Source organism: Rhizobium sp. NZLR11 (assembly GCF_019685115.1).
Taxonomy (GTDB): domain Bacteria; phylum Pseudomonadota; class Alphaproteobacteria; order Rhizobiales; family Rhizobiaceae; genus Rhizobium.
The window spans coordinates 54176-164033 of the sequence record NZ_JABDWD010000008.1; the positions used below are offsets into that span (position 1 = coordinate 54176).

109 protein-coding genes and 7 pseudogenes (2 of these 116 cut by a window edge) are annotated in these 109858 nt (G+C 62.2%); 42 read left to right on the forward strand and 74 right to left on the reverse strand.

Going from position 1 to position 109858, the window contains the following annotated elements; translation table 11 throughout:
* Window positions 1-575 carry the 3' portion of a hypothetical protein gene (locus tag HJB83_RS15680; protein ID WP_207582543.1) on the forward strand. The gene continues 43 nt to the left of window position 1, outside the view, so 575 of the gene's 618 nt are visible here — the last part of the coding sequence; its start codon lies beyond the left edge, outside the window; it ends in the stop codon at window positions 573-575.
* Window positions 576-654: 79 nt separating this feature from the next.
* Here the strand turns inward: HJB83_RS15680 and HJB83_RS15690 are convergent.
* The 7 genes and pseudogenes from HJB83_RS15690 to HJB83_RS15720 form a co-directional block, all read right to left on the reverse strand.
* Window positions 655-953, reverse strand: a pseudogene (locus HJB83_RS15690) (IS6 family transposase); the annotation flags it as partial.
* A 51-nt stretch (window positions 954-1004) separates the two neighbouring features.
* Window positions 1005-1883, reverse strand: a complete 879-nt coding sequence (locus HJB83_RS15695; RefSeq protein WP_207582544.1) for an SDR family oxidoreductase — start codon at window positions 1881-1883, stop codon at window positions 1005-1007.
* Window positions 1880-2665 carry a hypothetical protein gene (locus HJB83_RS15700; RefSeq protein ID WP_221132380.1) on the reverse strand — a complete coding sequence of 262 codons (786 nt, stop codon included), beginning with the start codon at window positions 2663-2665 and terminating at the stop codon, window positions 1880-1882. Before HJB83_RS15700 ends, HJB83_RS15695 begins: the two co-directional genes overlap by 4 nt.
* 10 nt (window positions 2666-2675) lie before the next feature.
* On the reverse strand, window positions 2676-3269 hold the full coding sequence (locus HJB83_RS15705) for a protein-S-isoprenylcysteine O-methyltransferase (protein WP_207582546.1): 594 nt from the start codon (window positions 3267-3269) through the stop codon (window positions 2676-2678).
* 207 nt (window positions 3270-3476) lie between these two features.
* The gene (locus HJB83_RS15710; RefSeq protein ID WP_221116666.1) at window positions 3477-4058 is read right to left on the reverse strand and encodes a hypothetical protein; all 582 of its coding nucleotides are present in this window, start codon (window positions 4056-4058) and stop codon (window positions 3477-3479) included.
* 141 nt (window positions 4059-4199) lie between these two features.
* Entirely contained in the window at window positions 4200-4322 is a 123-nt protein-coding gene (locus HJB83_RS15715) for an ABC transporter (RefSeq protein WP_207582548.1), read from the reverse strand.
* Window positions 4323-4502: 180 nt separating this feature from the next.
* Window positions 4503-5093: a L,D-transpeptidase gene (locus HJB83_RS15720; RefSeq protein ID WP_221132381.1), complete on the reverse strand. Its 591-nt coding sequence runs from the start codon at window positions 5091-5093 to the stop codon at window positions 4503-4505.
* A gap of 299 nt (window positions 5094-5392) precedes the next feature.
* On the opposite strand from HJB83_RS15720, the gene HJB83_RS15725 reads away from it, so the two are divergent.
* Window positions 5393-6145, forward strand: coding sequence for an SDR family NAD(P)-dependent oxidoreductase (locus tag HJB83_RS15725; RefSeq protein WP_207582550.1), 753 nt, complete (start codon window positions 5393-5395; stop codon window positions 6143-6145).
* Between the two features lie 271 nt (window positions 6146-6416).
* Here the strand turns inward: HJB83_RS15725 and HJB83_RS15730 are convergent, their stop codons facing one another.
* Complete coding sequence (locus tag HJB83_RS15730) at window positions 6417-6860, reverse strand: GNAT family N-acetyltransferase (RefSeq protein ID WP_207582551.1); 444 nt, start codon at window positions 6858-6860, stop codon at window positions 6417-6419.
* Between the two features lie 12 nt (window positions 6861-6872).
* Window positions 6873-7820 (reverse strand): aldo/keto reductase, encoded by a 948-nt coding sequence (locus tag HJB83_RS15735; protein WP_207582552.1) that lies wholly within the window; start codon window positions 7818-7820, stop codon window positions 6873-6875.
* 179 nt (window positions 7821-7999) lie between these two features.
* Here HJB83_RS15735 and HJB83_RS15740 point away from each other — a divergent pair, with 179 nt between their 5' ends.
* Window positions 8000-8986 carry a Gfo/Idh/MocA family protein gene (locus tag HJB83_RS15740; RefSeq protein ID WP_207582553.1) on the forward strand — a complete coding sequence of 329 codons (987 nt, stop codon included), beginning with the start codon at window positions 8000-8002 and terminating at the stop codon, window positions 8984-8986.
* Window positions 8987-9078: 92 nt separating this feature from the next.
* Here the strand turns inward: HJB83_RS15740 and HJB83_RS15745 are convergent, their stop codons facing one another.
* Together HJB83_RS15745 and HJB83_RS15750 are read right to left on the reverse strand one after the other, a co-directional pair.
* Window positions 9079-9456 (reverse strand): GtrA family protein, encoded by a 378-nt coding sequence (locus HJB83_RS15745; protein WP_221132382.1) that lies wholly within the window; start codon window positions 9454-9456, stop codon window positions 9079-9081.
* On the reverse strand, window positions 9453-10460 hold the full coding sequence (locus HJB83_RS15750) for a glycosyltransferase (RefSeq protein WP_221132383.1): 1008 nt from the start codon (window positions 10458-10460) through the stop codon (window positions 9453-9455). Before HJB83_RS15750 ends, HJB83_RS15745 begins: the two co-directional genes overlap by 4 nt.
* Window positions 10461-10619: 159 nt before the next feature.
* Here HJB83_RS15750 and HJB83_RS15755 point away from each other — a divergent pair, with 159 nt between their 5' ends.
* Window positions 10620-12464, forward strand: a complete 1845-nt coding sequence (locus HJB83_RS15755) for a hypothetical protein (RefSeq protein WP_221132384.1) — start codon at window positions 10620-10622, stop codon at window positions 12462-12464.
* A gap of 24 nt (window positions 12465-12488) precedes the next feature.
* Here the strand turns inward: HJB83_RS15755 and HJB83_RS15760 are convergent, their stop codons facing one another.
* Window positions 12489-12734 (reverse strand): hypothetical protein, encoded by a 246-nt coding sequence (locus tag HJB83_RS15760; RefSeq protein ID WP_221132446.1) that lies wholly within the window; start codon window positions 12732-12734, stop codon window positions 12489-12491.
* Window positions 12735-13054: 320 nt separating this feature from the next.
* On the opposite strand from HJB83_RS15760, the gene xseA reads away from it, so the two are divergent.
* The 4 genes from xseA to HJB83_RS15780 all read left to right on the forward strand — a co-directional run bounded on the left by xseA (window position 13055) and on the right by HJB83_RS15780 (window position 16340).
* Entirely contained in the window at window positions 13055-14641 is a 1587-nt protein-coding gene (gene xseA, locus HJB83_RS15765; protein WP_221132385.1) for an exodeoxyribonuclease VII large subunit, read from the forward strand.
* A gap of 70 nt (window positions 14642-14711) precedes the next feature.
* A complete protein-coding gene (locus HJB83_RS15770; protein WP_221159570.1) occupies window positions 14712-15407 on the forward strand; it encodes a YafY family protein in 696 nt (231 codons plus the stop codon).
* A gap of 66 nt (window positions 15408-15473) precedes the next feature.
* Window positions 15474-15848: a VOC family protein gene (locus tag HJB83_RS15775; RefSeq protein WP_221116670.1), complete on the forward strand. Its 375-nt coding sequence runs from the start codon at window positions 15474-15476 to the stop codon at window positions 15846-15848.
* Between the two features lie 3 nt (window positions 15849-15851).
* The gene (locus HJB83_RS15780) at window positions 15852-16340 is read left to right on the forward strand and encodes an EVE domain-containing protein (protein ID WP_221132386.1); all 489 of its coding nucleotides are present in this window, start codon (window positions 15852-15854) and stop codon (window positions 16338-16340) included.
* A 36-nt stretch (window positions 16341-16376) separates the two neighbouring features.
* Here the strand turns inward: HJB83_RS15780 and HJB83_RS15785 are convergent, their stop codons facing one another.
* A complete protein-coding gene (locus HJB83_RS15785) occupies window positions 16377-16877 on the reverse strand; it encodes a MarR family winged helix-turn-helix transcriptional regulator (protein WP_207584238.1) in 501 nt (166 codons plus the stop codon).
* Window positions 16878-16958: 81 nt separating this feature from the next.
* On the opposite strand from HJB83_RS15785, the gene HJB83_RS15790 reads away from it, so the two are divergent.
* Complete coding sequence (locus tag HJB83_RS15790; protein WP_221116671.1) at window positions 16959-17870, forward strand: EamA family transporter; 912 nt, start codon at window positions 16959-16961, stop codon at window positions 17868-17870.
* Here the strand turns inward: HJB83_RS15790 and HJB83_RS15795 are convergent.
* Together HJB83_RS15795 and HJB83_RS15800 are read right to left on the reverse strand one after the other, a co-directional pair.
* A complete protein-coding gene (locus HJB83_RS15795) occupies window positions 17818-19071 on the reverse strand; it encodes an aminopeptidase (protein WP_221132387.1) in 1254 nt (417 codons plus the stop codon). The two genes, HJB83_RS15790 and HJB83_RS15795, sit on opposite strands and share 53 nt — an antisense overlap.
* Window positions 19072-19196: 125 nt before the next feature.
* Entirely contained in the window at window positions 19197-19880 is a 684-nt protein-coding gene (locus HJB83_RS15800; RefSeq protein WP_207582563.1) for a glutathione S-transferase family protein, read from the reverse strand.
* A 110-nt stretch (window positions 19881-19990) separates the two neighbouring features.
* Between HJB83_RS15800 and HJB83_RS15805 the strand changes: the two genes are divergently transcribed.
* Entirely contained in the window at window positions 19991-20434 is a 444-nt protein-coding gene (locus HJB83_RS15805) for a MarR family winged helix-turn-helix transcriptional regulator (protein WP_221132388.1), read from the forward strand.
* Here the strand turns inward: HJB83_RS15805 and ybaK are convergent, their stop codons facing one another.
* From ybaK to HJB83_RS34725, 4 genes and pseudogenes are all read right to left on the reverse strand, one after another.
* On the reverse strand, window positions 20435-20908 hold the full coding sequence (gene ybaK, locus HJB83_RS15810; RefSeq protein ID WP_207582565.1) for a Cys-tRNA(Pro) deacylase: 474 nt from the start codon (window positions 20906-20908) through the stop codon (window positions 20435-20437).
* 28 nt (window positions 20909-20936) lie between these two features.
* Window positions 20937-21287, reverse strand: a complete 351-nt coding sequence (locus HJB83_RS15815; RefSeq protein ID WP_207582566.1) for an ArsC family reductase — start codon at window positions 21285-21287, stop codon at window positions 20937-20939.
* Window positions 21288-21388: 101 nt separating this feature from the next.
* Window positions 21389-22450, reverse strand: coding sequence for a succinylglutamate desuccinylase/aspartoacylase family protein (locus HJB83_RS15820; protein ID WP_221132389.1), 1062 nt, complete (start codon window positions 22448-22450; stop codon window positions 21389-21391).
* A 96-nt stretch (window positions 22451-22546) separates the two neighbouring features.
* A pseudogene (locus HJB83_RS34725) lies at window positions 22547-23156 on the reverse strand (2'-5' RNA ligase family protein).
* Window positions 23157-23324: 168 nt separating this feature from the next.
* Here HJB83_RS34725 and HJB83_RS15830 point away from each other — a divergent pair.
* Complete coding sequence (locus tag HJB83_RS15830) at window positions 23325-23888, forward strand: methylated-DNA--[protein]-cysteine S-methyltransferase (RefSeq protein WP_207582569.1); 564 nt, start codon at window positions 23325-23327, stop codon at window positions 23886-23888.
* Window positions 23889-23922: 34 nt separating this feature from the next.
* On the opposite strand, the gene HJB83_RS15835 is transcribed toward HJB83_RS15830, so the two are convergent.
* From HJB83_RS15835 to HJB83_RS15845, 3 genes are read right to left on the reverse strand one after another with little or no spacing between them, the layout of a single operon-like run.
* Complete coding sequence (locus tag HJB83_RS15835) at window positions 23923-24657, reverse strand: SDR family oxidoreductase (protein WP_221132390.1); 735 nt, start codon at window positions 24655-24657, stop codon at window positions 23923-23925.
* A 36-nt stretch (window positions 24658-24693) separates the two neighbouring features.
* Entirely contained in the window at window positions 24694-25545 is an 852-nt protein-coding gene (locus HJB83_RS15840; RefSeq protein ID WP_221132391.1) for an oxidoreductase, read from the reverse strand.
* Window positions 25546-25581: 36 nt separating this feature from the next.
* Window positions 25582-25950 carry an Atu4866 domain-containing protein gene (locus HJB83_RS15845; protein ID WP_221116675.1) on the reverse strand — a complete coding sequence of 123 codons (369 nt, stop codon included), beginning with the start codon at window positions 25948-25950 and terminating at the stop codon, window positions 25582-25584.
* Between the two features lie 125 nt (window positions 25951-26075).
* On the opposite strand from HJB83_RS15845, the gene HJB83_RS15850 reads away from it, so the two are divergent.
* The 4 genes and pseudogenes from HJB83_RS15850 to HJB83_RS15865 form a co-directional block, all read left to right on the forward strand.
* Window positions 26076-26972, forward strand: a complete 897-nt coding sequence (locus HJB83_RS15850) for a LysR family transcriptional regulator (RefSeq protein ID WP_221132392.1) — start codon at window positions 26076-26078, stop codon at window positions 26970-26972.
* Window positions 26973-27144: 172 nt separating this feature from the next.
* Window positions 27145-27999, forward strand: coding sequence for a helix-turn-helix domain-containing protein (locus tag HJB83_RS15855; protein WP_221132393.1), 855 nt, complete (start codon window positions 27145-27147; stop codon window positions 27997-27999).
* Window positions 28000-28037: 38 nt separating this feature from the next.
* Window positions 28038-28583 (forward strand): YbhB/YbcL family Raf kinase inhibitor-like protein, encoded by a 546-nt coding sequence (locus HJB83_RS15860; RefSeq protein WP_221132394.1) that lies wholly within the window; start codon window positions 28038-28040, stop codon window positions 28581-28583.
* A gap of 228 nt (window positions 28584-28811) precedes the next feature.
* Window positions 28812-29798, forward strand: a pseudogene (locus HJB83_RS15865) (IS1595 family transposase); the annotation flags it as partial.
* A 1184-nt stretch (window positions 29799-30982) separates the two neighbouring features.
* On the opposite strand, the pseudogene HJB83_RS15870 reads toward HJB83_RS15865, so the two are convergent.
* The 7 genes and pseudogenes from HJB83_RS15870 to HJB83_RS15895 all read right to left on the reverse strand — a co-directional run.
* Window positions 30983-31825 (reverse strand): annotated as a pseudogene (locus HJB83_RS15870) (aldo/keto reductase family protein); the annotation flags it as partial.
* Window positions 31826-31919: 94 nt separating this feature from the next.
* Window positions 31920-32060, reverse strand: a pseudogene (locus HJB83_RS34140) (dihydrofolate reductase family protein); the annotation flags it as partial.
* Window positions 32057-32455, reverse strand: coding sequence for a dihydrofolate reductase family protein (locus tag HJB83_RS15875; protein ID WP_259671343.1), 399 nt, complete (start codon window positions 32453-32455; stop codon window positions 32057-32059). The pseudogene HJB83_RS34140 and the gene HJB83_RS15875, both read right to left, overlap by 4 nt.
* 167 nt (window positions 32456-32622) lie before the next feature.
* A pseudogene (gene rpiB, locus HJB83_RS15880) lies at window positions 32623-33071 on the reverse strand (ribose 5-phosphate isomerase B).
* 65 nt (window positions 33072-33136) lie between these two features.
* Window positions 33137-34699: a glutamine-hydrolyzing GMP synthase gene (gene guaA / locus HJB83_RS15885; RefSeq protein WP_221116679.1), complete on the reverse strand. Its 1563-nt coding sequence runs from the start codon at window positions 34697-34699 to the stop codon at window positions 33137-33139.
* 113 nt (window positions 34700-34812) lie between these two features.
* Window positions 34813-35451 carry a 5'-methylthioadenosine/S-adenosylhomocysteine nucleosidase gene (locus HJB83_RS15890; protein ID WP_207582571.1) on the reverse strand — a complete coding sequence of 213 codons (639 nt, stop codon included), beginning with the start codon at window positions 35449-35451 and terminating at the stop codon, window positions 34813-34815.
* Entirely contained in the window at window positions 35448-35897 is a 450-nt protein-coding gene (locus tag HJB83_RS15895; protein ID WP_003544704.1) for a PaaI family thioesterase, read from the reverse strand. Before HJB83_RS15895 ends, HJB83_RS15890 begins: the two co-directional genes overlap by 4 nt.
* A 219-nt stretch (window positions 35898-36116) precedes the next feature.
* Here HJB83_RS15895 and HJB83_RS15900 point away from each other — a divergent pair, with 219 nt between their 5' ends.
* On the forward strand, window positions 36117-37193 hold the full coding sequence (locus HJB83_RS15900) for a DUF2252 family protein (protein ID WP_207582572.1): 1077 nt from the start codon (window positions 36117-36119) through the stop codon (window positions 37191-37193).
* 59 nt (window positions 37194-37252) lie between these two features.
* On the opposite strand, the gene HJB83_RS15905 is transcribed toward HJB83_RS15900, so the two are convergent.
* The 9 genes from HJB83_RS15905 to HJB83_RS15945 all read right to left on the reverse strand — a co-directional run bounded on the left by HJB83_RS15905 (window position 37253) and on the right by HJB83_RS15945 (window position 47510).
* Window positions 37253-38332: a DUF1513 domain-containing protein gene (locus tag HJB83_RS15905; RefSeq protein WP_207582573.1), complete on the reverse strand. Its 1080-nt coding sequence runs from the start codon at window positions 38330-38332 to the stop codon at window positions 37253-37255.
* Between the two features lie 4 nt (window positions 38333-38336).
* A complete protein-coding gene (locus HJB83_RS15910; RefSeq protein ID WP_207582574.1) occupies window positions 38337-39440 on the reverse strand; it encodes an imelysin family protein in 1104 nt (367 codons plus the stop codon).
* The gene (locus HJB83_RS15915; protein ID WP_207582575.1) at window positions 39440-40978 is read right to left on the reverse strand and encodes a di-heme oxidoredictase family protein; all 1539 of its coding nucleotides are present in this window, start codon (window positions 40976-40978) and stop codon (window positions 39440-39442) included. The genes HJB83_RS15910 and HJB83_RS15915 overlap by 1 nt, the downstream gene beginning before the upstream one ends.
* A 46-nt stretch (window positions 40979-41024) precedes the next feature.
* Window positions 41025-42299 (reverse strand): imelysin family protein, encoded by a 1275-nt coding sequence (locus tag HJB83_RS15920; RefSeq protein ID WP_207582576.1) that lies wholly within the window; start codon window positions 42297-42299, stop codon window positions 41025-41027.
* A gap of 266 nt (window positions 42300-42565) precedes the next feature.
* Window positions 42566-43855, reverse strand: coding sequence for an RsmB/NOP family class I SAM-dependent RNA methyltransferase (locus tag HJB83_RS15925; RefSeq protein WP_207582577.1), 1290 nt, complete (start codon window positions 43853-43855; stop codon window positions 42566-42568).
* 153 nt (window positions 43856-44008) lie between these two features.
* Entirely contained in the window at window positions 44009-44371 is a 363-nt protein-coding gene (locus HJB83_RS15930; protein ID WP_221116681.1) for a septal ring lytic transglycosylase RlpA family protein, read from the reverse strand.
* 407 nt (window positions 44372-44778) lie between these two features.
* Complete coding sequence (locus tag HJB83_RS15935; protein ID WP_221132395.1) at window positions 44779-45648, reverse strand: SDR family oxidoreductase; 870 nt, start codon at window positions 45646-45648, stop codon at window positions 44779-44781.
* Window positions 45648-46805 carry a tRNA epoxyqueuosine(34) reductase QueG gene (queG, locus tag HJB83_RS15940; RefSeq protein WP_221132396.1) on the reverse strand — a complete coding sequence of 386 codons (1158 nt, stop codon included), beginning with the start codon at window positions 46803-46805 and terminating at the stop codon, window positions 45648-45650. The genes HJB83_RS15935 and queG overlap by 1 nt, the downstream gene beginning before the upstream one ends.
* A gap of 12 nt (window positions 46806-46817) precedes the next feature.
* Window positions 46818-47510 carry a glutathione S-transferase family protein gene (locus HJB83_RS15945; protein WP_207582581.1) on the reverse strand — a complete coding sequence of 231 codons (693 nt, stop codon included), beginning with the start codon at window positions 47508-47510 and terminating at the stop codon, window positions 46818-46820.
* A 247-nt stretch (window positions 47511-47757) separates the two neighbouring features.
* On the opposite strand from HJB83_RS15945, the gene HJB83_RS15950 reads away from it, so the two are divergent.
* Window positions 47758-48555, forward strand: coding sequence for an undecaprenyl-diphosphate phosphatase (locus tag HJB83_RS15950; RefSeq protein ID WP_207582582.1), 798 nt, complete (start codon window positions 47758-47760; stop codon window positions 48553-48555).
* A 680-nt stretch (window positions 48556-49235) separates the two neighbouring features.
* Here the strand turns inward: HJB83_RS15950 and HJB83_RS15955 are convergent.
* The 7 genes from HJB83_RS15955 to dnaN all read right to left on the reverse strand — a co-directional run bounded on the left by HJB83_RS15955 (window position 49236) and on the right by dnaN (window position 54720).
* Window positions 49236-50216, reverse strand: coding sequence for a complex I NDUFA9 subunit family protein (locus HJB83_RS15955; protein WP_221116685.1), 981 nt, complete (start codon window positions 50214-50216; stop codon window positions 49236-49238).
* A 111-nt stretch (window positions 50217-50327) separates the two neighbouring features.
* Window positions 50328-50615: a DUF1330 domain-containing protein gene (locus HJB83_RS15960; RefSeq protein WP_221116686.1), complete on the reverse strand. Its 288-nt coding sequence runs from the start codon at window positions 50613-50615 to the stop codon at window positions 50328-50330.
* Window positions 50616-50643: 28 nt separating this feature from the next.
* Complete coding sequence (gene pyrF, locus HJB83_RS15965; RefSeq protein WP_207582585.1) at window positions 50644-51351, reverse strand: orotidine-5'-phosphate decarboxylase; 708 nt, start codon at window positions 51349-51351, stop codon at window positions 50644-50646.
* 6 nt (window positions 51352-51357) lie between these two features.
* A complete protein-coding gene (locus tag HJB83_RS15970) occupies window positions 51358-51939 on the reverse strand; it encodes a histidine phosphatase family protein (protein WP_221116688.1) in 582 nt (193 codons plus the stop codon).
* Between the two features lies 1 nt (window position 51940).
* Complete coding sequence (pmtA, locus tag HJB83_RS15975; protein WP_207582587.1) at window positions 51941-52540, reverse strand: phospholipid N-methyltransferase PmtA; 600 nt, start codon at window positions 52538-52540, stop codon at window positions 51941-51943.
* Between the two features lie 95 nt (window positions 52541-52635).
* Complete coding sequence (locus HJB83_RS15980) at window positions 52636-53547, reverse strand: DUF72 domain-containing protein (protein WP_207582588.1); 912 nt, start codon at window positions 53545-53547, stop codon at window positions 52636-52638.
* Between the two features lie 54 nt (window positions 53548-53601).
* The gene (gene dnaN / locus HJB83_RS15985) at window positions 53602-54720 is read right to left on the reverse strand and encodes a DNA polymerase III subunit beta (protein ID WP_207582589.1); all 1119 of its coding nucleotides are present in this window, start codon (window positions 54718-54720) and stop codon (window positions 53602-53604) included.
* Window positions 54721-54967: 247 nt separating this feature from the next.
* Here dnaN and rsmI point away from each other — a divergent pair, with 247 nt between their 5' ends.
* The 3 genes from rsmI (at window position 54968) to HJB83_RS16000 (ending at window position 56923) form a co-directional block, all read left to right on the forward strand.
* On the forward strand, window positions 54968-55885 hold the full coding sequence (rsmI, locus tag HJB83_RS15990; RefSeq protein ID WP_221116690.1) for a 16S rRNA (cytidine(1402)-2'-O)-methyltransferase: 918 nt from the start codon (window positions 54968-54970) through the stop codon (window positions 55883-55885).
* On the forward strand, window positions 55875-56243 hold the full coding sequence (locus tag HJB83_RS15995; RefSeq protein ID WP_207582591.1) for a YraN family protein: 369 nt from the start codon (window positions 55875-55877) through the stop codon (window positions 56241-56243). Before rsmI ends, HJB83_RS15995 begins: the two co-directional genes overlap by 11 nt.
* Before the next feature lie 176 nt (window positions 56244-56419).
* Window positions 56420-56923 (forward strand): cupin domain-containing protein, encoded by a 504-nt coding sequence (locus HJB83_RS16000; RefSeq protein ID WP_207582592.1) that lies wholly within the window; start codon window positions 56420-56422, stop codon window positions 56921-56923.
* A gap of 20 nt (window positions 56924-56943) precedes the next feature.
* Here the strand turns inward: HJB83_RS16000 and HJB83_RS16005 are convergent, their stop codons facing one another.
* Window positions 56944-57954 (reverse strand): LacI family DNA-binding transcriptional regulator, encoded by a 1011-nt coding sequence (locus HJB83_RS16005; RefSeq protein WP_207582593.1) that lies wholly within the window; start codon window positions 57952-57954, stop codon window positions 56944-56946.
* 336 nt (window positions 57955-58290) lie between these two features.
* Here HJB83_RS16005 and HJB83_RS16010 point away from each other — a divergent pair, with 336 nt between their 5' ends.
* From HJB83_RS16010 to HJB83_RS16035, 6 genes are all read left to right on the forward strand, one after another.
* Window positions 58291-59274, forward strand: a complete 984-nt coding sequence (locus HJB83_RS16010; protein ID WP_207582594.1) for a sugar ABC transporter substrate-binding protein — start codon at window positions 58291-58293, stop codon at window positions 59272-59274.
* Window positions 59275-59555: 281 nt separating this feature from the next.
* On the forward strand, window positions 59556-61076 hold the full coding sequence (locus HJB83_RS16015) for a sugar ABC transporter ATP-binding protein (RefSeq protein ID WP_207582595.1): 1521 nt from the start codon (window positions 59556-59558) through the stop codon (window positions 61074-61076).
* Window positions 61060-62088, forward strand: coding sequence for an ABC transporter permease (locus HJB83_RS16020; RefSeq protein WP_207582596.1), 1029 nt, complete (start codon window positions 61060-61062; stop codon window positions 62086-62088). Before HJB83_RS16015 ends, HJB83_RS16020 begins: the two co-directional genes overlap by 17 nt.
* A gap of 62 nt (window positions 62089-62150) precedes the next feature.
* Entirely contained in the window at window positions 62151-63098 is a 948-nt protein-coding gene (gshB, locus tag HJB83_RS16025) for a glutathione synthase (protein WP_207582597.1), read from the forward strand.
* A gap of 176 nt (window positions 63099-63274) precedes the next feature.
* Window positions 63275-64807, forward strand: coding sequence for a YifB family Mg chelatase-like AAA ATPase (locus tag HJB83_RS16030; protein WP_221132397.1), 1533 nt, complete (start codon window positions 63275-63277; stop codon window positions 64805-64807).
* A 171-nt stretch (window positions 64808-64978) separates the two neighbouring features.
* On the forward strand, window positions 64979-65590 hold the full coding sequence (locus tag HJB83_RS16035) for a hypothetical protein (protein ID WP_221132398.1): 612 nt from the start codon (window positions 64979-64981) through the stop codon (window positions 65588-65590).
* Window positions 65591-66121: 531 nt separating this feature from the next.
* Here the strand turns inward: HJB83_RS16035 and cysK are convergent.
* On the reverse strand, window positions 66122-67084 hold the full coding sequence (cysK, locus tag HJB83_RS16040) for a cysteine synthase A (RefSeq protein ID WP_221132399.1): 963 nt from the start codon (window positions 67082-67084) through the stop codon (window positions 66122-66124).
* 144 nt (window positions 67085-67228) lie between these two features.
* Window positions 67229-67846 (reverse strand): LysE family translocator, encoded by a 618-nt coding sequence (locus HJB83_RS16045; protein WP_221116695.1) that lies wholly within the window; start codon window positions 67844-67846, stop codon window positions 67229-67231.
* Between the two features lie 234 nt (window positions 67847-68080).
* Here HJB83_RS16045 and HJB83_RS16050 point away from each other — a divergent pair, with 234 nt between their 5' ends.
* Complete coding sequence (locus HJB83_RS16050; RefSeq protein WP_221132400.1) at window positions 68081-68599, forward strand: Dps family protein; 519 nt, start codon at window positions 68081-68083, stop codon at window positions 68597-68599.
* A 93-nt stretch (window positions 68600-68692) separates the two neighbouring features.
* On the opposite strand, the gene HJB83_RS16055 is transcribed toward HJB83_RS16050, so the two are convergent.
* Entirely contained in the window at window positions 68693-69607 is a 915-nt protein-coding gene (locus HJB83_RS16055) for a DMT family transporter (protein ID WP_221132401.1), read from the reverse strand.
* A 97-nt stretch (window positions 69608-69704) separates the two neighbouring features.
* Between HJB83_RS16055 and HJB83_RS16060 the strand changes: the two genes are divergently transcribed.
* A complete protein-coding gene (locus HJB83_RS16060; RefSeq protein WP_221132402.1) occupies window positions 69705-70169 on the forward strand; it encodes an Lrp/AsnC family transcriptional regulator in 465 nt (154 codons plus the stop codon).
* 145 nt (window positions 70170-70314) lie between these two features.
* Here the strand turns inward: HJB83_RS16060 and HJB83_RS16065 are convergent, their stop codons facing one another.
* Both HJB83_RS16065 and dut read right to left on the reverse strand, forming a co-directional pair.
* Window positions 70315-71214 carry a GNAT family N-acetyltransferase gene (locus HJB83_RS16065; RefSeq protein WP_221116698.1) on the reverse strand — a complete coding sequence of 300 codons (900 nt, stop codon included), beginning with the start codon at window positions 71212-71214 and terminating at the stop codon, window positions 70315-70317.
* Window positions 71214-71684, reverse strand: coding sequence for a dUTP diphosphatase (gene dut / locus HJB83_RS16070; protein ID WP_207582604.1), 471 nt, complete (start codon window positions 71682-71684; stop codon window positions 71214-71216). The genes HJB83_RS16065 and dut overlap by 1 nt, the downstream gene beginning before the upstream one ends.
* A gap of 90 nt (window positions 71685-71774) precedes the next feature.
* On the opposite strand from dut, the gene HJB83_RS16075 reads away from it, so the two are divergent.
* On the forward strand, window positions 71775-73358 hold the full coding sequence (locus tag HJB83_RS16075; RefSeq protein ID WP_207582605.1) for a peptide chain release factor 3: 1584 nt from the start codon (window positions 71775-71777) through the stop codon (window positions 73356-73358).
* 7 nt (window positions 73359-73365) lie between these two features.
* Here HJB83_RS16075 and HJB83_RS16080 read toward each other — a convergent pair whose 3' ends face one another.
* Window positions 73366-74259 carry a LysR substrate-binding domain-containing protein gene (locus tag HJB83_RS16080; protein ID WP_207582606.1) on the reverse strand — a complete coding sequence of 298 codons (894 nt, stop codon included), beginning with the start codon at window positions 74257-74259 and terminating at the stop codon, window positions 73366-73368.
* 114 nt (window positions 74260-74373) lie between these two features.
* On the opposite strand from HJB83_RS16080, the gene HJB83_RS16085 reads away from it, so the two are divergent.
* A complete protein-coding gene (locus HJB83_RS16085) occupies window positions 74374-75081 on the forward strand; it encodes a glutathione S-transferase family protein (RefSeq protein ID WP_221116699.1) in 708 nt (235 codons plus the stop codon).
* A 56-nt stretch (window positions 75082-75137) separates the two neighbouring features.
* Here HJB83_RS16085 and HJB83_RS16090 read toward each other — a convergent pair whose 3' ends face one another.
* From HJB83_RS16090 to HJB83_RS16110, 5 genes are all read right to left on the reverse strand, one after another.
* Window positions 75138-75557 (reverse strand): GFA family protein, encoded by a 420-nt coding sequence (locus HJB83_RS16090; protein ID WP_207582608.1) that lies wholly within the window; start codon window positions 75555-75557, stop codon window positions 75138-75140.
* Window positions 75558-75671: 114 nt separating this feature from the next.
* Window positions 75672-77201: a S10 family peptidase gene (locus HJB83_RS16095; protein ID WP_221116700.1), complete on the reverse strand. Its 1530-nt coding sequence runs from the start codon at window positions 77199-77201 to the stop codon at window positions 75672-75674.
* A 95-nt stretch (window positions 77202-77296) separates the two neighbouring features.
* Entirely contained in the window at window positions 77297-78589 is a 1293-nt protein-coding gene (locus HJB83_RS16100; protein WP_221132403.1) for an MFS transporter, read from the reverse strand.
* Window positions 78586-79263: a FadR/GntR family transcriptional regulator gene (locus HJB83_RS16105; RefSeq protein ID WP_221132404.1), complete on the reverse strand. Its 678-nt coding sequence runs from the start codon at window positions 79261-79263 to the stop codon at window positions 78586-78588. The genes HJB83_RS16100 and HJB83_RS16105 overlap by 4 nt, the downstream gene beginning before the upstream one ends.
* A 316-nt stretch (window positions 79264-79579) precedes the next feature.
* Window positions 79580-80491: a pirin family protein gene (locus HJB83_RS16110; RefSeq protein WP_221132405.1), complete on the reverse strand. Its 912-nt coding sequence runs from the start codon at window positions 80489-80491 to the stop codon at window positions 79580-79582.
* A 247-nt stretch (window positions 80492-80738) separates the two neighbouring features.
* On the opposite strand from HJB83_RS16110, the gene HJB83_RS16115 reads away from it, so the two are divergent.
* Window positions 80739-81551: a class II glutamine amidotransferase gene (locus HJB83_RS16115; protein WP_221132406.1), complete on the forward strand. Its 813-nt coding sequence runs from the start codon at window positions 80739-80741 to the stop codon at window positions 81549-81551.
* Window positions 81552-81557: 6 nt separating this feature from the next.
* Here the strand turns inward: HJB83_RS16115 and coaBC are convergent, their stop codons facing one another.
* The 3 genes from coaBC to HJB83_RS16130 all read right to left on the reverse strand — a co-directional run bounded on the left by coaBC (window position 81558) and on the right by HJB83_RS16130 (window position 84486).
* Window positions 81558-82763 (reverse strand): bifunctional phosphopantothenoylcysteine decarboxylase/phosphopantothenate--cysteine ligase CoaBC, encoded by a 1206-nt coding sequence (coaBC, locus tag HJB83_RS16120; RefSeq protein ID WP_221116703.1) that lies wholly within the window; start codon window positions 82761-82763, stop codon window positions 81558-81560.
* Window positions 82764-82892: 129 nt separating this feature from the next.
* Window positions 82893-83642, reverse strand: a complete 750-nt coding sequence (locus tag HJB83_RS16125) for an SDR family oxidoreductase (protein WP_221132407.1) — start codon at window positions 83640-83642, stop codon at window positions 82893-82895.
* 79 nt (window positions 83643-83721) lie between these two features.
* The gene (locus HJB83_RS16130) at window positions 83722-84486 is read right to left on the reverse strand and encodes an SDR family oxidoreductase (protein ID WP_221132408.1); all 765 of its coding nucleotides are present in this window, start codon (window positions 84484-84486) and stop codon (window positions 83722-83724) included.
* A gap of 125 nt (window positions 84487-84611) precedes the next feature.
* Between HJB83_RS16130 and HJB83_RS16135 the strand changes: the two genes are divergently transcribed.
* From HJB83_RS16135 to HJB83_RS16145, 3 genes and pseudogenes are all read left to right on the forward strand, one after another.
* The gene (locus HJB83_RS16135; protein ID WP_207582616.1) at window positions 84612-85517 is read left to right on the forward strand and encodes a LysR family transcriptional regulator; all 906 of its coding nucleotides are present in this window, start codon (window positions 84612-84614) and stop codon (window positions 85515-85517) included.
* Between the two features lie 33 nt (window positions 85518-85550).
* A pseudogene (locus HJB83_RS16140) lies at window positions 85551-86790 on the forward strand (MFS transporter).
* Window positions 86787-87173, forward strand: a complete 387-nt coding sequence (locus tag HJB83_RS16145) for a VOC family protein (RefSeq protein WP_207582618.1) — start codon at window positions 86787-86789, stop codon at window positions 87171-87173. Before HJB83_RS16140 ends, HJB83_RS16145 begins: the two are co-directional and overlap by 4 nt.
* Here the strand turns inward: HJB83_RS16145 and HJB83_RS16150 are convergent.
* The 9 genes from HJB83_RS16150 to ubiE form a co-directional block, all read right to left on the reverse strand.
* Window positions 87119-87391, reverse strand: a complete 273-nt coding sequence (locus HJB83_RS16150) for an antitoxin (RefSeq protein WP_221132410.1) — start codon at window positions 87389-87391, stop codon at window positions 87119-87121. The two genes, HJB83_RS16145 and HJB83_RS16150, sit on opposite strands and share 55 nt — an antisense overlap.
* A gap of 51 nt (window positions 87392-87442) precedes the next feature.
* Window positions 87443-89104 (reverse strand): urocanate hydratase, encoded by a 1662-nt coding sequence (locus tag HJB83_RS16155; protein ID WP_221132411.1) that lies wholly within the window; start codon window positions 89102-89104, stop codon window positions 87443-87445.
* 54 nt (window positions 89105-89158) lie between these two features.
* Window positions 89159-89488, reverse strand: coding sequence for a TfoX/Sxy family protein (locus HJB83_RS16160; protein ID WP_221132412.1), 330 nt, complete (start codon window positions 89486-89488; stop codon window positions 89159-89161).
* A 3-nt stretch (window positions 89489-89491) separates the two neighbouring features.
* Window positions 89492-90589, reverse strand: a complete 1098-nt coding sequence (locus HJB83_RS16165; protein ID WP_221116711.1) for a DUF917 domain-containing protein — start codon at window positions 90587-90589, stop codon at window positions 89492-89494.
* Window positions 90570-91850, reverse strand: a complete 1281-nt coding sequence (locus tag HJB83_RS16170; RefSeq protein WP_221132413.1) for a Zn-dependent hydrolase — start codon at window positions 91848-91850, stop codon at window positions 90570-90572. Before HJB83_RS16170 ends, HJB83_RS16165 begins: the two co-directional genes overlap by 20 nt.
* A complete protein-coding gene (locus HJB83_RS16175; protein WP_221116713.1) occupies window positions 91847-93226 on the reverse strand; it encodes a dihydroorotase family protein in 1380 nt (459 codons plus the stop codon). The genes HJB83_RS16170 and HJB83_RS16175 overlap by 4 nt, the downstream gene beginning before the upstream one ends.
* Window positions 93227-93249: 23 nt before the next feature.
* Complete coding sequence (locus HJB83_RS16180) at window positions 93250-94836, reverse strand: aromatic amino acid lyase (protein ID WP_164006256.1); 1587 nt, start codon at window positions 94834-94836, stop codon at window positions 93250-93252.
* A 91-nt stretch (window positions 94837-94927) separates the two neighbouring features.
* Window positions 94928-96502: a 2-polyprenylphenol 6-hydroxylase gene (gene ubiB / locus HJB83_RS16185; protein WP_207582625.1), complete on the reverse strand. Its 1575-nt coding sequence runs from the start codon at window positions 96500-96502 to the stop codon at window positions 94928-94930.
* Window positions 96503-96550: 48 nt separating this feature from the next.
* Window positions 96551-97327: a bifunctional demethylmenaquinone methyltransferase/2-methoxy-6-polyprenyl-1,4-benzoquinol methylase UbiE gene (gene ubiE, locus HJB83_RS16190; RefSeq protein ID WP_207582626.1), complete on the reverse strand. Its 777-nt coding sequence runs from the start codon at window positions 97325-97327 to the stop codon at window positions 96551-96553.
* A gap of 149 nt (window positions 97328-97476) precedes the next feature.
* On the opposite strand from ubiE, the gene mutM reads away from it, so the two are divergent.
* From mutM to HJB83_RS16215, 5 genes are all read left to right on the forward strand, one after another.
* Window positions 97477-98367 carry a bifunctional DNA-formamidopyrimidine glycosylase/DNA-(apurinic or apyrimidinic site) lyase gene (gene mutM / locus HJB83_RS16195; protein WP_207582627.1) on the forward strand — a complete coding sequence of 297 codons (891 nt, stop codon included), beginning with the start codon at window positions 97477-97479 and terminating at the stop codon, window positions 98365-98367.
* A gap of 22 nt (window positions 98368-98389) precedes the next feature.
* On the forward strand, window positions 98390-99163 hold the full coding sequence (locus HJB83_RS16200; RefSeq protein ID WP_207582628.1) for an enoyl-CoA hydratase: 774 nt from the start codon (window positions 98390-98392) through the stop codon (window positions 99161-99163).
* Between the two features lie 191 nt (window positions 99164-99354).
* The gene (gene rpsT, locus HJB83_RS16205; protein ID WP_003570835.1) at window positions 99355-99633 is read left to right on the forward strand and encodes a 30S ribosomal protein S20; all 279 of its coding nucleotides are present in this window, start codon (window positions 99355-99357) and stop codon (window positions 99631-99633) included.
* An 857-nt stretch (window positions 99634-100490) separates the two neighbouring features.
* Window positions 100491-102041, forward strand: coding sequence for a chromosomal replication initiator protein DnaA (gene dnaA / locus HJB83_RS16210; RefSeq protein WP_207584239.1), 1551 nt, complete (start codon window positions 100491-100493; stop codon window positions 102039-102041).
* A gap of 170 nt (window positions 102042-102211) precedes the next feature.
* Entirely contained in the window at window positions 102212-103294 is a 1083-nt protein-coding gene (locus HJB83_RS16215; protein WP_207582629.1) for a saccharopine dehydrogenase family protein, read from the forward strand.
* A 61-nt stretch (window positions 103295-103355) separates the two neighbouring features.
* On the opposite strand, the gene hemW is transcribed toward HJB83_RS16215, so the two are convergent.
* The 4 genes from hemW to rph are packed head-to-tail and all read right to left on the reverse strand — an operon-like array spanning window position 103356 to window position 106354.
* Window positions 103356-104558, reverse strand: coding sequence for a radical SAM family heme chaperone HemW (hemW, locus tag HJB83_RS16220; protein ID WP_221132414.1), 1203 nt, complete (start codon window positions 104556-104558; stop codon window positions 103356-103358).
* A 9-nt stretch (window positions 104559-104567) separates the two neighbouring features.
* Window positions 104568-105212 carry an RdgB/HAM1 family non-canonical purine NTP pyrophosphatase gene (rdgB, locus tag HJB83_RS16225; RefSeq protein WP_207582631.1) on the reverse strand — a complete coding sequence of 215 codons (645 nt, stop codon included), beginning with the start codon at window positions 105210-105212 and terminating at the stop codon, window positions 104568-104570.
* Window positions 105213-105638, reverse strand: a complete 426-nt coding sequence (locus tag HJB83_RS16230) for a VOC family protein (protein WP_207582632.1) — start codon at window positions 105636-105638, stop codon at window positions 105213-105215.
* Window positions 105635-106354: a ribonuclease PH gene (rph, locus tag HJB83_RS16235; protein ID WP_007633796.1), complete on the reverse strand. Its 720-nt coding sequence runs from the start codon at window positions 106352-106354 to the stop codon at window positions 105635-105637. Before rph ends, HJB83_RS16230 begins: the two co-directional genes overlap by 4 nt.
* Before the next feature lie 126 nt (window positions 106355-106480).
* Here rph and hrcA point away from each other — a divergent pair, with 126 nt between their 5' ends.
* Window positions 106481-107569: a heat-inducible transcriptional repressor HrcA gene (hrcA, locus tag HJB83_RS16240; protein ID WP_207582633.1), complete on the forward strand. Its 1089-nt coding sequence runs from the start codon at window positions 106481-106483 to the stop codon at window positions 107567-107569.
* 168 nt (window positions 107570-107737) lie between these two features.
* Window positions 107738-108370 carry a nucleotide exchange factor GrpE gene (gene grpE, locus HJB83_RS16245; RefSeq protein WP_207582634.1) on the forward strand — a complete coding sequence of 211 codons (633 nt, stop codon included), beginning with the start codon at window positions 107738-107740 and terminating at the stop codon, window positions 108368-108370.
* Window positions 108371-108412: 42 nt separating this feature from the next.
* Here the strand turns inward: grpE and HJB83_RS16250 are convergent, their stop codons facing one another.
* Complete coding sequence (locus HJB83_RS16250) at window positions 108413-109357, reverse strand: nucleoside hydrolase (protein ID WP_221116717.1); 945 nt, start codon at window positions 109355-109357, stop codon at window positions 108413-108415.
* Between the two features lie 238 nt (window positions 109358-109595).
* Between HJB83_RS16250 and HJB83_RS16255 the strand changes: the two genes are divergently transcribed.
* On the forward strand, window positions 109596-109858 hold the 5' portion of the coding sequence (locus HJB83_RS16255) for an Hsp20 family protein (RefSeq protein ID WP_207582636.1). It continues 163 nt past the right edge of the window; 263 of the gene's 426 nt are visible here — the first part of the coding sequence; its start codon is at window positions 109596-109598; its stop codon lies beyond the right edge, outside the window.

Consider the following 109858-nt stretch of genomic DNA (forward strand, 5'->3'; position numbering starts at 1 on the left):
GCGTACGGCTGTCGCAGAATTTTTTCTTCCGCGATTTCCTGCATTCTGAAATTGCCGATTTCTACCGCATTCCCAACATCCCCGAGGATCCCGATCTGGCGATCGAGGTGGGCAGGAGGCTCTGCGAGGAATTGCTGGAGCCGCTGGAAGCAACCTTCGGGCGCCTGCATATCCGCTCCGGCTATCGTTCGCCCGCGGTAAACCGGTTCGGCAACGAGAACGATCTGAACTGCTCGACCAATGCTACCACCGCCGCGCATCACATCTGGGATATGCGGGACTTCGACGGCTGCATGGGTGCCGCGGTCTGCATTGCCGTGCCGTGGATGCTCGACCACTACAACAATGAAAGCGACTGGCAACGGCTCGCCTGGTGGATCCACGACCACCTGCCTTATGCCTCACTTTGTTTCTTCCCGAAGCTCTGGGCCTTCAATATCCAATGGCACGAACGGCCGAAACGGGTGATTCAGAGTTATATCAGCCCGCGCGGCATACTCACCAAACCGGGCATGGCGAACTGGGAGGGCGATCACGCCGCTTTCTACCAAGATTTTCCCAGACTCAAAAGCTGATGCGGTAGCGGATGTGGCCGTCGCTCTCAACATAGCTGTCGTAGAGCGCCCGGGCTGTCTTGTTCTGCTCGCTCGTATGCCAGTAGAGCCGCGCCCAGCCCTTGCCCTTGATGGAAACGACTATTTCGCCGAGATGCCACTTGTCGGCAAAACTTCCCACCGCCGCCGGATGGAGCGGGCATAGTCTCGGCGGAACTTGGCGGCCCACTCCGCGACAGTCTGGAACGAGACTTCAATGCCGCGCTCCGCCCGCAGATCTTCTACATGACGCAGGCTCAACGGAAAGCGGAAATGCAGCCAAACCGCATGCGCTATAATCTCCGCGGGAAAACGATGACGCTTATACCTGGGTGTCGTAATAGGCGGGTTCGGGCTCATGCCCTTGCCGATGTCGAGGGAACAAAAAAGTGATGGCGCCCTACGTGACTCTTATCGACGGCCGCGATGAAACGTTGTCCACCCGCCGCCGCAGCATTTCTTGAACTTTTCCCCGGAACCACAAGGACATGGATCATTTGTTCGGCGTTGCATTCTGCTGACCAAAGGCAGCAAGACGGTCGAGGGCAAGAGCGCCGCCGCAAAAACGGCCAGTTTAGAGGAGGTACCAGGTACGACGAGGCGCCGCCCGGACCTGAAGCCGCGCCAGGCTCGTTCGGCCACATAGTCCGCGTCCAGCTTCGGGAGAACCTTGAAGAGCGTCGACCGGCCAGCGCCGGATCGCTCCAGAAACTCTGTCGATACTGGTCCTGGAGCGACACATGTCACTGTCACGCCGGTGCCGCGCAACTCTTGATGAAGTGCTTCCGAAAAGGAGCGCACGAAGCCTTTGCTGGCGTAATACAACGCCATATTCGGCCCAGGAAGGAAGCTTGCCACTGAGCCAAGATTGATTACGCCGCCGCGCCGCCGCGCCGCCATTTCCGGCAAGAAGCGAAGGGTCAGATCGCTTAATGCGCGTATGTTGACATCGATAATTCCGAGTTGGTCGTCGATAGGCAATAAGGTCGCGGCGCCGCGCAAGCCATAACCGGCGCTATTGACGAGGACATCGCAGAACAAGGCATTTATCGACAGGAAATTTTGCAGACGCGTCGATGTATCTGTGGCCAAGAGATCCATTTCCAGCACGAAAGCCTCGCCCCCCGCCTCCCGCACGTCTGCCGCCGCCGATATGAGGCCCTCAATCGAACGCGCAACAAGAACAATTGCGGCACGCTCGCGTGCGGCAACTTTGGCGATGGCCCGCCCGATGCCGCGCGATGCGCCGACAACAACGATGGCTGGACGGAGCACGATTTGTAGGCTCATGTCGCGGTTCTCAAGGCTGTCGTGCCAGGGTTGGCTCCTGTCTGAGCGAGACCCTTCAATTCCCCCGTGACTTCGCCATTCAGTATGTTTTCCAACCGATCCAGCGCTCGTGCAACATTTGCACCGTCCATGACCCTGTGGTCGTAATGGATGCGCACCGTTACAGTCCCGTCATCGTCTATTGGGCCGTAGTTGAGAAGCGTGGTTAGCGGCGTAAGGGGGTTGAGGGATTCTGCCCCGAGGCCAGAGTAGACGGAGAATTGGAAAGTGCCAAAAAAACGCGGCCGCTGCCGACCGAGATTCAGTCCAAGCCACATCACAAGCCACCTGATGGGGCCGGGAAGGTGTGCAAACTTCAATATGCGCCGGAATTCCTTGACCTCCATGACAGGGCGGGACCTTGCCGCCTCGATCAAGGTCTGAAGCTCAGTGATGGATCTCTTCTCGGGAGCCCTGATCAGGCTCAGTAGAACGATCCGCTCGCCTTCATGTTCACGTTCGTGGGCAATGGACGCCACATTTCCTGAATATTCATAAAGTCGCGGTGTCGGAAACTTGACATAAGCGCGGCGCAGGTCCGGCAGTTCCTGTGCGAGAAGTGCATATGCCTTTAAGAAGAGAACGGTCCATGACGGCCTGACTGGCTGTGCTGTTCTGGCCGCCAGGAGCGCGCTGATATTCATCTTCCGCTGCACCGTGACGCGCGGCACACCGATCGAGAATTTCATCAGATCGCCGACAAGGCGTCGCGATGCGGAGAGTTTAATGGCTCGACCTCGCATGGGGCCACCTCTAGTAGAGATAAGGAATAATTCGTTTTGTCTTGTCCATGTAGGCTTGATACTCGGGACCGAAAACGTCCAGCATCATACGCTCCTCTTTGTCTACTCTGAGGAAAAAGAGGATCCCGGCGCCGAGCAGCCCCGCTAGTCCCGCCACCCAGTTCGACAGGAGGAAGGCTTGGCCAAGTCCCATGAGCAGAAATGATGTGTACATCGGATGGCGGACAAGGGCATAGGGTCCTTGAGAGATGAGTTTGTGCTTTTCGCGGATCTCCAGCGTTATCGACCAATTCTTGCCGAGGGCCTTGTGGGTCCTACGGAAAACCCACATCGCACAGACGAGAAGTATCGCACCAAGTGCCACGGCCCACAGATGGGGCGGGTAGTCGGCAGCGAGGGGAAATCCGGTTGCAACATAGATCGCTGGTATGATGGAGAGGCCAAGAAGGCCAGCGGCAAGTCCTACGGCCTCCGAAGGCGTGCGGCGGTCGCTAACAACCTGCAAGCGCTTGGCGCGGCGCGCATGAGGACGGCGAATGATCGCCCAGACGACGACCCCGAGGACCCAGATGACCTTACCTGCAGTAGCGATCGATAGGTACAAATCAGGTCACCAAAGCCTTTCCGCACTGGCCGGCGTTTGCCGGTTTACCAACGTACATTCATGAGTCGACCTACCTTAGAGCATGTCTCGCAAAAGTGTGCCGCGGTTTTGCGATAAAGACATGGTAAAAACAAAGACCTAAAGCGTGACAAGCGACTCTGAAAGATCGCGACACGCTTTAGCTTCTTGGTCAAATCCAATATGCCCTCAACCGGTATTCATCTCGCGAAGCTTCGTAATGAATTGTTGCGGCCTCAGCCAAATGCCGGGCGCCTTGTATCCCATGTGACGTGCAATGTCCGCCACGAATGCATTGCAGTTGTAGACCGTTGCTTCCCAGAGACGGGAACTTGCCTGTTGTTTGCGGATGAAGCGAACAGCGTCTTCGTACTCGCCGTCCGATAGCATGACTCTCCAGCTTGCCGACCGGTACGCCTCTTCCAGATCACCGTCGGTCGCTCCGGTTGTTGCTGAAACCGGCACGAAATGGCCCAAGACGTAGGCTCCGGGATCGGTCGAGGCCGGGGCGAGGCCGGCGACCTGCGGATCAACCATGTTTCCGTTCTTGTCCGTGCGCCCAAAGACAACATAGGTGTGTCCATAGCTGAGCGCATATCGCGAACGGAACTCGAGGAAATACCGATTTGAATTTTCGTTGGCCGAGATGGTTGTTCGGCCATTGGCATCGGACGTGAAACGCGGCTGCTGGGCTTTGTCTTTGGTCTGGCATGACACGACGGCAATCGCCATCAGGATTACAAGCGGCAGACAACCTCTTGCAAGCGTCATCAATGCACTCCTCTCACCTGCCTCGGTTCGCACGGGGGGTGAATGCTCATATGAACGCGGCTCCGGGGATAGCCCGGTGCTGGCGACTTAAGTTGTGAGGAGGATCGAACTCGACCCTCGTCACAAATCGAGGGATGGTCGCTACTTATATACTTGAGCAGCAGCCGGTGGCGGTGCCTTGCCTTTTCCTTTGCCAATCATTCCGCAGGCGGTGAGATTGGCAACAGCAAGCACAGAGATGATCACGATTAGAATTCTGCTCATCAAGAAGTCCTCTCCTTAGAATCGGCATCACTTATCGTAGGCAACGTCGATAATAGTAGCGTCAACTTACGTAAAGGCTAGTGCAGAAAGAACACAATCTGAGCGCATCCTAGGCTTTTGCTGCCTGCGCAGCGGGAAAATGGGTCGGCTGCCTGCCGATTCGAGCGAGGAATGCCGCCGCTAGATCACTAGGACTCTGGTTCCCACATGGGTGCGCCCATAGAGATCCACAATGTTGGGGTTGGTGAGCCGGACGCATCCGTTCGACACTGCTTGACCAATCGACCACGGCGCGTTCGTTCCATGTAGACGAAACAGGGTGTCTTTTCCGTCCTGATAGAGATAGAGGGCGGCCGCACCTAACGGATTTCCTGGTCCGCCTGGGACGCCTTCAGCGTATTGGCCGAGGCGCGGCTTACGCGCGATCATGTCGGCGGTCGGTGTCCACGACGGCCATTCTGCCTTGCGACCTATCGTGGCTTGGCCCTTGAAACTCAATCCTTCCTGTCCAACCGCGACGCCGTAGCGTGTTGCCTGACCGCCCGCCTCGACGAAATAGAGATATCGGCTGGCGGTATCGACGACGATGGTGCCGGGCGGCTCATCACCACTATAGCTCACTGTTTGCCGCCGGTAGCGGGTATCACGATCCGGGTTCCGCCCAAGGGCGTAATACCCAAACGGCGGCCCGTCCTCGGTAGTACATCCGGACATTATCAGAGCCAGACTTCCCAGAAGAATTCCCCGGCGCGTAACGTGACTTTCGTCCATTTTCATCTGCCAACGCGATTGATCAGCCCACCCTTGTATTTAACATCGCCGCGCTTTTTGGCAAACGCTCTTGCATCAGTGCTTATAGAGCAACGGAAAACGGGGAACTCGCATGCTATGATATCCGTCAAATGCCGGGCATTTTCCTGCGGAGTTTTGGGGTCGACGGCAGGCAGAGTCGTTGTGGTCCACCGATCGGCACCTTCAATGAGTGGTTGTTAGATGAGGATTTGTTTAAAATTCTTGCATGCACGACCCGCCTCTGTTCGATTAGGATCGAGTAAAACTGGGGGGCGGGAATGGAGCTTGGCTTCGACGGAAAAGTTGCGATTGTGACAGGTGGGGGGTCGGGGATTGGCGCTGCGATTTCGCGACAACTTGCTCTTGAGGGGGCAGAGGTCATCGTCGCGGATATTGATGCCGATAGTGCCGACCGCGTTGCTACTGATATACGGACGCAGGGAGGGAAGGCTGTCGATTTCGCCGTCGATGTCACCATCGCCGATGCGGTCGAGCGGTTGGTTGAGTTTGCCGTCCAGAAATGTGGTGGCCTCCACCTAGCGGTGAACAATGCAGGGCTGACTGGCGTCCGGACCGCTACCGCGGATTACCCGCTCGACCAATGGCGCAAGTTGATGAGCGTCAATCTGGACGGTACATTCTATTGCATGAAATATGAGATTGCCGCCATGCTGCAAGCCGGCGTAGGCGGGGCCATCGTAAACATGTCCTCCATTCTCGGTTCCGTTGCATTGCCACTGGCATCGGCCTATACCGCGGCTAAGCACGGGGTCATCGGCCTCACGAAGGCCGCTGCGATCGAGTACGCGCGTATGGGTATTCGGATCAATGCAGTTGCCCCCGGCTGGATCGAAACGCCGATTCTGTGTGAGCCTGTGACAAGCACTCGGAGATTGAACTCGTTGCAGCCAATGGGCCGGCGTGGATCGCCCGATGAAGTGGCGGCTCTCGTATGTTTTCTCCTTTCGGAACAGGCAAGCTTCATTACTGGAAGCTGTCATATGGTCGACGGGGCCTACACCGCTCACTAATGCATGTCGCCGGGAAGTGTGCAGCGGTTCCCGGAAAACGACATGCATAAAAACAAAGAGCTAAAGCGCGTCGAATGAATCAAGTTACATGCGACGCGCTTTAGCCACCGAGGGGTAGCGTCGCCGCATGAAGCGGGCCCATCGTGGGCATCCTTTACCCAAGGCGACGCTACCATCCAGAGTTATATCAGCCCGCGCGGCATCCCGACCAAACCGGGCATGGCGAACTGGGAGGGCGATCACGCCGCTTTCTACTAAGGTTTTCCCAGACTCAAAAGCTGATGCGGTAGCGGATATGGCCGTCGCTCTCGACATAGCTGTCGTAGAGCGCCCGGGCCGTCTTGTTCTGTTCGCTCGTATGCCAATAGAGCCGCGACCAGCCCTTGGCCTTGCAGGTGGCGACGAGGTCGTCCATCAGCGCCCGCCCGACCCCTTTGCCGCGTGCATCGCGATCGACAAACAGGTCTTCGAGATAGCAGTCCCTGCCGCGGATCCATGTGCCCTCATGGGTGAGATAGAGCGCAAAGCCCATGATCCTGCCATCGACCTCGGCGACCCGCATGGCGATCGCCGACGCCGGATCGAAAACCCGGCGCCAAGTGGAATCGGTGATATCGGCATCGACCGTGACTTCGTAAAAGGCGAGGTAGGCCGCCCAAAGTTCGCGCCAGCGGCTCTCGTCCTCGGCGCGGGCATCGCGGATCGTCACGGTCATGGGCTCTTTCTTTCAGTTCCCGGCTTGGTCGAGCAGGGCCATTGCGTCATCGGAAAGCTGAAGTGTCGCCGATTTCGCCAGGCTTTCAAGCTGCGAAAGGCTGGTGGCGCTGGCGATCGGCGCCGTCACGCCTTTCTTGCGCAGCAGCCAGGCGAGCGAAATTTCGGCGGGCTTGGCGCCGGTCTCGGCAGAAACCGTGTCGAGCGCGGCAAGAATGCGCAGACCCTTGTCGTCGAAATAGGTCGAAACCCGGCCCTCGCGGGCGCGGCCCTGCGTATCGGCCTTGCTGCGGTATTTGCCGGTGAGGAAGCCGGCAGCCAGGCTGAAATAGGTGATGACGCCGATGTCCTCTTCAACGCAGAGATCGGCGAGCGGCCCCTCGAAGCTTGCGCGCTCATAAAGATTATATTCCGGCTGCACCACATCGTAACGGGGCAGGCCGGCCTTTTCGGCAGCGTCGAAGGAGGCCTGCAGCAGCGTCGCATCATAGTTCGAGCAGCCGATGGCGCGGATCTTGCCCTGCTGCTTCAGCTTGGCATAGGCGCCGAGTGTTTCCTCGTGCGGCGTATCGGCATCCGGCCAGTGCGACAGATAGAGGTCGATATAGTCAGTCTGCAGCCGGCGCAGCGAATCCTCGACCGCCTTGAGGATATAGCTCTCCTTCAGTGTCTTTCCCTGCCCCATGTCCGAGCCGACCTTGGTAACGATGACCGCCTGGTCGCGGGAAACCTTGGCCTGCTTCAGCCAGCGCCCGATGATCTCCTCGGAATCGCCGCCCTTGTTGCCCGGGACCCATGCGGAATAGACATCCGCCGTATCGATCGTGTTCAGGCCAGCGTCGAAGAAGGCGTCGAGAATGGCGAAGGATGCTTTCTCGTCGGCCGTCCAGCCGAAGACATTGCCGCCGATGACGATCGGCGCGACCGAAAGACCCGTTTTTCCAAGCCGGCGCATTTCCATGACGCTCTCCAATATGGTGATGTGTTTGAAATCGTGGACACGGCAGAACGCCGCCTTGCAGCAACCTAGCGCATTCCGGGCATCCGGGAAGGCAAACTTCCGTGATTTCAGCCCGCACCATTGCGCCGTGGCTAAGGCCTGAATATGGTTCGCGGAAATCTGTTTGGGAGGTTTGGATCATGCTGCGTTTTGGTATCATTTCAACGGCGAAGATCGGCCGTGACAATGTCGTTCCGGCAATCCAGGACGCGGAAAATTGCGTCGTCACGGCGATTGCCAGCCGTGATCTCACGCGCGCAAGGGAGATGGCCGACCGCTTCTCCGTGCCGCATGCCTTCGGCTCCTACGAGGAGATGCTGGCCTCCGACCTCATCGACGCCGTCTATATCCCGCTGCCTACCTCGCAGCATATCGAATGGTCGATCAAATCAGCCGATGCCGGCAAACACGTGCTTTGCGAAAAGCCCCTAGCGCTGAAGGCCGATGACATCGACGATCTGATTGCCGCCCGCGACCGCAACCGGGTGGTGGTCACCGAAGCCTATATGATCACCTATTCGCCGGTCTGGCAGAAGGTGCGCGCGTTGATCGACGAGGGCGCGATCGGTACGCTCCGGCATGTGCAGGGCGCCTTCACCTATTTCAACCGCGATCCCGCCAACATGCGCAACGTTCCCGAACTCGGCGGCGGCGGCCTTCCCGATATCGGTGTCTATCCCGTGATGGGCACGCGTTTTTCCACCGGCAAGGAGCCGCTCTGGATCCAGGCGATCACCGAGCGTGATCCGGATTTCGGCACCGATATCTATTCGAGCGTCAAGGCCGATTTCGGCGATTTCGAGCTGAGCTTCTATATCTCGACGCAGATGGCCAACCGTCAGGTCATGGTCTTCCACGGCACCGAAGGTTACATCGAGGTCAAGTCGCCGTTCAACGCCAATCGCTGGGGGCCTGAGGAAATCGAGCTTGCCGATCGCAGCCACAATGAATCACGCATCTTCCGCTTCCAGGACAGCCGTCAATACAAGCGGCAGGTCGAAGCCTTCGCCCGGGCGGTGAAAGGTGGCAAGGAGGAGATCGTCACGCTCGAAAATTCGAAATTGAACCAAAAGGTGATCGACGCGATCTACCGCGCCAGCGAGAAAGACGGCTGGGAAGCCGTCTAGCGCATAATCCTTTCCGAAAATCGGAAGCGATTATGCGCCAATTTAAAGTGTTAGAGCGTCCTTTGCGCGTCCAGTGACGCGCGGCGCTCTAATCATTCGGCGCGGAAGACGAAGCGCGAATAGCCGAAGAAGCTGAAGACCATCGAGGCGAGGCTGGCGACCACCATGGCCGCAAGCGGCTGAAGTGCCGGCAGCGAAAGCAGAAGTGCGGAATAAAGCCCGTAATTGACGAGCGCTGCCGTTACCCCGACCGAGCCATAGCGGAAGCCTTCGGCGGCCAGCGACCGGCTGGACCGGTCGAAGGTGAAGCTCCGATTGAAAATCCAGGTCACCGCCATTGCAGCCGCGATCGCCACGAGCCGCGCCAGAAACGGCCCGAGCGGCGTCAGATGCAGCAGCGCCGACAGCACGCCGGCATCGACGAGGAAGCCGATGCCGCCCGCGATCGCGAAACGGATGAGCTTTCTCATGCCGCATCCGCCTTGCGGGGGCGGGCGCGCGATACCGGCCCTGCTTCGCCGAGCGGCGCTTTGACGGCGCTCGGCGTTTCCAGGCTCATATAATGGATACGAAGCTGTTCGGCGCGGGCGCGGGCAACCGAATCCAGGATGACGCCGGCGGTAAAAAGCATGAAGGAGATCATCATCAGCGCTGTCGACAGCACCCAGGTCGGCATGCGGCTGACGAGACCCGTCTGGAAATATTCCGCCAGCACCGGCGCCATGAAGCCGAGGCTCGTCAGCATGAAGATGGCACTGATCGCGCTGAAGAAGGCGAAGGGCCGGGTTTCCTTCATCAGCATCGCGAACATCCAGAGGATCTTGGCGCCGTCGCGAAATGTCGAAAGCTTCGAGTGCGAGCCTTCCGGCCGGCGGCCATAGTCGAGTTCGAGTTCGCTGACCGGAAGCTTCAGCCGCGAGGCATGCACGGACATCTCGGTTTCGATTTCGAAGCCGCCCGATACCGCTGGGAAGCTCTTGACGAAGCGGCGCGAGAAAGCGCGGTAGCCGGAAAAGATATCGGTGAAGTCGGGGCCGAAGATCGTCCGGTAGAGCAGGTTGAAAAGCCGGTTGCCGAGCGCATGGCCTTGACGGCCGGCATCGGCACGAACGCCGCGCCGGGTTCCCACAACCATGTCGGCGCGCTCGGTCAGCAGTGTGCGCACCAGCTCTTCGGCATCGCTAGGCGCGTAAGTGCCGTCGCCGTCGGCGATGATGTAGATATCGGCGTCGATGTCGGCGAACATGCGGCGTACGACGTGGCCCTTGCCTTGGCGTCGCTCGCGCACGACATGCGCGCCGGCAAGCATCGCCTGCAGCGCGGTGCCGTCGGTGGAATTATTGTCGTAGACGTGGATCGCAGCATCCGGCAGCGTCGCGCGGAAACCCCGCACGACCGCGCCGATCGTCGCGGCTTCATTATAACAGGGAAGCAGGACGGCAATATTGGGATTATCGGTACGCGATCGGGCCATGACTCTACTCGTTACACTGAAAGCCGCACTCAGCCTAAATCACCCGCCGTTAATAAGACCCTATGACGCAGGCAAAATCGGCACTTCCGCAAACGGCTTTACACTTTCTTGATCGGCGATCGCTAAGCTTCGGCCATCTGAAACGAAGCGCTAACCACGATGAACGCTGTGCAGCCGATCGCCAATGCCTCCTCCGTGACCACTGCTCCAAGGGGAGGGCTGAGCAGGTTGCTGATGCGCCTCTGGCCAACCGTCATTATCTATAGCGTCATCCTCGCCGCTATCCTCCTTGTCACCAAGCTATCCACCGCTACTGATTACGTCGGTCCCGATAATGACGACGGAATGCGTCTCATCGAGGTTCGCGATCTTCTCGCCGGGCAGGGCTGGTTCGATCTAATGCAATACCGCCTCGGCCTCGAGGGCGGCACGCTGATGCACTGGTCGAGGCTGATCGATCTGCCGATAGCTTCGCTGATCTGGTTCTTCGGCCTGTTTACGCCCCACGAGACCGCTGAGGCGCTGGCGCTCGCCGTCTGGCCGGTATCGCTCGTCCTGCCCGCCATGCTCTCCATGGCCGTCGCCGGGCGGCGTATCGGCGGAGTTGCCGGCATGCATCTCAGTCTCGCCATGACCGGCCTTGCGATTTACACCGGCAGCCGTTTCGCGCCTGGAGCCATCGATCATCACAATGCGCAGCTGGGACTTGTCGCGACGATGGTCGCGATGCTTCTGGATCCGGAACGCCGCGGCTGGAGCTATGCGGTCGCCGGCATCGCCGCAGCGGTCGCCATCGCCATCGGCGCCGAGACGACGCCTTTCGTCGCCGCCGTCTGCCTGACCGTCGCTTTACTCTGGGCATGGGAGGGGCAGAATTTCGCGGTTGCCGCAGGGGCCTTCGGCCTGGCGCTGGCGATTGCCATCAGCATGCTCTTTGTCGCAACGGTGCCGCCCCGGCTCTATTCGATGGTTACCTGCGACAATCTCTCGCTCGGTTATTACAGCCTGGCGGCGATCGGCGGCGGGCTGATGCTGTTTTCGGCAGTCTTTGCGAGCGGCCTGCGTCGCTCCCTGCGCTTTGCCGCGCTTGGCCTCGTCGGTGCCGGCGTTCTCGGTTCGGCGATGGTGATTGCGCCGCAATGCCTGAGCGACCCGCTGGCCGGTCTCGATCCGATGCTGGTCGAACTCTGGCTGAGGAACGTGTCGGAAGCGCAGTCGGCCTTCGTGCTCGCGCGCACCGATCCCTTCTCGATCGGTGCCTTCTATGCGGCCGGCCTGTTCGGCATGGCCGTCTGCATCTTCCGTATCGTTCGGCGCGACCGCATGCAGATCCATCTGGTGCTGCTCTTCCTGCTCGCCACCAGCTGGGCGATCGCGCTGGTCCAGGTGCGCGGCGCGACGTTCTCAAACCTGCTCTCCATTCTGCCGCTTGCGCTGCTGATCATCGATATCAGGCGGATCTCCAACAGCGACAGCGACAATGTTGCCGCCGCCTTCGTCTATATCGTGACGGTGCTCGCGAGCGTCCCGGCGGCCTGGGCGGTCGCCGGCGGACTTGTCTCGCTGCAGATGGACAATGGCGCGCAGAAGAAGGCGGCGGCGGCAAAGGTGCTTTCCTGCACCTCGAAAGAGGCACTGGCGCCGCTTGCCGGGCTTCCGGACGGGCTGATCTCCGCACCGTCGCAGATGGGCGTTCCGATCCTTCGCTTTACGAAAAACCGGGTTCTTTCGGCGCCATATCATCGCAATCAGGGCGGCATGCTGACGGAACTGCATATCGGCCTGGCGGAGCCGCAGGAGGCGGAGGCCTTCCTGAAGGGGACAGGGGTGACGGTGGTTGGCTTCTGCCCCAATGACCCGCAGACGCGCGAGATTGCCAAGCTGAAACCGGATGGCCTTTATGCTGAGCTCGGCAAGGGCAATATCCCGCCCTATCTGGAGCCGCTTCCGAAGGCAGCGGAGGTGGGCGTTCAGTTCTTTCGCTATCGGCCGGTGGCGAACTGACGCCGGCAGCTTTCGGTAAAAAATTTAGTGGGAAACACGTGTCGCGCGACGACGACGCGCATTGGCAAAGAGCCCGAGAACGAAGAGCATGAGGCCGCCATTAAAGCCGAGCACGGCATAGACGAACGCCAGGATCGACACTGGTCCGGGCGAGGTTATCGCCGCCGCCGCGAACGTTATTCCTATCAGAGCGGCGACCAGCGCGATTGCGGCAGCCGAGCGGGTTTGCCCGGCGCTAATGCCCAATGCTGCTGCTGTGAGAATAATCATTTCAGCACCTTCCCAGAGATAACGAGGGGAAGCATAGGAAGCGCCAACTAACAAAGATTTACCGGCGGCCACCGCCGAAAAGCCTTTGTATTGCGGTGGTTAGCAACTCCTTTCGTCTATAACGCGCATTCTAACTATACGTTCCGCAACCAAACGGATTTACCCGATTTCGTTGTTCATCCGCCAAGCTGCCACGGCCGCATGGTGAGCATGCGTGGCGTAGCGTGCGCCCGCCGCCAACGACCTCGACATCCCGGAAAACAGATCTCGGCGATGACCGCGACCTTCCAGTTTGCCGCCGATGGACATAGAAAGAAGGGATGAGCAACGTCTTCGACAGCGATTCGCCGACCAACCTTGCCGAATATTCGGTTTCGGAGCTTTCCGGCTCGATCAAGCGCACCGTCGAAACCGCCTTCGACCAGGTCCGCGTGCGCGGCGAGATCTCCGGCTATCGTGGCCCACACTCCTCCGGCCATGCCTATTTCGCGCTGAAGGACGACCGTGCCCGCATCGATGCCGTCATCTGGAAGGGCACCTTCTCGCGGCTGAAATTCCGCCCGGAAGAAGGCATGGAGGTCATTGCCACCGGCAAGGTCACCACCTTTCCCGGCTCTTCGAAATATCAGATCGTCATCGAGACGCTGGAACCGGCCGGCGCCGGCGCGCTGATGGCGCTGATCGAGGAGCGCAAGCGCAAGCTTGGCGCCGAGGGCCTGTTCGATGCCGCCCGCAAGAAGCGGCTGCCCTTCATGCCAAGGGTGATCGGCGTCGTCACCTCGCCGACCGGTGCGGTAATCCGCGATATTCTTCACCGCATCTCCGATCGTTTTCCCGTGCATGTCCTCGTCTGGCCGGTGAAGGTTCAGGGCGAGGGGTCCGGCGAGGAGGTGGCGAACGCCATTCGCGGCTTCAACGCGCTGGAGCCGGCCGGCGCCATTCCCCGCCCCGACGTGCTGATCGTCGCGCGCGGCGGCGGCAGCCTCGAAGATCTCTGGAGCTTCAACGACGAAATCGTCGTGCGTGCTGCGGCCGAAAGCCGGATCCCGCTGATCTCGGCCGTCGGTCATGAGACCGACTGGACGCTGATCGACTATGCCGCCGATGTCCGTGCGCCGACGCCGACAGGGGCTGCGGAAATGGCGGTGCCGGTCAAGGCGGAGCTCGAGGCCCAGGCCGCCGCCCTTGCCGCGCGGCTGCAGGGCTGCATGAACCGGCAGATGGATCAGCGTCGCCAGTCCGTCCGGGCGCTGATGCGGGCATTGCCGTCGCTCGATCAGCTTCTCGCCTTGCCGCGCCGGCGTTTCGACGAGGCGGCGGCCGGCCTCGGCCGCGGGCTGGAGCTCAACACCATCAACAAGCGTCGCGGCTTCGAGCGCGTGGCCGCGCATTTGCGCCCTGATCTGCTCTCCGGCCGCATCGCCGAGCGCCGCCAGACGCTGAACGAGCGGATCGGGCGGGCCGAGCGCATGGTCGAGCGGCTGATCGACCGTTCGAAATCGCGGGTCGACCGTGCCGAGGCGGTCTTCGCCACACTGCCCGCCCGCCTGCAGGCGCAGACCGGCCGCGCCCGCGACCATCTCGCCAATCTCGTCAGGCACGCCGATACCGCGACATCCCATCGGCTGATTCGGGCAAAAGCCGCGCTTGCGGCGCAGGACCGCGTGCTGCAGTCGCTCTCCTACAAGAATGTGCTGAAGCGCGGTTACGCGGTGATCCGCGACGACGAGGACAGGCCGGTCTCCGGGGCCACAGCTCTTTCGGCAGGTGCGGCGGTCTCGATCGAATTTTCCGACGGCCGCATCGGCGCGGTGACCACCGAAGGCGGCATGCCGCCAACCTCGCTGAAGAGGCGGCCTGCCAAGCCGGAAGCCGGCGATCCATCGAAGCAGGGAAGTCTTTTCTAGCAATTTGAGCAAAACGCGCAGTCTGATCCTGCCACTATCTGGCAGTGGCAAGAATGTATAGTTTGTCTGCATGTCCCGTTCAGAACGCCTCCTCGATCTTCTCCAGGTGCTGCGCCGCCACCGTCGGCCGGTGAGTGGCGTGGTGCTGGCCGACGAAATCGGCGTCAGTATCCGCACCCTTTATCGCGATATCGCCAGCCTTCAGGCCCAGGGCGCCGCGATCGAGGGTGAGCCGGGCGTTGGTTATGTCTTGAAACCGGGATTTCTCCTGCCGCCGCTGATGTTTCCGCCGGAAGAGATAGAAGCGCTTGTGCTCGGCTACCGGTGGGTGGCGGACAGAGCCGACGGTCATCTGCGCGATGCGGCGCGAAATGCGCTGGCACGGATCGCCGCCGTGTTGCCGACCGAGCTGCGTGACGAGCTGGACGCCTCTGCGCTTCTGGTGGGACCTGGCGTCGGCATTCCTGTCGACTCCGTCGATCCGGCCCTTCTGCGCAAGGCGATCCGCACCGAACGCAAGCTTTCCCTGTCCTATCGCGATGGAGCCGGCGTCGGGTCGGAGCGTGTGGTATGGCCGTTTGCGCTGGCCTTTTTCGATCAGGTGCGTGTGCTCCTCGGCTGGTGCGAACTCCGCCAGGATTTCCGTTCTTTTCGCACGGATCGAATTGCCCATGCGGAAGCGCTCGACGCCCGCTATCCCAAGCGCAGGCAGGCACTGCTGAAACAGTGGCGGGAGGGTCAGGGAATATCGCAAGGAGACAAATGATACTGCCAGTTTCTGGCAGTATCATTTCATAAGGTCATAACGTCCAACCATCGACAGGAGATCCTTATGACCGACAAAAACAGCATTCTTCTCTACGTGACCGACGCCCCGACCAGCGCCCGCTTCTACACCACGCTGCTTGGGCAGGAGCCCGTAGAGACAAGTGCAACCTTCGCCATGTTTATCTTGCCGTCCGGCCTGGGGCTCGGTCTCTGGGGCAAAGCCGGTGTGGAGCCCTCGCCGGCGGCAGCCGGCGGCGGCAGCGAGATAGGGTTCAAGGTTTCCACGGCCGGCAAGGTCGATGCGACCCATGCCGATTGGCAGGCCAAGGGCGCCAACATCGTCATGGCGCCGACCGATCTTGACTTCGGCCGAAGCTTCGTCGCGGCCGATCCCGATGGGCATCGCCTGCGGGTCTATACCGTGTCCGAGGCGGTTTGAGCCATGGCCAATGCCTGGATCGCCGTCGCTTCCGCAGAGCATGTCCGCATCGGCCGTCAAGCCGGTTTCATGCAGGTCTGTCACGGCAAGGCGTCACCCCTCAGGCGAATCACGCCTGGGGATCGTGTGATCTACTACTCGCCCACTGTCGTCTTTGGCGGCAAGGACCGCCTGCAAGCTTTCACCGCGATCGGTCTGGCACACGATGGCGCGCCTTACCAGGTGGAGTTGGAAAGCGGTTTCAGGCCCTGGCGGCGGGATGTCGATTGGCGGCCTGCGGAGGAAACCTTGATCCGGCCGCTGCTCGGCCGGCTCGCCTTCACGCAGGTCGGCCCCAATTGGGGTTATCAGCTCCGTTTCGGTCTGTTCGGCATCAGCAATGAGGATGCCGATATGATTGCAGAAGCAATGCGGCAAGAGCGGCAGGATTTCTCCCCGAATGCCGCCATCTCTGAGCCTTCGAAGCAGGCCCCGGAATGCTGCATGGCATAACCGCAGTGTTCATCATCACCGGCAAGCGTGCGAAAATTACTCGAAATCCGCAAGCAGCTTCCGCAACAGCCTGTCGAGGTCCGCCTTCTCGGCAGCGCTCAGGTTTTTCGACAGCCGGTGCTGATTGGCGACATGGGCGTCGACAGCGGTCTCGACCGTCGCAAGTCCCTTTTCCGTCAGCGCGATGAGCACGCTCCTGCGGTCGTCGGGATTGAGGATCCGCTCGACGAGGCCCGCTTTTTCCAGCTGGTCGATGCGGTTCGTCATCGTGCCGGAGCTGACCATGGTCATCTCGAGGAGCTCGCCCGGCGAAAGCCGGTGGGGCGCACCGGCGCGGCGAAGCGTCGCCAGCACGTCGAAGGCGGAGGACGAAAGCCCCTGCTTCAGCAGCACCGCCTCTACCTCGCGGCCGAGATGGGTGCCGAGGCGCTTCAGGCGCCCGAGGATGCCCATCGGTTCGACGTCGAGATCCGGCCGCTCGCGTCGCCATTGCGCCAGGATCTTGTCGACATGGTCGATCTTGCCGTCTTCGCTCATCATCCACCGATAGCATTCATTATCTTGACGTCAAGATAAGAACCGATAGGATGGATTTGTCTTGAAATAGAGATTCTTGAGATGAAGATAAATTCTGGCTATGCCACCGATCTTGCGATGACCGCACTTGCACCCGCCATCTGGGGCAGCACCTACATCGTCACCACCGCATTGCTGCCGGCCGGGTATCCGCTGACGGTGGCGATGCTGCGGGCGCTGCCGGCCGGCCTGCTGCTTCTGCTGCTGGTGAGAAAGCTGCCGTCCGGCATCTGGTGGGGAAGGACCTTCGTTCTCGGCGCGCTGAACTTCTCGTTCTTCTGGGCGATGCTCTTCGTCTCCGCCTACCGGCTGCCGGGCGGCGTTGCCGCAACGGTCGGCGCGGTGCAGCCGCTGATCGTCATCGCGCTGTCGCGGCTTTTTCTCGGCAAGCCGGTCCGGCAGCTCGCCGTGTTGGCCGGTCTTGCCGGCATGGCCGGCGTCGGGTTGCTGGTGTTGACGCCTACGGCGGGGCTCGATCCCGTAGGGGTCGCCGCCGGTCTCGCCGGCGCCGTCTCGATGGCCTTCGGCACGGTGCTGACACGGCGCTGGGCGCCGCCGGTCTCGAACCTCACCTTCACCGCCTGGCAATTGACGGCAGGCGGCATCCTGCTGGTGCCCTTTGCGCTTTGCCTCGAACCGGCGCTGCCGGCACCGAGCCTCGCAAACATTGCCGGCATCGCCTATCTCGGCCTGATCGGCGCTGCCTTTACCTATTTGCTGTGGTTTCGCGGCCTGTCGCGCATCGAACCCTCGGCAGTCTCTTCGCTTGGCTTTCTGAGCCCGCTGGTCGCGACCCTACTCGGCTGGCTGGCGCTCGGCCAGAGCCTGGCGCCGGCGCAGATCGCCGGCCTCGCCATGGTGCTTGCCAGCGTCTGGCTCAGTCAGCGCATAATGATGCCGGTCAGGCCCATTCGCCCTGCCGCATCACCGGAACCCGCGAGCCATCGGGCTTGACGCCGTCGATATCGACCTTATCAGAGCCGATCATCCAGTCGATATGGATCAAGCTGGAATTGCCGCCCTGCGCCTTGATCTGCTCCTGGCTCAGTGTTGCGCCGTCAAGGAAGCACTTGGAATAGCACTGGCCGAGCGCGATGTGGCACGAGGCGTTCTCGTCGAACAGTGTGTTGTAGAACAGGATACCGCTGGCCGAGATCGGCGAGGAATGCGGCACCAGCGCCACTTCGCCGAGCCGGCGCGCACCCTCGTCGGTATCGAGCACCTTGTTCAAGACCTTTTCACCGCGCGAGGCCTTGGCCTCGACGATGCGGCCGCCTTCGAAGCGCACCTGGATATTGTCGATCAGCGTGCCCTGGTGCGAAAGTGGCTTGGTGCTGGAAACATGGCCTTCGACGCGTAGCGCATGCGGCGTGGTGAAGACTTCCTCGGTCGGGATGTTGGGATTGCAGGTAATGCCGTTTTTGGCGGTGGACGCGCCTCCATGCCATTCATGCCCGTCGGCAAGCCCGACCATCAGGTCGGTGCCCGGTCCCTGGAAATGCAGCGAGGCGAAGCGCTCGCCGTTCAGCCAGGCGGAGCGCTTGGCGAGATTCGCATTGTGCTCGGCCCAGGCGGCGACCGGATCGCTGACATCGACGCGCGAGGCGGCAAAGATCGCCTTGGCGAGCTTGGCGATGGCGATCGGCTCGGGATCGTCGGGGAAGACCACCTTGGCCCAGGATGGATTGGGATAGGAGACGATGTTCCAGTTGATGTCGAAATTCGAGATCTTTTCCAGCGCCGGCTTGTAGGCGGTTGATGTGGCGCGATTGGCGCGGCCGACCTTGTCGGCATCCTGCTCGGAAAGCAGCAAAGGATTGTCGCCGGCGATCGCCAGCCGGGCCGCCCCGTTGGCATAGGCCTTGGCCATGCCCTCGTAGAGCCAGCCGGAGGCGCGGTCGAAGCTCTCGTCGCTGCCATGCTGATAGCGCGAAAGCGTCGTTTCCTCGTCGGAATAGAAGGCGGTGACCAGGCCGGCGCCGGCCTGATAGGCGTGTTTGGTGATCAGGCGAACGAGCGGCAGCGCCACCACCGGCGCGGTAATCACCAGATCCTGACCCTTCTGCAGCTGCAGCCCGACCTTGACGGCAACTTTCGCAAGCTTCTCCAGCTTGACGGGATCAATGGTGTTCTGGCTCTGGGGCATGAAAGTCATGGTTCAACCTGCCTTTTGTCATCGACGTTCTCAAGGCTGGCAGACTTAGACCCGTTTGCGGCGAAAATGAAGCGCGCCGCTACCGAATTGCCAGCGGCCGGATCGACACCCGGCCACTTGCGCGCTCAGGCGGCGGCAGGCTGCCTAAGCAGGATCGAGTTGTGTTTGTTGAGGAAATCCGTCAGTCGCTCGGGGTAATCCTCGCCAACGGCGGCTCGGACACTCGCGCGCTCTGACAGCGCCTTGCGCCAGCGCTTTACCCGCTCGAGCCCGTCGAAAATGCCGCTGTCGCCGAGCGTGTCGAAGAGATCGAAATAACGAAACACAGGCGCGAAGACGGCGTCGACGAGGCTGAAGCCACTGCCGGGAAAATAGGCCCCGTCGCCCAGCGCGCCCTCGAGCGTCGTGAATTTTGCGATGAGCGCTTTGCGCTTGGCCTCCAGCTGCAGTTCATCCTGCGCCGTTTCATAACCCCAGAGATCGGACAGCACGGACGTGCCGAATTCCATCCAGCCGCGATGACGGGCGCGGGTCAGCGGATCGGCCGGATGCAGCGCAGTTCCCACCTGCGTTTCCTCCAGATATTCGCAGATGACGCTGCTTTCGAACAGCACGGCCTCGCTGCCATCCATTTGTTCGATCCGCAGCAGCGGCACCTTGCCGAGCGGCGAGATTTTCAGGAACCAGTCCGGCTTGTTGGCAAGATCGATGTTGATGCGCTCGAACGGCACGCCCTTTTCGAGAAGCACGATCGCGGCGCGCTGCACATAGGGGCAGAGGTGGTGGCTGATCAATGTAAGCTTGCTCATGGCGCTCTCCTGATGCCGCACGCCGCGGCTGAAAATATCAATAACGATGATAGATGCAAATGCATATAATAGCGATTGCGCCGGCGTTCAAGTTAAATGTAACTGCATCTATGTCCGATAAGTCCCCGACGCCGAGCGAAGCCGCGACCAGCGCATGGATACACATCATGCGCGCCAGCGATCGTCTGCTTGCGGCGATCGAAATCGATTTCAAGGCGGCGAAAATGCCGACGCTTTCCTGGTACGACGTGCTTTGGGAGCTGGCGAGGGCAAAGGGCGGGCGATTGCGTCCCTATGAGATCGAAGAACGGACACTGCTTGCCCAATATAATCTCTCCCGTCTGGTAGACCGGCTGGAAAGGGAGGGCTTGGTCCACCGCGAGACCTTCGACGAGGATGCGCGCGGCCGCTGGGTCGTGATCACCGATGCCGGGCTGCAGCTGCGAGAGCGCATGTGGGCGGTCTATGCTAGGTCGATCGAAACCCATATTGGCTGCAAGCTTGCCGAGACCGAGGCAAATACCATAACAGCTTTACTGGCTCGTTTCCTTTGATCAGGCGATCAACGATACGCCGACCGCTTTCAAGGCCTTCAACGCATCCTTTGGATCGAGCCGCACCTGCAGTCCGCGTTGGCCGCCATTGATATAGACGAGCGGTTCGGCCAGGGCGGTTTCCTCGATCGCCGTCGGCATGGATTTCTTCTGGCCGAAGGGGCTGATGCCGCCGACATGATAACCCGTCAGCCGCTCGGCATCGGCCGGCTTCATCATATTGGCCGATTTGCCGTGAAAGGCGCTCGCAAGCTTCTTCATGCTGACTTCGCGGTCCGACGGCACGACGACGCAGACCGGCTTGCCGTCCACCTCCGCCATCAACGTCTTCAGCACCCGGTGCGGCGCTTCGCCAAGGGCTTCCGCCGCCTGCAGGCCGACGCGCTCGGCGCCCGGGTCGTAGTCATAGGCATGGACCGTGAAGGCGACGCCTGCCTGGGAAAGAACCTGTGTCGCGCGCGTGGTCTTGGACATCTCTAGCTCGGGAGTTGTTGCCTGTCGTTCAGCCTGCAAATGCACAGGCGTAAATCGCCGGCTTGAAGCCGATCAGCAACTTGCCGCTGGCCTCCAGCACCGGCCGTTTGATCATCGACGGCTGGTCGAGCATCAGTTGGATCGCCTTCTCCCAGCTGAGGTTCTCCCGCTCTGCATCAGCCAGTTTGCGGAAGGTGGTGCCGGCGCGGTTGAGCACGGTATCGAGCCCGGCCTGATCGATCCAGGCATCAAGATGGGCGCGGTCGATGCCGAGCGCCTTGTAATCGTGAAACGCATAGGCAACGCCGTGTTCTTCCAGCCAGCTGCGGGCCTTCTTCATCGTGTCGCAATTCTTGATACCATAGATGGTGACGGTCATGCCCGATCGATTCCCTGTGATCGCTGCGAGATACCATGCAAGAAGACCGGCGCAAATGCCCGCGACACTTTATCCCGGCGCTCGCCGGGATCCGGCTCGGCTCAATTCTCCAGCGTGCCGGCCTTGCGCAAGGCGTCGCTGGGACTGTCGCAGACAATCTTCATCAGGTCGCCGCGCCGCCGTACCAGCCGGTCGGACGTTCGGGTCAGGATCAACCCGTCTTGCGGGGCGCGGAGTTCGATGCTGCCACCCGGCTGACCCGGGCGGGTGACAATCGTCGCCAGGAGCTCGCCTTCCACAACCCTGTCGCCGATGGCGCGATGCAAGAGCACGGCCCCACCTTCAGGAGCGCGAATGATCTCGACATTGTCGAGCGGCACGGCCGGACCGGAAAACGCCCTTGCCTCAGCCTTCACCTCACCGACGATCCCCCGTGCCGCAAGGAACCGCCACAGCCCCTCCGCATCCTTCTCAGCCAGCACCGGATCGACGTCGCGTTTGCCGCGCAGCTCGACGGTGACCGAAAGCCTGCCCGGCAGCCGCGATTGGCGCTCGCCGGGAACCTCGTATTTCCAGGCAAAACCGACCGCCTCTTCGAAGGCCGAGCTTTCGCCATCCGAAAGCAGCGCGGCCTCCATATCGAGTGCAGCGGCAAGATCGGCCGCCTCCGGCCAGAAGGCTTCGTCGATATAGGCATATTGCAGGGATTCGTCGTCGCAATGCAGGTCGAGGACGAGATCGGCGCCAAGCGCCATATGCAAGAGCTGTCGTTTCAGCCTGTCGGTAGCCGGATAATCATCGAGGTCTTCGATCAGCGTGGCCCGATCGGCAAGGGAGATCAGCGGAAAATCCCTGTTGAAATTGGTGCGTGAGCCAAGGTCGAAACGACCCTGCAGGTCGCCGAAATGCGATTGCGCCGCACCGATCGGATTGGCCTGCGGCACGATGGTGATGTCGCCGACGATCCCGCCTTCGCTTTCCGCCTGCCGCAGCCGCTCGCAGAGGAAATGCAGGAGCACCGTTCCCGGCAGTTCCCCGGCATGCAGGGCGGCCTGGATATAGATCTTCGGCGCCTTCGAATCGTGGCCCGCAAAGCGCAGCACCGGCAGCCGCCACTCCGTTCCCGGCGTATCTCCTGGGATGATGATCTCTGAAACATCCATGCTGTCTTCGCTCTCCGTTTGCCATCCCGACGGTTGTTCAGCTTTATGCGCGGAAATCGCGGAAGCGCAAGCCTTGGTCCGGAGATGCCATTGCCGTCAGCCAAGCAGCGGCCAGCGATCGATGATGTGGTGTTCGGTTTTTCCAAGAACGCTGTGAATGAGCAGGAATTCCCGCGCCGTCCACGAAACCGGTTGGTCGAGGCTCGTCGGCGGCACCGCTTTGCGGTCATAGAGCAGCGTCATATGCGCCGTGAAATTGCGATCGATATTGTCACGCAATCCGGTATTGTGCAGGCCGACACCAAGCTGGACATGCAGTCGCATGAGCGGCATCAGCCCGTCTTTGCTGCAGAGCACCAGAGGCCGCGCCTTGCCTTCCCGCTTGAAGCTCATGATCCTGTCGAAGGTGGACGGCGATCGGCGCGCCCTCGACTGTGGCGGCGGCCTGCCGGGCCGCAAAGATCACGTCCTCCGGCAACACTTCATAGTCGCCGATGCCGATAACGCTCACATGCAGGGTCGTCAGCCGCGGCTTTGCGGAAACGGAGAAGGTATTGCAATAGTCGTCGGCGATCGAAGCCGCTTGCCGTTCGACGATCGCAGGCGGGCGGAGCGCAAAGAAAAGCCTGTGGCCGCCGTTCCGGCTTTCACCCGCCTGCCCGCGTCGATTTTGACCATGGTCGAAATCGAAGGAAATCTGGTTCATGGCCTGTCAGGTCGTCATGACCGCCTCGCGCTCCAAAAAAGAGGTGAAAGATACGCCGGCAAGGTAGAATATCAAGAACAAAAAAAGAACGAGATGCGCAAGAATCGGGTTGAAACAGCGGCCGTTCCGTACGATTTTGGTGGTAATCGAAAACGCGGAGGCTGTGTCATGGCCCAGACGATCCATCACTATCTCATCTTCGAAACCGCGGCTGGTTTCTGCGGCATCGCCTGGAGCGACGCCGGCATCGCCCGCTTCCAGCTGCCGACGAAAACCGCGGAAGCGACCGAGCGGCTCTTACTGCGCCGCCTGCCGGGTGCCGAGCCCGGCGCGCCGACGCCTGATGTGCTCGAAACGGTCGCCGCCGTGAAGCGCTATTTCCAGGGCGAGGAAACGGATTTTTCCGACGTCGAACTCGATCTTGCCGGGCAGGATGCCCTCTTCAGGGATATTTACGCGGCGGCAAGGCGTGTCGGCTGGGGCCATACGACCACCTACGGCGCGCTGGCGAAAGAGCTTGGCGCCGGGCCGGAAGTCGCGCGCGACGTCGGCCAGGCGATGGCGAAGAACCCGGTCGCATTGATCATCCCCTGCCACCGGGTGCTGGCCGCCGGCGGCAAAATCGGCGGTTTCTCGGCTCCCGGCGGCTCGTCATCGAAGACCCGCATGCTGGAGCTTGAAGGCGTCCAGCTCGGCCCGCCGCCGCCCGCCCAGCAATCGCTGGGGTTTTAGGCGGCGGGGCGGTCTCAGCCGGGATGCCGGCTGCTCAATGCGGGCTGGCCGTTGGCCGGACGATGATCTCGCTGACATCGACATCGTCAGGCTGGCTGACGGCATAGAGGATCGAATTGGCGATAGCCTCGGGGCTGATCGTGACCGCCCTGAAAACCCTCATGGCGTTCCGCGCGGTCGGATCGGTAATCGTGCCGGCCAGTTCCGATGTCGTGGTGCCGGGGGAGATGACCGTCACCCGGATGCGATCTGTCTCCTGCCGCAACCCGTCCGAGATCGCCCGCACCGCGAATTTCGTCGCGCAATAGACCGCGGCCGTTGGGGAAACGGCGTGGCCGCCGATCGAAGCCAGGTTGATGATCTGTCCGGATCCCTGCGCCTTCATGATCGGAAGCGCAGCGGCGATGTCGTAGAGCACACCCTTGATGTTGACGTCGACCATCCGGTCCCACTCGTCGACCTTGAGGGCCGCAAGCGGCGAGAGCGGCATGACGCCGGCATTGTTGACGATAACGTCCAACCGGCCGAATTCGGACCTGGCAAAACCCGCAAAGGCCTCCACTTGGGAACGGTCGGTGACATCAAGCTTTCGCAGCCGCACGCTGCCGCCCTTGGCTGCTATTTCGCCGGCGAGTGTCTCCAGCCGCTCGGTGCGGCGCGCGCCGATCACGAGATGCGCGCCCGCGGCAGCCAGCACCTTTGCAGCAGCCTCTCCGATGCCGCTGCTGGCCCCGGTAATGGCGATGACTTTTCCTTCGATCGTCGACATTTCAAGCTCCTTTGTCGATTGAGTGTTTCTTGGTGGTCAGCTGGGGAAATCGGCGCTGAGCGTCGTCTCCGCCCAGGCGTCGAAGTTTCCGCGCAGCGCGTCCAGCCGTTCGCGGGCGATCTTCAGGGCAGGTGCGCCGAGCAGCAGACGCAGCGGCGGTTCCTCCGCCTCGAAGGCCGATAGGATGGCGGCTGCGGCACGGACCGGATCTCCCGGCTGTTTGCCGGAGACCGAGCGGGTGGCCTGGCGCCGCTTGCCCGATGTCTCGGCATAGTCGTCGATAACGGTGCTGGATTCGACCATCGACCGGCCGGCCCAGTCAGTGCGGAAAGCGCCGGGCTCGACGATCGTCACATCGATGCCAAGCGGCTTGACCTCATGAGACAGCGATTCCGACAGCGCCTCGACCGCGAATTTGGTGGCGTGGTAATAGCCGGTGGCAGCGAAGGCGACGAGACCGCCGAGCGAGGAGACATTGAAGATGTGCCCTCGCCGGCGTGTCCGCATACCCGGCAGAACCTGCTTGGTGACATCGATCAATCCGAAGACATTGGTCTCGAACTGGGCGCGTATCTCCGCATCGTCGCCCTCCTCGATCGCCGCGAGATAGCCGTAGCCGGCATTGTTGACGAGCACGTCGATCGCGCCGAAATGTCTCTCGGCGTCATGAACCGCGCCGGCGACGGAGCGGCCGTCCGTCACATCGAGTGCGAGAGCAAGCGCGCGGTTGCCGTGTTCAGCTGCGAGATCCCTGAGGGTCTCTGGTCTGCGCGCGGTCACGGCGGCGCGCCAGCCACGGGCGAGAACCGCCTCCGCAAGCGCCCGGCCGAGGCCGGACGATGCGCCGGTGATGAACCAGATGGGTGTGGTGGAAGACATGATCGTCATCCTTTCCGGCCGAAACGGCCTTATCCCGAGTGATGTCTATTGGCGGCGGAGCACCATGCCGCCATGATGGAGCGTATCGCCGTCGACGAAATCGCCGTCGGCCGTGAAGCCGGTGTCGTCCCAGTATTCGATATGGCTTCCGGTGACTTCGTAACGGCCTCGATAGGCGCTCTCCCGGTTGCCGCGGGCCTCGTCGTAACGGCCGTCGGGCAGGAGTTCATGGCGGATACGGCCATCATCCGTCACCCATATGCCGACATAGGGATGTTGCTGCATCGTGTTCTCGCTTGTTTGTTGACGTATGGATCGCCGGTCGTTGACGGCATCCGCGGGGCCGATCGCCGTGCCGGCCAGGGTGGTGACGGCGAAAATTTGCAGAACAGCGCTCTTGGAAATCCTTCGCATCGTTTTTCCTTTCGATAGAGGGCTGGCATGACGGCCGCCTTGCCTGACCTCGAGAGAAAAATAGGCTGCGCAATCGAGTTGATTAAGTTGCCAATACCGGATGCCTTGGTTAGAACTGCTAACCAATGATCGACGATCTCGAAGGCATTTCAGTCTTTCTCGCCGTGGCGGAAGCGCGGAACTTCCGGCTGGCCGGTGAGCGACTTGGCGTCACCCGCTCCGCCGTCAGTCAGGCTCTGCAGCGTCTGGAGGATCGTCTTGGGGTCGCGCTGGTCCAGCGCACGACGCGCAGCGTTAGCCTGACCGAAGCCGGCGACGTGTTCTTCGAGGCGGTTCGCCCATCGGTCCGGCAGGTCAAGGATGCGATGCAGACGGTGCGGGAGATGCAGGCGCGCCCGAGCGGCCTGCTGAGGATCACCGTTTCCTCGATCGCCGAGAGTTTTCTGTCCGGCACCTTGTTGGCCGGGTTCATGCAAGCCTGCCCTGAGATCAAACTCGATATCACCGTCACCGATGACGAATTCGATATCGTCGAGGCCGGCTTCGACGCCGGTGTCCGGCTCGGCGAAGTCATCGAGCAGGATATGATCGCGATCTCGGTCTCCGAGCCGCAGCGCCAATCCGCGGCCGCATCCCCCGCCTACCTTGAGCGCCGCGGCCATCCCCGCCATCCCAGCGAACTGCAGGATCACGCCTGCATCGGCTGGCGACCTCGCCCCGATACGGCGCCTTATCGCTGGGAGTTCACCGAAAATGATCGCGACTTCGACGTCGCGGTCGATCCCGCCGTCACCACCAACGACATGGGGATGATGATCCGCATGGCCTGCGCCGGCGCCGGGATCACCTTCGGCATGGTGGAAACCTTTGAGGCCTATATCGAACGCGGCGAACTCGTGCCGCTGCTCGAAGATTTCTGCCCGCCCTTCCCGGGCTTCTATCTCTATTATCCCAGGCGCCAGAGGCAGCCGCTGAAGCTGCGGGCGCTGGTGGAGCATATCAGGAAGTCCGCTAGGCATTAGATATGGTCGAGCCCTGCCCGAACCCGGTACGATACCAGCGAATTTCCCGAGGATGAGAGCGGCTGGCTCCTGCGGCATAGGCCCCGGCTCAAGGTTGCCCCAGTCACGCGGTTTTGCTATTTCCCCATCGCAAAGGATCAGGGGCGAGGGGCATCCTGTTGCCGGAGAACCTATGCTGGACGACGTCTTTCCCATTCCGACCAGGGCCCTGATCCGTCAGGGTGGACGCGCCTGCTTTTCTCGTCTCGTCAGCACGAGCCCCTTGTTGATCCAGGTGCAATCCGGAACGAAGATCGTCATGGCGGATGATAAGGCTTTGCGCCTCGAGGCAGGCGCATATGCCTTGCTGCCCGACTATCGACCGTTGACCATGGAGAATATTCCCAGGGCGCCACAGAAATATCAGACCCTGGCGCTTCCTGTCCCCAGACCGCTCTTCGAAGATGCCTATAGCAGCATGGGGTCGGTGGCCGTTCCATCGCGGCCTATCCCGGCAGGCGCCTCAAACCTGCCGGAGGAAGCAGCGGCATTGTTTGACTATTGCTGTCAGCCCGGCAATCTGACGCGGCTTCCCGGCGTTATTGCCAAGGCTCGTCTGATGGAACTCGTCACCTGGTTTGCGCTCTGCGGAGCGGTGCTGGGTCAATGCCAGAGCCCTCGGCTCGAGGATCGGCTGAGGCAGATGATTGAAGGTGATACGGCCCGTGATTGGACGCTGGGGCAGGCGGCGCGCGCCTTCAACATGAGCGAGGCGACGCTCAGGCGTAAGCTGGCCGCCGAGAATACCGGTTTCAGCGAGATCTTGAGCGATACAAGAATGAATCGCGCCCTGGGCCTCATTCAAACCACAACCTTGCCGATGGCGCAGGTTGCGCTTGAGGTCGGTTACGATTCCCCGTCGCAATTCTCGGCGCGGTTCAAAGAGCGGTTTGGCGTCAATCCGCGCCACGTGCGGGGCGGATCTGAGCGTTTTGAGCGGATCGGGGCAGAAGTTGAGCATAGCGGGGCAGATGCACCTGCTCCGTGACGATAGCTTTCCTGCATTATCAACCGCAGGAAAACAGCATGCGTTCCATAATAGCAGTCCTTCTCGCCGCGTCCGTCTTCGGCGCCGCCGCCGCCCATGCCGAAATGAAGCTCACCTCGAAAGATCTGACTTCAGGCAAGTCCATGGCCGATGCGCAGGTCTTCAACAGCTTCGGCTGCGCCGGCAAGAACATCTCGCCGGAACTGGCCTGGTCGGATGCTCCCCCGGCGACCAAGAGCTTCGCCGTCATGGCTTACGATCCGGATGCTCCAACGGGTTCGGGCTGGTGGCATTGGTCGGTGTTCAACATTCCCGCGGATGCCTCGGAGATCGCCACCGGCGCCAGCGGTGACAAAAAGCTTCCCGCAGGCGCCGTGGAAGGCCACACGGATTTTGGTGTCTCAGGGTATGGCGGCGCCTGCCCGCCGGCCGGCGACACGCCGCACCATTACCAGTTCACCGTCTACGCGCTTTCGGTTGACAAGCTGCCGCTTCCCGATACTGCGCCGGGCGCCATGGTTGGTTTCTATGTCAGGGCAAACACGCTCGACAAGGCCTCCGTCGAGGTCACCTACGGCCGCTGAGCTTGGCATCGCAGCCGTCATCCCTAGTGCATGTCGCCCTGAAGTGTGCGGCGGTTCTGGGATAACGATATGCATAGAAACAAAGGACTAAAGCGCGGCGCATGAATCAAGTTTGATGCGCCGCGCTTTAGATCAGGATAATTTTATGGCTTATCCCGTTCGCACAGGTATTAACCACATCCAGCGTTGCAATATGACTCATCTCCCCTTCTCCGATAAAAGGAGGGCATGAGCGAAAGCCTGTTTCCGACACGCTGGGCCAATGACAAGCCGCCATCGCTGGAGAAGTTCACCTCGGACTTCGCCGACGACTACGCCTGCGCGGAATATCTGGCGAAGAAGCGCTGGAAGGACGGCTTTCAATGCCCGCGTTGCGGCGGGAACCGGGCATGGCGACTTGAGGCTCGCCCGTGGGTCTGGGAATGCCAGGGTGTCGCCGTTGCGGACGATGGGGTACGGACCACCACCGGCTGCCGCCACCAGACATCGCTCATCGCCGGGACGGTGATGCACGGTACGCATCTCCCGCTCCGGGTCTGGTTTCTGGCCGCCTACCTCCTCGTGACCCATTCCAACGGAATGTCCGCCCTGCAGCTCCAGCCGAAGCTGGGTCTCGGCAGCTACAAGACCGCCTGGCTTCTGCTTCACAAGCTCCGCCGGGCGATGGTCGATCCGGACAGGCGTCCGCTGCGCGGCATGATCGAGATCGACGAGACGAACGTGCCGTTCCGCCGTAAGGATGAGCCTGAAGGCGGCGGTCAGGGACGCAGTCCAATCGGCAAGATTTTCATGATCGGTGCCGTCGAGGTGGAGGCCGGAAAGTACCCTGCGCGATGCCGCCTGCAGCGCATCGTCAACATCAATCGCGAGAGCCTGCACGCCTTCATCCGGGACAACACCGCCATCGGCAGCCTGCTCGTCACCGACGGCAACACGGCCTACAGACGCTTGAAAGACCGAGGCCATCAGGCCATAAACCTGAGTGCCGAGGATGCACCTCCAGCCCATGAGGTACTGCCGTGGGTGCATCGCCTCTTCGCCAATTTCAAGCGATGGAGCTACGGAACTTATCACGGTGTCCGTGACAAGCATGTCGATATCTACGCCAACGAGTTCGTCTTCCGTTGGAACCGCCGACGGCATTTCCAGACCAACGTTGATACGATCCTGGGTCTCGGACAGCGTATCGGCCGGATAAATTGGCGCGACATCGTCGGCGACACGCGGGAATGGAAGCTGGCGCACGAGGATCAGATTCTCGACATGGTCAGGCCCGACAGGCTCGACCGCGCCAAGGACTACGCCGTGGAGAACGGCTGCGATATCTTCGAAGCTCTCGACGAAGTTCGGCAGCAAGAGAAAAGGTGGCGATATCCGCGAAGGAAGCCGAGGCGTTCCCCGCTTCCACCAAGGCGCTTAGGCGAGGAGCGAAGCACCCGCCGATACGTTCATCCGCCGAGTTTAACACCGGAAGACATCGGACGGGGCTATCTCCGCCATATCCCTATCGGCTCAAAGATCACAGGCGCACGCCGGAAATCGTCTGTGGATGGCATTTCCTTCGAAGCCGCCTGACAGGATTTCTCGCAGCGAATCTGATCATTTGCTGAAGGTAGTCGGGGTGGCAGGGAAATGTTTGTGACCAATAGATCGAGGCTCAGAAAATCAAGCGGTGTGACGCTCGTGCTTTTAGCCTGCCTCGGGAGCTGGAGCGGTGCGCGGGCTGAAGACGTTCGCAGAGACACACTCGCTCCATTGCCACTCAACCTCAAGGACTACGAAACGTTCGTGCAGAAACTGGCTGCCGAGGTGGACGGAAACGAAGCCGCGATGGCCGCGAGACTCGGTTCTCTGGGTTTTAGCTGCACCCCCGTCTCCAAATCCGTAGCGTTCGCATGTGTGCGATTTGGCTGCCAGAAGCGGTTCATCGGACGAGGTTCTCTCCTCCAATGGACTGTGAACAGGCGGGATGTGGTGGCGGGAAAGACGGTATTCTCAGGCGGAGCAGTCAACTATTCGTGGTTGGAAAGCTGCATTGTCACGAACGACATCGAGCCTGCACAGCAGCGCTTCCTTTCCTGCCAAGGTCAAAGCCAGTGTAATCCGCTCCGGCGTTGAAGCTGAGCGATGCCCTATGTCGCTCATGCACAATGTACAGTATGTCCCTGTGCAAACGGGATAAGCCATATAATTTTAGGCCTGATCGGCCTAGAATTTGAATCCCGATCTAAATCAAAGCAATAGAGCATGATGTCATAAGTAAACCGCGCACACTTTGCGGCATCATGCTCTGGATGACAAACAGCCGGCCGAGGTGAGTGAACCTCGGCCGTTACTGCTGACGACGATCCTGACCGGCCAAACAGCCATCCGTGTTGGCGGTCTGCCTTACGTTCAGATCATCCGAGGTGTCGCGGATCGCCGCTCGGCCAGGCCACCCCGTCACCGAGGTCCATCGTTTCGATGGCGCGCATGTCGTTTGCGTCGATAGCGAATACGAAGATGTCGAGATTCTCGCGCATGCGTGCCGGGTCCATGGTTTTGGGAAGAACCGCAAAGCCCTTCTGCACGCCCCAGCGGAGCAACAACTGAGCTTCCGTGACGCCGTATTTTGCCGCCATTGCCTTAAAAGGCGATGCCGCTTCGGCCCCCGCTGCTTTCATCTCCTCGGTCTTGGCGCTTTCTTGACCGTCTTTCGCCCGCCACGTCGAGAGCGGCACCAGGGAACTGTAGGCAATCGGTGCGATGCCATTGTCGGCAAGATAAGCGACCAGATCCGGCTTCTGCGACCAGGGGTGCAACTCGATCTGGTTGGCTGCCGGCAGCGGCAAACCGGCAGCCTTGATCTCGTCGATATGCGCCTCCGTGAAATTGCTGACGCCGATCGCTCTGATCTTGCCCTGTGACTTGAGGTCGACGAGGGCGCGCCATTCGTTCAGCCGCTCGGTGCCCCCGGATGGCGCATGGATGAGGTAGAGGTCGAGATAGTCCAGCTCCAATGCGGCAAGGCTTTTTGCAAATGCCGCCATGATGCCTTCGTAGGTCTTCGGCGCATCACCCCAGGCAGCATTGCCGGGCCAGACCTTGGTGGTCACGAAAATGTCCTTTCGGGCAAGACCCGCGGCGGTGAGGCCGGCTTTGATGCCTTGGCCGACGCCCGTCTCGTTCTGATAGCCCTCGGCCGTATCGATATGACGGTAGCCGGCAAGAATGGCAGCCTTGACCGTGGCTGGGGCGTCCTCGGCAGAGACGTGGAAGGTGCCGAAGCTGCGCCACCGCGCCCCCGGGAAAAGCCTTCGAGCTCATCAGCTTGAGAGGCGCTGGGGCGGGGAGTTCGCAGAACAGCGGCAGGCCTTTGCCCAGCGCCACGGGGATCACAAGCAGGGCGAATTGATCGACCAGTCCCTGGGCGACAAGACTGCGGGCAAAGCTGACGCCGCCGTGGGCGATGATCGGCTTGCCCTCCTGGGCCTTCAACTTGGTGATTTCCTCCGAAGCTCACCGCTCGCCACATAGGCCTCCGCCCAACTGCTTGCGCCGGGCTGCAATTCCGCAGACTGTCCGGTCCCCTTGGCGCTGATGTCATCGAGCGCCGCCGTGACATTCGTGAGGATCGCCGGCCCCTGTCGTGAGAAGACGGCCTTGGGGATCTGGTTCATCGGCGGCGCGAACGCCAGGGTGGAGGTCGGCCAGAAGGGGGCCATGGAAAGGAAGCTGCGGCTGCCCATAATGTGCAGGCCGGCATTCCCTATAAACTCGATGCTCCAGGCCTTCGCCTCCCGATCGAAGCCGAACATCCATGTGTTTCGGCCGTCCAGGTCACTGATGAAGCCGTCGACCGATATGGACATCTTCAGGATCAGGTCTCTCACGGCGCTCTCCTCCTTGGGTGCTGACCCAAGGACGCACCAGATCGACAAGATCCGACATCACACGATCGTTTTGTAGCCGTCGGCCCTTCTGTCGCCGCCGGCCCGGGCATTCCTCTGCCGCTGAGCCTACTCGACATCTTCTCCCAAAGAAGACGCAAGGAACGGCGCTACTCCTCCAGCGCCCCAATCATTTCCACCCGCGTCGCATGCCGACCGCCCTCGAACTGGGCGGTTAGGAACGCATCTACGATGTCGAGCGCCAGCCCTTCGCCCACCACGCGCACACCAATCGACAGCATGTTGGCATCATTGTGCTGTCGGATCATGCGGGCTGAAAACGTGTCGGCGCAGATGCCGCAACGGATACCCTTTACCTTATTCGCTGCCATCATGATGCCCTGGCCGGTGCCGCATAGGATGATGCCAAACCGGCAATCACCAGAGGCGACGAGCCGCGCCGCCGCTCGCCGTGTTTGGGATAGTGGGTGCTTTCCGGCGTCGTCGGTCCGATGTCGACCACCACCCAGCCATGTGCCGCGATATGGGCGGCAATGGCCTGTCGGAGCTGAATGGCCGTGTGGTCGCTAGAGAGGACAATACGATTGTTGGCTGTCATGGAGAAGTCGTCCCGTTTCCCCGAAGCAATTTAGCGGGCTGGGCGAGTTGGATCAACTCAGCCCTTCATTCCCACTCGATCGTGCCAGGCGGCTTCGATGTCACATCATAAACCACGCGGTTGATGCCGCGCACCTCGTTGATGATGCGGGTCGCGGCGCGGCCGAGGAATTCCATGTCGTAGTGGTAGAAGTCCGCCGTCATGCCGTCGACCGAGGTGACGGCGCGCAACGCGCAGACGAATTCGTAGGTACGTCCGTCGCCCATGACGCCGACGGTCTGGACCGGAAGCAGCACGGCGAAGGCCTGCCAGATGGCGTCGTAGAGGCCGGCCTTGCGGATTTCGTCGAGATAGATCGCATCGGCCTCGCGCAGGATCTCCAGCTTTTCGCGGCTGATGCCGCCTGGGCAGCGGATCGCAAGGCCGGGGCCGGGGAAGGGGTGGCGGCCGATGAAGCTGTCGGGCAGGCCGAGTTCGCGACCGAGCGCCCGCACCTCGTCCTTGAACAGTTCGCGCAGCGGCTCGACGAGCTGCATCTTCATGCGATCCGGCAGGCCGCCGACATTGTGGTGCGACTTGATCGTCACAGACGGGCCGCCGGTGAAGGAAACGCTTTCGATCACGTCGGGATAGAGCGTGCCCTGGCCGAGGAAATCGGCGCCGCCGAGTTTCTTTGCCTCTTCCTCGAAGGTCTCGATGAACAGCCGGCCGATGATCTTGCGCTTGGTTTCCGGGTCGCTGACGCCTTCGAGCTCGCCGATGAAACGGTCGGAAGCGTCGACATGCAGCAGATGCAAATTGTAGTGCTCGCGGAACATGGCGACGACGCCGGCCGCCTCGTCCTTGCGCATCAGGCCGTGGTCGACGAGGATGCAGGTCAGCTGGTCGCCGACCGCCTCGTGGATCAACAGCGCCGCGACTGAGCTGTCGACGCCGCCCGAAAGGGCGCAGATGACGCGCTTGCCGCCCACCTGCTTGCGGATCTCATCGACTGCCTTCTGGCGATAGGCCGACATCGACCAGTCGCCCTTGAGGCCGGCGATGTTGTGGATGAAATTACCAATCAGCTTGGCGCCGTCGGGCGTATGCACGACCTCGGGATGGAACTGCACGCCGTAATATTTGCGCTTCTCGTCAGCGATGAAGGCGTAGGGCGCGTTGGAGGAGGTGGCGACCACCTCGAAACCCTCAGGCAGCGCGGTGACGCGGTCGCCATGGCTCATCCACACCTGGTGGCGCGAACCGGAGGACCAGAGGCCCTCGAACAGCTGGCAGTCCTTGTTTACCTCCAGGAAGGCGCGGCCGAATTCGCGGTGATGGCCGCTCTCGACCTTGCCGCCGAGCTGCATGCACATCGTCTGCTGGCCATAGCAGATGCCAAAGACCGGCAGGCCGCTGTCGAAGATGATCTGAGGCGCTCGCGGCGATCCCTCGTCCACCGTCGAAGCCGGGCTGCCGGAGAGGATCACGGCCTTCGGCTGCAGGCGCTTGAAGCCCTCTTCGGCCGATTGAAAGGGAACGATCTCGCAATAGACGCCGGCCTCGCGCACGCGTCGTGCGATGAGCTGGGTCACCTGGCTGCCGAAATCGACGATGAGAACGGAGTCGGGATGTGCTGTCTGGGTCATGGCGAGGCTTTAATGAAAAGCGCTTCGCCTTGCAATCCGGGAAATCGGCGGCATTGGTTTTTATTGTTCCGATTGTCCCTCGCGCGTCTGAAAAGACGCGCGGCTTTTAGGGCTCAGAACCAGAAAACTCCGTCCTCCAGCGCCGTGAACAGGCTGTCGACGCCGTAGGAGAGCTTGCGGTCGACGATGTGCAGATATTCGGTCCAGCCCGAGATGTGCTGCAGTTCGACCGCGCCGTCGGAAATGCCGCGCAGGCCGATCAGCGGCAGCTTGTAGCCCTGGCAGGCGCGCAGCACCGCAAAGGTTTCCATGTCTACCATGTCGGCGTCGATATCGGTATAGGCCGCGCCTGAGATCACGTTGCCGCCGGTGGAAAGGCTTGCTTCCGGAATGCCCGGGATGCGCAGCGGCAGTTCGAGCACCGCCGGCAGGTCGAGAAAGGGTGTCCTGCCCTTTTCGAAGCCGAGCGGCGAGGCGTCCATGTCGCGATAAGAAACCGAGGTTACCTGATAAATTTCCGTCTGCTCCAGTTTCGCCGAGCCGGCCGAGCCGAGGGAAACGACGAGATCGGGCAGGTCGTCGGCCGCATCCAGCCGCGCCAGCGTTTTGGTCAGCGCGACCGCCGCCTCGACAGGGCCGACGCCGGTCATCAGAGGTTCGATGCGCGAACGCAGGAAGGGGCCGTATTCGGCCTCTGCCGCCATGACGAAAAGCATGGACTTTCCCGCGACCGACTTCAGCTCGAACTTCATCCCGTAATTCCTTCTCTACCGCGGATCACCATCATCGTTCCTGTCATCGAGGCGATGAGCTTCGCCGGCCCGTCGCTGATTGCGTAGCCTCGCCCGTCTGCGACGATGATGGTGGAGCCGGGTTTGGTGATTTCCCCGCGAAACAGGAAACGATCGCCACGCCCCGGCGACATGAGATTGACCTTGAACTCGATCGTCAGGATCGAAGCTTCGGGGTCGATGACGCTATAGGCGGCGAAACCGCAAGCCGAATCGAGCGCTGCGGAAATGATGCCTGCGTGCAGGATGCCGTGCTGCTGTGTCAGTTTGACGTCGAAGGGAAGCTCGATTTCGACGACGCCATGCTCGACGCGCGTCAGCTCTGCGCCGATCGTCTCCATCGCCGCCTGCCGCGCAAAATTGCGGCGGATTCGCGCGCGGAAATCGCCCCTGTCAGTCTCGCTCATGGCTGCCCCTCTTGCAGCGGCGAAAGTGGCATGGCGGGCCGGATTCGACAAGCTGCACATTGCTGAAATCGGTCTCAGCGGCGATGGAAAGCTGCGGCCGTGTCGCCGGGGCCACCGTTCGCCTTTCCGTCACCATGCAAGCTGGTGCGAAGACGATTGCAGCTTCGCGCCCAGCGCGTATTCTCCGCGTCGGATCTCGAAAGGATGGAGCGCCGGCGCATGACGACGATATCGCAATCGGTCCGGAATTTCGAGACTTGGCTGGCCGGCGAACTCGGGGCCGATCTCGTCGCGGACGATCTCCGGGAGAAGCACGAGAAGATGCGAAGCGGCGGCTTCGTCTTCCTGCGCGCCACCTATTGGCGCTGGTGCGAGACTATCCTCGATATCTGCCCGGAACTCGCCCGCGCGCCCGAGGTGCTGGCGATCGGCGATACCCATCTGGAAAATTTCGGCACCTGGCGTGATGGCGAGGGCCGGCTCGTCTGGGGCGTCAATGATTTCGACGATGCGGCGGTGATGCCTTATACGCTGGATCTCGTTCGCCTTGCGGCCAGCGCTGTGCTGGCGCGCGGCGACGATGGTCCCTCGGTTCGGATGATCGGCGAATTGATCCTGAGCGGCTATTGCAGGGGCCTTGAAAATCCGCTGCCCGTCATCCTCGAGCGCGATCACAAATGGCTGCGCAAGGCGCTGATGCTGCCGAATTCCGAACGTCGGGAATTCTGGGAGAAATATGAAATGCTGCTTCCCGGCAGCGAGCCTCCGCCCTCCGCCTATGTCAAGGCGCTCGCAGATGCACTGCCGCTCGGCTCAGGCAGCTTCGTGGCGAAGCCACGCAGCGGCGGCACCGGCAGCCTCGGCCGGCCGCGTTTCGTCGCCTATGCCGAATGGCAGGGCGGACCGGTGCTGCGAGAGGCCAAGGCGCTGCTGCCGTCCGCCTGGTCGCTTCGCCACAGACCACAGGACGTGGCGATCCATGCGGGCGAGATCGCCGACGGGCGGATGCGGTGCGTCGATCCGCATTACCGGGTTTCCGGCCGCATCCTCGTACGCCGGATCTCGCCGAACAGCTGCAAGATCGAAATCGACCGGCACCCCGAAATCCTGCTTTCGCCGACGATGCTCGAGCTGATGGGCTTCGAGATCGCCAATTGCCATTCCAACGATGCGGCAGCGGTCGCCGTGATCCTTCGGGATATCAAGACACGCGGAAACGAATGGCTGCATGAGGCGGCAAGGGCCGCGGCCTCGAGCATCAGCGCCGAGCAGAAGGCCTATGTGCGCGACGGTTGATGCATGTCGCCCTGATGTGTGAGCGGTCTTCGCGCGAGATCACGCTCTACGTCGCTGGTTCAGATCCGAACGATGTGCTGATCCCAGGCGACGTCGCTGCGGGTCGACAGGAAATCGCCATCATAGGAGGAGACGGCAAAGCCGCTCTTTGCCGGCGCGATGCCGGCCGCATCCGGAATGCTGGTTTCGGCGAGCACCTTGCCCGTCCTTGCGTCGAGGGTCACCGAGGCGCCGCCCTTCGGCGAGGTGATACCGACGAGGCCCTCACTGCGATTGACGGCAATCGCTCCGACGTAATTGGCGAGCCTGCGCGTCGTCTGCTCCGGCAGGTCGATGAAGGTAAGGTCCTCGCCCTTGGTGAAATGGCCGACGAGCGGCGGCAAATCCTTGCGGTGACCCTCGTACTGGCAGGCAAACCAGATGCGGCCCCTGTCATCGAGATCGATGTGGCGGGTGGAGAGTTCTGCCCATTCCGCCGGCAGCACATGTTTTTCGACCAGAGCACCGGTCGCGGCATCGATCAGCACCAGCGACGGCTGCATCTCCCCGAGATTGAGCTTGGTGCGGCCGAAATCCGGATGCGTCTCGATGCCGCCATTGGCGACGATCAGAAGACGTCCGTCGTCGGAGACCGTCATGTCGTGCGGGCCGATGCCGTAGGTCTCGAATTCGCCGATGCGGGTGAAGCGGTCGGTGGCGTCGTAGAGGCCGATCATGCCGCGATTGCCGTCGAAGTCGTTCTCGCTGGCGTAGAGCAAACGACCATCGGCGGAGAAGGCGCCGTGGCCGTAGAAATGCCGGTCTTCCCGCGAGCTGATGACAATCGGTTCGGCCTTATTTCGCGGATCGAAAATCATCGCATAGGTGCCCGGCCGGCGGGCGAAGGCGACGGTCCTGCCGGTGGCGGCACTGAAGGCCATGCCGTGAGCCCGGGCGGGAAGCTTGACCTGATCGATGACCTCGCCGCGCTCTGTCACAGTCGCGACGGCAAAGGAGCCGTCGGCCGCACGAATGCCCGAGGCATAGACCGCGTCCGCCCGCTCCAGGGCCATCAGCGATTTCGGTGCCAGGGTGGCGAGGAAGCCGAGCCCGGCCGCCTTGACGAAATCGCGTCGGTTCATCGCAGCACTTCGCATCATTGGTTCAGTCCCCGTCCGAAAAGGAAAAGCCGGCCGAAAGGCCGATGGCGGCGCCATATTCGTCGCTGATCCGGGTGATCAGATCGCGGCTCTCGGCCAGCAGCGTATCGAGCTTGGCCTTCTCCGCATCGCTTAAGGCGGCATCGATGTCGGGATTGAGTTTCGGCACGCTGTCGAGCAGCGATTTGAAATCCTCGTCGATTGAGGCGGCGATCGGCTGTTTGTCCGGCGGCAGAAGTTCGGCCATGCCGGCCTTCTGCCAGAGCGTGCGCAGTCCCTCCAGATTGGCGGCCATCGATTTCCAGGTGTTTTTCGAGCGCCAGTAGATCGCCATGCGCGGGCGCGGTGCGGTGTCCTTGCCCTTGTAGAACTGTTCGAGCCGCTGGTCGCGGACATTCTCCGCGCCGTGGACGAGAATGCCGAGCAGCGCGGTCACCGCTTCCTTGTTGTCCATGAAATCGTTGCTCTGCGGGCCTGGATGTTTCCAGCTCGCCTGCACGCCGTCGGGCTTTTCCCAGGCGGCGACGACTTCGCCGGCCTCACGCTGGATGTTTCCGGCAACCGCCTGGCCGTAAAGGCAGCGGAAGCCGCCCTTCTGCTTGACGAGATCGTCGGCGCCATTGCCGTAAAGCACGTATTCCAGCGCCGTCAGGCCCTGCAGCGCAACGCTCTTGCCGGCGATCGCATCGACCGCCGCATCCTTCGGATCGGCCTTGGCGATCAGCGCCTGCACCTGCTTCAGGCCGACGCCCTTGCGGTCGGGGTAAAACAGGATGTGCTCGAAGAGATTGTCCTGGATGACAGGCCCGGTCTGGACGATCTCGATGATCGACCAGTAGCGGATGGTGTCGTCAAATGTGGATTTGGCCTTGTCGAGCGTCTGCTGCGTGCCGTCGTCGCAGAGATCCTTCATCGCCGTCGTCAGCCGGGCGGCCGATTGCTGCATGTTGCGATAACCGGGGCGGATGACTTCGTCGACGGCGCGCTGCATGACCGCCGGAACGGCATCCTCGTTCAGCCCTGCCGGAGGGGTGGCGGCGGTCTGGGCGACCGCCGATGTGGCCAGGCCGATCAGAGTGAGGCAGAGCAGGGGGTGCCAAAGGCGCATCAAAGTGACTCCAGGAATGTAATCAGGGCCGCCCTGTCGTCTTTTGACCGGGAGGAGAAAGCGTTGCGGGCCTTTTCAGCTTCGCCGCCATGCCAGAGGATCGCCTCGGTGAGATCCCTCGCACGGCCGTCATGCAGGAAAAAGCTGTGTCCGCTGACCGTCCGGGTCAGTCCTATACCCCATAGCGGTGGTGTGCGCCATTCACGTCCGCTTGCAAGACCGACCTGCTGCCCGTCGGCAAGCCCGTCGCCCATATCGTGCAGGAGGAAGTCGGAATAGGGCCAGATCAGCTGGAAGGACTGCGCCTTGTCGGGCGAATCCCTGCGGGTGACGAATTTCGGCACATGGCAGGAAATGCAGCCGCTGTCGTAGAAGATCCGCTTGCCCTTCAGCGTCTCGGGAAAGCTCGCCTTGCGGCGGGCCGGAACGGCAAGGTTTTCGGAATAGAAGGTCACTAGGTCGAGAATGGGATCCGGTGCCTCTTGCGCCCCCAGCCGTTTCTGTACGCCGGTCGGCATATCAAGGCATTTCTCTTCCGCCTTGGTGCAATCGCCCTGCGCATTCGGCTGATCGGATGTCGAGATGCCGATATCGCTGGCAAAGGCATCGGCACTCTGGTCGCGCACCGTGGCGTTCTGCGCCTTCCAGCCGAACCGGCCGAGTGTAACCTCGCCGCTGCGGTGGTCGCGCACCATCGCCGCCTTGCCGGAGATGCCGTCGCCATCGGCATCGTCTGGGTCGGCATGGGCAAGGATATCGGCCTCGGGAATCGCCTCGATCAGCCCAAGGCCGATCATGGCCGAGGCGACACGCGGCGAAATTGTCGTCGCCTGATCGAGCGATCCATAGGCAAGGTTCGTCACCGCATAATGCGGCCGGCGCAGCGATACGGTCTCGCCATCGCCGAGCGTCACCTTCTCTTCATCATAGTTGATTGCCATCCGGCCTTCGGCAGCAAGGCCGGGAACGGCAAAGTCCTGCAGCTGATGGCCATAAACCGGATCGGGGAAGTTGACGACGTCAGCTCCCGCGATCGCCTTTTCCTCGTCCGGCGTTGCGGCTGCTCGCGAAAGCCGCAGCAGCATCGAGACAGCACTTGGGCCACCCTCCGGCGGTTTGCCGCGGCCGTCATTGACATGGCAACTGATGCAGGAGCGGGCGTTGAAAAGCGGCCCAAGGCCATCGGAGGCCTGCGTCGAGGAGGGAGCGGAAACCCAGAGCTTGCGGAAGAGCGAATTGCCGAGCCTGAAATTCTGCTCTTCCTCGAAGGGGATGTTGGCCGAAATATGCGAGAAGCTGTCTTCGGTGACCGGGTCGATCGAAGTCGTAGCACCCGCCTGCATCGCTTCGTATTGCTCGGCCTTCGAAAAATCCTTGGTCGGCCGCGTCACGTCGGCGACGCGCTTGAGATCGGCTTCGGAAAGGTCGATGCGTTTCGCCGGCAGATCGAAACCGGCGGCAAGTGCTGCGGAAAAACCGGCAAGCGTGGCGCAGAGCACTGCGCTGGCGATCAATCGGCGGGCCGGGGCATGCGACATTTCAGGGTTCGGGCCGCTCCGTTATCGAAGCGGCCCGCCTTTTTGCTTATTTGAAGACGGCGTTAGGATTATCCAAGCTGTCGGAACCTTCAAGCTGAACCGTGCCGAGATCGAGTGCGGCAATAACGCGCTGCACCGATTTCGTCTGGTCGATCAGCCCGGCGATGGCGGCCTGGACGACGGCATTGCCTTCCTTGTTGCCCTCACCGATCATCTGGTCGTATTTCTCGACCGTCTCGCCGCGCTTTGCCATGGCATTCATCGCATCGAGCGTCTTGTTGAGCTTGTCTTCCATCTCGGCGTCGAGCGCCTTGTCCTTGGCGGCCACTAGATCGTGCAGCGATGGACCGCTGAGCTTGGTGCCGTCGACCCGGGTATAGTTGCCGGTATAGGCGGCGGCGATGCCGATCGCGTCGTTCAGATGCGAGTTGTAGGTATTGTCCGAGAAGCAATCATGCTCTTCTTCCGGATCGTGCAGCAGCAGGCCGAGTTTCATGCGCTCGCCGGCCAGCTCGCCGTAGGAAAGCGAACCCATGCCCGTCAGGATCGCGACGAGACCGGCCTTCGGGTCGGCTTCGACATTCTTCGTCGCAGCGCCGTCCGCCTTCCAGTTGTCGGTCATTTCCTGCAGGTCGGACACCAGCAGGGTGGAGGCGGATTTCAGATATTCGGCGCGGCGGTCGCAATTGCCGTGCGTGCAGTTCTTCAGGTCGTAATCCGTTGCCGGGCGGTTGCCCGCGCCAGGTCCCGTGCCGTTCAGATCCTGGCCCCAGAGCAGGAATTCGATGGCGTGGTAGCCGGTCGCGACATTGGCATCGATGCCGCCGGCCCCGGCGAGCGTGCCGGAGAGGAATTCCGGCGTCAGCTTGGAAGCGTCGACATCCTTGCCGTCGATCTTGATCGTCTTGTTAGCAATGACATTTGCCACATAGAGCGAATTTTCGTCGCTCTCGCTGCCATAGGAGGGATCGACATAATCGATCAGGCCTTCATCGAGCGGCCATGAGTTGACCTCGCCTTCCCAGTCGTCGACAATCGGATTGCCGAAGCGATAGACTTCCGTCTGCTGATAGGGAACGCGCGCCTTGATCCAGGCGTCCCGGGCTCCCTTCAGCGTCGCGTCGGTCGGCGCCTTCAGGAAAGCGTCGATTGCGGTATCGAGCGCCTTTGCCGTCGTCAGCGAGTCTTCGTATTTCGCATGTCCGACGTCGGCATAGTGTTTGACCACAGCGGCAGCATCGGTCTCGGCATGGGCGGGCAGGGCGAGCAGGGCGGCGGGGGCAATCGCCAGCACGGCTGCGCGGAATGTGTTGAGCTTCATGATCCTCTCCTGTGACGGATATTCCGTCTAGCGCATCGGCCCGAAAATCGGCATCGATTTTCGGAAAGCACGATGCGCCGATTCAAACTGTTACAGCGTCCTTTGCGCGTCTGATAAGACGCGCGGCGCTATAATCGGGCTCCGTCTCTTCGCCCAAAAGCAAACTTGTGTCAAACACTCTAGTTTGGAATGATTGTAAGATTGGATAGCCGCCGCAGGCACGCTCTTCCAAGCGCATCTGCTTGAAAAAGCGGCAGCAACCGCCCTCAGCCCTTCCGCTGCATGCGGCAGAAGAAGAAGCCGTCCGTATCGGTGGAGGCGGGCGTCAGCGTCACCGTCAGGCCGTCGGAAGAGTGCGGACGTGAGACGTCTTTCCCGAAGAGCGCATCCCAGGCGGGCAGGGCGCTGACGATCTGGAAATCAGGATGGCCAGCCGTAAAGCGGCGCACCTGTTCCTCGTTTTCCTGGGGCAGCACCGAGCAGGTGACGTAGATCAGCTCGCCGCCTGGCTTGACGAAGCCACTTGCCTGCGTCAGCGCATCCTGCTGCTGGGCGGTGCGTTCGTCGAGGTTCTTTGCCGTCAGCCGCCATTTCGTATCGGGGCGGCGGCGCCATGTGCCGGTGCCGGTGCACGGCGCGTCGACCAGCACCTTGTCGCAGCGCCCGGCAAGGCTGGAAAGCGCCCTAGCGTCGTCATGCACCTGGACATTGCGCGTGCCCGCCCGCTTCAGCCGCTCGATGATCGGCGCCAGCCGTTTGCGGTCGGCGTCATAGGCGTGAACCTGCCCCTTGTTCTGCATGGCGGCCGCCATGGCGAGCGTCTTGCCGCCGCCGCCGGCGCAATAGTCGAGAACCTGGTCGCCCTCATGGGCAAGCACCAGGTCGGCGACGATCTGCGATCCTTCGTCCTGAACTTCGAACCAGCCCTTTTGGAACGAAAGCTCGGCTGTCACGTTGGGTAGACGCGAAGCGCCTTCGCCGGCGGCAATCCGGATGCCGTAGCGAGCGATCTTCGCCGCCTGCGCGCCGGCTCGTTCGAGCGCCTTGACGGCCTTGTCGCGGGAGGACTTCAGGATGTTGGCGCGCAGATCGAGCGTCGGGCGGGCGGCAAGCGCCTGTGCCTCGGCGAGCCAGCTGGCGCCGAAGGCTTGTTCGAAGGAGGATTGGACCCATTCGGGGATATCACCGCGGATATGCGGCGGCGCATCGTCGAGCGAGCGGCTGGCAAATGCCGCAGCGGCATCGGCGTTCAGCGGCGCCGGCGCAAATTTGTCGTCCGCCAGTTCGGCGGCAAGGCTGTCGGGTGTGAAACCCCATTGGCGGAACATGACGGCATGGGCAATGGCTGCAGCGCTGTCGTCATCCATCAGCCAGGCATGGGAAAGCCGCATGCGCAGGGCGTCATAGACGATGTTGCCGATTGCGGCACGATCGCCGGAGCCGGCGAAACGATGCGCGAGGCCCCAGTCCTTCAGCGCGTCGGCGACGGGCCGCTTGCGGGCATCGATATCCGCGAGCACAGAAATCGCCCCTTCGAGGCGGCCGCCCAGACGCATTCAAAGTCTCCTAATTGCCATGGCCTGCGACCGATCCGCACGGGCGCGACAGGCGCGGGGCGGAATGTTCACAAGTCTCAACCGCGTGGTAACCGCGATTGACGGCAAGAGCAAGCGCCGCTGACGGCGCAGCTGGTTGTCCGGCAGTACGCCTTAGCTGATTACCTGGTAGCAGACCTTCGCCGTGCCGGAGCTCACCATGCCGATATTCTGGGCGGCGGCGCGCGACAGGTCGAGCACCCGGCCGCGGATGAACGGACCGCGATCGTTAATGCGAACGACGACGGTGCGGCCATTGTTGCGGTTGGTGACCTTCACCTTGGTGCCGAACGCAAGCGAACGATGTGCGGCAGTCAAGACGGCAGGGTTCATACGTTCCCCGGAAGCAGTTTTGGAGTGAAGTGCGTACCATGAAGCACCGCCGCAACCATCTCCAGCAAAACTCTCCGCCGGAAGCACGGAAGAGCAGGCTGCAATAGTTACGGCAGCGATAATAGAACGACGTATTTTCTTCAAAACAGAGTATCCCTCAACTATTGAACGCAACGCCTCAACAGGCGGCGGGGCTTAAATCTGTGAAAAAGTGGCGAAAAAGTGCCGCGGTTGATCACGGAATATTACAATCTGTAACATTCGTGAGCGCGACGGGGGAATTTCGGAAACGGGCGGCGATCACTGCGACAGAAAAAACACAATGAAATCAGTTAAAATCCGAACGAATTTTTCAGAAGAATGGTTAACATCCCGGCGTTCACAAAAATCGCAAAAATTTTTTTCCGACTTTGCCATATTTGCTGCCACATTTGCGCAAATTTAAAGGCCGTTAACTATAATAAAGGGCGAAATTCGTCCCGCCAAATGCGGAAAGTAGGAATTTCCTACTCATTTTGGGCGATGACGTCGGTCACATCGAGCAGCCGGTTCTAACCCCGCCAACGTCCGTCCTGCCACAATTGCGCAAGCGACATCGGATAGTTCGGGAAGGAGAATTCGAAGCCGGCGGCCTTCAGTTTCGCATTCGAAACCCGTTTGTTCTCGCCGTAGAAGGAGCGCGCCATCGGTGACAGTTCGGCGGTTTCGAAGGCCTGCTCCGGTGGCGGTGCGACGCCCATCAGCCGCGCCGCCTCGACGATCACATCCTGCGGCGGGCCGGGCCGGTCATCGGTGACATTATAGATGCCGCCGAGGCCACCATCCGACAGGAAGCGGGCCGCCGCACCGATATCCTCGACGCGGATACGGTTGAACACCTGGTCCTTCTTGATCAGCCGTCGGGCCGTGCCCTTGTCCAGATTGCAGAAGGCATTGCGTCCCGGCCCATAGATGCCGGCAAGCCGGAGCACCGCCGCCGGCACGCCGCGCTCCCGGCCCATCGCCAGCCAGCCCTCTTCCGCCTCGAGCCGCTCCTTCGACCGCCCGGAAACCGGAACACACGGAGTGTCCTCGTTGATCCAGGCGCCCTTGTGATCGCCATAGACGCCGACCGTGGAGAGATAGCCGATCCATTCGAGCCTGGGCGGCAGGCTTGCGCCGCCTTCGCCGAGCAGCCGCAGCAGCGGGTCACCCTTCCCTGGCGCGATCGACTGCACGAGATGGGTGACGCTCTCCAGGGCTCGGCGCAACTGGTCGTCCAGGGTCTCGCCATCGAAAAGGAAGGCTTCGACGCCGTTTTGCCGGAGCGCCTCCACCTTGTCGGCCGAGCGCGTGGTGCCGGAAATGCGCACGCCGTTGCGGGCGAAGGCCTTGGCGATCGCCGTGCCGGAATAACCGCAGCCAAAGATCATCACATGCATCAGCTCACTCCCGCCAGCCGCCATTCGTTTAGCACGTCGTCGTCACTCTCGTCTGCCCTTCGTGCGGCAAAACCCGTAAATTCGCCAGCCTCCATCAGCCGCGACAGCGCCCAGACCGCCATCCCGCGCACCACCGGCGAGGCATCGTCGGCGAGTAAACGACATTGCCCGACCAGCGCCGTCTCGCCGGAATTGCCGGCGGCGATCAGCACATTGCGGATAAAGCGGTCGCGGCCGATCCGCTTCACCGGCGAGCCGCTGAAGAAGATGCGGAAGCCGGCATCGTCGAGCGTCAGCAGAAAGGCGATCGTCGGCTCGCGCAGATCTTCCCGTGCCTTCAGCTTCATCTCGGAAGCGGAGCTTGCGAACTTGTTCCAGGGGCAGGCGGCCAGACAGTCGTCGCAGCCATAGATGCGATTGCCGATCAGCGGCCGCAGATCGGGGTCGATCGGCCCCTTGTGCTCGATGGTGAGATAGGAGATGCAGCGCCGCGCATCGATCTGGTAAGGCGCCGGGAAGGCGGCCGTCGGGCAGACGTCGAGACAAGCGCGGCAGGAGCCGCAATGATCGGTCTCCGCAGCATCGACGGCAAGATCCGCCGTGGTGAACATCGTGCCGAGGAACAGCCACGAACCGTGTATGCGGCTGACGAGGTTGGTGTGTTTGCCCTGCCAGCCGAGGCCGGCTGCCGCCGCCAGCGGCTTTTCCATCACAGGCGCGGTATCGACGAACACCTTCACATCGGCGCCGGCGCGTGCCGCAAAGCGCGTGGCGATCTCCTTCAGCCGGCCCTTGATGATGTCGTGATAATCGCGGTTGCGCGCATAGACGGAGATCGCCGCTCTGTCCGGCTTGTCGAGAATGCCGCGCGGATCTTCCTCCGGGGTGTAATTGAGGCCGAAGACGACGACGGAGCGCACCTCGCTCCAGAGTGTCAGCGGATCGCCGCGCCGTTCGCGCGTCTCCGCCATCCACGCCATCGTCCCGTGCCACCCGGCATCGATGAACTCGCCAAGGCGCTCCTTCGCTTGCGGGATCGCGTCGGGCCGCGTGATGCGACAGAGATCGAAGCCCTTGGCGGCGGATTCCGCCCGCACCAACGCGGTCAAATTGTCGCGGCGGCGGCGCTCTTTGTCATCTCTATCAGCTTCGGGCATGAAGAGCCCTCGTCAGAAATCCAGGTCGGCATAGTGCGAAACCGGCGTCAGCCCGCGCACCCGTTCGGTCAGCATCGGCCGGAAGGAGGGACGCGACTTCAGCCGCTGGTACCAGTCCTTGACGAGGGGCGCATCCGCCCAGTCGATCTCGCCGAGATAGTCGAGGATCGAAATCGAGGCCGCGGCGGCAAGGTCGGCATAACTCATCCGCTCGCCAGCCAGCCACTGGCGCGAGCCGGCAAGCCAGGTGAGATAGCGCATATGCTGGCGAATATTCGCGCGGGCCGTGCGCAAAACCTTCGAATCTGGCGCTCCGCCGCCCTGATCGGCGGTCATCTGCAACTTGTAGACACGCTCGCGAGCGAGCGGCTTGGTCACGTCGTTTTCCATCTTCTGCATGAACCATTCGCTCAGCCGGCGGATTTCCGCCCGCTGGAACGGGTCCTCGGCGAGCAGCCGCCGATCGCGTTTCAACACGCCGTGCGTCTCGTCCAGGTACTCGGAAATGACGGTCGCGCCGCAGAGCGCCCGCATGCTGTCGTCGACATAGACCGGCAGCGTGCCGGCCGGGTTGAGCGCCAGGAAATCCCGGCGCTTCTCCCATGTCTGCTCCTCGATCAGATCGGCCTGATAGCCGTATTCGGCCAGGATCAGCCGGACGAAGCGGGATGCGGATGACATGGGATGATGATAAAGCGTGGGCATCGATACTCGGGCTTTATGATTGCTGTTACAGGACTGTGTGGCAGCTCGGTTATAGCGCCCTAGTCATGACTCATTGGTTGAAGCTATAGGAGTTTGGCCCGGCCAATACAAGCGAATCGGCTTTCACGCCAACTGACGAAAGACAAAACACGCTTCTTGCGTATGAGGATAGCGGCCGCGCCTGATCGGCTGAAGCTAGGCTCAAGCGCGGCTCAAGTCTGACCGACCTTTAAACCGGAGACAATTTATGGACTATATCAATGCTGCCATTCTCGGTGTCATCGAGGGGATCACCGAGTTTCTGCCGATCTCGAGCACCGGCCATCTCATCATTGCGGAGCAATGGCTCGGCCACCGGTCGGACATGTTCAACATCGTCATTCAGGCGGGTGCTATCCTCGCCGTCACCATCATTTATTGGCGTCGCCTGCTGGATCTGCTGCTGGGCTGGCGGGTGCCGGAGAACCGCGATTACGCCGCCAAGCTGATCGCCGCCTTCCTCATCACCGCAATTCTCGGACTTATCGTCAAGAAGCTCGGCTTTGAACTGCCGGAGACCGCAACGCCGATCGCCTGGGCGCTTATCATCGGCGGTATCTGGATGATCTTCGCCGAATGGGCCGCGGCGCGCAAAGCCCCCCATAAGGAGATCACCTGGCTTGTCGCCATCCTGGTCGGCATCGCCCAGATCGTTGCGGGCGTCTTCCCGGGAACCTCGCGCTCCGGCGCCACGATTTTCGTCGCCATGCTGGCCGGCACCGGCAACCGCGCCGCTGCGACCGAATTCGCCTTTCTCGTCGGTATCCCCACCATGTATGCCGCGAGCGGCTATGAATTGCTGAAGACTTTCAAGGATGGCGGCGCGGCAAACGAGGACTGGACGGCGCTCGGCATCGCCTTCGTTGTTTCCACGGTCGTCGCATTCGTCGCCGTCAAATGGCTGCTGGCCTATATCAGAAGCAACCGCTTCACGCTGTTTGCCGTCTACCGCATCATTCTCGGTGTCTTGCTGCTTGGCATGGCGGCAACCGGCCTGATCGCCTGAGACATTCCTAAAAACGCATTGCATTCGCGCGATCTCCAGGCGCGAATGCAAATGCCCCGGCGCGCTTGGCCATCAAGCCCCCGATTTCCGGAAGCAGCCGATTTTTCAGATAGCAATGTTGAAAGAGTAGACGCCCGCTGCTTTTAAAGCCGGCAAGACCGAGCGTTTATTGGGAACGTCCTGCTTCAGACGCTCCGGCCGCTGCTTGTCTTTGTGAGGCCGGCATCGAGGCGCGGCCTTTTCGTCAATGGCTGATCGAAGCCGTCGAGCAAGGATCGACGCCGTAGGCCGGCGAGCAATCACCCTTTATCGCCGCGACAGAACCTGGAGCCACAAAGGAGCCTGCCAGGATGATTAGCGCCGCACACGCAAAAAGGAGCGCGATTGACTTGCCCATCGAGAATTGCCTTTCACAGTGATTGCCGCACGCGATCCCAGGCGTTGAGTCCGTCGGAAGACGCGCGGGTTTGGTAGTCAGTGGAATGGCAAATAGCAATAAACGTTCCTGCTAAATTTGGCGTTAATTCCACAAAATTTCCGATGCGTCTTTTATGCAACTGCACTTGGTATGGCCGGCACAACACCATTTCAAACTTGTGCCAGCTTTGCTTGAGCCGGCAAAGCAAAACGCCGTCCGCGTCATGCGCGAACGGCGTCGTTCCGAAGATTCAAAAAATTGGTCAGGCGGCCTTGCCGGTGCCCGTGTACTGGCCATGCGGCCGATAATGCACGAGATAGGAGTCGAGCACCGACGCTGCCATGGTCGGCGTGATGCCGAGGCCCTGCAGGGTGCGGCCTTCCGCCTCGGCTGCTGCGGAGACGATGTTGTCGTATCTCAGCATGCGAACCTGATCCGGGGTGATCGGCGGCGTCACGAAGGGGATCAGCGAAGCGATGCTGCCGATCAGCGAAGCGACGCTGAAGGGCAGGGAGACCAGCGGGTTCTTGCGGCACGTCACCTTCAGCATTGTCTCGAGACATTCGCGGAAGCTCAAGACCTCAGGCCCGCCAAGCTCATAGATCTTGCCGCCTGCGACCTTGCCATCGACGGCGCGGGCAACGGCCTCGGCGATATCCTCGACATAGACCGGCTGGAATTTCGTCTTGCCGCCGCCGACCAAGGGCAGGACGGGCGACATGCGGGCCATATCGGCAAACTTGTTGAAGAAGCTGTCCTCCGGTCCGAAGACGATCGACGGACGCAAGATCACCGCATCGGGCTTGATGGAGAGGATTGCGGTTTCGGCACGGCCCTTGGTGCGGCCATAACCTGAATCCGAATTCACATTGGCGCCGATCGCCGAAATATGGGTCAGCGTGGCGCCTGCGCCGCGCGCCGCTTCGGCAACCGCGCGGGCGCCGAATTCCTGCACGGCGTCGAAGGTGTTGCGGCCGGTCTCGTGCAGAATGCCGACGCAATTGACGACGTGGCTCGCACCGTCGACGGCGCGGTCGATCGAGCTGCGATAGCGCAGGTTCGCCTGCACGAAGGAGATCTGCCCGACATTGCCGAGCGGCTGCAGGAAATTGGCGAGATCGGGACGGCGCACGGCGACGCGGATATTATAACCGCGCTTGGCGAGTGCCCGGACCACGTGCCTGCCCACAAAGCCGGACCCTCCGAATACGGTGACGAGCGGCGGCAGGTTGGCAAGGGTCATGGCAGGCTCCTCGAAAGGCTTGGCGGGATGCTGTATCGGCTCCGTCTTAGCCCAATCCCGGCGCGACGGGAAGGCCTATCGCGCCCTCAGTTTTTGCGGATTCGAGCCGGGTCAGACGCCCTCGACGACGACCATTTCCGCATCCGCCACTTCCTGACGGATTTTCGCGGCGATCTGGTATTCCGGCGAATTATAGCAGTCGACCGCATGCTGCAGCGAGGGGAATTCGATCACCACGTTGCGCACCCGCGCCTTGCCCTCGAGTTCGGTGAAGGCGCCGCCGCGCGCCAGGAAATTCGCGCCGTATTTTTCGAAGGCCGGCTTGGCCGCCGCCACGTAATCCATGTAGCGCTCGGCATCGCGAACATCGACGCGGGCGATCCAGTATCCCTTGGCCATGATCTTCTCCCTTTTGTGTTGGGTTCTGTCAGCGGTTTGCCGGCCAGAGCGCGCCGACCATTTCGTTGAGGACGGCGCGGGCCGCATGCCGGGGATCGGGCGCCTTGACGATCGGCCGGGCAACGACGAGATGCGTCGCCCCTGCCTTCAGCGCGTCGAACGGCGTCATCACCCGCTTCTGGTCGCCATGGTCGCTGCCGGTCGGGCGAATGCCGGGGGTGACGATTGCCATGTCGGGCCCGACGATCTCGCGCACCTCGGCCGCCTCAGCTGCCGAGCAGACGATGCCGCCCATGCCGGCAACTCGCGCCTGTCCGGCGCGGCGCAGCACCAGGCTGTGCGGATCTTGGCTATAGCCGGCATCGGCAAGGTCTTCGGCATCCATCGAGGTCAGCACGGTGACGCCGAGCAGGCAGAGGCTGGAACCGGCTGCTGCCTCGACTGCCGCCTTCATCGCCTTCGGATAGGCGTGCAGCGTCAGCATCGACATGCCCATCTTGGCGATGTTCTCGACGCCTGACGCAACCGTGTTGTCGATGTCGAGCAGCTTCATGTCGAGAAAGACCTTCTTGCCGCTTGCGGCAAGGTCGCGGGCAAATTCGAGGCCGCCGGCAAAGACCAGCTGATAGCCGATCTTATAGAAGACAATGTCGTCGCCGAGCGTTGAAACCAGTCTTTCCGCCTCGTCGATCGTTGGAACATCCAGGCCGACGATCAACCGCTCGCGTGCGTCCATCTGAAGTCACCCCTGCCAGTCTTCGATGGGTGTCCAGTCGCATGATAGGAGCCGATCCGCAAGGCCGAAAGCATAGAGATTGCCACCGCCGCCCGGCTGGTCGCGGTCGCGGCCGATCGGCTTGCCCGCCAGATGGCATTTGAGCAGCGTGCCGACGCCGCCATGGCCGACGAAGGCGATCGGCGCTGTCGCATCATGTGTGGCAAGAACGCTCTTCACCGCCTCGACGATCCGGCGCTGGGCATCGACGGCGCGTTCCCAGCCTTTGAAGCTCTCTTCCGGATGGGCGAAGAACCAGTTGGCCGCCTCTTCGAATTGCGGCGGCGGTAGGAAGCCGGTGGCCGAACGGTCGTTCTCGTGCATGCCGTGGACGATCTCGATCGTCACGCCGGCGGCTTCCGCCAGAATTTCGGCTGTCTCGATCGCCTTCGTCTCGTCGCTGGAGACGATGCGCCGCAACTGCCGCGCCCAGATGCTTTCCGCTGCCTTGCGGGCGCGCACCGCGCCGACATCGGAAAGCCCCCATTTCGGCACCGGCACGTTGGCGTCGATCCGGACCTGCGGATGGGTGATGTAGAGCCCGAACATCTCAGCCGCGCCGATAGATCCAGAGCTGCGCCGGCGGAATGTTGCGCATGACGAAGTCGAAATGCTGAATATGGTAGCGGTCGGGATTGGCGGCGATCGGCGAGATCGCACCATAGGAAATCTGCACCACCGGCCGGCCGGCCGGCAGCCGGTCGAGCAGGCTTTCGAGCAGCGACACCCGCATCGCCATCGGGAAGTTCAGAAGCGGAATGCACGAGATGACGCAATCGAACGTGCGGTCGCCGAATTCACCCAGCGTCGCCTGAAGATCGAAGGCATCGCCGTTGATGAAGTGCACGCCGGGATAGGCGCGCTGCAGATGCTGGTGGAAATCCGTCGAATATTCGATCGCGACCAGATTGTCCGGCTTCACACCGCGGCCGAGGATGGCTTTGGTGATGGCGCCGGTGCCCGGCCCGAGTTCGAGCACCGGCATGCCGGAATGCATGTCGATGACGCTTGCCATGCGCTTGGCGGTAATCGAGGAGGTCGGCACGATCGAGCCCACCGTCTTCGGCCCCTGCATCATGCCCCGGAAGAAACGGATCTCCTCATCGAATCTCTTCCCGAGGTGTTCCTTCACCTTGACTCGTAAGCGCATTCTCCACCCATCCGCACGTTGATCGAATGCCTTAATATGCCGGTTGTCGTTCCCGGGACAAGGATTTTCGCAACGAGGACATCGGCATCAACAGCTCATGCGGCTTTCGGCGCCGAACGCGGCATGAGATCGGCAAGCCTTTCGCTCAGATGATCGGCGTCGATGGGCGCGCGCAGCTTCTTGTCGGTATTGTCGAAATAGAGATAGACGTCGCGGCCCGTGTTGCGCGGCGTAAGCGGCGCCAGCACCCGCGTCGCATTTTCCGGTTCTCCGCCGGTTGCCCAGGAGCGGATCCGGTCTGCCCAGAGGTCGAGGGCCTCGTCCGCGTAGCCGCTGACATAGAGCTGTTCGGAGCCATGCAGGCGGCAATAGATGAAATCGGCGGTGATATCCATCAGCAGCGGCCATTCCACCGTGTCGGCGCAGACGAGCGCAACATTGTGGCGTCTGAGCATCTCGATGAAGGCGGCAGAGCGGAAGCTGTCGTGGCGGATTTCGAGCGCGTGGCGGATCGGCTGATCGCCGTCGCTTCGAAGCCAGGCCCGTCCCTTGACATGCCCGTCATGCCGCTTGGCAAGTGCTGTCGCTGCATCGCGGTCCTGCGGCAACAGCGCCAGGAAATTTTCGAAAAGATCGGCATCGAAGGCCATGTTCGGTGGAAATTGCCAGAGGATCGGCCCAAGCTTCGGGCCGAGCCGCAGCAGGCCGGAGGCAAGGAAATTGGCGAGCGCCGTCTCGATCGCGCGCAGCCGCAGCATATGGGTAATGAAGCGCGGCCCCTTGACCGCGAAGACGAAATCATCGGGCGCTTCGTCGCGCCAGCGGCCGAAGCTTTCGGAACGCTGCAGACTGTAGAAAGTGCCGTTGATCTCGATCGACGGGAAGTGTCGGGCAGCGTAGGAGAGCTCCTGCTTCTGCGGCAGGTCCTCCGGGTAGAATTGGCCACGCCAGGGCGCATAGGTCCAGCCGGATACGCCGATGCGCACCATTCCCGTGTTTGTCATCATCGGATCCTCCGCTTCGACAGGAGGAAAAACGGAGACGGGAGGCCTTCGTTCCCGTCAGACGCGCATCGGCATCAGCACGTAGAGCGCATCGTCGCCTGCCGTGTCGCGGATCAGCGTCGGCGAGCCGGCATCGGCCAGCAGGAAGATCGCCTCTTCGCCGGAAAGCTGCGCGGTAATGTCGAGCAGGTATTTGGCATTGAAGCCGATTTCCATCGCATCCGTGTCGTAGCCGACGGCGACTTCCTCGGTCGCACTGCCGGAATCCGGATTGTTGACGGTCAGCGTCAACTGCCCCTCGGAAAGCGCCAGCTTCACGGCGCGGCCGCGTTCGGACGAGATGGTCGAGACGCGGTCGACGGCCTGGGCGAAGGTCGTGCAGTCGACGCGCATTTCCTTGTCGTTGCCCGTCGGGATGACCCGCTGGTAGTCCGGGAAGGTGCCGTCGATCAGTTTTGAGGTCATGACGATCGAGCCGATTGTCAGGCGGATCTTGGCGTCGGAGACCTCGACGGTCACCATCACTTCAGGATTGTCGACCAGCTTCTGCAGTTCGCCGACCGTCTTGCGCGGAATGATGATGCCGGGCATGCCTTCGGAGCCGGAGGGCGCATCGACATCGGCGCGCGCCAGCCGGTGGCCGTCGGTGGCGACCGCCCTGAGCTTCAGGTCGCCCTTGCTCTCGATCGTATGGAAGAAAATGCCGTTGAGATAATAGCGGGTCTCCTCAGTCGAGATCGCGAACTGGGTGCGGTCGATCAGCATTTTCAGATCGGCCGCCTTCAGCTTGAAGGAATGCGTGAAGGTGCCGGCGGTCAGATCCGGGAAGTCCGATTGCGGCAGGCACTGCAGCGAGAATTTCGAGCGGCCGGACTGCACGGTCATCGAGCCGCCGTCGGCGCTGGTCGCCAGCAGCACTTCCGATCCGTCGGAAAGTTTGCGCACGATATCGTAGAGAAGATGGGCGGGAACGGTGGTGGCGCCGGCCTGCTCGACGCTTGCCGGCGTCGCCTCGGTAATCTCGAGGTCGAGGTCGGTCGCCTTCATGTCAAGGTTCTGGCCATCGGCCTTCAGCAATACGTTGGACAGGATCGGGATCGTGTTGCGACGTTCGACCACGCGGTGCACGTGGTTCAGCGATTTCAACAGGTTTGACCGCTCAATAGTAATACGCATGGGATGCTACCGCTTTCGACCGTGACTGTCCGGGCGCATCGAGCACCCGAAGAATGCTTTCCCGGCCTGGGCCGGGTGAGTGGACGGGCAAAATGGCAGACTTCAGCATCGGTTTGCAAGAGGCATGGAGGGCCAGGCGCCTGCATTTGCGGTTTTCCAGCGCAATGCGCACAGAAATCCGAACCCTTGCCGAAGCTGCGCCGCTCGCCCATAAAGGCGCGATGACGGCGGGACGAAAGCAAATGGCATGAATGAGGAAACGACAGAGCAGGCCGCCAACCGGCGAAGCTTCCGCCTGCACAATATGGCGGTGCCGGCGCGGCCGCTGGAACCGGCGCTCTATCTGGTCGCCACGCCGATCGGCAATCTCGGCGACATCACGCTGCGGGCGCTGGAAACGCTGGCCGGCGCCGATGTGCTTGCCTGCGAGGATACGCGCGTCACCCGCGTTCTGCTTGACCGCTATGGCATCCAGAACCGTCCCTTCGCCTATCACGAATACAATGCCGATGAGGCCGGCCCGCGGCTCATCCAGGCGCTGGAGGCCGGCCGCTCGGTGGCGCTGGTGTCGGATGCCGGCACGCCGCTGGTCTCCGACCCGGGCTATCGGCTGGCGCAGCAGGCGATCACGGCAGGTCACCGCGTCATCCCCATTCCCGGCGCCTCGGCACCGCTTGCAGCCCTTGTCGGCTCCGGCCTGCCGAACGATGCCTTTTTGTTTGCCGGTTTCCTGCCGGTCAAGGACAAGGCCCGCCGCGATCGTCTTGGCGAATTAGCCGCAGCCCCGGCAACGCTGATCTTCTTTGAATCGCCGCACCGTATCGGCGCCACGCTTCTGGCCGCCGCCGATGTGCTGGGCAGCACCCGGCCTGCCTCCGTCTGCCGTGAACTGACCAAGACCTATGAGGAATTCCGCCGCGGCACGCTTGGTGAGCTTGCCGCGCATTATCAGCAGGTGGAAAACGTCAAGGGCGAGATCGTCCTCGTCGTCGGCCCGCCCGAGCCTGTGGAAACGCCGGAGGCCGATGTCGAAGCCGTGCTGGCCGATCTCGTCAAGACCATGCCGACGGCCAAGGCGGCGACCGAGGCGGCCCGTCTCACTGGCCTGCCGCGCAAGGTGCTCTACCAGCGCCTGCTGGAGCTGAAGGGCGCCGATGGGCGATAACGACCTCACCGCCATAAGAAGAAAAGCGCTGCGCCGGGGGCTGATGTCGGAATATGTCGCCGCTCTCTTTCTGATGCTGAAGGGTTACCGCATCCTGGCGCTGCGCCACCGCACCCGGTTCGGCGAGATCGACATTATCGCCCGCAAAGGCGATCTCGCTGTCTTCGTCGAGGTCAAGGCCCGCCATGGCGAAGCCGCAGCCGTCGACGCCGTCTCTGTCTCTGCCCAAAAACGGATACGAGCGGCAAGCGATCTCTGGCTCGCCCGCCAGGCGGATCAGGCCCGTCTTTCCCAGCGCTATGATATCGTCGCGGTCACGCCCGGCCGGCTGCCGCGGCACTTTCAAGACGCTTTCTAATGCATGTCGCCCGGAAGTGTGCAGCGGTTCCGGGACAACGACATGCATAAAAACAAAGGGCTTTAGCCCGCCTTTCAAGATCGCCGTCCCAATCGTTAAACTTTTAGTCCCCGCGTGAACCAGGTTCTTACGACTCTCTGCTACCCCCTCGGTAGGGATAACAATTGGGGTTGTTCATGGCCTGGAAGCTGATGCTTGCAAGTGCGGTCGCCATGGCGGCGCGCTCGGTGCCTTATGCCGTGGCGAAGCCGGCGGGGAAATCTTTCGTCGCGCATGCAAGCGACCTGCTGCCGCTGAAGCCTTCGCCGATCAATCCGGACTGGATCGTCAGCGGCAATCCGCAGGCCCGCACCGCCGAACATTCGCGCGGCCATGACGAGGCCTCGCTGACGGCGATCTGGGACTGCACCGCCGGCGAATTCCGCTGGTATTTCGGTTGGGACGAGACCGTGATGATCCTCGAAGGCGAGGTCCATATCACCGCCGAGGACGGCACCGAACGAACGCTTTGCGCCGGCGACGTCGCGTTTTTTGCCGGCGGCACCTGGGCGAGCTGGCGGATCGACGACTATGTCCGCAAGGTCGCCTTCCTGCGCAAGCCGTTTCCGAAACCCTTGGCGATCGCCTATCGCCTCCGCAACATGCTGCGCAATAGCGGCAACCAGGGCATCGCTGCCTGAGCAGGGCCGCCGGGTGTGCGTTAATCCGGCTGGGGCGGGGCGGTGGTTTCCCCGTTTAGAACCTCGCATGCAAACAGGATCGGATTGTCGAGTTCGGGCGCGGTCTGCTTGTTCAAAAGAACGGCCACCGCAGCCGCGGCCACGTCTTGAATCGGCTGCTTCACCGTCGTCAGCCGCGGCGTCGTCATGCTGGCGAGCGGGATACCGTCGAAGCCCATGATGGAAAGGGCGGCAGGGACCGGGATTCCCAGGTCATGCGCGGCCCGCATGCAGCCGATTGCCTGCTGGTCCGAACTTGCAAAGATCGCCGTCGGCCGCTCGTTGCGGGCCCGGGCCAGAAGGTAATTCCCCGCCGAACGACCGCTCTCATAGTCGAAAGCCGCCTCGGCAATCAGGGGCGGCCCTGCCGTTTTTGCGCCGCCGTCCATCTGCTCCAATGCGTCGAGATAACCCATGAGGCGGTCATTGGCGGGGACGGAATGCCCAGGCCCTGAGATGAAGCCGATGCGGCGATGCCCAAGCTTGACAAGATGCTCGACGCCAAGGCGAACGCCATTGCGGTGATCGGCGGCAATGCCGGAATATCCTGGCATCAGACGGTCGACGACGACGATCGGCAATCCCTTCGGCAGCTTGATCGTATGGAAATCATTGCTCGGAACGAGGATGATGCCGTCGACCTTACGGCTCGTCAGCTGCTGGATGCGGTCGGCTTCCTTGGCGGCATGATCAAGGGAGGTCATGACGATGATATTGTAGCCGTGATTGGCCGCCGCTTGTTCCGCCGATTGCACGAGTTCCGAGAAGAACGGATTGGTCAGATCCGGAATGACGATGCCGATGAGGCGGCTAATCTTGCTGCGCATGCTTCGCGCCGACGGGTCCGGCATATAGCCGAGGTCTTTGATGATCCCGGTGACGCGTGCCCGCAACTCCTTGGTCACCGAGGGATGGTCGTTCAAAACCCTCGAAACGGTGCCGGTGGAAACTCCCGCAAGCGTGGCAACCTCTCTAATCCCGACCTTTGACATGACAGAAACAGTTGCCCTTCATCTTCGCCTTCGCAAGACGCCCGAGGGCGCATGACCGCAGCTTCCAGCTAATGGTCTTTGCCGCCCCAGTCAAAGGGCTGCACGTCACTCATAATGGCCGTCTCTCATAGCATGAAGGCAGTGCATCACTCAATGGAACCGGTTCATCATACACGTCACTAAAGGGAAGAAAATTGCCGCTTCTTTGAGCTGCTTGCCTCATCAAAGTCATCTTGACAATTCCTAAGGGCGTGTTACCCAGTGCGTGTTGGAAACGGTTCATTTGCCGCGGGCAACTCAGATGGAGCTGAGCCCAGAGCCGTTCGGGAGGAAAAAATGTCCAATTCTAAGCGTCAATCCGTCTTGATCAATGCGCCGCGCCGTGCGGCCTTGAGGCTCGGCCTCGCCGGCACATTGGTGCTGGCGCTGTCCTGCAGCGTGTCGCCTGCCTTTGCGGCCGAGAAGCCGAAGGTCGGCCTGATCATGAAGTCCCTGTCGAATGAGTTCTTCAAGCAGATGAAGGCCGGCGCCGACAAATATGCGGCGGAAAACAAGGACAAGTTCGACTTCAAGGCCGTCGGCATGAAGGACGAGCGTGATTTCGCCTCGCAGGTCGATGCCGTCGAGAACTTCGTCACCCAGAAATACGATATCATCGTTGTGGCGCCGGCCGATTCAAAGGCAATGGCCACGCCGCTGGCAAAGGCGGTTAAGGCCGGCGTCAAGGTCATCAACATCGACGTGCCGCTTGATGCCGGTGCCAAGAAGGCAGCCGGTATCGATCTGGCGTTCTTCGGGCCAGACAACAAGGAAGGCGCAAAGCTTGCGGGCGATGCGCTTGCCAAGGACCTCGGACCCGGCGCCAAGGTGGTCATCCTCGAGGGCAACCCCGAGGCCGACAATGGCAAGGAGCGCAAGGAAGGCTTCATGGGTTCCATCAAAACCGGCAAGCTTGAGCTTCTTGACAGCAAGACCGCCCATTGGGAGACAGAGGAAGCCAACACCGTCATGACCAATTTCCTGACGAAATATAAGGATATCAAGGGCGTCATGGCCGCCAACGACTCCATGGCCCTCGGCGTCGTCAAGGCTCTCGATGCGGCCGGCCAAGCCGGCAAGATCAAGGTTGTCGGCTTCGACAACATTCCGCCCGTTCAGCCGCTGATCAAGGATGGCAAGATGCTCGCCACCGTCGAACAGTACGGCGCGCAGATGGCGGTCATGGGCATCGACTATGGCATGCGGGAACTTGCCGGCGAAAAATTCACCGGCTGGGTCAAGACCGACGTCAAGCTCGTCACAGCAGCCGATCTGAAATAATCGGGATTACCGACGACAAGGCAAAGAGGCGCCGACTTGCTGTCGGCGCCAACGACTACCAACCGATCGACGCGTTGATCGCTCCGGAAGAGGCTTGTTTCGAGCCTCTCCGATGCGCCTTTCGTGGAGGATCGCCTAGAGCGTTTCAGCTTTTGATGGAAGCGCAGAACCGCTCTAGCTTTTTGTTTTTACGCAATTCCCGGCAAAAGCACTTCGCGCTTTGCCTGGGAAAACCGCTTCACACTTTTCCTGGAATTGCTCCAATCGTGCATGAGGTCGACGTGTCAGACGCAGCAGATGACGATATCCTGAGACTGGAAAGGATCGGCAAGCGCTTCCCCGGCGTCGTGGCCCTCAAGGATGTCTCGATGCGGATCAGCCGCGGCAAGGGGCACGTTCTCCTGGGCGAGAACGGTGCCGGAAAGTCGACGCTGATCAATCTGCTCGGCGGCGTCTTCAGGCCGGATGACGGCCATATTCTATTTGACGGCAAACCTTACCATCCCTCCTCGCCGCTGGAGGCGTTCAAGGCCGGCATCCGCGTCATTCACCAAGAACTGCACCCGCTGTCCAACCTGACGGTTGCCGAAAATCTCTTGTTTGAGCATCTGCCGCGCCGATATGGCCTGGTGAACTATAAGGCGATGAACGCCAGGGCGGCCGAACTCCTCGAAGAGGTCGGTCTCGACGTTGCCCCGACGACGCTGGCAGGCAGCCTCAGCGTCGCGCAGCTGCAACTGGTCGAGATCGCCAAGGCGCTTTGTTACGAAAGCAAGCTTCTCGTTCTCGACGAACCGACGGCAACTCTGACCTCCAAGGAGGTCGATCGCCTCTTCGAAATTCTGAAGCGCCTGAAGCGGCGTGGCGTCACCACGCTCTATATCTCACACCGGCTGGAGGAGATCTTCGACGTCGGTGACGACGTGACGGTGCTGCGCGACGGCCAGCATGTGATTACCCGTCCGCTGGCGGGATTGGCTATCCCTGACATCGTCGAGCTGATGGTCGGGCGCAAGCTTTCCGATCACGGCATTTTTAAAGGCGACAGCATCGTATCTGGCGAAGCGCTCGGCGTTTCCGGCCTGAAGGTGAACCGCAACAGCCCGGAACTGTCCTTTTCCGTCGCCAAGGGCGAAATCGTCGGCATTGCCGGCCTTGTCGGCAGCGGCCGCACCGAGGCGGTTCGGGCTCTCTTCGGCGCCGACGTCAAGGCATCCGGCGAAATCCGTCTGAATGGCGAGCTGGTCGAAATCAATTCGCCGAAGGATGCCGTTGCGGCCGGGCTGTGCCTGGCAACCGAAGACCGCAAGATGCAGGGCCTGATGCTCGACATGAGCTGCGCCCAAAACTCCACGATAACCGATCTCGCCAAGATCTCCCGCAACGGCCTGATCAGCGGCAAAGCGGAGGATGATCACGCCCAGCGCCTGGTGCGCGAGCTGCGGATCAAGACGCCCTCCATCCATCAGGCCGTCAGGACCTTTTCCGGCGGCAATCAGCAAAAGGTGGTCATCGCCAAATGGCTGTTCCGCGGCCCCAAGGTGCTGATCTTCGATGAGCCGACCCGCGGCATCGACGTCGGTGCGAAGGCCGAGATTTATGAGCTGTTGTGGAAATTTGCCGCCGAAGGAAAAGGTGTGCTGGTGGTATCTTCGGATCTGCCGGAGCTGATCGGCATTTGCCATCGCATCATCGTTTTCTCCGACGGCAAAATATCCGGCGAAATCGCTCGCGAACAATTTGACGAGAGCAGGATCCTGTCGCTCGCCTACAAGGAGTACAGTCGTGTCCGCCAACATTGAAAAACAGACCGAGGCAAAAGAGGCGCGCTTCTGGGACAAGCTTATCCGGATCTCGATGAAGGAGGCGGGCGTCGCCATCGCCCTCATTCTGATCCTGGCGTTTTTCTCGGCGACCGCGCCCTATTTCGCGACGCCGGAGAATTTCCTGAAGATCTTCGTGCAGATTGCCATCAACACCGTGCTTGCTGCGGGCATGACCTTCGTCATCCTGGTCGGCGGCATCGATCTTTCGGTCGGCTCGCTGCTTGCCCTTTGCACGGTGATCGGCGCAACGATCATGATCAATCCGATGTTTTCGCCATGGCAGGCGATTATTCTCGCTTGTCTTGCCGCGATGGGCACCGGCGCTGTGCTTGGCGCCGTCAACGGCTGGATCTGCGAGAAGTGGAAGCTTCCCTCCTTCATCGTCACGCTCGGCATGCTCAACGTCGCCAGCGGCCTGGCGCGCGTCGTCAGCGACAATTCGACTATCACCGGCCTGCCGCAGCCTTTCGTCGATTTCGGCAACCTGATCTTCTGGGGCATACTCCCATCGATCTTTTTGATTGCGGTCGTCGTCGTCCTCATCGGCTGGTTCGTGCTGCGTTATACCGTCTTCGGCCGCTTCGTCTTCGCCATCGGCACCAATGAAGAGGCCGTTCGGCTCTCGGGACATCAGCCGAAAAAATACAAGATCGCGGTCTTCACCATTTCCGGGCTGACCGCCGGCATCGCCGCCATGGTCTATCTGCTCCGCCTCAATGTCGGCAGCCCGGTTGCCGGCATCGGTTATGAGCTGAATGCCATCGCTGCCGTCATCATCGGCGGCACCAGCCTCTCGGGCGGCAAAGGCTCGATCATCGGCACGCTGGTCGGCGCCTGCATTCTGCAGGTCCTGTCGACCGGATTGCAGCTTCTCGGCGCCGACGACAATATCAAGCCGATCGTCATCGGCGCCGTCATCGTGCTTGCCGTCATTCTCGACAGCTATCGCGGCCGGCTGATGCGGATCCTCGAAACGCGAAGCCCTTGATTGGCCGTTGCGTTTGATATCTCTCCGACCTACATCTGTCCGGCATTCAGCGAGGGACGGAAATGGCCAAGATCACCAATGTAGCGGTCCAGATGGACCATGTCGCCGGCATCAATATTGCAGGTGACTCCACCTTCGCCATGAGCCTGGAAGCGCAAGTGCGCGGCTACAGGCTATTCCATTATACGCCCGAGCGCCTGAGTTTTCGCGACGGCAAGCTCTATGCCAGCGTCGAGCCGATGCTGCTGCGCGATGTCAAGGGCGATCACTTTGAACTCGGCGCGCCGGAGCGCGTCGATCTTTCGACCATGGATGTCGTGCTGCTGCGCCAGGACCCGCCCTTCGACATGGCCTATATCACTTCGACGCATCTGCTCGAGCGCATCCACCCGAAGACGCTGGTCGTCAACGATCCGGCCTGGGTGCGCAATTCGCCGGAGAAGATCTTCGTTACCGAATTCGCCGACCTGATGCCGAAGACGCTGATCACCAAGGATGCCGCCGAAATCCGCCGCTTCCGCGACGAGATGGGCGACATCATCTTGAAGCCGCTCTACGGCAATGGCGGCGCCGGTGTCTTCCATTCGACCCGCGACGACCGCAACCTATCGTCGCTGCTTGAGATGTTCGGCCAGCTTTTCCGCGAGCCCTTCATCGCCCAGCAATATCTGCCCGACGTGCGCAAGGGCGACAAACGCATCATCCTGGTCGACGGCGAATTTGCCGGCGCCATCAACCGCGTGCCGGCCGAACATGACAGCCGCTCCAACATGCATGTCGGCGGCCGCGCCGAGGCGACTGAGCTGACGCCGCGCGAACAGGAAATCTGCGACCGCATTGGCCCAGCGCTCAGAGAACGCGGCTTCCTGCTCGTTGGCATCGATGTGATCGGCGATTACATGACCGAGATCAACGTCACCTCGCCCACAGGCATCCGCGAGGTCAAGAAATTCGGCGGCGCCGATATCGCCAGTCTGCTCTGGGATGCGATCGAGCGCAAGCGCGGCTAAGCTTGGCGCGCGAGCCACCCGCGCCTGCTATGACCGGGCACAACTCCGGTCACAGTCTACATCTGACTATGTTCCCATCGTGTTCTTGTTTTATTCCTGTTTCCATGCCAGATTGCAACTGCTGGCCCGGAAGGGTTGCGGGCGGTATAAGAGTTTGCGGGCAGGGGGATGGGTTTATGGTCGCGCGTGTCAGTACGGTGGCATTTCAGGGCATCGAAGGTGTGCCGGTCGAGGTCCAGGTCATGGTCGCTCCCGGCAAAGTCGGCATGCAGATCGTCGGCCTGCCTGATAAGGCGGTGGCCGAAAGCCGCGAACGTGTGCAGGCCGCCCTTCACGCCTCCGGCCTGGCGCTGCCGGCCAAGCGGGTGACCGTCAACCTGGCGCCGGCCGATCTGCCGAAAGAAGGCTCACATTTCGACCTGCCGATCGCGCTGGCGCTGATGGCGGCGCTCGGCGCCATCCCTGCCGATGCGCTGGCGGAGTATGTCGTCGTTGGTGAACTCAACCTCGACGGCACGATTGCCGCCATATCGGGCGCGCTGCCGGCGGCGATCGGCGCCAATGGGCTCGGCAAGGGGCTGATCTGCCCGGCCGAAAGCGGCGCCGAAGCCGCCTGGGCCGGCGCCGAGGTCAATATTCTCGCACCCCGCAGCCTGATTGCCCTTGCCAATCATTTCCGCGGCACGCAGGTGCTCACCCGACCGGAGGCATCGATCCGTGCCAATGCCGCCAACCTGCCGGACCTTGCCGAGATCAAGGGCCAGGAAAGCGCCAAGCGGGCGCTCGAGGTAGCAGCCGCCGGCGGCCATAATCTCTTGATGGTCGGCCCTCCCGGTTCCGGCAAGTCGATGCTGGCGTCAAGACTGCCGTCGATCCTGCCGCCGCTCTCGCCCGCCGAGCTGCTCGAGGTTTCGATGGTCCATTCGATCGCCGGCCAGCTCTCCGGCGGCAAGCTTTCCGACCGCCGGCCTTTTCGCACGCCGCACCATTCCGCCACCATGGCCGCCCTCGTCGGCGGCGGCATCCGCGCCCGGCCGGGCGAGGCCTCGCTTGCCCATCACGGTGTGCTCTTCCTCGACGAGTTTCCCGAATTTACCCCGCAGGCGTTAGATGCGCTGCGCCAGCCGCTCGAAGGCGGCGAATGCGTCATCGCCCGCGCCAATCACCGCGTCTCCTATCCGGCGAAATTCCAGCTGATCGCAGCGATGAACCCCTGCCGATGCGGCATGGCCGGCGAGCCCGGCCATACTTGCGCCCGTGGCCCGCGCTGCATGAGCGATTATCAGGCCCGCATCTCCGGCCCGCTGATGGACCGCATCGATATCCGCATCGACGTGCCGGCCGTCTCCGCCGCTGATCTGATCCGGCCGATGGCCGCTGAGGCCAGCGCCGACGTCGCCCGCCGCGTCGCCCGCGCCCGCGAACTCCAGCAGCAGCGTTTCGAGGCCGCCGGCGCCAAGGGCATCGGCACCAATGCCCGCTGCTCCACCGCGATGATCGAGAAACTCGCCGAACCCGACGCCGGCGGCCTGCAGCTCTTACGCGACGCCGCCGAAAAAATGAAATTCTCCGCCCGCGGCTACCACCGCGTCCTCAAGGTCGCCCGCACCCTCGCCGACCTTGACGGTAAACCGACGGTCGGCCGAATGCATCTGGCTGAGGCGATCTCTTACAGGATTGCGGGTGAGAGGCTGACGGCTGCGGCGTAGAAAACGCAGAGATATCTCTTTCTGCTCCGAAGACGCTTGTAGGCTCAATGTTATAAAACGGCGATACTGACAACCCAAAGTATTTGTGGGACCGCGCTAAATTCCAAACGGGTTTCTATGGCGCCTACACGTGATACGAGCGATACTTCCCACTGTAACGGGATTCGCTCAGTGGCAGATGGCATTAGCGGCTGGTTTCTCAGCCTTGTTCAACAAGCTAAGGTTTTCAATTCGGTAACCGGGTCGTTCCTCACAGGAGTTGGCGCGATTGGCATGATAGCGACCAATCTAGCAAGGGAACCTCCGGCTCCGATTTGGCATTGGGACAGTGTTTACGGACCTTGTTTCGCCGCTGGCGCGGTCATGATAGCCGTATGGGAGGCGAGCAAACTTCAAATTCGGCTGAAACGGGAATCAGAGAACGCAGCAAAACGAAACGCAGAGGAATTATCGCGAGTGGAAGCCGCCCGGAAGTACACGGCGACCGCCATAGCGAATGCAGCGCATTTGGAAAAATCAGAGGCCGAAGCGTTGCTGTGGTTGCTCCAGCAGGAGACACGGCGCTTCCGTGCATCATCACGCAATTTTATACTAACCAGCCTGCTATTAAAGCAGATCGTTCGCGACACCAAATTCGAAGAGGACCTGTATTCTAACGATATTTTTCTGGTCGAGCCGGGTTTGTGGGAGCAGCGGGACGCAATTGCGGATCGGCTTAATAAGAATGGGATAAAAGCTCCATCAGATAACATCCTGTCGCACAGGCCTAGTTGGATGGCTTAAATAGCTATGCTTGCCGATATTCAGACTGATGCTATTTCCGAAATAGTGCCGTTTATTACATCTCTTAGATGTTGCTCCTGACAAACTCGAGGATTCGGTGGGTACGAACCTGCCGGCTGCCCGCCCCATGCCGAGGCCCTGATACCGGAAGATTCCGCTCACCTTCACACTGAAGTTAGTAACGGCTTTCATTTGAACAGAAACGTACCGATCGGCCACCAGTCGCGATGACATCCTTTTTCTGCGTCAGGCCATCGTCACGCTCGATTGTAAAAATCTGCCAATACGGACAGCGGTTGCTTGGTGCCGCCGAAGACGTGAAATTCTCCGCCTGCGGTTGTCGCCGCCTGTGGAAGGCCGCCCATACGCTCGCCCATCTCGACATGCAGCCCCGTTCATCTCGCCGAAGCGATCTCCTACGACATTGCTGACGAACGCCTTGACGGTCGCGGCGTAACGAGACGGGGCGCCAAAGCGCCCCGATACTCTGCAAAGACGGATGACAGGAAAAGCCGCCGGCCGAGCCCAGTCTCAGTTCCCAAGCCCCTCAAACAACGCCGTCGAAAGATAACGCTCCGCGAAGGACGGAATAATGATGACGATGTTCTTGCCGGCATTCTCCGGACGGCTGCCGACCTTGATCGCGGCGGCTAGCGCCGCACCCGAGGAGATGCCGACCGGCACGCCTTCGAGCCTTGCGACTAGGCGCGCCTGTTCGAAGGCCTCGTCATTGGTGACGGTGACGACCTCGTCATAGATGCCGGTATCGAGGATTTTTGGGGCGAAGCCGGCGCCGATGCCCTGGATCTTGTGCGGGCCGGGATTGCCGCCCGAGAGAATGGGGGAATCGGCGGGCTCGACGGCGATGATCTGGATCTCGGGCTTGCGGCTCTTCAGCACCTGGCCGACGCCGGTGATCGTGCCGCCGGTGCCGATACCGGAGATGAGGATGTCGACCGTGCCGTCGGTGTCGTTCCAGATTTCCTCGGCCGTGGTCTTCCGGTGAATCTCGGGATTATCCGGATTTTCGAACTGCTGCGGAATGATGGCGTCGGGAAGCGACCCTGCCAGTTCCTCCGCCTTGGCGATGGCGCCCTTCATGCCCTTCGGTCCCTCGGTCAGCACCAGCTCGGCGCCGAGCAGCGCCAGCATCTTGCGGCGCTCGACCGACATGGTTTCCGGCATGGTGAGGATCAGCCGATAACCCTTGGCGGCGGCGGCAAAGGCGAGCGCGATGCCGGTGTTGCCGGAGGTCGGTTCGATCAGCACTGTCTTCCCAGGGGTGATCTTGCCCTGCGCTTCCAAGCCTTCGATCATCGCCACGCCGATGCGGTCCTTGACGGAGGCGATCGGGTTGAAGAATTCGAGCTTGCCGATCAGGTTCGCCACCACGCCCTTTTCCCGCGCCAGCTTGTCGAGGCGCACGAGCGGCGTGTTGCCGATGGTCTCGGTGATCGAGGAATAGATGCGGCCGCGGCCGGGCTTGTGCGACATGGGTGCCTCCCTTTGAAATCCTGCTCCTGAAATCGAGGAGGAGAATAGGGTCAAAGGCCTGAAGAGGCCAGACCGCGTTCACCCCGGGGGAGCGGGGAGCGGAGAAAAAAACCTTTGAAAACCGGTTCTTGCCGAATGTTTATTTCAGGCGGCCCGGGTGGCGATGAAGGCTGCCGTGCCGGCCAGGATGCCGGCGGCAACCCGGTTCAGCGCCTGCAGCGCGCGCGGTCGCTTCAGCATCGTGCGGGCCCGCGAGGCCAGCAGCATATAGGGCACGAGCACGGTGATCAGCACCACGAAGGTCACCGCAAGCAGCATCGCATAGTCGCGCAAGCCGATATTGCCGATATCGATCAGCGTCGGCACCAGGGCGACATAGAACAGCATCGTCTTCGGATTGCCGAGCGTCACCAGCAGGCCGGAGAGGAAGGATAGGCCGATATTGCTGGATTTCTTCGCCGCGATGTCCTGCGGCAGCAGCCCGGTCGTCCAGAGTTTCCAGGCGATATAGCCGAGATAGAGGGCGCCGGCGATTTTGATAATGATGAACACTTCGGTGAAGGTCTGCGCGACGAAGGCCAGGCCGAGAATGACCGCTGTCAGATAGCTCATGTCGCCAAGCACCAGGCCGAGGCCCATGAAGAAGGTCTCGCGGAAATTCGAGCCGAGCGCGCGGGCGACGATCGCGGTAATCCCGGGTCCGGGGATGGCGGCTGCGATGAACAGCGCTCCGGCATAGGTGATCAGGGCGGTGAGGCTCATCTTTGATATCCACTGGATTGCGCGATCTCTCTATAGGCGCGCTTCACGCCGTCATCAATGCTTCGGCGCTGATCGGTCCATGACCATAAGGAATAGGTCTGCTGAACGATAAGCCACTTGGAAAGCGATCCGGCCTTGCTAGTTCTCTCTCTGCACGCGCGCCATCGGCACCCTTTGCGCTCCCCGAAAAGACCGATGGCGCCGTCGAGATTTTCATCACCAAGGAGAAAATGAATGTCCCCTACCTCAGCCGAGTCCCGCAGACTTTCGCCGCTCAAGACCCCTTCCACCCTGCCGACCAATGCCGTCACCGATATTTCGGCGGCGCTGACCGCACTGCTCGCCGATGTCTTCACCCTTTATATGAAAACCAAGAACTTCCACTGGCACATGTCCGGCCCGCATTTCCGCGACTATCACCTGCTGCTCGACGAACAGGCAGAGCAGATATTCGCCATGACCGACGACATTGCCGAGCGCGCCCGCAAGATCGGCGGCGTGACGCTGCGCTCCATCGGCCAGATCGCCCGCCAGCAGCGCATAACCGACAATGACGCTGATTTCGTCACGGCCGAGGACATGCTGTCGGAACTGCGCGAGGACAATGGCCAGCTCGTTTCGCTGCTGCGCCAGGTGCATGGTCTCTGCGACGAGCATAATGATGTCGCGACCGCCAGCCTGATCGAGAACTGGATCGACGAGGGTGAGCGCCGCACCTGGTTCCTGTTCGAAACGACGCGCCGCCAGAAGTAAGACCGGCAAACCGGCGTGCCGGCCATCGATGCCGGCACGCCAATGCATGTCATCCGGACGTGTGCAGCAGTTCCATGCGACGCGCTTCAGCTCTCAACTCTCCAGCGCCCGCGGCCGCAGCCATCTTGGGCTCCAGCCGAGGTTCATGCCGGCGGCGGCAAGCAGGATGATCGCCGCGCCCGCGATCTGCATCGGCTGCAGCGCGTGGCCGAAGGCCAGCCGGTCGACGAGGATCGCCGCGATCGGATAGAGGAAGGACAGGGCGCCGGTGAGATGCGTCGGCAGCCGCTGGATCGCGCCATAGAGCAGCACATACATCAGCCCGGTATGAACGACGCCGACGGTGATAAGGATCGCCCACGTCCCCACATCCGCGGGTGGATGCGAAAAGTCGGTCATCGGCGCCAGCATCAGCATGCCGGTCGCGACCTGGATTAGCGCGATAAGATGCGGCGGCGTGCCCTTCAGCCATTTCGCGGCAAGCGCTGCGAGCGCGTAGAAGAAAGCCGCGCCCAGCGCCATCAGGATACCGAGGCCGTAGCCGTCGAGCGCATCGCCGCTTCCACCTGGTTTCCCCTGCACGATCGCTATCATGCCGGCGAAGGCGAGCACCAGCCAGAACAGCTTGGTCGCGGTGATCTTTTCGCCGAGAAACAGCGCGCCGAGCACCAGCAGCATGAAGGGCTGGGTGTTGTAGACGGTCGTGGCGACCGAGATCGTCGCATGCGAGTAGGAGGCAAACAGCAGCAGCCAGTTCAAGACGATGGCGACGCCGCCGAAGACGGCGATGCCGAAGGTGTGCAGCGTGAGGATGCCGGGCCGCAGCAGCCCGAGGGCGCCGCAGATGACGAGCAGGGTGAGCGCGCCGAACAGGCAGCGCCAGAAGACCACGCCGCTGACCGGCTGGCCCGACATCACGACGAACCAGCCGATCGTCCCCGAGATCAGCATCGCTGCCGTCATTTCCGCCGTGCCTCTTCTGATGTCGCTGCTCATGATTGCCTCCATTGTTGGCATCAGAATATTGAAGTGGCCGGCAATATTATATAATGATAAGAAGGAAGATGACCGCTATTGCCTAATCATGATAGGAAAAGATGACACCATGGCTAATGATGCGCAATCGCTCGACGATACCGATCAGGCCATGCTCGAAGCCTTGGCCGGCAATGCACGTATTTCGCTGAAGGAACTGGCGCAACAGGTGGGGCTCTCTTCGCCGAGTGCTGCCGAGCGTCTGCGGCGGCTGGAGGAGCGCGGCGTCATCAAGGCCTTCACCATCGATCTCGACCCCGCCGCCGTCGGTTATCCCCTGCAGGCGATCGTCCGCGTGCGCCCGCTGCCGGGACAGCTGCACATCGTCGAGCGCATCATCCAGGAAATTCCCGAAATCGTCGAATGCGACAAGGTGACCGGGGAGGATTGTTTTATCGCTCGCCTGGTCATCCGCTCGATGGCGGAGCTCGACGGCCTGCTGGACAGGGTCGCCGAACGGGCGGAAACCAACACCGCGATGATCAAGGCCTCGCCCGTCAAGCGCCGCCTGCCGCCGCTGTCACGGAAAAAGTAAAGTCGGCGAACGAGTGCTTAAAGCGCGTCGCGATCTTTCAGATTCGCTCCTTGCGCTTTAACTCTTTGTTTTACGCATGTCGTTGCGGCAAAAGCGCTTCGCGCTTTGCCTGGGAAAACCGCTGCACACTTTTGCGCGACATGCTTTAGAAATCCGCCATCGGCGACAGCATTGCCGGAAAGTGCGGGGCCTCATCGCCGAGCCCGCGCAGCATCAGCACTGTGCCGCTTTCCACCGGCTGCGGCGTGCCCGCCCAGCCGAGCTTATCGGGACGGAAAAACACCTCGACGGCGGCCGAGGCAATGTCGAGCCCGCCGAGGATCGCGGCAAGCGCCGGGATCTCCGTCGCCACGACATCGAGAAGGCTGAAGCGGCCCGCCTCATCCATCTTCCAGGCGATCGCAGCCTGCTGGTCTTCCAGCAAGCTGACGTGAACATCGGCATTGAGCTGCGTATTGATGAGAAACATCGCGGCATTGATTGTCACCGAGAGCGAGGTCGAAACCGGGCTTCGCGCTTTCAGCAGCGATTGCAGCAGGGCAAGATCGTCGGCATTGCTCGGCGCAAGCAGCCGGGCGGGGCCGGCGAAAATCGAGGGGTCTGGTGCAACTCCCTCATATCGATACTGCGGTATCGCGCGAAAACCGTAGGCTTGGTAGAGCGACGGTTTGTCGGTGTAGAGGATGACGGCTTCAAAACCCTGCCGCTCGCACCAGTCGAGCGCTTTCACCGTCACGTCGCGGTAGAGCCCGCGGCCGCGCCATGGCGGCCGCACCGCACCCGATTGCAGCCCGGCGGCATGGACGATCCTGCCGTTGAGGACGAAGGGCAGCGCAAAGGCCGAGATATTGGCGGCAAGGACGCCCTCGGCATCGAACCAGCCGAACGGCATGCTGGTGGGATCGGGTCCGCCGAGCCGCTGCATTGGGCCGAGATCGATGCCGAAAATATCCTTGAGCAGGCAGACCAAGGCTGCCCAGCCGGCCGGGTCGCCGAAATAATCCTGCCGGAAGGTGAGGCCCGCGCTGTCGGGGGGCTTATTCATCACACGCCGGTAGAGCCGAAGCCGCCGGCGCCGCGCATTGTCTCGCTTGCCGCGGCACTCTCGGCGACCCGCGCCTGGGTCACCGGCGCGATCACCATCTGGGCGATGCGCATGCCGCGCTCGATAATGAACGGTTCGTCGCCGAGATTGGCGAGCAGCACTTTCACCTCGCCGCGATAGTCACTGTCGACGGTGCCCGGCGAATTCAGGCAGGTGATGCCGTGTTTGAAGGCAAGGCCGGAGCGCGGCCGCACCTGGCCCTCGAACCCCTCGGGGATCTCGAAGATGAAACCGGTTGGCACCAGCGCCCGTTTGCCGGGCAGCAGCGTCAGTGGTGCTGCCGCGTCGACGGCGGCGCGCAGGTCCATGCCGGCCGCCCCCTTGCTTTCATAGGCGGGCAGGTCGAGGCCTTCGCCGTTGGCCAGGCGGATGAGGTTCAGCGTCGGTCTCACATCGTGATGAATGGTCATGGCCCATTACTTTGCGCCCGGAGCGCCGAGGTCAATTGCAAAGCCGGGCTTTAATCGTTAGATACGCGGCAATTCCACAGGATTCACAGTATGGCCGAAAGTCTCGCCGAGGCGGTTTCCCGCCGCCGCACATTCGCTATTATCGCCCACCCGGACGCGGGCAAGACGACGCTCACCGAAAAGCTGCTGCTGTTCGGCGGCGCCATTCAGCTTGCCGGGGAAGTCAAGGCGAAGAAGGATCGCATACAGACGCGCTCCGACTGGATGAAGATCGAGCGCGAACGCGGCATCTCCGTCGTCACCTCGGTGATGACCTTTGAATATAACGACAATGTCTTCAACATCCTCGACACACCGGGCCACGAGGATTTCGCCGACGACACCTATCGCACGCTGACCGCCGTCGATGCCGCCGTGATGGTCATCGATGCCGCCAAGGGCATCGAGCCGCGCACGCTGAAGCTCTTCGAAGTCTGCCGCATGCGCGATATCCCGATCATCACCTTCATCAACAAGATGGACCGCGAAAGCCGCGATCCCTTCGAGATCCTCGACGAGGTGGAAGAGAAGCTGGCGCTGGATACGGCGCCGATCACCTGGCCGATCGGCCGCTCGAAGACCTTCTGCGGCTCCTACAATATTGCTGCCAACACGGTGCGCGGCTCGGATACCGAAATCGAGGGAACGCCGGTCAACGGCCCGCAGAGCGTTGCCGGCCGGCTGCCGGAAAACGAGCGCCAGGTCTTCGTCGAGGAGACGGAACTGGCGATCGAGGCCTGCCGCCCATTCGACCGCCAATCCTTCCTGGAAGGCCATATGACGCCGGTTTTCTTCGGCTCGGCGCTGCGCAATTACGGCGTTCGCGACCTGATCGACGCGCTCGGCGATTTTGCGCCGCCGCCACGCGACCAGGTCGCCGATACCAGGACGGTGCACGCGACCGACGACAAGATGACGGCCTTCGTCTTCAAGATCCAGGCCAACATGGATCCCAACCACCGCGACCGCATCGCCTTTGCCCGCATCTGCTCCGGCAAGCTCGAGCGCGGCATGAAGGCAAGGCTTGCCCGCACCGGCAAGCAGCTCGGCCTGACGGCGCCACAATTCTTCTTTGCCTCGCAGCGCCAGCTCGCCGACACCGCCTATGCCGGCGATGTCGTCGGCATTCCCAACCACGGGACGCTCCGCATCGGCGATACGCTGACCGAAGGCGAATCGCTGGTCTTCCAGGGCGTGCCGAACTTCTCGCCTGAAATCCTGCGCCGCGTGCGCCTGGAAGACGCGATGAAGGCGAAGAAGCTCAAGGAAGCCCTGCAGCAGATGGCCGAAGAAGGCGTCGTCCAGCTGTTTTCGCCGGAAGACGGTTCACCGGCGATCGTCGGCGTCGTCGGCGCCCTGCAGCTCGACGTCTTGAAGGAGCGGCTGATGGCCGAATACGGCCTGCCGGTCTCCTTCGAAACGTCGCGTTTCTCGGTCTGCCGCTGGATCTCGGCCGATCAGCCGGCCGATCTCGAAAAATTCCTCACCGTCAAACGCGGCGATATCGCCCGTGATCTCGACGGCGATCCGGTCTTCCTCGCCCAGGACGGTTTCTCGTTGCGCTACGAGTCGGAACGCCATCCGGCCATCAAGATGGTCGCCATCAAGGAATATCACGCCGCCAAGGCGGCGTGATACGGCTCTAGCCGGCAAGCCGTTCCGCCAAAAAATCGACGACGGCGCGCACCGCTGGCAGCTGGCCGCGCCGGTGCGGCATCAGGATCGTCGTCTCGATGCTGCCGGCCGTCCAGTCCGGTAGCAGCCGCACCAGCCGCATGGTCGCCAGCGCCTTCCGGCAGACCGATGTCGGCAGGCAGGTGATGCCGAGCCCGGCCGCCGCCGCTTCCATCAGCACATAGGGTTCATCCGCCGCCATCACGGACTGCAGTGTGACCAGAGCCTTTTCGCCGCTATCGCAATAGAGCCGCCATTGATTGTCGGTCAGGCTGGTCATGATCGTGGCATGTTGCGCCAGCTCTTCCGGCCTGCTCGGTTCGCCATGGGCGCGGATATAATCCGGCGACGCGAGAATGAAGAAAGGATGGCTGGCAAGCTTGCGCTGCACCAGCGCCGAATCCGGCAGCGGCGCGCGGTGACTGCGCAGCGCGATGTCGAAGCCTTCCTGGACGATATCGACGAAGCGGTCGGTCACATGAACGGAAAGCCGGAGCTTTGGATAGCGTGCCGCCAGCGCCGGCAGGTGCTCCGTCAGGGTGAACTGCGCCGTCGGCACCGAGGCGGTCAGGCGAACGCTGCCGGCCGGTTCGGCCAGATGCCGCCGCACGATGCCCTCGGCCATCTCCGCCTCGATGATCGAGGCCTGGGCGTGCTGAAAGAATTCTCGGCCGAGCTCGGTCAGCGCGAAGCTCCGTGACGTGCGCTGAATCAGCCGCACGCCAAGCCGTCCCTCCAGCTCCGCGACCCGCTTGCTGACGGTCGATTTCGGAATGCCGAGATGTCTCGCCGCGGCCGTGAAACCGCCACTGTCGACCGCCTGCACGAAGAGATGCAGGTCGTTGAGGTTGAAAAGCGCCATGACCATCTTCCAGGATTATAGACATTGGGATGCATTTATAGCCTCTACCGCAAGATCGTCCACATCTGCACATTGATCGCGTCCAAACGGGCTCAATTCTGAAAGGAACGATTGATGTCACCCATATTGTTTTACGGCGTCCCGGAAGGCTGCTCCTTCGGCTCGATCGTCGCGCTGGAATGGTCCGGCCTGCCCTACCGGCTCTGCCGCGTCGAGATGCCGGAAATGGTCTCCAGCGATGAATACCTCAGGATCAACCCAGTCGGCGAAACGCCGTCGCTGTTGCTTGAGGATGGCAGGGTCATCAGCGAAAGCATGGCGATCCTCCAGCATATCGGCGCCCGCGCAATCGGCAGCGGTCGGGGTTTTGCGCAGGGGTCGGAGGATTTCGATCGCCTGAACCAGATGCTCGCCTTTCTCAACACCAGTTTCTTCAAGGCTTTCGGCCCGCTCTGGTATGCCTTCGAACACCCGCTGGAGCCGCAGCAGAAGCAGGCGCTGGCGGCCTATGGCATCGCCGCGGTCGAAAAGGCCCATCATACGCTGGAACGTCTGCTTGATGGCCGCGAATGGCTTCTCGGCAACGGCCCGAGCCTGGCCGACGCCTATTTCGTCGGGATCGCCCGCTGGAACGATTTTCACAAGGTCGTCGACCGGCAGCAGTTTCCCGGCCTGCATCGCCTCTATGAGCGCATGCAGCAGCAGCCGGCCGTGCGTTTCGCCCAGGCGATCGAGCACCGGCAGGAGGTTAAAAGCAGTGGCGGTTTCCTCGGCGAGGTCGATCTGACCGAAGCGCTCGGCCTGTTGAAGCAGGCGGCCTGAACCCGGTGGCCATCGCATCTCAGGGTGCGATGGCCGCTGCCCGAATAGTCTGCAGCCTAAACGTCCTTGCCGCGTTGGTCCTCGCGATCGGATCGTGGCAGCGGCTCGATATTCTCCACCCAGGGCAGGGCCGACCGGCACCATATCTGTTTCCTCGGTTTGAGGTCTCGCCGCTGATCGATGCCGCCGACGCGGATGCCGATCGCGCCGCCGTCGCCATCGGTGCGATAGAGCGGCGAGCCGCAATTCGGGCAGAAGAATTGACGGCTGAGGCGGCCGCTGTCGCCATATTTGCTGTAGCTGCGCGGTTCACCTGCTATGAGCGCGAAGCTTTGCGGCCGCGCCGGTGCGGTGATGCGATAGGCGGAGCCCGTCAGCCGCTGGCAATCGGTGCAATGGCAGATCGAGACCCGCTCCGGATCGATTTCCGCCTGATAGCGGATCGCCCCGCAATGACAGCCTCCGGTGATATGCATCGGCAAGTCCTCAAAGCATGTCGCAAAAGTGTACCGCGGTTTTGCGACGAAGACATGCGGAAAAACAAAGACCTGAAGCGTGGGCCAAGCGAATCTGAATGATCGCGCCACGCTTTAGTCTGCCGGCTGCGCGGCCGGGCGTGTGGCGTAGAAGGCCTTGGCATCCGCCGTGAAGGCGGCCCGCTGATCGGCATTCGTGTAGAACATATGCCCGCCGCGATAAAGTTTCAGCCCGACGCGGCCGTCGGTGAGCGAGGGCGGCAGGTGGTCGACCACATAGCGGCTGACGCCGTAAGGCGTCACCAGATCGCTGTAGCCATGCGCGATCAACAGGTGGAAGGCCGGGTTTGAGGCGAGCAGCTGCCGGATGTCGTCGGTGGCACTCGCCTGGAGGCGCGATCCGCCGCCGCGCCCGCCGCCCCATTCCCAGCGCCGGCTGATATCACTGTCGAGCAGCGAATAGGTCATCTCTGTTTTGAAGCCGAGGGCGTTGCGGGCGTAGTCGGCAAAGGCGCCGCCATAGGCGCGGGTGAAGCCGTCGAGGATGGCGTCGTCGCCCCGGTCGTAATCCGATTCCGGATAGGGATCGGGGGTGGCAAAGGCGGCGTCGTAGGGGCTCATCACTTCGCCGCTGCCGGCGGAGTGTTTGACGAAGGAATTGCCGAGGAAGCCGCGGTTGCGAGTGACGATATCCTCGGGGATGCCCGTCAGCCCTGCGATCCTGCGATAGAAGGCGGCCGCCTCGGCGCCTGTCGGCGGCGGACCGGCGAGCGTCGTCAGATAGTCGCCCAGCGCGAAGGTTTCGGCCTCGCGCTGCTTCTCTTCGTCAAAGGCGTTGTGCCGGTCGAGTTCGGCTGCCGCCAGCGACGGCAGCTCAAGTGCTGCGCCGAGCGCGAACTGGTCGGCATTGAACATCAACTGTCCCTCAAGCAATGGCGAAAGCATCACCGCGCCGGCGACGATGATGCCCTGGCTTTCCTGCAGCGTCGAAGCGACCTTGGCTGCGCGGAAGCCGCCGTAACTTTCGCCGAGAAGATATTTTGGCGAATTGGAACGGTTGTTGTGCGCGGCATAGAGCGCGATCGCCTTGGCAATGCTCTGGGCGTCTGAGTTGACATTGTAATAGTTGGAGGCGTCGTCGATCTTTGCGGTCCGGCTCCAGCCGGTGCCGATCGGGTCGATCAGCACGAGATCGGTGAAATCCAGCCAGCTTTGCGGGTTGTCGACCAGTTTCGCATGGGCGCCGTCACGGGCCTGAGGCCCGAAGTCGAGCACCTCAGGCCCGACCAGCCCGAGATGCAGGAAGGCGGACGCCGCACCCGGCCCGCCGTTGAAGGCAAAGGTCAGCGGCCGGTCCGGCCCTCCGTCTTTCGCGACATAGGCGGTGTAGAAGATCGCGCCGGTCTGCGCGCCGTCCTGGCCGAAGAGATCCAGCGTGCCGGCGGTTGCAGTATAGGCAATCTTTCGGCCGCCGATCGTCAGTTCGTGCTCGGTGACGGAATCGGCCGGCAGCAGCTTCAGCACGCCGTCGCGCGCACCGCTCTCGACATTCGCCCGGCCTTCGCCGTTTTCCTGCGCGGGGGAAAGGCCAGGAGCCAGCGACGTCGCAAGCGCGGCAAGCAGAAACAGAGTTCGTAGGCGCAAGATGTCTTCTCCGGCGGTGGATAATGCGGGCTGAGATAGCGTAGCATCCGCCGCCGGCGACCGGCATCAAGAGATGGTGATGGGCCGGTGAGGGCTCAACTGGCCTTCTCCACCGCATGGACGTTGATCTCGACCGACCGGCCGGCCTTCCAGCCGTTGATCGCGGCTCCGAGCCCGAGCGCGACGAAGAGGGCCGCACACCAGGAAAAGCTGCCGGTCCAGTCGCGGATGAGCCCGACGATAAGCGGGCCGATGGCGGCAAGCAGGTAACCGACGCATTGCGCCATGCCGGAAAGATGGGCGGCGACATCGGGATCGCGCGAGCGCAGCACGATCGTCGTCATCGCCGCCGCGATCAGCCCGCCTTGGCCGATGCCCTGCAGCACCGCCCACAGCCAGACGGTCGACAGCGGCGCAAACAGCAGGCCGAGCAGGGCGGTGACGGCGACACCGCAAAGGCTCGCATTGATCAGCCGCTGGTCTTTGCCGCGCACGGCGATATGCGGGACGATGAGGCAGGATGTTGCCTGCACCATTACCGACAGCGAGACGATCGCCCCGGCGGTGACGCCGTCGAGGCCGCGTTCGCGCAGGATCGGAACCAGCCAGCCGAAGACGCAATAGGCAAGCGCCGATTGCAGTCCCATGAACAGCGTCACCTGCCAGGCGAGCCGGTCGCGCCAGAGGCCCTCGACGCGGAAACCGTTTCGCCTGGCCTGCCTGCCGCTGCGCAGAACCTGCGGCAGCCAGAGCAGGCTGACGATCAAGGCGGGTAGGGCCCAGGCGGCTAGTGCGCCCGCAAGAGAGCCGCCGAGCGCGTGTTCGATTGGCAGTGTCAGCCCGGCCGCACTGGCCGCACCGGCGCAGAGCGCCATCGTGTAGAAGCCGGTCATCAGCGCGGCGCGCCCGGCGAAATCCCGTTTCACCAGCCCCGGCAACAGCACGTTGCCGACGGCAATGCAGGCGCCGGCCAGCGCAGTGCCGATGAACAGCAGCGGCACCGAGGAAAACCCGCGCAATGCAGTGCCGAGGGCCAGAAGCAGGATAACGCCGAGCAGCGTGCGTTCCATGCCGAGGCGCTGGGCAAGACGCGGCGCCAGCGGCGAAAAGGCGCCGAGACAGACGACCGGAAGCGTCGTCAGCAGGCTGGCGCCAAGCGCGCTGAGGCCAAGCTCCGCGCGGATTTCCGGCAGCAGCGCCGAGGCGCTCGAAAAGACCGGGCGCAGGTTGAAGGCGATCAGCACCAGGCTGGCGCCGAGCAGGAAGCGACCTGCGGCGCCGCGCACCGGTGTTGCCTGTGGCGGTGGCAGGCTGCCGGCCTCGGCGTCGATCAACAATTCGTCGGTCGCGTCAAGCGCGGTGATGGCATCGGTGGACGGTGTTGTCATGACAGGATCATCCGGTCGAGGGCGGCAAGAACCGGCGCCATGAAGCGGCGCACCGCCGCGTCCGCTTTGTCGGGATCGCCGGTTTCGATGGAGTCGACGATATCGGCATGCGCTTGCATATCCGGTTCGGGAATATCCCTGCCGAGTGTGGCGGCGATGGTATCGGCGATCGAGGCCGAGAAGAAATCGTAGATCTCGATCATCGCCCGGTTGCCGGAAGCGGCGATGACGGCCTTGTGGAAGGCAAGGTCGCGCTCGATGAAGGCGGCCTGGTTGCCGCCGTCGTAATTGCCGCGTTCGGCAAGCAGCCGGCGAAGCTCGGTAACCGTCTCCGGTCTTTTGCGCACCGCTGTCAGCCGGGCGGCTTCGACGTCGAGCGCCAAGCGCGCCTCGAACTGGTCGCGCAGGCTGGCGCGCCGCGCCATCGTCAACGGCCGGCCGGCATCGCTGGTCGCGCGCACATAGGTTCCCGAACCCTGGCGGGTTTCGAGATAGCCTTGGGAGACCAGCACCCGCACCGCCTCGCGCACCGTGCCGCGGCTGACCGACAGCATGGCCGACAGCGAGGCTTCGTTGGGTAATTTCTCGCCGACCGCCCAGCGCTTGCCGAGAATGTCGCTGCGGATCGCCTCGACAGCGTCATCGGCGAGATTGGTCCTGCTGATTGCGTGCATCCCACTACTCATAAAGTCATCAGATGACTTTATGAGTAGTGGGATTTCGATTATCCGTCAACGGTCTCAAATCAGGGCAATAAAAAAGGGCCGCCTCGGCGACCCTTTCCATGAGTTTGGCCTCAAACGGGCCCGGACTGTCTATGCAGCCCCAGGAAGGCGGGGATTAGTGCGAGGGCTGCCTCGCTTTCATCAACTCTCCCATGCCCGTTAAGAGGTCCGAAATCTCATTAGACATTGGATCACCTTCCTTTCGTTCTGTTGCTGATAGCTCAAAGGTAGGCCGATTCTTCGCAGATGCAAGAGAGAAATGCGATCAATGCGCCGCCTTGATGAAGGTGCCGTTCTGCAGCTCGCGCATCGCCTGCATGATTTCCTCGCGCGAATTCATCACGATCGGGCCGTGCCATGCGACCGGCTCCTCGATTGGCTTGCCTGATACAAGCAGGAAACGGATGCCCTGGTCCCCCGCCTGCACCGTCACTTCGTCGCCGCTGTCGAAGACCACGAGCGTGCGGTTGCCGGACATGTCGCGAATGTTCAACTCCTCGCCGTCGACTTCCTTCTCGACGCGCACGCCGAAGGGTTTCGACGCATCGCGAAAGGTGCCGGAGCCGGCGAAGATATAGGCGAAGGCGTTGCGGTAGGTGTCGACCGGCAGACGCTTCTTCTTGCCGGGCGGCACCGAGACGTCGAGATAGATCGGCTCGGCGGCGACGCCGTCGACGAGACCGGCCTTGCCCCAGAAATCGCCGCAGATCACCCGCACGGCCGTGCCGTCATCATCGACGACGACAGGGATGTCGGCGGATTTGACGTCCTGATAGCGCGGCGCCGTCATCTTCAGCGAGGAGGGCAGGTTTGCCCAGAGCTGGAAACCGTGCATGCGGCCGGCGAAATCGCCCTTCGGCATTTCCTGGTGCATGATGCCGCTGCCGGCCGTCATCCACTGAATATCGCCGGCGCCGAGCAGGCCACGGTTGCCAAGGCTGTCGCCATGCTCGACGGTGCCGGCAAGCACATAGGTGATCGTCTCGATGCCGCGATGCGGGTGCCATGGGAAACCGCGAATATATTCCGCCGGATTGTCATTGCGGAAATCGTCCATCATCAGGAACGGATCGGTCATCGCAGGATCGCCGAAGCCGAAGACGCGGTGCAGCTTCACGCCCGCGCCTTCCATGGTCGGTGTGGCGGTACTTTCATGTTTGACGGGTCGGATCGACATGGCGTCCTCTTGAAGGTTCAACTTGGCGGCAACTATAGCGGCCCGGCCGCCAAGCGCGAAGCCTGCCCAGCGGACAACGCAGTGTTCACAAAAGAACACAGGCTTTCGCCGAATTTGAACATCCGAGGCGCCACGAAACCGTCATCTTGCGCTTGCAAACCGGCGGCGCGTTAAGCTGTTATTAGCCGCGACGTCAGACAATTTCAGCATGCCCGCCGATGCGGCGGCGGGTCGGAGCAAGAAAGCCATGTGTCGCTGGGCAGCCTATCGCGGAGATCCTCTCTATCTCGAGGAGCTGGTATCCTCGCCTGCCCATTCGCTGATTGAGCAGTCCCATTGCGCCACCCGCGCCAAGACGGCGACGAATGGCGATGGCTTCGGCATCGCCTGGTATGGCGACAGGCCGGAGCCCGGCCGCTACCGTGATATCCTGCCGGCCTGGTCGGATTGCAATCTGAAGAGCCTGGCGCGGCAGATCCGTTCGCCGCTCTTCCTCGCCCATGTCCGCGCGGCTACAGGCGGCGGCACGCGCCGCGACAATTGCCACCCCTTCACCCACGACACCTGGTCCTTCATGCACAACGGCCAGATCTCCGGTTTCGAGCGCCTGCGCCGGCCGATGGAGGCGATGCTCGACGACGAACTGTTCAATGCCCGCGGCGGCACGACCGATTCCGAGTTGATGTTCCTGCTGGCGCTGCAATTCGGCCTGCGTGAGGCGCCGGTGGCCGCAATGGCTGAAATGGTCGGCTTCGTCGAGGATCTGGCCGAAAGCGTCGTCGGTTCGATCCTGCTGCGCTTTACCGCCGCCTTCTCCGACGGCAACACGCTCTATGCGATCCGCTATGCCACCGATCGCAAGGCGCCGACCCTCTATGCCTCACCTGTCGGCGCCGGCTATTGCCTGGTGTCCGAGCCGTTGAACGACGATGGCGATGCCTGGGCCGAAATTCCGAATGGCAGCGCCGTTACCGTCAGCAAAAACGGCATCGACGTCGCCGACTTCCGGCCGGGAAAGCGAAGTGCAGCCAAGCCGCAGCGCGTGGCTGTTCCCGCATAAAGCGCTTTAGCGGAAACTTTCGGCGATCAGCGCCGCCAGCCTTTCGGCAACCTCTTCCTTCGCCAGATCAGGCCATTGCTCGACGCCGTTGCGGCGTATGAGTTTGACGCTGTTGCGGCTGCCGCCCATGATGCCGGTGGCCGGAGAGACGTCATTGGCGACGATCAGGTCGGCGCCCTTGCGCTCGAGTTTCGCCTTCGCATTGCTTTCCACATCTTGTGTCTCGGCGGCAAAGCCGATCACCAGTTTCGGCCGCATCGTATGATGGCCGACGGTTTTCAGGATGTCCGGATTCTCGGTCAGCGCCAGCGTCGGAATGGATTCGCCCGGATGTTTCTTCAGCTTCTGGTCGGCGGCCGAGGCCACTCGCCAGTCCGCCACCGCCGCGACCATCACGGCGATATCGGCCGGCAGCGCCGCCAGCACGGCATCGCGCATTTCTTCCGCCCGCTCGACATGGATGACGTTGACGCCGACGGGATCGGCGATCGTCACCGGCCCCGAGACCAGCGTCACCTCCGCCCCAAGCCTGGCAAGGGCTGCGGCGATCGCATGCCCCTGCCGGCCGGAAGAGCGGTTGGCGATGTAGCGCACCGGATCGATCGGCTCGTGCGTCGGTCCCGACGTGACTATCGCCTTGCGTCCCTTGAGCGGCTTTTCTCCGTCGTCGAGCATGGTTTCGGCGGCCGCGACGATCTCCAGCGGTTCCGCCATCCGGCCGAGCCCCGCCTCCCGGCTCTCCGCCATCTCGCCTGCCATCGGCCCGACGAAGCGGACGCCGTCGTCCCTGAGTCTTGCCGCATTGCGCCGCGTCGCCGGATGCGCCCACATGCGGGGGTTCATCGCCGGTGCGGCCAGCACCGGCCTCTCCGTCGCCAAAAGCACGGTCGAGGCGAGATCGTCGGCAAGCCCGTTCGCCATCTTCGCCAGCAGGTCGGCCGTGGCGGGGGCAATGAGCACGAGATCGCAGTCGCGCGCCAGCCGGATATGGCCGACATCCTGCTCATCCTGGCGCGAAAACAGATCGAGGAAGACGTGGTCGGCTGCAAGCGCGCCGACGGCCAGCGGTGTGACGAATTCCTGGGCGCCTTTGGTCATCACCGGGCGCACGCTGGCGCCGCGCTCGCGCAGCCGGCGGATCAGATCCAGGCTCTTATAGGCCGCGATGCCGCCGGAGATGATGAGGAGGATGCGTTTGCCGCTGAGAGCCATGGCTTTCTACCCGTCGCCTTTTTCTGACCCTAAGCCTTTGGCGGAGAACATGCAATCGCGGGACGGCACACATCGCCGCGCTCGGCCGGTGCCGCCCCGTTCATGACGTCGGCCGTCATTCTCGTGGGCTCAGAGGTTGCTCATCCCGCCGTCGATCACGAGTTCGCTGCCGACGATATAGGCGGCCTCATCGGAGGCGAGAAAGACGATCGTTTTCGCGACCTCGCTGGGGTTCCCGAAGCGGCCGACGGGGATCTGCGACTGGATCTCGGCAGCCATCGCCTTGGATTGGGCTTCCGACGCCCCGAGCTTGCTGTAGAGCGGCGTGGCGATCGGGCCCGGGCTGACGGCGTTGACGCGGATGCCGCGACCGATGAGTTCGCCCGACAGCGTCTTTGCGAGCGTCAGCAATGCACCCTTCGTCAGTGAATAGACGCTGGAGTTCGGCATGCCGATATGGGCGTTGATGGAGGTATTGAGCACGATTGCGGCCTGGCTCGAAAAAATCGGCAGCAACGACTGGATCAGGAAAAACGGCCCCTTGACATTGATCGCCACCGACTTGTCGAAGGCGGCTTCGCTCCACTGTTCCAGCGGCCCGAATTCGGCGACACCGGCATTGACGAAGAGGATGTCGAGCGTGCCGAAAGCCTCTTTCACCGTATCGGCGACGGCCTTCTGGCCGGCCGCATTGCCGGCATCGGCCTGGATGACGATCGCTTTGTCGCCGAGTTCGCTACGGGCGGCTTCGACGCTTGCGGCGCTGCTGCCGGTAACGACGACGCGGGCGCCTTCGGCGATGAATTGGCGGGCGGTTTCGATGCCGATGCCGCTGGTGCCGCCGGTGATGAGGGCTGTCTTGTTCTGCAGTCGTGACATGATGACGTTCCTTTGATCGGATATTGTGGCCGGAGAAGGCGCGCTTTCATCCGGCGAATTGGGGAGCGCTTGGCTTTCGTCAGGTTCGGGTGATCGACGCGCCGCCATCGACCAGCGAGGCAGTGCCGGTGACGAAACTCGCATCGTCGGAGGCGAGGTAGAGAACCGAGCGGGCCAGCTCCTCGGGCGCTGCGACACGCTTCAGCGCATGCAGATTGGTGATGAAGGACTGCTTGTCGGAGGTGTCGTTCATCTCCCGATACATGTCGGTGTCGACGGCGCCCGGCAGGATGGCATTGACGCGCACGCCCTGCTGTCCGTATTCGGCCGCGAGCGCCTGGGTCAGGCCGATCAGGCCGGATTTGCTGGCGGCATAGGCGGCGACGCCGGGAAAGGCGAAGCTGTAACCGACGAAGGTCGAGGTGAAGATCACCGAGCCGCCGCAATTCCCCACCATTTCGCCGATCTGGTGCTTGGCGGCGAGGAAGGCGGCGGTCAGATTGATCGCCAACGCATCGCTGAAGCCTGCTTCCGAAACGCCGGTGCTCGGGCCGGCCTCGCCGAGTGTGCCGGCATTGTTGAAGGCAATGTCGAGCTTGCCGTAATGGGTCACGGCGGCCGCGACCAGCGCCTTGTGATAGTCTTCCGACCGGACGTCGCCGGCCACGGCGACAGCATCGCCGCCTTCCGCCTTGATCTCCGCGACGAGACTGTCGAGTTCGCGCTCGCGGCGGGCGCCGACGACGACCTTGGCGCCCTCAGCGGCGAAGAGCTTTGCCGTGGTGCGGCCGATGCCTGAGCTTGCGCCGGTGACGATTGCGACCTTGTTGTTCAAACGGTTCATGGTCTCATTCCTGTTCTTGATCCGAGGCGGCCCCTGCCGTCCCTTCCGTTGAATGGAAGATGGCATTTTTCGTTCGTTCGGATTAGTCTCCAGATCATGGAATTCGAATTCGGAAAAGCCGAACGATGATCAGAATCGAAGGTATAGCGGCTTTTGTCGCCGTCACCGAGGCAGGCTCGGTCAGCGAGGCCGCCCGGCGGCTGCGGCTCTCCAAATCCGTCGTCAGCGAAAGGCTGGCCGAGCTGGAGAAGTCGCTCGGCGGCATGCTGCTGCACCGAACGACGCGCAAACTCACCTTGACCGAGGATGGTGCGGTCTTCCTGGAGCGGGCCGGTCGCATCGTCCGCGAGATCGAGGAGGCTGCCGCCGACATGGCCGAGCGGCGCGGAACCCTGTCGGGGCCGATCCGCATTGCTGCACCCGTCACCTTCGGCCGCATGCATCTCGGCCCGGCGCTTTATCCCTTCCTCGCCGAACATCCGGAGATCGAACTGACGCTCGATATCGACGACCGGCGCGTCGATGCGTCCTCGGACGGCTACGACGCGGTCATCCGCAACGGCCCGATCGCCGATAGCCGGCTGGTCGCCTGGAAGCTCACCCGCAGCCGCCGCCTGCTCTGCGCTTCGCCGGATTATCTCGCGCGGGCGGGAATGCCGGCGTCGCTGGCGGATCTCAGCAGCCATCGCGGCATCTTCTACACCAATCGCGGCGTTGCCGACTGGCGCTTCCAGACGCCCGACGGTGCGATCGTCGTCCGCGCAAAACTGGCGCTCGGCATCAACAATGGCGACATGCTTCGTGACGCTGCGATTGCCGGTCTCGGCATCGCGCTGCTGCCTGCCTTCATTGCTGGCCCGGCGATCCGCGAGGGCCGGCTTGCCGAAATCGATGTCGGCCACAGGCCGGAGGCCGAATTCATCTATATGGCCCATCCAGAGGGCCGCAATCCCTCGGCCAAGCTCCGCGCCATTGCCGATCACTTGAAGAAGAGCTTCGGCGATCCACCCTATTGGGATCCGGCGGGTTAACGCATGAATTCCAAGGCTCATCAGGATGAACATATGCCGCCGTCAGCGCATGCCGCAAAAGACCGTGATCGCAGCAGAAAAGCATTATTTGACGCGCGGCTCCGCCGCCTATCGCCGCGCCAGTCTGGCGCTTTTCCTTTCCGGCTTTTCCACCTTCTCGCTGCTCTATTGCGTCCAGCCGCTGCTGCCGATCTTCTCGCAGGAATTTGCCGTCAGCCCGGCCGAAAGTTCGCTGTCCCTCTCGCTCTCTACTGGCTTCCTGGCGGTCGCCATCATCTGTGCCGCCGCGGTTTCGGAAGGTCTCGGCCGCCGCAGCCTGATGGCGCTATCGCTGGTCGCCGCCGCATTGCTGACGATTGCCACCGCCTTCGCTCCGGATTGGCACCTGCTGCTCGTCATCCGCGCCCTGCAGGGCCTCGTTCTCGGCGGCGTGCCCGCCGTCGCCATGGCCTATCTCGCCGAGGAGATCGACCCGCGCGGCCTTGGCGCCACCATGGGCTTCTATGTCGCCGGCACGGCCTTCGGCGGCATGTCCGGCCGCGTACTGACAGGCATCTTCGCCGAATATCTTACCTGGCGCCCGGCGCTTTTCATCATCGGCGCCATCGGCCTTGCCGCCGCGCTCGGCTTCATCGCCCTGCTGCCGCCGTCAAGAAATTTCGTCCGCCGGCCGGGCTTCGACCTCAACTTTCATCTCAAAGCCTGGCTCGGCCATCTCAAAAATCCGGCGCTGCCCTTCATCTTCGCCGTCGCCTTCCTGGCGATGGGCTCCTTCGTGACGATCTACAACTATGCCGGTTTTCGCCTGGTGGCGCCGCCCTATGGCCTCAACCAGACCGAACTCGGCCTGATCTTCACCGTCTATCTCTTCGGCATCGGCGCTTCTTCGATCGGCGGCCTGCTCGGAGATTGGATCGGGCACTTTCGCGTGCTTCTCTTCAGTCTGGCGCTCACCGCCGCCGGCAGCGCGCTGACGCTGTTTGCCCCGCTGCCATCGATCATCCTCGGCATCATCGTGCTGACGACCGGCTTCTTCATGAGCCACTCCATCGCCAGCGGCCTTGTCGGCAAGCTGGCGCATGGCACCAAAGGCCACGCCTCGTCGCTCTATATGCTGGCCTATTATGTCGGCTCCAGCCTCATGGGCTCGGCCGGCGGCTGGTTCTTCGCAGTGGAAGGCTGGGCCGCCGTCGTTATCTTCACGCTTGCCATGCTGGCGCTGGCCTTTATCTCCGCCTGTGTGGCGCAACATTTCGCGAGGAGCAGAGCATGATCCGCATAGACCGTCTCGACCACCTCGTGCTCACCGTCGCCGATATCGAAACGACCTGCGATTTCTATTCCCGTATCCTCGGCATGTCGGTCGAGGTGTTCGCGGGAGACCGCAAAGCCCTGAAATTCGGCCGCCAGAAGATCAATCTGCACCAGGCCGGCCACGAATTCGATCCCAAGGCGAGACATCCGACCCCTGGTTCCGGCGATCTCTGCTTCATCGCCGAGACGCCGCTTGCCGACGTCATCGCCCATCTGCAGGCGTCGGGCGTTGTGATCGAAGAAGGGCCCGTCGAACGCACCGGCGCCACCGGACGTCTGCGCTCGGTCTATTTCAGGGATCCCGACGGCAATCTCATCGAAGTTTCGAATCTGATCGATTGACGCTCCTGTGCCGCAGGCTGTTCTTCGGCCGCACTGGCGAAGTCGGGATCGACAGGACCGGTCACGTCGGCAAGCCATCCCCAATCGTCGGAAATCGGTTCGAGAATAACCGCCCGCCCCTGGCGCCTGATAGTGACGGTGTCGCCATCGAAACGGAATTGCTTGGGCAGCCGGACGGCCCGGGAACCTCTTGACCAGAAGATCTTGGCTGTTTCCACGTCATCGCTCTTGGTGGGTATGACAACAGTCTATAGCAAGTCGGGAACTGTTCAACCAAGCCGGATGTAGGGCACGTCCTTCTTCGCCACCTCGTCCAGCGCTTCCTCGTAACCGGCATCGGCATAACGCATGACGCCGAGGGCGGTGTCGTTGGTCAGTGCGTGGTCCAGCCGCTCGTCGGCGGCATCGGTGCCGTCGGCGATGACCGTGACGCCGCAGCTCGTCATGTAGCCGGCATATCCGCCGCCGCCGGAATGGACGACGACGAGATCGGCCATCGACGAGCAGAGCATCATCGCATCGATTAGCGGCCAGTCGGCGATCGCGTCGGAACCGTCCTTCATCCGCTCGGTCATGATATTGGGATGCGTCATGGCGCCGGCATCGAGATGGTCGCGGGAGAAGGCGACCGGGCCTTTGAGTTCGCCGTTCGCAACCAGCGTATTGACGCGCCGGGCGAGTGCCGTGCGTTCGCCGTGGCCGAGCCAGGCAATGCGCGCCGGCAGCCCTTCGAACGGCACATGCTGGCGCGCCAGCCGGATCCAGTTGGTGATGATCTTGTTGTCGGGGAATAGTTCCAGCAGCAGGTCGTCGATGCGGGCGATATCGCTCTCCTCGCCCGACAGCGCCATCCAACGGAACGGCCCGATCGCCCGGGCAAACAGCGGCCTGAGATAGGCTTCGGTGAAGATCGGAATGTCGAAGGCATTGGTGACGCCGCCCTCTTTCGCCTGGGTGCGGATGAGGTTGCCATTGTCGAAAACTTCCGAGCCCTTCCTCTGGAATTCCAGCATCGCCGTCACATGGTCGACGATCGAGGCGCGGCTTGCCGCCATCAATTGCCCCTGGCCGTCGTCGCGCAGTCCCTTGACCTGCTCGAGGCTCATGCCCTTCGGCACATAGCCATAGACGAGGTCGTGTGCCGAGGTCTGGTCGGTGACGATGTCGGGCACAATGCCGCGCCGGGCAATCTCCGGATAGACCTCGGCCGCATTGCCGACGAGGCCGACGGAAAGAGCCAGCTTCTCCTTCACCGCCGTATCGATCATCTGAAGGGCGCTATCGAGATCGGGGGCGATTTCCTGGAGATAGCCGATCTGCTGGCGCTTGCGGGCCCGTTCCGGGTCGATATCGACACAGAGGATCGCCGCCCCTGCCATGCGACCGGCGAGCGGCTGTGCCCCACCCATGCCGCCAAGGCCGGCCGTCAGCACGAAGCGGCCGAGGAGATCGCCGCCGAAGCGCCGCTCGGCAATGCGCATGAAGATCTCGTAGGTGCCCTGGATGACGCCCTGGCTGCCGATATATTGCCAGGCGCCGGCCGTCAGCCCGCCCCAGCAGATCAGCCCCTTGCGCTGCAGCTCGTAGAACACCTCGGCTTTCGCCCATTGCCCGACGATATTGCAGTTCGCCATGATGACTAGCGGCGCCTTGGCGTGGGTTCGAACGAGGCCGATCGGCTTGCCGGACTGGATGAGCAGCGTCTGGTTCTCGTCCATCTCGGTCAGTGCCTTGACGATGCCCTTATGCGCCGCCCAACTGCGGGCCGCCTTGCCGAGTGCGGCATAGACGATCAGGTTTTCCGGATCCTCGCCGACCGACAGCACGTTTTCGAGCAACCGCAGCAGCGCTTCCTGCCGCCAGCCCTTGGCACGCAGCTGCGGCCCCCCGGGGATCGGAAAGTTCGGATGACGTGGATTGGCCTTCGGCATCGTGGATTCCTCGTTGGTTATCCTCCCTTCTTCCCAGGCGAGAAGGGAATGGCGTTATTTGCCCGGCAGCGAGTCCACATAGGCGAGCGCCGCATCGAGCAAACGCCGTCTGAGCGCATCGTCGCCGTAGACCGCAGCCGTCGCCCGCACCCAGCCCTGCATCACACGCTCGCCCGAAAGCATCTGGATGACGCCCGGCAGCGCCAGCGCCCAGCCGTCATTGCCTCGGCCGAGACGGACCAGCATGCCGTCACTGCGCGCGCAGCAGAGAAGATTGCCGTTCAGCAGGAAGGCCCGGCCGCCGAACATCGATTTTTCGCTGAAGCCAGGCCGATCGCCGAGTTCCTCGCGCAGCAATTCTTCCAAGCCGGGATCGCGCGTCATGGTTCAGGCCTTCGTTTCCAGTGCATAACGGGCGATCTCGATCCCCATCGCCTTTTCGACGACGGGATAGACTGTGGGATCGAGCACGCTTGCCGACAGCGGTATGAGTTCCTTTGGCACATGCAGGATGAAGACATGCATGCCCTCCTTGAGCTGGCCGACGCTGAGCGGTTCGCCCTCGATTGACAGGGTGGTAATGACGGCGGGGAAGGTGGCAAGCCGCATGCCATCCGCATCGTCCACCGCCATATATTCATTCATCACATGCAGCCTCACCGATTTTTCGCCCGGACCGACGGTGATCGTGCCGATGTCGAAGGCTTCCTTGGTGTAGACGACGTCCTTGCGGGTGATGATGCCCTCGGCGAGGATATGCCCGCCCGTCGTCTTGCAGATGGCGTCGATGACATCAGATCCGCCCTTCCTCTCCGCCGCAATGATCGCCTCGCCGAGCGCAAGCGCCATCGAGATGCCGCCGAGTGCGGCATGGCTGCGCACATAGGAGGCTCTCAGCGGATTGCGGCAGCTGGCGATGAAGCCGCCGGATTGATCGGCGGCGGCGCGCAGCACCGGCGAGATCTTCGCGGTCGCGCCCTTGACCACCAGTTCGATATAGCGGTTCTCGGACCGATTGCCGCCGACGGCGGTCTGGATCATCGGCTCCGGTGAGCCGGCCATGCCGATCGAGCCCATGTCGCCTGTGGGGTGCGCACGGATATCGCCGACCGCGTCGACCACCTTGGTGCCGAGGATTGCCGACGGCAGCCAGCCGTTCAGCGTCGAGGATTTGCCGTTCTGGCCGATGATCAGCCCGGAGAGCCTTTCGCCCAGCGCCTCCTGCAGGAGCTGCACGGCCTTGACATAATCGATGCCCTGCATCTCCCAGGGCGTGGTCGAGGCCGGCGCGCCAATCGCCGCCGCCGTCGCGATCCAGTCCTCGTCCTGCAACTCGTCGATCGAGACCAGCTCCGGCTTGCCGATAGTGACGGCCGCCAGTCCGAGCATCCGCCCGTGATCGGCCCAGCCGCCGCCGCCGGCGGCATAGACGGAGCCGCCCTTGACGGCCGCTTCCACGTCCTTCTCAACCAGTATGCGTCCCATCCGGCTTCTCCTGGTTCGAATTTCTGTCCATCTCGCGCACCGCCTCGAACAGCACGGCGGCGCCGAGCGCGATGTCGTCATTGTCAGCCCATTCGTCGGGGCAATGGCTGCGGCCGTCCCGGCAGGGCACGAAGATCATCGCCGCTGGCGCCACCTTGGCGATCCAGGCCGTATCGTGCCCTGCGCCGGAGGCCATGCGGCGATGCTTGGCGCCGACGCGCTCGCAGGCGGCCTCCAGCGTCGACAGCAGCCCGGCATCACCCGGGGTCGGCAGATTGTCGGACACCCGGTTCGGCGCCTTGATCGTCACGCCATAGGCGTCCGCCAGCTTTTCGACATGGCCGTCGAGCCAGCGGCAGAAGGCCTCCATGTCGGCGCGGATCTCCGCGCGGCCATCGATCAGCAGCACCACCTTCGACGGCACGACATTGGCCGCATTCGGCTCGATCCGGAACTCGCCGACCGTCGCCGCGAAGTGGCCTGGTGTTTTGGCAAGTTCGGCGGCGGCGTTGCGGATGTCGAGCACCAATTGCGAGGCCGCCACCAGTGCATCCGCCCGCCGGTCCATCGGCGTCGTGCCGGCATGGTCGGCCCGCCCCTCGACGGTGATCTCCAGGCGGGTGATGCCCGAGATCGCGGTGACGATGCCGATATCGGCTTTTTCGGCTTCGAGCACCGGCCCCTGTTCGATATGAAGCTCGAGAAAGCCTGCCAGATCGGGCCGCTTCTGCTGCGCCAGAACGTCTGGACTGCCGCCCACCTCGGCGATACCCTCGGCAAGCTCGCGCCCGTCGCTGACGCGCGAAAGCCAGGCTTCCGGCAATTGCCCGGTTATCCCCCGGCTGCCGATGCAGGATACGCCGAAGATGCTCACCTCCTCGGCAAGGAAATCGACGATCTCCAGATCGTGGTCGAGCTCAAGGCCCTGATCGTGCAGTGCCCGCGCCACCTCCAGTGCCGAGATCATCCCGGCAATGCCGTCGAAGCGGCCGCCATCCGGCACCGTGTCGGAATGCGAACCGACCATGATCGTGCCGAGCCAGGGTTTGCGGCCGGTGCGCCGGCCGATCAGATTGCCGGCGGCATCGATCCGCGTTTCCAGTCTTGCCGCCTTCATCCGCGCTTCGATATAGGCCCGGCCTTCGAGAAAGAGCGGCGTGAAGGCCCGCCGCGTCCACGGATGCCCCGGCTCGGTGATTGCGGCCAGCGCCTCGATATCTCCAGCGATCCGGCCGGCATCGACGGGAAGATTACGGCTCATGCACCGGCTCCCGCGATAACCTGGCGCGGCAGCGGCCTCACGAACCGTCCGGTGCGGGGCTCGGCGAGCACCTTCCCGCTCTCGGCGATCTTTTCGCCGCGCAGATATGTGGCCGCAACGGTCCAGGGCAGGCGGATCCCATTATAAGGGCTCCAGCCGACGACGTTGTTGCCGCTTGCGGCGGCGTCATAGACGCTCTCCCGCGGCTCCAGCACGACGATATCGGCATCCTTGCCGGGGGTCAGCGCCCCCTTGATATGGTCGAGCCGGAAATGCTTGGCCGGGTTTTCCGCCATCAGCTTGGCTGCCCAAGTGAGCGGAATGCCCCGTTCGACGGCGCCTTTGATGAAAAGCGGCACCATCACCTCGAGACCGGGAACACCGGAGGCATTGGCGAGCATGTCGGGATTGGTCTTGCGGTTCTCCGACCAGCTGACGTGATCGGTCGAAACCAGCCAGACATCGCCCTTCGCCACTTTCCGCCAGAGTTTTTCCACCTCGGCGCGCGGCCGTACCGGCGGATTGATCTTTGCCTTGCCGCCGAGGCGCTGCACGTCATTCTCTTCGTCGAGCGTCAGATAATGGATGCAGCATTCGACCGTCGCGGCAAAGCCGTCGCGGCGATAGGAACGCGCGATGTCGTAGCCGCGCCCGAGCGAGCAGTGCACCACATGCGCCGGGCAGCTGGTCGCAGCCCCCGTCTCGAAGATCGTGTGCATCGCCAGGAGTTCGGTAATCGCCGGCCGCGACAGGCCGTGCGCCCGCCAGTCGGTGATGCCGCTCGCCTTCACCTGCTCCATGTAGGTGCGTACCGCCTCGTCGTCCTCATTGTGCACGCCAGCCGTCAGCCCCGTCGGCGCGATTGCCGCAAAGCAGGCGTCGAGCAGAGCCGGCGGAATGCGCGGAAAACGCTTTGGGTCTGTGCCGAAGGTCGAGAATTTGAACGCCGCAACGCCTGCTTCGACCATCTCGGCAATCCGCGCGGCGCCTTCTTGCGGATCGACCGTGCCGTAAAGCGCGAAGTCGACGCGCGCCTGCGGGCTCGCATGGTCGATCTTCCGTTTCACCGCCGCTGCCGAGCAGACGAGGTCGCCCTCGTCATAAGGCATGTCGATGATGGCAGTCACGCCGCCGGCGGCTGCCGAGCGCGTCGACCAGATGAAATCCTCCTGGTCTTTCTGGGACAGCGAATGCACCTGCGCGTCGATCGCGCCGGGCAGGATCAGCGCTTTGCCGAGCAGATGCCGCTCGCGCGCCGCAGGCGGCACGCCGAGGCCGACCTCGGCAATGCGGCCGTCACGCACGGCGACATAACCCGCTTCGACAATGCGGTCCGGCAGCACCACTGTGCCCTGCAGAACGAGATCGAAGTCCATGACGCTTCCTCCCTAAGCTGAGATCAGAGTGCCGGTGCCTCGTGGCGGGCCAGCCGCTCCTCGATGCGCTCCAGCGAGCCGAGCGCGAAGAAATCGTCGAAGGATGCGATCGGAACTTGCTCGGTCAGCCTGGAGACGAAGTCGTCCGAGCCGAGTTCCTCTTCGATCGCCTCCACCTCGGCCGACAGCGGCCGGTCGACCGTATAGAAATCCGCATGTTTGCGCACCACTTCGTAGAGCATGGCGGCGACGCCCTTCGGTTCGTCGCCGAGAATGTCGATCGCCTGGGCAGACAGCAGCGCCTCGAGGGCTGCGAGACGCTTCAGCGCCCGCATCTGCCGGTCGAAGCGCTCGATGACCAGCGGCAGGAAGGCTGCCTCATCCTCCAGTCCGGCCGCCACCACCAGCGACTGTGCCGATACGGGATTGGACATCGACAGCACGCGCGAAAAAATCTCGCCGGCAAGCTTGATGATCGGCCCGAAACCGGTGGCGATCCGCCCCGGCGGCACGAGATTGACCGGCAGGTCGCGCCGCTGACCGTTGCCGAGAATGACACAGCGGTTGAAGGCATTGCGCGCCGCATGCGCCATGCAGAGTGCCGCCGATTCGAGCAGGATCGTCACATCGAGCGGCAGCGACCCGCCCGAGGTCATCACCCGGCCTTCGACGACGACCGGATTGTCGTCCGAGCGGCCGGTGGCGGCAAGGATCTTGTGGCCGGTCGACAGCAGGTTTTCGATCACCGCGCCGAACACCTGGGCGATCATCCGCAGGCTGAGCGGGTCCTGAACATGCGTTGCAACCGGCCAGTTCCAATCGTCGGAGGCGTTGCAGAGCCAGGCGCCGATCAGCGCCTCGCGCGCCGTGCCGACATGGCGGACCGCCTTCCAGGGATCGCGGGACGCGCCGAGCGCGCCGGCCGCCATCATCGCCGTCGCCAGCAGGATGCGGATCGAGGCGGCGGCATTGCGCGTCGTTTCCGCCGCCGCTGCAAAGCTCACCGCATTGATGCTGAGCGAGGCGAGGCTGTCGCGCGGCGCCATCCGCACCGGCTCCAGCCCGGCTGCCCGGAAAGCCTCTGCCGCCTGCATCCGGTTGCCGCGATAGACCGCTTCGCCGACGCCGGTCAGCACCGCGCCGATCTGTCCCATCAACCCGATATCCGCACAGCCGATCGAGCCGGTGCGGCGCACGACCGGGATGAGATCGGCCTCGAGCATCCTGATATAGGCCTGGATCAGCTCCGGCGTGCAGCCGACCTGGCCGGTCAGCGCCGTATTGACGCGGATCGCCATGGCATTGCGCACGACATTGCAGGAAAAGGGTGTGCCGGTGCCGAAATGATGGGCGCGCACCAGGCCGAGGTTGAAGGTATCGAGTTCGTCGGCCGACCACTCCACATCCTTCATGGCGCCGACGCCGGTCGTCGCGCCATAAACGGGCATGCCGGAGGCGATGGCCTCCTCGACGACCTCACGGGCGATTGCGATGCGGGCCATGCCGGTCGCCGACGCCGAAATCGTCGCCTTGCCGGCACCGATCGTCACCATCTCGGCAAAACCGAGCGGCCGTCCGGAAAGTTCGATGCCAGGGCGTTCGTGCTGCATGTGCCATATCTCCTAAACAGTGAGACTAAGCGGCCCTTCCGTCACATGGGATATCCTAAATGCCGAACACAGCATGTTTTTGACAGGCGGATCAGCTCACCATCCAGGCAATATAGAGAAGCGTCAATGCGATGACCCAAAGCGCGATCCTGGCCGAGCGGTTATGCCGCGCCTCGGCCTTGCCGATCGCCTCCGCCGTCTGCGCGTCGAAGCGCAGCCCATGTTCGCTCATTTGCAGGAGCTGGTGGTGAAATTTTTCCGTTTTCGCTGCGATTTCGGGCACGGCTTCGGCGAGTTTGACCGCCGCCTTCAGTCCGTCCTTGATATCGGTGGCGATCCGCTTCGGGCCGAGATTGGTGCGGATCCAGTCGCCGACAACGGGCTCGGAGGCCTTCCACATGTTGAAGCGCGGGTTGAGCATGCGCGACACGCCTTCGACCACGACCATGGTCTTCTGCAGCATCACCAGCTCCGGCCGTGTCGCCATGTCGAACAGTTCGGTCACTTCGAAAAGCAGCGTCAGCAGCTTGCCCATCGAGATCGTCTCGGCCGGCTGTCCGTGGATCGGCTCGCCGATTGCCCGGATCGCCTGGGCAAAACTCTCGACATTGTGGTGTCCGGGCACATAGCCCGCCTCGAAATGCACCTCGGCGACGCGGATATAATCGCGGGTGATGAAGCCGTAGAGGATTTCGGCGAGGAACCGCCGCTCCTTTTTACCGAGGCGTCCGACGATGCCCATGTCGACGGCGACGATCATGCCGCCCGCATCGACGAACAGATTGCCCGGATGCATGTCGGCATGAAAGAAACCGTCGCGCAGCGTGTGGCGCAGGAACGACTGGATCAGCGTATCGGCGAGCAGGTTGAGATCGTGGCCGGCGGCGCGCAGGCCCTCGACATCGGACATGCGCGTGCCGTCGATCCATTCCATGGTGATGACGTCGCGTCCGGTGCGCTCCCAGTCGACCTTCGGGACGCGGAAGCCCGGGTCCTTTTCGGTATTCTCGGCGATCTCGGAAAGGGCGGCCGCTTCCAGGCGAAGATCCATCTCCACCTTCGTCGTCTGCTCCAGCGTCTTCGTCACCTCGACCGGCCGCAGCCGTCGGCTGGAGGCCAGGAAACGCTCCTGCATACGGGCGACGAGATACATCGCCTCGATGTCATGGGCAAAACGCTGGCGCACGCCCGGCCGCACGATCTTGACGGCGACCTTCTTGCGGCCCTCTGATGTCTCGACCTCGGCCGGATGCACCTGGGCGATCGAGGCAGCGGCGATCGGCTCGCCGAAGCTTGCATAGAGTTCGCCGATCGGCCGCCCGAGCGAGCCTTCGATATTGGCCTTGGCGGCAGCCGAGGGAAAGAAGGCCATCCGGTCCTGAAGCTGCGACAGGTCGTTGGCGAATTCGACGCCGACGACATCCGGCCGCGTCGCCAGGAACTGGCCGATCTTCACATAGGAGGGACCGAGCCGTTCGACGGCCTGTGCCAACCGGTCGCTGCGCTTCTGATGCCGCGCCTTGCTGCGCTCGAAAATCGTGACGAAGGATTTGGCGAGTGCGACCGGAGGCGGCAGGCCTTCGGACGGAAGAGCCGACACGACGCCCTCACGCACGAGCACCCAGCCGACGCGCCAAAGGCGGAAATAGGCCCCGAATGTGCTCATGCTGCCATACCCCGCCGGACGAGGTTCGTGTTTTCTTCCCTCATTCCCTCAAAGCTTCCAGCCGGAATGCAGCGCGGCAATGCCGCCGGTATAATTGGTGTAGTTGACGCGCGAAAAACCGGCCTGGCGGATCATTGCCGCGAAATTCTCCTGGTTCGGGAACTTGCGGATCGATTCCACCAGATACTGGTAGGGTTCGGCCTCGCCGGTGATCGCCTTGCCGAATTGCGGAATGGCATTGAACGACCAGGCGTCATAGATCTTGTCGAGCAGCGGCATATCGACTTCGGAAAATTCCAGCACCAGCAGACGTCCGCCGCGCTTCAACACCCGATAGGCCTCCGACAGCGCCGCATCGATCCGCGGCACGTTGCGGATGCCGAAGGCGATTGTATAGGCGTCGAAGCTGCCAGCCTCGAAAGGCAGTTCCTCGGCATTCGCCTCGACGAAGGTGAGATTGCCGGAAAGCTTCTTCTTTTCCGCCCGCTCGGCGCCGACGCCGAGCATCGAGCCGTTGATGTCGAGCACGGTCGCATGCGCCTGCCGGCCCGAGGCCTCGACGATACGGAAGGCGATGTCGCCGGTGCCACCGGCGACATCGAGCACCTTGTAGCCCGGCTCCTTGCGCGGGTTCAGCGCCGAAATCATCGCATCTTTCCAGGCGCGGTGCATGCCCATCGACATGACGTCGTTCATGATGTCGTAGCGCTTGGCGACCTTGTGGAACACCTGGTTGACGAGGCCCTGCTTCTCGCCGTCAGACACCTCACGGAAGCCGTAGGAGGTCTCCATGCCGCCATCGGCGGAAGTGCGGCTTTCTGACATCAGGCTGCTCCATTCCTTAAGATTCGGGCGCGGCGGCCATAGCGAAAGACCGCGCGCGACGTTATCACAGGGCCGCACTCTCCGCGGCACACTGGCGCTATAGCGCACATCGTCGTCGGTTGAAACACGTTAGATATAGATGGGTTAAGATGCCGGAATTGCCAGAAGTCGAAACGGTGAAACGCGGCCTGGCGCCGGCGATGGAGGGGGCTCGCATCGCCAGGCTGGAGCTGCGCCGCGGCGATCTGCGCTTCCCCTTTCCCGACGCTTTCGCCGACAGGGTATCCGGCCGCACCATCGTCAGCCTTGGCCGCCGTGCCAAATATCTGCTGGTCGATCTCGACGACGGCAACACGCTGATTTCCCATCTTGGCATGTCCGGCTCTTTTCGCATTGAGCAGGGTGCCATCTCCGGCGCGCCGGGTGAATTCCACCATGCCCGTTCGAAGGACGAGAAGCACGATCACGTCGTCTTTCATCTGGAAGGTCAAGGCGGTCCTCGCCGCGTCGTCTACAACGACCCGCGCCGTTTCGGCTTCATGGATATGGTGGGGCGCGCCGATCTTGCCGCCCATCCGTTTTTCCGCGATCTCGGCCCGGAGCCGACGGGAAACGAGCTTGGGGCAGCTTTTCTCGCCGAACGCTTCCGGGTCAAGGCGCAGCCATTGAAGAGTGCGCTGCTCGACCAGAAGAACATTGCCGGTCTCGGCAATATCTATGTCTGCGAGGCGCTGTGGCGCGCCCATCTTTCGCCGATCCGCGCCGCCGGCACGCTGGTGACGGCAGTCGGCCGGCCGAAAGAGCAGCTCGACCTGCTCGTTGCCTCGATCCGCGACGTCGTTGCCGATGCGATCGCAGCCGGCGGATCGTCGCTTCGCGATCATATCCAGACCGACGGATCGCTCGGCTATTTCCAGCATTCCTTCTCCGTCTATGATCGCGAAGGTCAGGCTTGCCGCACGCCCGGCTGCGGCGGTACGGTCGCCCGCATCGTCCAGGCGGGCCGCTCCACCTTCTATTGCGCCACCTGCCAGAAGTAAGATCCGGAACCGGGAGAACAGCATGGCCTACGAGACCCTGATCGTCGAAACCCGAGGCAATGTCGGCCTCGTCACGCTGAACCGACCCCAGGCGCTGAACGCGCTGAATTCCATCGTCCTCAAGGAATTGAGGGAGGCCTATGCCGCCTTCCATGCCGACGAGGCGGTCGGCGCGATCGTGCTCACCGGTTCCGAGCGCGCCTTTGCCGCCGGCGCCGATATCAAGGAGATGCAGCCGCTCGAGTTCGCCGATATCTATAAGAGTGATTTCATCAGCGGCTGGGATGACGTCGCCAAGGCGCGCAAGCCGGTGATCGCCGCCGTCAGTGGGTTTGCGCTCGGCGGCGGCTGCGAGCTTGCCATGATGTGCGATTTCATCATCGCCGCGGAGACGGCGAAGTTCGGCCAGCCGGAAATCACCCTCGGCGTCATTCCCGGCATGGGCGGCTCGCAGCGGCTGACGCGCGCCGTCGGCAAGGCGAAGGCGATGGATCTCATCCTGACCGGCCGGATGATGGATGCCGCCGAGGCCGAACGATCGGGACTCGTTTCGCGTGTGGTGGCGCCCGAGCGTCTCATCGACGAGGCGCTGGCGGCGGCCGAAAAGATCGCCTCGCTGTCGCGCCCCTCGGTCTTGATGGCCAAGGAGGCTGTCAACCGCGCATTCGAGACGACGCTGGAGGAGGGCTTGCGCTTCGAGCGCCGGCTGTTTCACAGTCTCTTTGCCACCGACGACCAGAAGGAAGGCATGGCGGCCTTCGTCGAGAAGCGCAAACCGGCTTTTACGCACCGTTGAGTGCTTTTAGGCGGTTCCAGCCGCAAAGCTTGAAAATCCGCGTTGACGTGGGCCGGCTTTAGAGTTATATGCCCGCCCACGGTTCGGAAAGCCGGTTTGGTTTTCCGCGATTGCTCCCGAATTGCTGGATTTTGTGGCCGCAGGGCCCGCGGTAATAGCGGAGTTTGTTCGAATTCTTGAGAGAGGCATCCATGGCCAATACAACTTCGGCGAAAAAAGCGACCCGCAAGATCGCCCGCCGTACCGACGTCAATAAGGCTCGTCGCTCGCGCGTTCGTACTTTCGTTCGCCAGGTCGAAGAGGCCATCGCATCCGGTGACGCCGCCAAGGCGAAGGAAGCTTTCCTGGCTGCTCAGCCCGAGCTTGCCCGCGCCGCCAGCAAGGGCGTGCTGCACGCCAACACGGCATCGCGCAAGGTCTCGCGCCTGGCCGCTCGTGTGAAGGCTCTTTCGGTCACTGCGACCGCGTAATCTTCCATTAACGGCTTCCTCGTTATGATTAGCCCGGTAATTTTACCGGGCTTTTTCGATTCAACCGATCAGCCCCTGTATGGTTAATCTCACGACTGTTTCGTGTCAGCGCCATGACAGGAAAAATTGTTCAAAAACAAAGACTTGCGCAAGGATGCTTTCACGCTGCGCGACTCTGCCCCAAGCTTCCGGGACCAGGGGGGAGTCAAGAAGATTATTATTTTTTTTCTTTCCCTGCGTGTCAAAATAGCCCGAACGGGGAATCTCCTTGATTCAAAAGCGATTCTTTTTTGACGCTGGTGTGACGCCCGAAAAGGGCAGGCGGAGTCAATGGCCGCTTGTTAATTTTGCGTAAAATTCATCGTTGATATTGCCTTTTGATCCTGCCTAAATGGCCTCCAACAAGGGGCGCGGACATCACCTGCAGAGGCTCGGTCTTAACTGCCACGTCGGCAGGGCGATAAGTGCGTGCCATTTGTTACGGAGCCTTGCGCTTCCGTTTTTTCAAGCACTCGACGGATTTGGGCCGTAACGTGGCTGTTACGGGCAGGGATGTTTTGTGCCTTCAGTGGCCACACGTTTAAGGCGAGGCCGCCGGGGAAGGTTAAAGTGATATTGCGTTCGGGCTGATCGGTCGAAAACGAGGATCGACCGCCAGCCTGGCACGGAAAGCCGATGAAGGTTGCCGCATGAATGCGGTTCCTGCAACGGAATTTTGTGCCGGTCCCTTCGGGGGCAGTGTTTGAGTGAACCGGCAGGTGAGCGGCTTCATGAGGATGCCGTCAGCCCGCCAAAGCGGGGAATGATCGGGCGGCTATTTTAGCGGAAGCCGCCCGGTGGAATTGAAAGGCGGCATTATGCAGATGAATACGATGACGACGGGCGGGCCCGACAATGGGGATGTGGCACCGCAGACGTTTGGCTCCATTCGCCTCGACGTGGGAGAAGCAAAGGCGGAAATGAAGCACAGCATCTTGTTTGAGCGCGTCAGCGCGCGCTTGAAGGCCCAGGTTGGTCCTGACGTCTATGCCAGCTGGTTCGCCAGGCTGAAGCTGCATTCGGTATCGAAGAGTGTGGTGCGCCTTTCGGTTCCCACCACCTTCCTGAAGTCGTGGATCAACAATCGTTATCTCGATCTCATCACCGGCCTGTTCCAGGCCGAGGATCCGGAAATTCTGAAGATCGAAGTCCTGGTGCGCACGGCAACGCGCAGCAGCACGAAGGCACTCGATGAGGCGGCCCAGCCCGAGCCGGTCGCTGCCCCCCAGGCGCGCCGTCCCGCAAGTGCCCAGCCGGCCGGCCAGGCCGTCCAACAGGCGGTTTCCTCCGTTGCTGCGGCAAGGCCCGCAAGCTTTGGTTCGCCGCTCTTCGGTTCGCCGCTCGACAGCCGCTTCACCTTCGACACCTTCGTCGAAGGCAGCTCGAACCGCGTCGCGCTTGCAGCGGCGAAGACGATCGCCGAAGCCGGTTCCGGCGCCGTGCGCTTCAACCCGCTCTTCATCCATTCGACGGTCGGCCTCGGCAAGACACACCTGTTGCAGGCAATTGCCAATGCGGCGGTGCAGAACCCGCGGGCTCTGCGCGTCGTTTATCTGACGGCCGAATATTTCATGTGGCGCTTCGCCACCGCCATCCGCGACAATGATGCGCTGACGCTGAAGGATTCGCTGCGCAACATCGATCTGCTGATCATCGACGACATGCAGTTCCTGCAGGGCAAGATGATCCAGCACGAATTCTGCCATCTCCTCAACATGCTGCTCGACAGCGCCAAGCAGGTGGTCGTCGCCGCCGACAGGGCGCCCTGGGAGCTGGAATCGCTCGACCCGCGTGTTCGCTCGCGCCTGCAGGGCGGTGTCGCGATCGAATTCGACGCGCCGGATTACGAGATGCGTCTCGAAATCCTCAAGCGTCGCCTGGCGGCCGCCCGGCTCGAAGATCCGTCGCTGGAAATTCCGGCCGAACTGCTCCAGCACGTCGCCCGCAACGTCACGGCCAGCGGCCGCGAACTCGAAGGCGCTTTCAATCAGCTGGTCTTCCGGCGCTCCTTCGAGCCGAACCTGTCGATCGAGCGCGTCGACGAGCTGCTCGCGCATCTCGTCGGCTCCGGCGAGCCCCGCCGTGTGCGCATCGAGGACATCCAGCGCATCGTCGCCAGGCACTACAACGTCTCGCGCCAGGAACTGGTCTCGAACCGCCGCACCCGCGTCATCGTCAAGCCGCGCCAGATCGCCATGTATCTGGCGAAGACGCTGACGCCGCGCTCCTTCCCCGAGATCGGCCGCCGTTTCGGCGGGCGCGATCACACGACCGTGCTGCATGCCGTGCGCAAGATCGAGGAGCTGATTTCGGGCGACAACAAGCTTTCGCACGAAGTCGAGCTGTTGAAGCGGTTGATTAACGAATAATCGCCCGATTTTCGCAAAGCTTTGGCGGCTGGAAGCGATTCCGGCCGTTTTCTTTTATGAGCTTTTTATTCTATACCTCCGGCCTCCCAGTGCCTGTCGCTCAAAACGGCGGCGGTATTGGAGGGACGATACAAGATGAAGAAGCGCCGAATGGCGCGTGGGAGGAATGAATGAGTTTCGAAAAGATCGCCGTTCTCGGCCTGGGCAAGGTCGGACGGCTGGCGGCGACGCTGTTGCATGAAAGCGGCTTCGAGGTCATCGGCGTCGATGCGCAATTGCCGTTGAGCGACGTTCCCTTCAAGTGCCGCGCCGGCGATATTTCCGACCCGCAGGTGGTCGGCGAGCTGCTGTCGAATGTCGAGGCGGTGCTCTCCTGCCTGCCTTACCATCTGAACATCGAATTGGCGCGCGCCGCCCATCTGGCCGGCATTCATTATTTCGACCTGACCGAAGACGTTCCCACCACCAATTTCATCATCGAACTATCAAAGACCGCCCGCGGCCTGATGGCGCCGCAATGCGGCCTGGCGCCGGGTTTCGTCGGCATCGTCGGCGCAAGCCTTGCCGACGGCTTCGATCGCTGCCGTTCGATCCGCATGCGCGTCGGCGCCTTGCCGCAGCATCCGACCGGACTGCTCGGCTATGCCTTCAACTGGTCGCCTGAGGGCGTCGTCAACGAATATCTGAACGATTGCGAGGTCATCGAGGGCGGGGTGCGCAAGCTCGTCTCGCCGATGGAATGGCACGAGACCGTCTATGTCGGAGGCGTCAAGCTCGAAGCCTTCACGACGTCTGGCGGTCTCGGCACGATGTGCGACACGATGCTCGGCAAGATCGACAATCTCGATTACAAGACCATGCGGTATCCCGGCCATATGGAGCTGATGAACTTCTTCTTCCACGAGCTTCTGATGCGCGACAAGCGCAAGCTCGCCGGCGAGATCCTGACCAATGCCAAGCCGCCTGTTGAAGACGATGTCGTCTATGTCCACGTCGCCGCCGAGGGCACGGAGAACGGCAGCCTGCGCCGCAAGGAGTTCGTCCGCGCCTATTACCCGATCGAGATTGCCGGCGCACGCCGCACGGCGATCGCCTGGACGACGTCGGCCTCCGTTGTTGCCGTCATCGAAATGGTCCGCGACGGCCTGCTGCCGGCGACCGGGTTCCTGCACCAGGAGCATATTCCGCTGGAGATGTTTTTGAAGACGCCGACCGGCAGCCTGTTCAAGGCGGGCGCCACCGGCCACGGCTGAGAAATGCTTTCCGGCGCGGCCCGCGATGTCGGCCGCGCTGGACCAATGCATTGCGTGGGCGTCAGCAGGCGAGATCGGCGACGACGGAATCGAGGATCAGCATGCCGGACGGCGTGCAGCGCAGGCGTGAATTGCCGATCCGCTCGATGAATTTGTGTTCAAGCAGGAATTCCTCGCGTTTCGGGTCGAGGTCGCGGCCGGAAAGCTGTTGCCAGCGGGCAAGATCGACGCCCTCCCTGAGCCGCAGCCCCATCAGTAGCAACTCGTCGGACTGTTCCTCGTAGCCGAGTCGTTCCTCATCGAGAATGCCGTGGCCGTCACGTTCGACCATGTCGAGCCAGGCTTCCGGCTTGCGCTCGGTCGCCGTCGCGAGCTTCTCCGGGCCACGCGTCAGCCGGCCGTGGGCGCCCGGGCCGATGCCGGCATAATCGCCGTAGCGCCAATAGGTCAGGTTATGCCGGCTTTCCGCACCCGGCCGGGCGTGATTGGAAACCTCATAGGCGGGCATGCCTTCGCGCGCCGTAATCTCCTGCGTCGCCTCGTAGAGCACTGCCGATTGCTCGCCATCCGGCACGACTAGCTTGCCGGCCTTATGCAGGCCGTAGAAGGGCGTGCCTTCCTCGATGGTCAGCTGATAGAGCGAAAGATGGTCGACCGCATAGGAGATCGCCTCCTTCAGCTCCTTTTCCCATTCCTCGACCGTCTGCTGCGGCCGCGCGTAGATCAGATCGAACGACATGCGCGGAAAAATGTCGCGCGCCAGCCGGATCGCCTTCAGCGCGTCGGCGACGTCATGCAGCCGGCCGAGGAATTTTAGATCCCGGTCGTTCAGCGCCTGCACGCCGAGCGAGACGCGATTGACACCCGCCGCCCGGTAGCCGCGGAAGCGTTCGGCTTCGACGCTCGAAGGATTGGCTTCCATGGTGATCTCGATGCCATCTGGCACATGCCAGTGCCGCGCAATGCCGTCGAGAATGGCGGAGACCGTTTCCGGTTTCATCAGCGAGGGCGTGCCGCCGCCGAGGAAGATGCTCGTCACCGTCTTCGGCCCGCTCATCGCCCGCACCGTCGCCATCTCCTTCAGGAAGGCCGCCGTAAAGCGCTCCTGATCGACCGGCTGGTGGCGCACATGGCTGTTGAAGTCGCAGTAGGGACACTTCGCCGCGCAGAAGGGCCAATGCACATAGACGCCGAAGCCGGGCTCGCCGGTATCGGGCAGCAGCGCGGCGTCGCGCGAAAGGCTTGGCGTGTCGAAATTGTCCACGGAGTGATCCTATGCCTCCAGGCAGGTTTCGACAAAGAGTTTGAAGGCGCGGGCCCGGTGCGACAGCGCCTGCGGCTTGCCGGCGCTCCAGCCGTGTTTTTCCTCGCTGCTCATTTCCCCGAAGGTGATGTCGTAACCCTCGGGCTGGAAGACCGGATCGTAGCCGAAGCCCTGGGTGCCGCGCGGCGGCCAGGCGACGCTGCCTTCCACCTCGCCGCGAAACAGCTCCGTGTGGCCGTCCGGCCAGGCAAGGCAGAGCACGCTGACGAAACGCGCGGTACGCTGTTCCGGCTTGGTCGCGCCGGCATCCTGCAGCGCCTTTTCCACCTTGGCCATCGCCATGTCGAAATCGCGCGTGCCGTCTGATGTCTCCGCCCAATTGGCGGTGTAGACACCGGGGTCGCCGTCAAGCGCATCGACCACCAGCCCGGAATCGTCCGAAAGCGCCGGCATGCCGGCGGCATTGGCCGAGGCGACCGCCTTGATCGTCGCATTCTCCTCGAAACTTGTGCCGGTTTCCTCCGGTTCGACGAAATTCAGCTCGGCAGCCGATCTGGCGGTGAAGCCGAGCGGTCCGATCAGTTCCTGGATCTCGCGGATCTTGCCGGCATTGTGGCTGGCGACGACGATGGTCTTCGTTTCAAGCTTGCGCATTCAGATGTCCTGTTCGATGCCCCAGATTTTCGCCTCCGCGCATTCCAGGCTGTTGCCCTCAGGATCGCGGAAATAGATCGAGCGGCCGCCATTCGGCCAGTGCACTTCGGATTCGATCGCCACGCCGGCCGTTCTCAGCCGTTCGGCCATCGCATCGATGTTGCGGCCGGACACCCGAAAGCAGGCATGGCCCTGTCCGGTCGTGCCGTGCGGCGGCACCTGCAGGGCATCCCGCGCCGGCGGCTTCACCGTTTCCTCAGGATTGAAGATCAGCAGAACGCCGGGGCCGCAGCGGAAGAAGACATGCCGGTTGGCGGCGCGGGCGATCTTTTCAAGTCCGAGAACGTCTTCGTAGAACGTCTCGGCCTGATCGAGATCGCGTGCATAGAGCGCCGTTTCCAACATGCCTTCCAGCATGGGGTTCATCCTTCGACGGCTTGCTTCTGCAGCGCGACCAGTTCGCCGATGCCGTTTCTGGCAAGCTGCATCAGCGAGGTGAATTCGCCCTCGCTGAACGGTGTGCCTTCGGCCGTGCCCTGGATCTCGACGATCCCGCCGGTGCCGGTCATCACGAAGTTGGCATCGGTCTCGGCCGAGGAATCTTCGAGGTAATCGAGATCGATCACCGGCTGGCTGGCGAAGATACCGCAGGAGATGGCGGCGACATGATCCTTCAGGACCCGGTCGACCTTGATCATGTTGCGGCTTTCCATCCATTTCAGGCAGTCGTAAAGGGCGATCCAGCCGCCGGTGATCGAAGCCGTCCGGGTGCCCCCATCGGCCTGGATGACATCGCAATCAAGCGTGATCTGCCGTTCGCCGAGCGCCTGCAGGTCGACGACGGCGCGTAGCGACCGGCCGATCAGCCGCTGGATTTCCTGGGTGCGGCCGCCCTGCTTGCCGGCGGCGGCCTCGCGCTTCATGCGTTCACCGGTCGCCCGCGGCAGCATTCCGTATTCGGCCGTGACCCAGCCCTTGCCGGAATTGCGCAGCCATGGCGGCGTCTTTTCTTCGAGGCTGGCCGTGCAGAGCACATGCGTATCGCCGAATTTTACCAGGCAGGAGCCTTCCGCATGCTTGGAAAAATTGCGCTCGAACGAGACCTTGCGCATCTGGTCGATCTTTCTGCCTGAAGGCCGCATTCTTATCTCCTGGGGTTTGTTGACCGCTTCTACGATTGGCGGCGCTCATTTGCAAATTCCCTTTTGCCACGGCTGCGAGTTTGACTTACTTTCGGGAAATATCATCAGCGCGGGTTCGAGAGGTTCATGGGCATCAGGTCGACATCGGTTTCGGATGCCGTTGCTGCGCTCGACGAGCGCTCCAGGGAAATTTTTCGCCGCATCGTCGAGGGTTATCTGGAGAGCGGCGAGCCGCTCGGTTCGCGCAATCTGTCCCGCCTGCTGCCGATGTCGCTGTCGCCGGCCTCGGTGCGCAACGTCATGAGCGATCTCGAGGATCTCGGCCTCATCTATTCGCCGCATACCAGCGCCGGCCGGCTGCCCACCCAGATAGGCCTGCGCTTCTTCGTCGATGCCTTCATGCAGGTCGGTGATCTCTCCGCCGAGGACCGCGCCAATATCGATCGGCAGGTGCGGGCCGAAAGCGGCGGCAATCCGGTGGAATCGATGATGAACGAGGCAAGCCGCATGTTGTCCGGCATTTCGCGCGGCGCCGGCCTGGTCATCACCTCGAAAAGCGATCCGGTGCTGAAACATGTCGAGTTCATCCGGCTTGAACCGACAAAGGCGCTGGCCGTGCTCGTCGGCGATCACGATCAGGTGGAAAACCGAATCATCGAGCTGCCGGCGGGGGTCACCTCCTCGCAGCTGGCGGAGGCGGCGAATTTTCTCAATGCCCACATGTCCGGCCAGACCCTGCCGGAGCTCCGCAAACAATTAAGCCAGCTGAAGGATAACGTCCGTCACGAGCTCGATGCCCTGTCGCGTGATCTCGTCGAGCGCGGCATCGCTGTCTGGGCCGGGAGCCCGGACGAGGGAAAGCCGACGCAGCTGATCATCCGCGGCCGCGCCAACCTGCTCGAAGGCCTCGCCGGCGCCGAGGATCTCGACCGGCTGCGCCTGCTGTTCGACGATCTCGAAAAGAAGGACAGCCTGATCGAGATCCTCAATCTCGCCGAAACCGGTTCGGGCGTGCGTATCTTCATCGGTTCGGAAAACAAGCTCTTCTCGCTGTCAGGCTCCTCGCTCATCGTCGCGCCCTATCGTGACGATGACGATCGTATCGTCGGCGCCGTCGGCGTCATCGGTCCGACGCGGCTCAATTATTCCCGCATCGTGCCGATGGTGGACTACACCGCCCAGCTCGTCTCCCGCCTTTCGCGCAATCCCCTTTGATGCCGCTTTGACGTCGCAGCCCTTCAAAGTTCGACAGCGTCCGTTGGGCATCTGACGAGAGTGGCGCTGTACAGGCGCAGAATTTTCGCTTCTTTGTCACGCAGACTTGATTTTTTTCGGTCAAACCTCGATATCGGGCGCATCTGAAGACACCAACCGGAGACCGTCATGACCGATGACACGACGAAAAACGGACCTGACGCAACTGCGGCCGATGCCGCAGCCGACGCTGCCGCCTACGTCGAGAACGATATTGCGCAGGAAGAGGCCACCCAGCCGGACCCGCTCGAGCTTTTGAAAGCCGAAAACGGCGAACTGCGCGACCGCTATCTGCGCCTTGCTGCCGAGATGGACAATCTGCGCCGGCGCACCGAGCGCGAGGTCAAGGATGCCAAGTCCTATTCCGTCGCCGGTTTTGCCCGCGACATGCTTGCCGTCTCGGACAATCTGCGCCGGGCGCTGGATGCCATCCCGCCAGAGCTCAAGGACGCGGCCGATGCCGGCCTGACGACGCTGATCGAGGGTGTGGAGATGACCGAGCGCGCCATGCTGTCGGCTCTCGAACGCCATGGCGTTCGCAAGCTGGAGCCGGTCGGCCAGAAGTTCGACCCGAATTTCCATCAGGCGATGTTCGAGGTGCCGAACCCCGACGTGCCGAACAACACCGTCGTCCAGGTCGTGCAGGCAGGCTTTTCCATCGGCGAGCGAGTGCTGCGCCCAGCCATGGTCGGCGTTGCCAAGGGCGGCCCGAAGCCAGCCGAAGCCGAGACCAATTCGGTCTTCGACGAGAAGGACGCCTGAGGTTGCCGTTGTCCTCTCTTCAAGAGACGGACATCCAAAAAATCAGATGCGGGCGAAGCGTTCGATCAAAAGATCGAAGAAGCCGTCCGCATCGACGTGGCGCATGACTTTCGCATTGCGCTTGCGCTCGGTGACATGCCACCAGTCGACGACGGTCATGCCGGCGGTGAGTTCGGAGTGAACCTCGATCTCGACATTGCAGTCCCGGCCGTTGAAAAGCTCCGGCTTCAGCAGGTAGGCGACGACTGTCGGGTCATGCAGCGGCCCGCCGTCGGAGCCGTATTTCTCGATGTCGAACCGCTCGAAGAATTCCAGCATCTCGACCATGGCCTTTGCCGGCGCCGTGCCGATCTCGGCCATGCGCTTGACCCGGTCCTTGCGGGTCAGCAATTGGTGCGTCACGTCGAGCGGCATCATCACGATCGGGACGCCCGAGCGGAAGACGATATCGGCTGCCTCGGGGTCGACATAGATGTTGAATTCGGCCGCCGGGGTGATGTTGCCGCCCTCGAAGAAGCCGCCGCCCATCATCACCAGTTCGCGGATGCGCGGGGCGATATCGGGTGCTTTCTGCAAGGCCATGCCGATATTGGTGAGCGGCCCGAGCGTGCAGAGCGTCACCGTGCCTTCCGGCTCCAGGCGCAGCGTCTCGATGATGAAGTCGACGGAATGGCCGGGCTGCAGCGCCATCGTCGGCTCGGCGAGATCAGGACCGTCGAGGCCGGTCTTGCCGTGCACATGTTCGGCGGTCACCAGCTTGCGGGCAATCGGCGCGTCGGCGCCGGCGAAAACCTTCGTCTCCGTCCGGCCGCAGAGCTCGCAGACGATGCGTGCATTGCGGCTGGTGAGCGAAAGCGGCACGTTGCCGGCGACCGTGGTGATCCCCAGTACCTGCAGCTCCTCGGGGCTGCCGAAGGCCAGCATGATGGCGGCCGCGTCGTCCTGGCCGGGATCCGTGTCGATGATGATCTTTCTTGCGTTTGCCATCCGATGCACCGTTTTCTTCATTTCTCGTCACAAATCGGCACATTCCGCGCCGGCACGTTTTGATGCGAGGCAGCAGGCGCTTTGTCAAGCAGCCGACCGCCACCACCTTAAAATTGAGGGATGGGGCAGGGACGTCGCCTGCGTCTTGCAGCGCCGGAGTGCTGTCCCCATATTAGTAGCATCCGGATGCTGCCCTTAAGGTCCGGGATGGTCGCTTGCATCAAGGACTTGAAAAGAAATGAGCCGCATTACCCCTTTCGCCAGCCCGCTGCTTCTGGGCTTCGATGCCATGGAAAAGACGCTGGAGCGCATTTCCAAGGCGAGCGACGGATATCCGCCCTATAATATCGAACGCATCGGCGCCGATAGCGGCGCGCCGGAACGTCTGCGCATTACGCTGGCGGTGGCCGGTTTCGGCGAGGAGGAACTCGATGTCTCCATCGAGGAGAACCAGCTTCTGATCCGCGGCCGCCAGGTGGAGCAGGGTGAACGGGATTATCT

What these genes read in the sequence shown, in the direction of transcription:
- HJB83_RS15695 (WP_207582544.1), bottom strand. Translation starts at nt 1,883, where the DNA reads ATGAGCCTACAAATCGTGCTCCGTCCAGCCATCGTTGTTGTCGGCGCA.
- HJB83_RS15700 (WP_221132380.1), bottom strand. Translation starts at nt 2,665, where the DNA reads ATGCGAGGTCGAGCCATTAAACTCTCCGCATCGCGACGCCTTGTCGGC.
- HJB83_RS15710 (WP_221116666.1), bottom strand. Translation starts at nt 4,058, where the DNA reads ATGACGCTTGCAAGAGGTTGTCTGCCGCTTGTAATCCTGATGGCGATT.
- HJB83_RS15715 (WP_207582548.1), bottom strand. Translation starts at nt 4,322, where the DNA reads ATGAGCAGAATTCTAATCGTGATCATCTCTGTGCTTGCTGTTGCCAAT.
- HJB83_RS15720 (WP_221132381.1), bottom strand. Translation starts at nt 5,093, where the DNA reads ATGGACGAAAGTCACGTTACGCGCCGGGGAATTCTTCTGGGAAGTCTG.
- HJB83_RS15725 (WP_207582550.1), top strand. Translation starts at nt 5,393, where the DNA reads ATGGAGCTTGGCTTCGACGGAAAAGTTGCGATTGTGACAGGTGGGGGG.
- HJB83_RS15730 (WP_207582551.1), bottom strand. Translation starts at nt 6,860, where the DNA reads ATGACCGTGACGATCCGCGATGCCCGCGCCGAGGACGAGAGCCGCTGG.
- HJB83_RS15735 (WP_207582552.1), bottom strand. Translation starts at nt 7,820, where the DNA reads ATGGAAATGCGCCGGCTTGGAAAAACGGGTCTTTCGGTCGCGCCGATC.
- HJB83_RS15740 (WP_207582553.1), top strand. Translation starts at nt 8,000, where the DNA reads ATGCTGCGTTTTGGTATCATTTCAACGGCGAAGATCGGCCGTGACAAT.
- HJB83_RS15745 (WP_221132382.1), bottom strand. Translation starts at nt 9,456, where the DNA reads ATGAGAAAGCTCATCCGTTTCGCGATCGCGGGCGGCATCGGCTTCCTC.
- HJB83_RS15750 (WP_221132383.1), bottom strand. Translation starts at nt 10,460, where the DNA reads ATGGCCCGATCGCGTACCGATAATCCCAATATTGCCGTCCTGCTTCCC.
- HJB83_RS15755 (WP_221132384.1), top strand. Translation starts at nt 10,620, where the DNA reads ATGAACGCTGTGCAGCCGATCGCCAATGCCTCCTCCGTGACCACTGCT.
- HJB83_RS15760 (WP_221132446.1), bottom strand. Translation starts at nt 12,734, where the DNA reads ATGATTATTCTCACAGCAGCAGCATTGGGCATTAGCGCCGGGCAAACC.
- xseA (WP_221132385.1), top strand. Translation starts at nt 13,055, where the DNA reads ATGAGCAACGTCTTCGACAGCGATTCGCCGACCAACCTTGCCGAATAT.
- HJB83_RS15770 (WP_221159570.1), top strand. Translation starts at nt 14,712, where the DNA reads ATGTCCCGTTCAGAACGCCTCCTCGATCTTCTCCAGGTGCTGCGCCGC.
- HJB83_RS15775 (WP_221116670.1), top strand. Translation starts at nt 15,474, where the DNA reads ATGACCGACAAAAACAGCATTCTTCTCTACGTGACCGACGCCCCGACC.
- HJB83_RS15780 (WP_221132386.1), top strand. Translation starts at nt 15,852, where the DNA reads ATGGCCAATGCCTGGATCGCCGTCGCTTCCGCAGAGCATGTCCGCATC.
- HJB83_RS15785 (WP_207584238.1), bottom strand. Translation starts at nt 16,877, where the DNA reads ATGAGCGAAGACGGCAAGATCGACCATGTCGACAAGATCCTGGCGCAA.
- HJB83_RS15790 (WP_221116671.1), top strand. Translation starts at nt 16,959, where the DNA reads ATGAAGATAAATTCTGGCTATGCCACCGATCTTGCGATGACCGCACTT.
- HJB83_RS15795 (WP_221132387.1), bottom strand. Translation starts at nt 19,071, where the DNA reads ATGACTTTCATGCCCCAGAGCCAGAACACCATTGATCCCGTCAAGCTG.
- HJB83_RS15800 (WP_207582563.1), bottom strand. Translation starts at nt 19,880, where the DNA reads ATGAGCAAGCTTACATTGATCAGCCACCACCTCTGCCCCTATGTGCAG.
- HJB83_RS15805 (WP_221132388.1), top strand. Translation starts at nt 19,991, where the DNA reads ATGTCCGATAAGTCCCCGACGCCGAGCGAAGCCGCGACCAGCGCATGG.
- ybaK (WP_207582565.1), bottom strand. Translation starts at nt 20,908, where the DNA reads ATGTCCAAGACCACGCGCGCGACACAGGTTCTTTCCCAGGCAGGCGTC.
- HJB83_RS15815 (WP_207582566.1), bottom strand. Translation starts at nt 21,287, where the DNA reads ATGACCGTCACCATCTATGGTATCAAGAATTGCGACACGATGAAGAAG.
- HJB83_RS15820 (WP_221132389.1), bottom strand. Translation starts at nt 22,450, where the DNA reads ATGGATGTTTCAGAGATCATCATCCCAGGAGATACGCCGGGAACGGAG.
- HJB83_RS15830 (WP_207582569.1), top strand. Translation starts at nt 23,325, where the DNA reads ATGGCCCAGACGATCCATCACTATCTCATCTTCGAAACCGCGGCTGGT.
- HJB83_RS15835 (WP_221132390.1), bottom strand. Translation starts at nt 24,657, where the DNA reads ATGTCGACGATCGAAGGAAAAGTCATCGCCATTACCGGGGCCAGCAGC.
- HJB83_RS15840 (WP_221132391.1), bottom strand. Translation starts at nt 25,545, where the DNA reads ATGACGATCATGTCTTCCACCACACCCATCTGGTTCATCACCGGCGCA.
- HJB83_RS15845 (WP_221116675.1), bottom strand. Translation starts at nt 25,950, where the DNA reads ATGCGAAGGATTTCCAAGAGCGCTGTTCTGCAAATTTTCGCCGTCACC.
- HJB83_RS15850 (WP_221132392.1), top strand. Translation starts at nt 26,076, where the DNA reads ATGATCGACGATCTCGAAGGCATTTCAGTCTTTCTCGCCGTGGCGGAA.
- HJB83_RS15855 (WP_221132393.1), top strand. Translation starts at nt 27,145, where the DNA reads ATGCTGGACGACGTCTTTCCCATTCCGACCAGGGCCCTGATCCGTCAG.
- HJB83_RS15860 (WP_221132394.1), top strand. Translation starts at nt 28,038, where the DNA reads ATGCGTTCCATAATAGCAGTCCTTCTCGCCGCGTCCGTCTTCGGCGCC.
- guaA (WP_221116679.1), bottom strand. Translation starts at nt 34,699, where the DNA reads ATGACCCAGACAGCACATCCCGACTCCGTTCTCATCGTCGATTTCGGC.
- HJB83_RS15890 (WP_207582571.1), bottom strand. Translation starts at nt 35,451, where the DNA reads ATGAAGTTCGAGCTGAAGTCGGTCGCGGGAAAGTCCATGCTTTTCGTC.
- HJB83_RS15895 (WP_003544704.1), bottom strand. Translation starts at nt 35,897, where the DNA reads ATGAGCGAGACTGACAGGGGCGATTTCCGCGCGCGAATCCGCCGCAAT.
- HJB83_RS15900 (WP_207582572.1), top strand. Translation starts at nt 36,117, where the DNA reads ATGACGACGATATCGCAATCGGTCCGGAATTTCGAGACTTGGCTGGCC.
- HJB83_RS15905 (WP_207582573.1), bottom strand. Translation starts at nt 38,332, where the DNA reads ATGATGCGAAGTGCTGCGATGAACCGACGCGATTTCGTCAAGGCGGCC.
- HJB83_RS15910 (WP_207582574.1), bottom strand. Translation starts at nt 39,440, where the DNA reads ATGCGCCTTTGGCACCCCCTGCTCTGCCTCACTCTGATCGGCCTGGCC.
- HJB83_RS15915 (WP_207582575.1), bottom strand. Translation starts at nt 40,978, where the DNA reads ATGTCGCATGCCCCGGCCCGCCGATTGATCGCCAGCGCAGTGCTCTGC.
- HJB83_RS15920 (WP_207582576.1), bottom strand. Translation starts at nt 42,299, where the DNA reads ATGAAGCTCAACACATTCCGCGCAGCCGTGCTGGCGATTGCCCCCGCC.
- HJB83_RS15925 (WP_207582577.1), bottom strand. Translation starts at nt 43,855, where the DNA reads ATGCGTCTGGGCGGCCGCCTCGAAGGGGCGATTTCTGTGCTCGCGGAT.
- HJB83_RS15935 (WP_221132395.1), bottom strand. Translation starts at nt 45,648, where the DNA reads ATGCATGTGATGATCTTTGGCTGCGGTTATTCCGGCACGGCGATCGCC.
- queG (WP_221132396.1), bottom strand. Translation starts at nt 46,805, where the DNA reads ATGCCCGAAGCTGATAGAGATGACAAAGAGCGCCGCCGCCGCGACAAT.
- HJB83_RS15945 (WP_207582581.1), bottom strand. Translation starts at nt 47,510, where the DNA reads ATGCCCACGCTTTATCATCATCCCATGTCATCCGCATCCCGCTTCGTC.
- HJB83_RS15950 (WP_207582582.1), top strand. Translation starts at nt 47,758, where the DNA reads ATGGACTATATCAATGCTGCCATTCTCGGTGTCATCGAGGGGATCACC.
- HJB83_RS15955 (WP_221116685.1), bottom strand. Translation starts at nt 50,216, where the DNA reads ATGACCCTTGCCAACCTGCCGCCGCTCGTCACCGTATTCGGAGGGTCC.
- HJB83_RS15960 (WP_221116686.1), bottom strand. Translation starts at nt 50,615, where the DNA reads ATGGCCAAGGGATACTGGATCGCCCGCGTCGATGTTCGCGATGCCGAG.
- pyrF (WP_207582585.1), bottom strand. Translation starts at nt 51,351, where the DNA reads ATGGACGCACGCGAGCGGTTGATCGTCGGCCTGGATGTTCCAACGATC.
- HJB83_RS15970 (WP_221116688.1), bottom strand. Translation starts at nt 51,939, where the DNA reads ATGTTCGGGCTCTACATCACCCATCCGCAGGTCCGGATCGACGCCAAC.
- pmtA (WP_207582587.1), bottom strand. Translation starts at nt 52,540, where the DNA reads ATGCGCTTACGAGTCAAGGTGAAGGAACACCTCGGGAAGAGATTCGAT.
- HJB83_RS15980 (WP_207582588.1), bottom strand. Translation starts at nt 53,547, where the DNA reads ATGATGACAAACACGGGAATGGTGCGCATCGGCGTATCCGGCTGGACC.
- dnaN (WP_207582589.1), bottom strand. Translation starts at nt 54,720, where the DNA reads ATGCGTATTACTATTGAGCGGTCAAACCTGTTGAAATCGCTGAACCAC.
- rsmI (WP_221116690.1), top strand. Translation starts at nt 54,968, where the DNA reads ATGAATGAGGAAACGACAGAGCAGGCCGCCAACCGGCGAAGCTTCCGC.
- HJB83_RS15995 (WP_207582591.1), top strand. Translation starts at nt 55,875, where the DNA reads ATGGGCGATAACGACCTCACCGCCATAAGAAGAAAAGCGCTGCGCCGG.
- HJB83_RS16000 (WP_207582592.1), top strand. Translation starts at nt 56,420, where the DNA reads ATGGCCTGGAAGCTGATGCTTGCAAGTGCGGTCGCCATGGCGGCGCGC.
- HJB83_RS16005 (WP_207582593.1), bottom strand. Translation starts at nt 57,954, where the DNA reads ATGTCAAAGGTCGGGATTAGAGAGGTTGCCACGCTTGCGGGAGTTTCC.
- HJB83_RS16010 (WP_207582594.1), top strand. Translation starts at nt 58,291, where the DNA reads ATGTCCAATTCTAAGCGTCAATCCGTCTTGATCAATGCGCCGCGCCGT.
- gshB (WP_207582597.1), top strand. Translation starts at nt 62,151, where the DNA reads ATGGCCAAGATCACCAATGTAGCGGTCCAGATGGACCATGTCGCCGGC.
- HJB83_RS16030 (WP_221132397.1), top strand. Translation starts at nt 63,275, where the DNA reads ATGGTCGCGCGTGTCAGTACGGTGGCATTTCAGGGCATCGAAGGTGTG.
- cysK (WP_221132399.1), bottom strand. Translation starts at nt 67,084, where the DNA reads ATGTCGCACAAGCCCGGCCGCGGCCGCATCTATTCCTCGATCACCGAG.
- HJB83_RS16045 (WP_221116695.1), bottom strand. Translation starts at nt 67,846, where the DNA reads ATGAGCCTCACCGCCCTGATCACCTATGCCGGAGCGCTGTTCATCGCA.
- HJB83_RS16050 (WP_221132400.1), top strand. Translation starts at nt 68,081, where the DNA reads ATGTCCCCTACCTCAGCCGAGTCCCGCAGACTTTCGCCGCTCAAGACC.
- HJB83_RS16055 (WP_221132401.1), bottom strand. Translation starts at nt 69,607, where the DNA reads ATGGAGGCAATCATGAGCAGCGACATCAGAAGAGGCACGGCGGAAATG.
- HJB83_RS16060 (WP_221132402.1), top strand. Translation starts at nt 69,705, where the DNA reads ATGGCTAATGATGCGCAATCGCTCGACGATACCGATCAGGCCATGCTC.
- HJB83_RS16065 (WP_221116698.1), bottom strand. Translation starts at nt 71,214, where the DNA reads ATGAATAAGCCCCCCGACAGCGCGGGCCTCACCTTCCGGCAGGATTAT.
- dut (WP_207582604.1), bottom strand. Translation starts at nt 71,684, where the DNA reads ATGACCATTCATCACGATGTGAGACCGACGCTGAACCTCATCCGCCTG.
- HJB83_RS16075 (WP_207582605.1), top strand. Translation starts at nt 71,775, where the DNA reads ATGGCCGAAAGTCTCGCCGAGGCGGTTTCCCGCCGCCGCACATTCGCT.
- HJB83_RS16080 (WP_207582606.1), bottom strand. Translation starts at nt 74,259, where the DNA reads ATGGCGCTTTTCAACCTCAACGACCTGCATCTCTTCGTGCAGGCGGTC.
- HJB83_RS16085 (WP_221116699.1), top strand. Translation starts at nt 74,374, where the DNA reads ATGTCACCCATATTGTTTTACGGCGTCCCGGAAGGCTGCTCCTTCGGC.
- HJB83_RS16090 (WP_207582608.1), bottom strand. Translation starts at nt 75,557, where the DNA reads ATGCATATCACCGGAGGCTGTCATTGCGGGGCGATCCGCTATCAGGCG.
- HJB83_RS16100 (WP_221132403.1), bottom strand. Translation starts at nt 78,589, where the DNA reads ATGACAACACCGTCCACCGATGCCATCACCGCGCTTGACGCGACCGAC.
- HJB83_RS16105 (WP_221132404.1), bottom strand. Translation starts at nt 79,263, where the DNA reads ATGCACGCAATCAGCAGGACCAATCTCGCCGATGACGCTGTCGAGGCG.
- HJB83_RS16110 (WP_221132405.1), bottom strand. Translation starts at nt 80,491, where the DNA reads ATGTCGATCCGACCCGTCAAACATGAAAGTACCGCCACACCGACCATG.
- HJB83_RS16115 (WP_221132406.1), top strand. Translation starts at nt 80,739, where the DNA reads ATGTGTCGCTGGGCAGCCTATCGCGGAGATCCTCTCTATCTCGAGGAG.
- coaBC (WP_221116703.1), bottom strand. Translation starts at nt 82,763, where the DNA reads ATGGCTCTCAGCGGCAAACGCATCCTCCTCATCATCTCCGGCGGCATC.
- HJB83_RS16125 (WP_221132407.1), bottom strand. Translation starts at nt 83,642, where the DNA reads ATGTCACGACTGCAGAACAAGACAGCCCTCATCACCGGCGGCACCAGC.
- HJB83_RS16130 (WP_221132408.1), bottom strand. Translation starts at nt 84,486, where the DNA reads ATGAACCGTTTGAACAACAAGGTCGCAATCGTCACCGGCGCAAGCTCA.
- HJB83_RS16135 (WP_207582616.1), top strand. Translation starts at nt 84,612, where the DNA reads ATGATCAGAATCGAAGGTATAGCGGCTTTTGTCGCCGTCACCGAGGCA.
- HJB83_RS16145 (WP_207582618.1), top strand. Translation starts at nt 86,787, where the DNA reads ATGATCCGCATAGACCGTCTCGACCACCTCGTGCTCACCGTCGCCGAT.
- HJB83_RS16155 (WP_221132411.1), bottom strand. Translation starts at nt 89,104, where the DNA reads ATGCCGAAGGCCAATCCACGTCATCCGAACTTTCCGATCCCCGGGGGG.
- HJB83_RS16160 (WP_221132412.1), bottom strand. Translation starts at nt 89,488, where the DNA reads ATGACGCGCGATCCCGGCTTGGAAGAATTGCTGCGCGAGGAACTCGGC.
- HJB83_RS16165 (WP_221116711.1), bottom strand. Translation starts at nt 90,589, where the DNA reads ATGGGACGCATACTGGTTGAGAAGGACGTGGAAGCGGCCGTCAAGGGC.
- HJB83_RS16170 (WP_221132413.1), bottom strand. Translation starts at nt 91,850, where the DNA reads ATGAGCCGTAATCTTCCCGTCGATGCCGGCCGGATCGCTGGAGATATC.
- HJB83_RS16175 (WP_221116713.1), bottom strand. Translation starts at nt 93,226, where the DNA reads ATGGACTTCGATCTCGTTCTGCAGGGCACAGTGGTGCTGCCGGACCGC.
- HJB83_RS16180 (WP_164006256.1), bottom strand. Translation starts at nt 94,836, where the DNA reads ATGCAGCACGAACGCCCTGGCATCGAACTTTCCGGACGGCCGCTCGGT.
- ubiB (WP_207582625.1), bottom strand. Translation starts at nt 96,502, where the DNA reads ATGAGCACATTCGGGGCCTATTTCCGCCTTTGGCGCGTCGGCTGGGTG.
- ubiE (WP_207582626.1), bottom strand. Translation starts at nt 97,327, where the DNA reads ATGTCAGAAAGCCGCACTTCCGCCGATGGCGGCATGGAGACCTCCTAC.
- mutM (WP_207582627.1), top strand. Translation starts at nt 97,477, where the DNA reads ATGCCGGAATTGCCAGAAGTCGAAACGGTGAAACGCGGCCTGGCGCCG.
- HJB83_RS16200 (WP_207582628.1), top strand. Translation starts at nt 98,390, where the DNA reads ATGGCCTACGAGACCCTGATCGTCGAAACCCGAGGCAATGTCGGCCTC.
- rpsT (WP_003570835.1), top strand. Translation starts at nt 99,355, where the DNA reads ATGGCCAATACAACTTCGGCGAAAAAAGCGACCCGCAAGATCGCCCGC.
- dnaA (WP_207584239.1), top strand. Translation starts at nt 100,491, where the DNA reads ATGCAGATGAATACGATGACGACGGGCGGGCCCGACAATGGGGATGTG.
- HJB83_RS16215 (WP_207582629.1), top strand. Translation starts at nt 102,212, where the DNA reads ATGAGTTTCGAAAAGATCGCCGTTCTCGGCCTGGGCAAGGTCGGACGG.
- rdgB (WP_207582631.1), bottom strand. Translation starts at nt 105,212, where the DNA reads ATGCGCAAGCTTGAAACGAAGACCATCGTCGTCGCCAGCCACAATGCC.
- HJB83_RS16230 (WP_207582632.1), bottom strand. Translation starts at nt 105,638, where the DNA reads ATGAACCCCATGCTGGAAGGCATGTTGGAAACGGCGCTCTATGCACGC.
- rph (WP_007633796.1), bottom strand. Translation starts at nt 106,354, where the DNA reads ATGCGGCCTTCAGGCAGAAAGATCGACCAGATGCGCAAGGTCTCGTTC.
- hrcA (WP_207582633.1), top strand. Translation starts at nt 106,481, where the DNA reads ATGGGCATCAGGTCGACATCGGTTTCGGATGCCGTTGCTGCGCTCGAC.
- grpE (WP_207582634.1), top strand. Translation starts at nt 107,738, where the DNA reads ATGACCGATGACACGACGAAAAACGGACCTGACGCAACTGCGGCCGAT.
- HJB83_RS16250 (WP_221116717.1), bottom strand. Translation starts at nt 109,357, where the DNA reads ATGGCAAACGCAAGAAAGATCATCATCGACACGGATCCCGGCCAGGAC.